Below are 115,343 nucleotides of genomic sequence, written 5' to 3'. Positions count from 1 at the left end.
CTCGGAGCTTGTTCGACCTCGTTTCTAGGTGCGACCGCGGCCGTCCCGTGAGAGCTTCCGCCGAAGGACTAAGCAGTCTAACCCTTTTGGCAGCGGGCAAAGCTGAAGCTATCCCAATGATCAACTGTTTATTTTTCCTCACCATGAAATTCTGACGACCGGCGGCACGGCTTGAAAGTTGTGTCGCCGTTGCCAGTCGCGTCGGACGACCGCATTCGGCGCTCTGTGGGGACGGGAAAGGGACAGGAGATCGGCAATGATGGACTTCCGTGTTTCCGCGACGGAGGAGAAATCCGGCGTCGCCCGATCGGCGGAGCCGCGCTCGGATGTCATCATACATTATGACCGGGATCGCTCCATTCCCTCGATCGTTGCACAGCACGCTGCAGCCAGTCCGAAGTCGGTAGCACTAGTTTGTGAGGGGCGCACGATCACCTATGACGAGCTTGAACGAGTTTCGGACCGCCTAGCGGCCTATCTCATCAGGGAAGGGGTCCAGAAAGGCGACATCGTCTGCTTGTTCGTGCCGCGGTCGCCGGAAGCAATTGTGGCCATGCTGGCGATCCTGAAGGCCGGGGCCGCTTACCTGCCGCTGGACACGACTTTTCCCATTGAGCACCTCGACTATGTCATCGGCGAATGCGAGCCGAAGGTCGTCTTCGTCGACCCCGAGACGGCGCGGACGATCCGTTCGGTCCCGAACGCAAAGGGATCGAACGTCGATCTGTTCGCGCTGCTCCAGAAACTCACTGGCGGCGCAGACGAGATCCGGCCTGACATCGCAGTCGGTGGCGGCGATCTGGCCTATGTGATGTTCACTTCTGGCTCTACCGGCCGACCGAAAGGCGTTGCCATCGCCCATCGCGGCATTGCGCGGCTGTCGCTGGACCAGAACTACCTCAAGCTCACAAGCAACGACGTCATGCTGCACGCCGCGACGATCGCATTCGACGCCTCCACCTTCGAGGTCTGGTGCGCCCTGACAAACGGTTGCAAGCTGGCGATCTTGCCGGACGGCAATTTTTCGGTCGCCCGCCTGCGCGATGTCGTGGGCGGCAATGGCGTCACGGTCGCGCTGCTGACAACGGGGCTCTTCAACCTGCTCGCCGACTACCCCGGTTCGGCCCTGCCGTCGTTGCGCCACATGTTTTTCGGCGGCGAAGTCGCCTCTGTCGAACATGTGCGGCGCTTTCAGAAGACTTTTCCCGATTGCCGGGTAACCAACGCTTACGGGCCGACCGAGATCACCGTTCTCGCCACCGCCTACGACATACCGGCAGGCTTCGACGGTAGCGACGTGCCGATCGGTCAGGCGGTGGAGCATACCGGCATTCTGATCGTTGACGAAGAGCGTCGTCCGGTTCCGGCCGGCGTCGAGGGCGAACTGGTGCTGACGGGTGACGGCGTGGCCATCGGCTATTTCAAGCGGCCCGAACTGACGGCGGAGCGGTTTGTCACGATCGAAACGCCGGAGGCGCCCCTTCGAGGTTATCTGACCGGCGACCTGGCCGTCCTGGATGAAAACGGGTCGGCCCGGTTCAAGGGCAGAGTTGATCGACAGATCAAGCTCAACGGCAAGCGCATCGAGCTCGACGAGATCGAGGCCGCGCTCCGGCGCGACCCGCGCCTCTCAGACGGCGTCGTCATCTGCCAGACGCTCGGTCCGCAGAACAAGCGAATCCTCGGCTATATCTGCCCACAGGCCAGCGCCACCGCAGATGACGCCGAGTTGATACGGGGTGTTATGGAGCGGCTGCGCAACGCCTTGCCGGCCTACATGATCCCGAGCGTCGTCACTGTGCTCCGCCAGCTTCCGCTGCATCAATCGGGGAAAGTGGACCGATCCAAGCTGCCCCTGCCTGTCAATGCGGCGCCAACGGCAACGGCACCGATCACGAGCCAGACCGAGGCGGTCCTGCTCGGCCTCTGGCAGGCTGTCCTCGGTATCCAGGCGGTGGAACTCGATCGGAATTTCTTCGACCTCGGAGGGACGTCGCTTCAACTGATGCGCATCCATGCAGCACTCGAAAGCAATCTCGGCCGGCCGGTCGACGTCGTGGCGCTCTTCGAGCATCCGACGATCAGGGAACTGGCGGGCTTTCTCGATGGCAGAGCCATTGCCGGTGCACGGGCAATGTCGGCGGCGGAGCGAGCCGCGCTGCAGCGCAAGACCATGTCTCAATTCCGCAGGAGTGCTCCATGACGGCGATTGGCGAAGCAGACAGCAATCTTTCCGGCATCGCCATCATCGGCATGTCAGGCCGCTTTCCCGGAGCTCCTTCGGTGGAAGCCCTGTGGCAGATGATCTGCGAAGGGCGGGATGCCTTTTCCAAGCTGAAACCGGATGAGCTCGAAGACGCTTTCACCGACGAGGAGCGCGGCAGCGCCAACTACGTGCCCGCCCGGCCGCACCTGCCCGACATCGAACTGTTCGACGCCGAGTTTTTCGGCATGTTTCCGCGGGAGGCCGCAGTCACCGACCCGCAGCATCGGGTCTTTCTGGAGATCTGCTGGGAAGCGCTGGAACGCGCCGGCTACGACCCACAGAAATATCCCGGACTTGTCGGCGTTTTCGCCGGCGCTTCAATGCCGACCTATCTCATCAACAACGTACTTGGAGAGCGGGCGAAGGCGGAGGAGTTCACGTCCAACTACCAGATCGGTTGCTTCCAGCAGATCGTCGGCTCCTTGACGGATGCACTGGCGACCCGGATTGCCTACAAGTTTGATCTGCGCGGACCCGCCATCACCATTCAGTCGGCCTGCTCGACGTCGCTGCTGGCGGTATCGCAGGCCTGCCAGAACCTGCTGACCTATAGTTGCGACATGGCGCTCGCCGGTGGCGTGTCGATCACCGTGCCGCAGCGGCGCGGTTATTTCTACCAGGAGGGCGGCATGGTTTCGCCCGATGGGGTTTGCCGACCCTTCGACGAACGAGCCGCCGGAACGGTCTTTGCCAGCGGCGCGGCCGTCGTCCTCCTGAAGCGGGTGGAGGATGCGCTTCGTGACGGCGACCACATCTTCGCGGTGATCCGCGGCTATGGCGTCAACAACGACGGGTCGGAGAAGGTCGGGTTCACAGCGCCGAGCGTCGCTGGCCAGGCCGGGGCCATTGCTGCAGCGCTGGCGGGCGCCGACGTCGATCCTGCGACCATCGGCTATGTCGAATGCCACGGCACGGCGACGCCACTCGGCGATCCAATCGAATTCGGAGGCTTGCGCGCCGCCTTTGCCGAAACGAACGAGCGGCGGGGATCATGCGCACTCGGGTCGGTGAAGGGTACGGTCGGCCATCTTGATGCGGCGGCCGGCGTCACGAGCCTCATCAAGGCGGCGTTGGCACTCCAGCACGCAAAGATCCCCGGTTTACCCAACTTCACGCGCCCCAATCCGCGCATCGACCTCGACGGGAGCCAGTTCTACATCCCCACGGAAATGACCGACTGGCCAGAGGGGGAGGGTCCGAGACGGGCGGGCGTGAGCTCCTTCGGGGTCGGCGGGACCAATGTCCATGTCGTCGTCGAGGAGGCACCGGTCCGCGGGGAGGCGGCGGGCGATCCCCCCCGCGGCCCATTCATTCTCCCCCTGTCGGCGCGCAATGAAGCGGCGCTGGCGGCGATGCGCCTCAACCTGCGAGACCATCTTGCAAAGATGCCCGATGGTACATTGGCGGCCGTCGCCCATACGCTCCAGACCGGCCGACGGGCCTTCGCGCATCGCTCCGCGATCGTTGCCAACAGCGTCAGCGACGCGGTAGAGCGCCTAGGGTCCGAACGCGTAGCGAGCGCAGTCGCCTCCGATCGCCCGCCCGTCGTCTTCATGTTTCCGGGCCAGGGCTCGCAATATGTCGGAATGGGTGCCGTGCTTTACAATTGCGAGCCGGAATTCACGCGCTGGATCGATCGCGGCACTGAAATCCTGCGTGCGTCCCTCAAGACCGACCTTCGCGATTTTATCTGTCACGCCGGCGCAGTCTCGCAGGCGATGGCGGACGAGCAGCGCGAGACGCGGATTGCCCAACCCTGCCTGTATCTGGTCGAGTACGCGCTGGCGCGGTTGTGGATGAGCAGGGGGCTCAAGCCGAGCGCGATGATCGGCCATAGCGTCGGCGAGTTCGTTGCCGCGACGCTCGCCGATGTCATCTCCTTCGAGGATGGCCTCCGTCTGGTGGCCGCCCGCGGCCGCCTCATGCAGGCGCAGCCGCAGGGCGCGATGGTCTCCGTGCGTGCGGACGTCGAGACCGTGACGATGCACCTACGCGAGGATGTGGAGATCGCGGCGATCAACGCGCCCAAGCTCTGCGTCGTTTCCGGAACGTTCGCCGGCGTCGATGCGACCTGTGCGGCCCTCGAAGCATCCGGGATCGCCTTCAGCCGGTTGCATACCTCGCACGCCTTCCATTCCGCGATGATGGACGGAGTGACCGACGCGCTGCGCGAGGAAACCGCCAGGGTCACCTACGGAACGGCGAACCTGCCGTATGTCTCCTGTGTCAGCGGCAGCTGGCAAACGGTCGAGCAGGGCATGTCGCCGGACTACTGGGCGCGTCATTGCCGGGCGGCGGTGCGATTTTCGCAGGGGCTCGAAACTCTCAGCCGGGAGCAGAAGCCGGTGCTGCTCGAGGTCGGCCCAGGGCGCACGCTCTCGGTCTTTGCCGCTCAGACACTGAGCCGTGATGCCACCCATGCTATCGTTCAGTCGCTGCCGGAACACGATCGCGCCCATGCCGCGAGCGAGACGCTTGCAGAGGCGCATGGCAAGCTCTGGACGGCGGGTTGCGATCTCGACTGGCCGGAGAAACCCGGGCCGCAGCCGTCAAAGCTGCTCCTGCCGACCTATCCATTCCAGCGTCAGCGGCACTGGATCGATGCGCCGCAATCGGTCCGGCGCGCCGGCGACCACGCCTCGGCGGCACCGGCACTGACTGCCGAGAGACCTGCATCCATTGCGTCAGCCCCATCGATCGAGGGAAGTCCCACCATGGAAGTCGTCAAACCAATACCCGTGGCCAGCCGCGCTCCCAAGCTTGAGGCCTCGTTGTTGAACGTCTTGGCCGATATGTCCGGCGAGGCACTCGGGGCAGGGGACTCGACGGCGACCTTCCTGGAGCTGGGTTTCGATTCCCTGTTCATCGGACAGTTCGCGCAGCGGATCGAAAAGGATTACAAGATCAAGCTCTCCTTCCGCGAATTGCTGAGCAATATCCCGACCGTCCGGGATCTGGCGCGCCACCTTGACCAGCAACTGCCGCCGGAACCGGCAAACTCGGCCGAAGCGGTGGCCGCGGAACCCGCCAGTGCGGCTCGGGTCGCCGTGCCGCCGGCGCCATCGGCGCCCGCTCCAACCGCCGCCTTCAGCGCACCGACGGCGAGCGCGCCGCCCGCGAGCGCCAGCGGTCTTGAAGGGATCTTGCAGTCTCAACTTCTGATGGTGCAGTCGATTCTCTCGCAGCAGCTCCAGGTCTTGCAGGCGGGTACCGCGGAGCGCGCGCTGTCCGCGGCAGCGCCCGTTGCGACGACGGTACAGCCCATGCCTATGCCGGTGACGGCGGAAGCGGCACGGGCCGTGGGCGATGGCGATGTCGGCGCGCAGCGGATCAAGCTCTACAGCCCCGGCGCCAAGAACGCGGCTTCCGAGATGACACCCGAGAAGCACGCCTTCGTAGCCGAGCTGATCACTGCCTACGAGGCGCGCAATCCGAAATCCAAGAGCTTCACGGACCGCAACAGGCGGTGGCTTGCCGATCCGCGCACGGCCGCCGGCTTTCGGCAGGACTGGAAAGAGATCGTCTTCCCGGTCGTGTCCGATCGGTCGAAGGGCTCCCGTATCTGGGACATCGACGGCAACGAATACATCGACCTGGTCAACGGCATGGGGCAGACCGCCTTCGGCCATGCGCCCGATTTCGTGACCGAGGCGATAAAGTCCCAGGTGGATGCGGGCTTCGCCATCGGTCCGCAGACGCCGCTTGCCGGCGAAGTCGCCGAGCTGGTTGCGGCGATGACCGGACATGAGCGCGTGACCTTCTGCAACACCGGATCGGAAGCGGTGATGGCCGCGATGCGCGTCGCCCGCACAGTGACCGGCCGAGACAGGATCGTCGTCTTCGGCAACGATTATCACGGCCAGTTCGACGAGGTTCTGGTGAAGGGAAGGAACCGTGGAGGCACACCGGTCGCGCTGCCGGTCGCGGCGGGGATTCCGGCGGCCTCCGTCACCAACATGACCGTGCTTCGCTACGGCGACGCCGAGAGTCTCGACTGGATCCGCGCCAATGCCGGAGAGATTGCCGCGGTCATCATCGAACCCGTGCAGAGCCGGCATCCGGAGCTGCGTCCGCAGGCGTTCGTGCGGTCTTTGCGCGAGATCGCAACGGCGTCCGAATTCGCGCTCGTCTTCGACGAGGTCGTCACCGGTTTCCGGGTCGATCCGGGCGGCATGCAGGCGATCTGGGGAATCAAGGGCGACATGGCGACCTACGGCAAGGTCGTCGGCGGCGGCATGCCGATCGGCCTGCTGGTCGGCGACAGCCGGTTCATGGATGCGCTCGACGGCGGCCACTGGAGCTATGGCGACGATTCCGTGCCGATGACCGCGCCGACCTTCTGCGCGGGCACGTTCGTTCGCCATCCGGTGGTTCTCGCTGCGGCCCGTGCCGTGCTGCAGCATATTAAGGGCGACGGCGCCGCTCTGTATGGACGGGTGGCCGAACGCACTGAGGCGCTGGTGGCTGAGGTCAACGCCGATCTCGCGCGGCGCGGCATTCCCAATGTCGTCCAAAGCTACAAGAGTTGGTTCGTCACCGATTTCGGCAGGGACGATCCGTTGGGCACGCTGCTCTATGCGAAGATGCGCATGCTCGGCATCCACATCCAGGACGGCTACCCCTGCTTCCTCACGACGGCCCATAGCGAAGCGGATTTCCAGGCGATCGCTGCCGCGTTCCGTGAAAGCCTTGATGCATTTCAGGCGGTCGGCATTCTCGGTACGCCGCCTGCGGAGTTTGCCTCCCCACCGCAGACGTCGACCCCGCGGGCGGCCCGTCCTTCGGCGGCTCCTTTGACGGAGGCGCAGAAGGAGATCTGGCTGGCGGCGCAAGCCGGGGACGGTGCGTCATGCGCGTTCAACGAATCCTTCACGATGACGATCGACGGGCAGCTTGACGAAGAGAAGCTTCGCCAGGCCCTCAAGACCGTCATCGCGCGGCACGACGCCCTGCAGATCCGGTTCGGCAGAGCGGGAGATCATTTCGAGTTCATTCCCGACTTCGATCTCGATATCGGTCACGTCGATCTCGTCGGGGATGCCGATCGTGAAGCGCTGTTCGCCCGGTTTCTTGAAGACGATGCGCACACGCCCTTCGATCTGGCAGAAGGCCCGCTCGCCCGGGCATGCATCCTGCACATGGAACCCCAGAGCCACCGGCTGGTGTTCACCGCCCACCACATCGTGTGCGACGGCTGGTCCGTCAATGTTCTCGTCGAGGAACTGGCGAAGGCCTATTCCACCCTGGTCGATGGCGCGACGCCAGACCTGCCCGCGGCCCTGTCCTTCGCGACCTATGCCACGGATCTTGCGCCAAAGGCGGAAATGTCAAACGCGACCGAGCGCTTCTGGCTCGATCAATTCGCGGAGGTCCCGGACCTGCCGGACCTGCCGCTCGACCACCCCCGCCCGGAGCGCCGGAATTTTGCCGGCGGGACCGTGCACGGGCAGATTGAAGCCGATGACTACAAGGCTCTGAAGAAAGCCGGTGCCAAGGCTGGTGCGACGTTGTTCTCCACACTGCTTGCAGCGCTTCAGATGGTGATCTCCCGTCTTTCCGGGCAGGACGACATCGTCGTCGCCGTACCCTCGGCCGGCCAGAGCCTGCTCGACGGCCAGACGCTCGTCGGCCATTGCGTCAACCTGCTGCCACTGCGCCAGCAGGTGGATGCAAGCATGCGGTTCGACGCACATCTGAAAGCCACGCAGCAACTCGTGATCAATGCCTTCGAGCATCAGGACTACACCTATGGCACCCTGGTGCGGAAGCTCGGCATCAAGCGCGACATGCACCGCCTGCCGTTGACCGAGATTCAATTCAACCTGGAGAGAGTGCCGGAAAATCTGGACTTCGGAGGCCTCGAGACGCGGATCGCCTCGAACGGCAAGGCTTTCTCCAACTTCGACATGTTCTTCAACCTGACCGAGGGCCCGCAGGGCGTGCGCATCGACGTCGATTATAATGCCGAGGTCTTCGATAGAGGCACGGTCGAACGCTGGATCGGCCATCTTGTAACCCTCGCCGGTGCGCTTGCCGAGGACATAACCAGGCCGATCGGCCAGCTTCCGCTGATGCGCGCAAGCGAGAAGAACTGGCTGGTCCACACGCTCAACGACAGCGCGGCGGACTATGATCGCGACGCCTTCGTGTTCTCGCTTTTTGCGGAAAAGGTTAAGGCCCAGCCCGATGCAGCGGCCGTCGAGCACGACGGGCAAGTGCTAACCTACGCGGAACTCGATCGCCGTTCCGACCAACTCGCCACCTATATCCAGGAGGTGGTGCCCGATCCTGGGCTGAGGATTGCGGTGCTGGTCGAGCGCTCGCTCGACATGGTCGTTGCGTTGATCGCCATCATGAAATCCGGGCATGCTTACGTGCCGCTCGATCCAGCGCACCCGGAAAACCGACTCGCCCAGACGCTAGAGATCGCACGCGTGGCGGCCGTCATCTGCGATAGCGAAAAATCCGCGGGGCTTGCAGGATCGCAGCTCCAGGCCATTCGACTGGACAGGGACGCCGACGCCATCGCGGCCGTCCGAAGTGCACCAAAGCTGCCCACCGACACAACATCGGCCGCCTACGTCATCTTCACGTCGGGTTCTACAGGGGCACCCAAAGGCGTGGAAGTGTCGCACAGGGCGCTCGTCAACTTCCTGGTGTCTATGGCGAAGGAACCGGGTCTGACCGATCGCGACACCATCGTCGCCGTCACCACGATCTCCTTCGATATCGCAGGCCTGGAGCTGTATCTGCCGCTGATCACGGGGGGACGCGTCGTACTGGCGGGCCGCCAGGCGGTACGGGACGGCTTTGCGCTCGTGCGCCTCGTCGAGCAGTGCAATGCCACCGTGCTGCAGGCGACGCCGACGCTGTGGCAGATGCTCGTGGAAGCGGGCCTCAAGCGCCCCGGGCTCAAGATGCTCTGTGGCGGCGAACCGTTGCCGAAGGCGCTGGCCGAAACCTTGCTCGCCACCGGCGGCGAACTCTGGAACATGTACGGACCGACGGAAACGACGATCTGGTCCTCCGTCGGGAAGATTGATGCAGCCGACGGGCCGATCACGATCGGTCACCCGATTGCCAATACGCAGCTTCATATTCTTGACCGGACCGGCAGTATTGCGGCGATCGGTGTTACCGGTGAGCTCCACATCGGCGGCGAGGGATTGGCGAACGGCTACTTCGATCGTCCCGACCTCACCGAAAAAGCCTTCGTCGAGATCGACATCGGCACCGGCACGCCACAGCGCTTCTATCGGACGGGTGACGTCGGCAGACGGCTTGTCGATGGCTCCCTGCAATTGCTCGGCCGCCGCGACCAACAGATCAAACTGCGTGGCTTCCGTATCGAACTCGGCGACATCGAAGCCGTCATGGCACGCGCACCCGGCATTCGCCAATGCGCCGTCGTCGCGGCGCATAACGGTCGGGGCGAAAAGCACCTCGTCTGCTACCTGGTGGTCGAGGAAGGCGGCAGCCGCCCCAGCAACGCGCAACTCTCTGCCCACGCGGAAGCTAACCTTCCTGCCCACATGGTTCCGACCTTCTGGGCATTCGAGGAGACGCTCCCGCAGACGGCCAACGGCAAGCTGGATCGGAAGGCCCTCGAACAACGGGGCTTGCCGCAGCGCGCGGCGACCGTGATCCGGGTGCCGCCCCGCACGCCGATGGAGGAGCGACTCTGCACCATCTGGCGCGAGGTGCTGAATTCCGACGATATCGGCGTGGAGGACAATCTCTACGCGCTGGGCGCCGACTCGCTCGTCATCTTCCGCATCGCGGCACGTATGCTGGACAGCGGCCTCGAACTCGAGGCGAAGCATCTGATGATGCATCCCTCGGTGGCCGAACTCGCGGCCTTCGCCGAGGCTCGCAATGAGACGGATGGGACGCTTCCCCATCCCTCTGTTCCCTCGCTGAGGGATTTCCGCAATGGCGCGCGCCGCCGCATCGAACAGGTGACACGGGCATGAAGGAAACGAACCAGGCAGTTCCGACAACCGCACCGACGGTCGTCGCCGAATTTCCCTGCTCGCAGACGCAACTGCGCTGCTGGATTCTCGACCAGATGAAACCCGGAAATCCCGCGCTCAACGTCGCAGTGCGTTGGGAGGTGCGCGGCGCGATCCGCTCGTCGGCGATCGAGGCGGCGTTCCGCACCGTCATCCAGCGTCACGAGATCCTGCGCACCCGTTTCGTCGAAGTTGGCGGCCGTCCATGCCAACAGGTCGTCGACCAGGTCGACTTCCGCATGTCGGTGATCGATCTCAGGAACGTGCCGGCCGACCAGCGCGAGGCCCGCATCCTTTCGATCGGCGAGGAGACGGCGCGCGCGCCGTTCGACCTCAGCCAGCCCTGCCTTTTCCGCGTCTCGCTGCTGATGGTGGAGAACGACCGCGGCTTCCTGCTGATCACCGCCCACCAGAGTTGTTTCGACGGCTGGTCGATCCGCGTGCTTGGGCGGGAGGTCGGCGAAATTTCGGCGGCGATCGAGGCCGGGCGTTCGCCTGCCCTCCCGGAACTGCCTTTGCAGTATGGCGACTTCTCGCTCTGGCAGAGCGAGTATCTGGAAAGCTATGGGTTCGAGGCGGAGAAGGCGTTCTGGCGTGAGCGTCTCGAAGGCGCTCCCTATTTCGAGGTCGTCCCGGACCATCCGAGGGGACCTGTCAAGACGACACGCGGCTCCATCCTGTCGGTTGCCAAACCCGTCGAGTTCGGCGAGCGCATCGATGCCGCCTCCCGGCAGCATCGCGTTTCCCTCTACAGTTTCGGCGCTGCCGTGGTGAGCGCGCTGCTCCATCGCTACGCCGCTGCCGACAAGGTCCTCTTCGGGTCCCAGGTGGCCGGGCGCGACGACACCGATCTGGAGAATCTGATCGGCGTTTTCATTAACAACATCGTGTTGCGGTTCGACTTCCCCAGTGACATGACTTTTGCCGACCACCTGCGCTCGGCAAGCGAGATCGTCACGGCAGCGCTCAATCATCACCGGATGCCGTTCAACAAGCTTGTCGAGATGGTCAACCCGATGCGCGATCCTTCGCGCAATCCACTGATCTCCGTCAACTTCAATCTCCAGAAGGCGTTTCTCGAGGACCAGCGATATGGCGGCCTCGAACTTATCAGTGCGCCGTCGCAATCGCCGGGTGTAATCTACGACCTCAGCTTCATGATGATTGGCCGCCCGAGCGGCTGGCGCATGTCGATCGAGTACAATGCCGACCTGTTCGAGCGGCGCACCATCGAGGGCTTGCTCGATCTTTGGCAACAGATCTACGAGATCGTGCTGGAACGGCCGTCCGCGTTGCTGTCCTCGTTGATCGTGCCCGAACGGGAGATATTCCAACAGCCGGAAATTCTTCGGTCTGTCCCGGTCGCGGAGCAAGTCCTTTCCAGCCACCCCTCGGTTGCTGCAGCGGCGGTGGTACCTACCGATGGCGGCATGGGCAGCTACGGCTTCGTGACGCCTGTCCCCAATATGATCGAGCCGCTCGACCGACTGCCCGAGACGCTCATGACCTATCTCCGGTCGCAGCTGGCGACCCCGGCGATGCCGCAAGGCGTCAGTGTGCTCCTGAACCTGCCGCGCAAATTCGATGGCACGGTTGATCGCGATGCGCTGACTGTCCCCGTCAAAACCGCGCCGGCGGTGCAGGTCACACCTGCCGCGGGCAAGACCAGCATGCCGATTGACGAAAGGACGAAGGCGCTCGCAGCCATCTGGTCCGATGTGCTCGATGTCCGAGAAATCGCGCCCGGCGACAATTTCTTTTCGCTCGGCGGCCACTCTCTGCTCGCCTTGCGAATGTTGTCCGCGGTCCGCTCCAAGCTCGGCGGGAAAGCGGATCTGGAGCTGCTGTTCAAGCAACCGACCTTTAGCGGTTTCGCCGGTGCGATCTTCGGCGTTGCCGACGGGGATGCGGCAGCGAAAGACGACAATCCCTGGTCCGTCAGCGTCTGCCGAGAGGGCACGGGCCCGTGCTCGCTCTACACTCTGAACCACCCGTTTCTCTACTATCGGCTCGCCAACGAGCTCGACAGCACTGTGTCCGTCTACAACGCCAACATGTTCAGCGCGGATCTCGACGGAAGACTTGCGTCAATGTCGTTCGAAGACATTGCACGGCGCGTCGTCGAGAGGATGGGCGCCGACATTCTCAAGGGGCCGATCGCCATCATGGGGCTCTGCGTCAACGGCGTGCTGGCCATGGAGGTGGGCCGGCAGCTTCGCGAGCGCGGAGCGGACTTGCGCTTCACTGCGGTCATAGACGCCTGGGCCCCCGGCTTCGTGCGCTCCCAGCCGAAGCTGCGCCGGCTGCGCTGGAATGGCGAGCGGCGCCTGAAGCGGCTCGGCTATTTCACCCGCAAGCTGTTGGCCGGGCGCATCCGCCTGGTCGACTTCCTCCGGGAGTTCAATTTCAGCCTCGGCCTGATGAAACGCATCGGTTTGCAGGCAGGCGCCTACTCGGACGAGGAAGAGATCAATGCAAGGGTGACCGACCTGCTCGTCGACGCGGCTCGCAGCTATCGTCCTGCGCACGCCGACGGCAATCCGGTTCTGCTTTTCCGCAGCGAGGCGAACCATCCGCGGGCGCGCAAGCTCCTGTTCGGCTGGGGCGAGGCCGTTGCCCCCGACACGGAGGTCTTCGACCTCGAGGGGTGGCATGAAGACAGTCTCAACAGCAACAGTATCAAGGCACTTGCCGCCATTGCCACACATCGCTTCGGCGGCCGTAGCACCAATTGATCACCGACGTGGAGAGCACGACCATGCGCGATCTGAGCCGCCCGCTGCGCATTGGAATCCTCGCGGATGCCGTAGACTTCGAGAACTGGCAACTTATGGTCTTCGACCGCATCATAGCGGACCGCCGCTATGCCCTGACCGCGATCTTGATCGACAGGCCCCGGGGATTCCGGACCGCTCCCTCGGCACTCCTGAAGTTGGCCTATGGCTTCGAGGAGAAGACGCTGGGAAGGCAGGCGCCGTACAGCCCCTGCAATTTCGAGGCGCGCAAGCAGCGCATCGTGCCACTTGCACAGTCGACGCCGGGTGCCGTACAGGCGCAAATCGCCGAACTCGGGCTTGACCTCGTCATCCGCATGTCTCCGAACGGAATGCCCGACGATGCCGTCGGGCACTTGCGCTACGGCGAATGGGCGTTTTCGTTTTCGGACCAGAAGGCGAGGGGCTGCGAATGGTTCAGCTATCGTGAGGTTGCCCGCAATGCGCCTTGCGTTGATCTCTCCCTCTATGTCCGGTCTGGCTCCAGCGTGGGCGACATCGCCGCCTCGTCCTTCAACATCAAGTTCAGTGCGCTCCGGAACATCAATTTCGTCAAGGAGCGCGCGGCCACCCTGCTGATGCGCGAACTGTCGCGCCTGGCGGATTCGGCCGAGCTGCCGTCGACGTCACACTCACCACCCGATGCGGCGCCGCCGACGACCGGGGAACTCGCCAAATACGTGGCCGGCCTCACCAAACAACTTGCCGGGCGTGCGTTCAAGGCGCTCAAGAAGAAGACGGGATCGGGATCGGCGGTCTGGACGCTTTACACCGGAAGCGGCGGGATCGACAACTTCGAGCCGTGCGGCTCGGTCGAAATTCCTCCCACCCGCGACAACATCAGGGCCGATCCTTTCCTGCTCGAACACGAGGGCGCCTGCTACCTGTTCTACGAAGCCTATGCCGATGGCGACCGCAAGGCGCATATCGCCGTGGGACGGCTCGACGGCGACCGTTTGCAGCCTATCGGCATTGCTCTCGATTGCCACTATCACCTTTCATATCCCTTCGTCTTTCGCGATGGCGAAGATATCTTCATGATGCCGGAAACGCATCAGTCGAAGCGGATCGAGATCTGGCGCTGCGTGGAGTTTCCGTTGAAATGGGAGCTTCATTCGACCGCGCTCAACGGCATGTCGGCCGCCGACAGCGTGCTGACCCGCCACGCCGATCGCTGGTGGCTCTTCACCAACTTGTCGGAATACCACGCCTTCGAAGATCACTGCAGCGAGTTGCACATATTCGAAGTCGACGGGCCGGCCCTATCGCGCATCACTCCGCACCGGCGCAATCCGGTGGTGATCGGCAGCACCTTCGCCCGGAACGCCGGGCGGATCTTCGCGCGCGACGATCGTGTGTTCCGCCCCTCGCAGCGCAATGCGCACGGCATCTATGGCTACGGGCTGAATATCATGGAAATCGAGCAACTGGACCTCGACACCTACAGGGAAAAATGCGTGCGCACGATCGAGCCCGACTTCAAGCCTGGATTGGTCGGCTGCCACCATTTCGATTCTGCTGGCGATCGCTACGTCCTGGATGCGCGATTGATGTCTTGATCCGGAAGACGTCCTCCCTGCGATAGCGCAGGCGCACGGCATTGCCGATCGTCAGGGCCGCCACGGCGCCGTGAAAGTTCTCCGGCGCCATCAGTTCCAGCAGGCTCCAGTTCGATGGTGCGTCCACGTCGCCGTCCAGCCGCTTGAGTCGTGGCGGCTCGGTAGCGCTGATCGTCACGTCGAAAGTGTCGAGCGGCAGGGAGAGGCCCGCGCCGTGCGCCTTCACGAAAGCCTCCTTGCGTGTCCAGCAGCGATAAAAGGCCGCGAGATAATCTTGCTCCGGCAAGGCGGCCAGTTCGGCGCATTCGCGAGGCGAGAAGAAATGGGTGGCGACATCTTCCTTCAGCGGTTTGATTTCTTCGATGTCGAGGCCGACGGGATAGTGATCCGACACGGCGAGCATGGCGACATCGGCACTGTGGCTTAGATTGAAGTGCAACTCCGGGATCATCGCCGCGGCGATGCGCGGCTTGCCGAAGACATTGTAGGCGAGCCCGATGCGTGCTGGCGGAATATGAAGGTAGCGGCTGAGCACCAGACGCAGCCCCGCACGGCCGACGATGAAGCGATGCCGGTCCCGGGCGTGGATGAACCGTGACGCGCGGGCACGATCGGCGGCGCTGAGCAGCGGAAGATGTGCCTCGGCTTGCGCCGCCTCGGCCGCGATGCTCCACTGCCATATGTCGATGGTGTTCGGGCCGATGCGCTCGAGACTACGTCGCATAGGCCAATCCCCCCTTCGATGCCTCGCGCTGGCGCCGCATGCGTCTGGCGAGATAGGTCATCAGCGCCAAGGGGTAGTTTTCGCCTAGACTCACTCGGCAGGTCCGCTTGAGAATGTCGAGCGACCTCGAGCAGCTGTCGGGCGCATATTCGATCCTCCGCGCAGCCCATGAATAGGGGTTCATTCTGGGATTGGCGGTGCGTTGCTCGATGATCGGCAGCCAGTTGGTATAGACGTGCCGGCTGGAATCGAAGAGACGGTAGACGCCCCGCTTGTTCTCTGCGGCAAAGCTTTCTGCTTCCTTGGCAGTGTCGAAGAGGAGGTGCAGCCCGGCCGCGCTTTCCTGGTCATTGTGCGGGCCCAGCGTGAACCCCGCGCTGTCGAGAATCTCCGCCATCGCATCGTAACGCACCCGCATCCGCCGGATCATCGGATCGAGCTTCTTCAGTTGGACGTTGAGCATGGCGCCCTGTATCTGACTGGCCTTGAGATTTACACCGACCATCGATGGTTCGTTGTAATTGTCGAGATGGCCGCGGAACAGCGCTCCGATATCGTGATACATGCGTGCGCGAGCGAAGAGACGGTCGTCATTTGTAACGATCGCGCCTCCCTCGCCGATGTTGATGTTCTTGAACTGATTGAAACTGTAGGCGCCTGCATGACCGATCGTTCCCACACGCACGCCCCTGTATGTGAGCCCCACCGCCTGGCAGGCATCCTCGACTACGATGAGATCGTGCTTTCGCGCGATCGCCAGGATCGCACTCATGTTGCAAACCATGTTCGCCATATGCACAGGAACGATCGCCCTGGTCTGCGGGGTAAGCTTGCGAAGAATGTCCGCCGGATCCATCGTCAGGGTTTCGTCGATATCGACAATGACCGGAACCGCGCCCACGGCGATCGCCGCTGCGGCTGTCGCAATCCAGGTATAGGCCGGAACGAGCACCTCGTCGCCGGGGCCCACGCCGCAGGCCGCGAGCGCGGCGATGAGCGCGCCCGTTCCACTGCTGACAGTTAGCGTGTGCTTGACGCCGAATTTCTCCGAAAAGTTAGCTTCGAACCGCGTCAGCGGACCCGTGCCGTCGCCGCTGAATCGCGCCAGCTTTCCCGACGCGAAGACAGGCGCAAGTGCCAGCCATTCCCTCAATCCTACGCGAGCCATCGCTTGTTCTCCGATCCGCGCCGGTCCCGTCGTCGCCGACCACCGGCGTTCCAGGCAAGAGGGACCGCTGCCGCATACCGGCGCAGTGTAAGGTTAGTCGCGTGCTTGCCGCGTTTCAAAATGGACATACGGTCATGGCCTGCTCAAAGTGTGCAGGCCCCGCCTATCCGAAATCAGTAGTGCACCTAAACTCCTATCCATATTGGCGGATTTCGGCCCGAGAGTGCTTCTGGTACCACCGGAATCCAACGCGCAGGAGAGGCGCATGTCGATCCACGATCTCCGCACCTTCCCGTCGGGAACCAACTTTCGGGCGGACATCGCTCTCATCGGCGGCGGCCCGGTGGGCATCACGATTGCTCGCGAGTTGTCCAAGAGCCGCTGTCGTGTCCTGCTGATCGAAAGCGGCGGCCCCGATTTCTGCCAGGAGCATCAAGTTCTGAACGCTGTCGAAAATGTGGGGGAGCCGATCGCCCGCGCCGGCGCCGAACCACTTGGCCGCGGCTATAACGGCGGGCTCGCCTGGTTGAACGATGTGGCTCCCTTCGAGTTGCGCAATCGCACGCTCGGGGGCAGTTCGCATACCTGGATCGGCAAGTGCGCGAGTTTCGACGAGATCGACTTCGAGCGCCGGCCGTGGCTGCCGGTGTCCGGCTGGCCGATGACGCGCGAGAACCTGTCGCCCGCGCTGGCCAAGGCCGCCGACCTGCTCAACCTTGGTCCGAATGTCTATGACGAGAGCCTGTATCGCCTGCTGCGGACGCCGCCGCGCGGCTTCGATTTCGACGCCGATCTCCTTCGGCCCTTTTTCTGGCAGTTCAGCCATGAACGCGACCGACGCGGTGAGCCGATGCGATTTAGCCGCATGGCGCGGGATCTCGATGCGCCGAATGTCGACGTGCTGTCGCGCGCCACGGTGACGGCCATCAATCTCGACCGAGACGCCCGACGGGTGATCTCGCTCGATATACGCGCTGTCGAGGGCGTCCACGCGACCGTGCAGGCGGCGACCGTGGTGCTTTGCGCAGGCGGCATCGAGAACGCCCGCTTGCTGCTCGCCTCCAACGCGGTGATGAAATCGGGCGTCGGCAATTCCAGAGACGTGGTCGGTCGCTATCTCGCCGACCATCCTCGCGCAGCGATCGCGCGCTTCGTCGGTCCTGATATCGACAAGCTGGCCGGGCACTTCAATTTCTACGGCCTGTCACATCAGGGGCGGCCGCATTTCTATCTCCACGGCATGCGTCTCAGTCCTCATGTGCAGCGGCGCGACGGGCTGGTGAACTGTGCGGCCTATCCGGTGCAGGTCCATGCCGCAGGCGATCCCTGGGCAGCGGTGAAACGGTTGATGCAGGGCGGCAGCACGCGGCTTTTCGGCGATCTCGCGACGGCTCTCCGATCGCCCGGCCTGCTGGCTCAGGGCGCTTTCCGCCGCCTCGTCCAAAAGCGCGGAATGCTGCACCGTTCCGACGAGCTTCGCTTCGACGTGATGGCCGAGCAGAGGCTCGATGCGGACAGCCGCGTAACTCTCTCGGAGCAGCGGGATCTGTTCGGGACGCCGTTGCCGCGCGTGAACTGGAAAATCGGCGAGGCGGAGGTCGAGAGCATAAAGCGGCTGGCGCACGCCCTGTCCTCGCAGTTCGTCCGCAACGGCCTGCCGGCGCTCCGCTTGGCCGCCTGGATTGCCGAGAACGACGACGGCAAGGCGGTTTTCACCGACATGGCGCATCCCTCCTGCACGACGCGCATGGGCACCGATCCATCAGTCAGCGTCGTCGACCCCGATGCCATGGTCCATGGCGTCGACGGCCTGTTCATCGCCGGCAGTTCGGTCTTTCCGACGCCGGGCCACGCCAACCCGACCTTGATGGCCCTTGCACTGGCGATCCGGCTTGCCGATCACCTGAAGGCCCGCAACGAACGCCGCTCCGTCGTGGAATTGCGGCGGCAGGTCGCCGCAACCGGGAGGTGACGCCCGGCGGCGCAAACGGCACGCCGGGGTAATGCTGTTATCCGAGCCGGTAGTAGAAGCCGGCGCTCTCGCTTGCGCCCAGTTCCGGATGCGTCTCGATCACGTGGGCGAGCGAGGGGATTGTCCAGCGATCGACGAGCGTGTAGCCGAGGTGTTCGATGTCCTGGCGCAGCGCGCCTTCATCGCGCATCTGGTAGGGAACGGTCGCGCGTCCAATGCGCTCAAGCGTGACCACTGCTCCTCCCTTTCGTAGCGCCACCTTGTTCAAAATCAGATGTCGTGGGGGGACAGGGAGTTCGTTGAGGAGCCGAGACAACGGGACGTCGAGGTATTGCAGTAGACCGGAGCCCAGGAAGAGCTCAACCGGCCCGGCATCCGCGATGCACTCCACGAAGTGCAACGCGGGGAGATTTTCTCGCTCGGCCCTGCGCCGGCCCGCCTGGACGATCGACGGCAGATCGTAGACGACCCATCGGAACGTGTCGTCGAATTGCATGAGATTGCGGAACGCCCGGTACTTCGTGCCCATGTGGCCGCCGGCATCGACGAGCCCGTTAACCTCGCCGGCGATCTGGTGCATCCAGAACAGCACCGGATAGTCCCAGGGTGCCACCTTGCACATCTGCTCGAACGCGACTTCGGCGATTTCCTCGTGATCGTAGCCGGCGAGACCGTTCGACCGCGCGGTGGCAAGCGCCTCCTCGAACGTGGCATAAGCGCCGGTGAACCGCTGCGGGAAGGGAGAAAGATAACGCAGTCGTCCGCCGGCAGCGCGCAGCGGCGTGAGCGACTGGTTGAGGCTGCGAACCGCGCGGCGCAACAGTGGATAGGCCGTGTTCCTGATATCGTTGCCCAGCATCTGTGGTCCCCCGTGGCAGGCGTCACTGGATCAGTCGTCAATGCCGCCCGAAAGCGAAAATAGGCTTCAGCGCGCCGCCCCACCGCTGCAGGAGGGCCAGCGTTGCTACATAGATGCAGGCGCCGGAGACGACCTGGAGAGCGACCGTCGAGATCTGCCTCAGTGCCGACACCTCGGCAATCCTGCCAAGGAGCAGCACGGTTGCCGCCATCGCCACGACAGCGATGGCCACCAGGCCGCAATTGCCGAGCACACGGCTCCAGACGAGGCCGCCCTGTTGGGTTTGAAGGCGCATCGAGATGTTGAATGAGATGACGGCCGCAAGGCACTGTCCGAGCGCGGTGGCGATCGCGCCGAACGGGGTCAGCAGCACGATGAGACCGACGGAGATCGCCCCGTTCAGCATTATGGCCCGTGGCATCTTGTGAATGGTGCCGCTCAGCGAAAGCAGCGGCTCGGTCACGTATCCGGGAATGAGCAGGGTCTGCTTGGCTGCCAGAATGGCGACGAGAATGGCGGCGGGCGCCCATTTCTCGCCGAGCAGGACGTCGATCAGTCCACCCGACACCAGCGCGAGGCCGAGATAGACCGGAGCGGAGACTGCCATGAGCACGGTCATGAACGTGGTTGCCGTGGAACCGATCGCGGCTCGGTCGCGCTCACCCTTGGCCTGGCCGCCGGCGCGGCCGAAGACGATCCAGGCCAGCATGCGCGCCGGCTCGCCCATCAATTCGGAAAACGCGGCGACGATCCGCTCGGCGGCGCGATAGTAACCGGCCTCCGCAAGACCCAAAACGCTGCCGACCACCAGCGTGCCCGCATAGGAGCGGAAGAACACGACGAGGCGGTTGGCGACGATATGACGGGAAAACTCGAGCACTTCGAGCGCGAAGTCGCGGCAAAGGCGCAGGGAGGGAAGCCAGCGCACGAGCACCATCGATGCACCAAGGAAGGTTATCTGCTGCGCCAGCCGACCGCAGATGAGGGCCGCGATGCCTTGGCCTATCCACAGCCCGCCGATCGCAACGACAAGTCCGACGGCTTCGCCGGCGATGCGGATCAGGGACTGGCCACGCAATTGCCCGCGCGAGATGAGGATGCCGTCGTAGACCGTGGAGAGCGACGCCGGCAAGTACCAGGCGCTGAACAGGAGGATCAGGACGGCCGACCAGCCGTCTGCGAACCACGAGACGGCCGCCAGCGCTGCAAGCAGGCCGAGCAGTGTCGCGATCGCGCCCGACAGGATCGACATGGTCGCGAGCTGGTCTAGATCGACCTTGTCCGCTCCCGCCTTCATGACAAATTCTCCCCACCCGCCCTCGGCCATGACGAGGACGAAAATGGCGAAGGATGAACTGAAAGCGAAGAATCCGAACTCGGCAGCCTCCAGGACATGCGCGGCGACGATGAAAATAGCGAGTTGAACCGCCTGGGAGACCACTTTGGCGGAGAGGGCCATGAAGCCATCCCCGACCAGGGCTGGAAGGCTCACCAGTCGCCGCAGACCGGCGGACAGGTTTCCGAGGTGTACGGCGGCGATGGAAAGATGGCGCCGCATCATCGCTCGCGGATCGTCCGGTCGTCCGGCCTGCCGACTGGCATCGCCCGCTCGCGGTTGGGAGCCGCGGGACGTGTGCCACGACGGACTGGAAAACACCACTCTGTTGCCGAAATATCACCACATGACGGGTGTCCTATGACATAGAGGCGTGGGTCGATTTGCCGTCGGTCGCAGGATGACGAGTAGGGCAACCGGGACTTGCGCCTGTGAATGGATGGGCAGGCGGAGGCGATCGTCTCTCCGCGGACATTTTGCCCCCCGGCAGGAACGAAGGGCTCGCCGCAGATGTCGAGGCAGGCACCATTTGGCGGAATGGACATCATGACCAGCCGAACTTCATGGAACGCGCAATTGGTCATTCGCTGGCTGGCAATCGCGTTTTGCCTCATCTTTTGGGCTGCGCTCGTCATCTTCATCTGGTGAATCGCCCCATTACGCATAGTTCGTTGCAAACAGGACGATGCCGACCGTTTTCACGATGATCACCAGGTCGAGATAGGCCGACCGGGATTGGCAATACTTGATGTCGTACTGGACGCGTTCCTCGTAAGTGGTGTCGGCCCGCCGGTTCACCTGCCACATTCCCGTCATTCCGGGCTTCAACGATGTGTAGTAGTGCAGGTTGCTGCCGTATTTCTCGGTCTCGTCCGGAGGTATGGGGCGGGGTCCGACGAGGCTCATGTCGCCACGCAGCACGTTGTAGAATTGCGGCAGCTCGTCGAGGCAGGTCATTCGAAGAATCTTCCCAAGCCAGTGGACCCGGGGGTCGCTGCTGAGCTTCCGTTTCTCGGCCCACTCCCGTCGACGCTCGGGATCAGTCGCGAGCAGTTCCGTCAGCCGTTCCGAGGCATCGCGCCGCATCGATCGAAACTTAAGGCAATCGAACAGCCGGCCCTGGGCGCCGACGCGTGCGTGACGGAAGATCAGCGGCCGGCCGTCCACGGCGAGCAGCGCGACGGCGATGACTGCCAGCAGCGGCGCGAAGAACAGGAGCGCGGCAGCGGAAACCGTCACGTCGAAAATGCGTTTACCGCGGTCGCCGCGCGGCGCCGCAACCGTCGCCGGAATGGAGCGTTCCCCTCTTGCCGCGCCATCGGAAATAGACAGCATATCTCTCGCTCCTCGAAGTCGTCCGATGTCCTTCAGGCTGCCAGCGGCCACCTTGATTGACAATCCGATCATGATGGCCAACACCTAGTCCAATGGACGTACACGGCAGGAAAAATCAGGATGACGCTCGGCCGGTCGACGGACGGCGTGCTAGCCGTCACGATGTCAATGGTGGCGAGCATCACCAGATCTGATCGCGCAGGGTCCCCCAGCCTGCCGCGCGAGGGGCCGGCAGTGTGGCCGGTGCCCGTGGATCTGATCGGCCGCGCAGCAGAATGCTTTCGTAGAGATCGATGAGTGCGTCGGCCCAACTTTCGGGCGTGTGTGACAATTGCCCGGCCACAGCCACGCCGGTCATGCTCATCCGGTGAACGAGATCGTCGTCGGATGCGATGCGGCGCATGGCTGCGGCAAGGTCGTCCACATTCGCGGGGGTGAAGGACAAGCCACAGCCGGAGGCCGCGATTTCCTGAGAAAGCAGAGCCGCTTTGGTGATGATGACGGGCAATCCACTGCCGGCGGCCTCAAGCGCAGCCAGGCCAAAGGGTTCGGGCACCCGCGAGGGAACGACGACGGCCCGTGCCCCGCACACGATATCATGCATGGCCTCCTTGGATTTCCAGCCGTGAACCCTCGCTTGCGGAAATTCCCGCTCGAGGAAGGCGCGGCCTGCGCCGTCGCCAATGAAATGCAGCGGCACACCGGCGAGGTGCGCTGCGCGCGCCGCGTCCTTGTACCCCTTCTCTTCCTCAAGCCGTCCGATGAAGACGAAATTCGAGCGCGTCCAGGGCGCCAGGCCCGGCCCGGCGAGCGGAGAGACGGGGTTGCGGATCGTCGAGATGCGCCCGTCGCCGATTCCGGCGCGCAGCATGTATTCGCGCATTCTCTCATGGACGATGACGATGTGCGCAGGTGCGCTGCGAGTGGGAAAGAGATGTTCGCGCAAGAGGTGACGCGCCGTCCGCCAGAGCTTCTCATGCAGGCCGCGCTTGTCGCACTGCGTCGCCAAACATCGGCGCGACATCGGTTCAAGCTCGCAGACGCGTTGCGTCCTGTAGTTCACGAAGCCTCCGTTGGGGCAGGCGAGGAAATAGTCGTGGGCATGCAGGACAACCCGCTCGCGCACCTTGGCGAGTGCGCGGAAAATGGCTGGCGACAGGATCTTCGACCAGCCGTGCACGTGATAGATCGTCGTCGGCGTATCGCGGGTCGAGATCAGTCCGCTCAACGCCTCGTGGGCCCGCGGATTGTAGAGGCCCAGGCGCAGAGCGTCGCTTCGCGTCCGGTCGAGCAACGGAGCCTGTCCCAGGTTTATCATGTCGTCCGCGGGCGGCTCCCCCGGCGCGTTGTCGCCGGCAAAAAACGTGACCGAAAGTCCGCGCCGCCGCAGCAGTTCGGCCGAAAGGATCGCGAGATTGGTCGCTCCGCCGACCCTGGTGGAGCGGTCATTGATGATGACGATGCGGGCGGGCGGGATGCCGGTCATGGACCCTACTCCAGTCCTTCAACATTTCGCGGCCCGAGGCGACCCAAGAAAAGGTCGAGACAGGCGCGTGCATTGCCCCGCAGCCGGCCCTTGCGATCGACCCAGGGCTCCGGCTTCCAGACCTTGACGATATTGGCGATCAGGTTACGTGCCACCTGGACCGCCGCGATTGGCAAACTCATCGTCTTCTTGCGCACGAGGTAAATGGGGTTGGCGATCTGCGAATAACCGAACTTGACGCCGGGGGTCCGCGATATTTTGGTGCCGAGGTGAACACCGAGCAGGCGGTTGGAGCGCACGATGCTGCCGTGGGCCGCAACCAGCCGACTGAAGTCGACGTCTTCGAGCCAGCCGTATAGCGGCAGGTTCTCGTCAAATCGCAGCTGCCCGCGCCTGACGGCCGCCATCCGGATGGCCATGTTGCAGCCATAGGCGTTGTAGACCGGCTCCAGCCTTTCCGCCGGGCGCGGCTTGCCTTTGGTCGCGTCGATAGTCTCGAGCCCGACCTCGATCGAAATGCCTGGTCCGATGATGCCGTCGGCGACCACGGTTCCCGTGGACATCGCGATGCCGGGGTTCTCCTCGAAGAGGCGCTCGAGTTCCCCGAGGTAGTCCGGCGCCAGCAGGAAATCGTCGTCGAGAAAGAGCACGACGTCCGCTGTCACGGCCGTCAGGATCGCGTTACGCTGACGGCAGAGACCCCGCTGTGACAGGATGACCTTGCCGGGACAGTCGAGCATGTCGATGCTGTGCTGGTCGATGTCGGCCGTCGAGCACAGGCAGACGATCACCTCATCTGGCCTGCGCGTCTGACGGGCAATCAGCGGCAGAACCGCCGAAAGAACCTCCCGTCGCCCGGCGCTGGCGATGCCGATGGCGATCCTGGTCGTGGAGGCGCCTGTCGAAGGCGACGCCTTGGTGCTTTCGGGCCGAACGGCGGACGGAATCACATGCTGCTCGGGCGCCATGGCTTCCGATCCTTCATCTTGGCACGACGCGGACCTTCACTGCGGTTCGAGATGACGCCGAGCAGCGCCACGCGCGACTTGCCAAAGGTCGAAAGCGCTTCGGCAAGACGCTCGACCGTCATCTTGTCGGATTGCCCGAGCACGACGACGATACCGTCGAGATAGGTGCAAATCACCCGCGTGTCGGCAGAATCCTCGAAGCCGGACATGTCGACGATGATCACCTTGTAGCGCTGCCGCAAGAGTTCGAGCTCAGCCTTCAACGCCGGCAAGTGGCCGTAGCGCTGATGCGCGACCGCCGCCTTGCGGGTCTGGTCGACCGTCAGCACCGGCACGCAGCATACCGCCTTGCCGTCGAAGTCCTCGGGGTTCGGTGTCTCGCCGCTCGATCTCCGTTTCGAATATTGTCCCGATATGCCGATGAGCCGCAGGCTCTCCATGCCGAAGTTCGCGCCGTCCTCGCTCGTGACGCGGCTGAGACGGGAGCCGATGAAATCCGCGTCGACCAGTAGAACGGACGTGCCTTCGTTCATGTAGAGCTGCGCAAGATTGGCAGCGATGGTCGTCTTGCCTTCCCCGGGGCCGACAGACGTTACGCCGACCACGGCTGTGGCATTGGCCGGGAAGGCGGAATCAATGGAATTCTTGACACCGCGCAATGCCTCGGAGAAGCGCGAATAGGGCATGTCAAGCACCGAGCGCAGCGGCAGCATCGTGGACGCAATGGCCGGCTGCTGCGGCCGCGGTCCGCCTCGGTAGACCGGAACGTGTCCGAGCGATGCGATGCCGAGTTCGGCGCGGAGGCGCTCGCTCGAACTGACGCGGCGGTCGAGACCATCGCGCATCAGGGCCATCACCAATCCCGCTCCCAAACCGAGAGCCAGCGAAAGCGGCAGGACCGTCGAGGGTTTCGGCCAGGTCTTGCCGAGGGGGGCGGTAGCCGCCATCACGATGCGAGCCTTGCCGAGCGGGAAGGATTGCGTCTGTAGCGCACCGATGAGTTGTTGCAGGACACCCTCGTACATGTTGCGGTAGGTCGTGGCTCGGCTTTCCATTTCGGAGAGTTCCACGCGGGCAACGTTCTTGCCTGCGCCGGCCGCAGTAAGTTTGGCAAGCTCCGTCTCCAGGAGCTTTTCGCGGGTCTGGGCGATGTCGACATGCGACCGCAAGAGCCGCTCGATCCGCTGGAACTCGGCGCGCATGGCCGCTTCGAGCCGTTCGATCTCGGCCTTGGCGGCGACGATGGCCGGATTGCCTTCGTGGTAGCGGGCCTTGAGATTCTCGAGCTTGCTGGTGGCGGCGCGCATCTCGTCGCGCAGCTTCTGGAGTTGCGGGTTGTCGGCGCCTTCGTCGATATCCGCCATTATCGAACCGCTCGCGATCACCTCCTGGAAGGTCATCAGCTTGGCGGACTCGGCCGCGGTCGCTGCCCGCGCTGCTAGCATTTGGCTGCTGAGCTCTGAGAGCTGCTGCTGCTCGAGCGTCGAAGTCGTGCCGATCGTCGTGATGTCGTTCATGGCACGAAAATCTTCGACGGTCATTGCCGCGGCACGCGCCTGTTCGCCAATTTCCATCAGCCGGCTTTCGAGCCAGCGGGCGCCGCTGCGGGCCGCTTCTGCCCGCTCGTTCAAGCCTGTCTTAATATAAGCCATGGCGATGGCGTTGGTGGTTTTTGCCGCCTTCTGAGGGTCAAGCGAAGTGTACCCTATTTCGAGCACGTAGGACTGGCCAACCCGACGCACCGTCATGCGCGACAGGAACGTCGCCATGGTGCGTCGCATGAGATATTCCTCGTCCGGCACGTTGTCGGCTTCATCTTTGGCGCCGAGCGTGAAGACGGATTTCACCGTTTCCTTGATGGAGGACATCCAGGACGAGGTGCTGACGATTTCCGGGTCTTTCGTGAGGTTCAGTTGCTCGATGACGGCGCGCGCGATCGCCTCGGACTTGACAATCTCCACCTGGCTGGCGATTTCGGCCGCCTCGATGATGATCGTGCCGGTTGATGCGTCCTGTGAGGCGATGCGTCCTTGCTCCGGATCGATGACAAGCCGCGCCGTGGCTGTGTACGAGGGCGAGGTGTTTAGGATGTAGAACACGCCGAGTGCAAGCCCGATCGCCCCGAATGACCCGATGAGTGCCGTATGCCGGCGTAGGAAATCGGTCACGTCACGAAAGGATATATTCTCCTGCCGATCGGCGCGGCGCGCCTCGAAGTTCTCGTCCAGTACGATTTTCGAGATGTCATGCACGACCATTGTGCTTCCCTATCGAAGGTGCGGCGCTCATGCGCTTGTGGTTATTGTGACTGTTCGATTCCGACGGATGACAGAAGTTGCATGTCGACCGCCTCCGGCAGCGGCGAGCGCACGTCCAGAACGTCGCCGGGCACGAGCAGTGTTGAGTCCGTAACCCTGAATGGTGCGTCCTGGCCGGCGCGCGTGATCCAGTATTCCAGGGGCTGCTGATCGAACGTCTTGAGGCTGGCGATGCGCGAAAGCGAGGCGCCGTTCACCTGAAGGAGTTGCAGATAGGTATTACGTTTGACCTTCAGATCCTCGATCGAAGCTTCCGTCGTCTGCAGGTCGCGTCCCGCCTCGGTGCGGCGCTGTCCCTGGAGCGTGACCACGTCACGTTCGGTTTCGCTGAGCTTCTGCCTGGCACGCATGGCGGCGATCTGCAGGTCGAGGTTGTCGCTTTGGAGTTCGGCAAGTATCCGTTCAAGCGAGGTCTGCCTCGACTTCGTCACTGTCTGGTCGCTAAGCAGCTTCGACACGCCCTTCAGTTCATCCTGGGCGATCACGACCTGCCGTTCCTTGAAAACCCTCTTTTCTTCAAGGACATCGATCTCGTTCTTCAGCAGGGTGGCGAGTTCGTTGAGAGACTCGATCTGTCGACGCAGCGCCTCACGCCGGGCATCGAAGAGCGTGGTTTCGTCCCGGATCATCTGTTGGATCGCGGCGCCCTTGGCGCCTGTCAGCACCGGAGGGAACTCCACCTTGGGGCTCTCGCCGAATTCGGCCCGCAGCCGCGCGCGGCGGGCCGCCAATTGAAGCAACTCCAGTTCCACACGATTGAGCTCGCCCGTGTAGCGGATCTGCTCCATGTCGGAGTATCCGCCGGCCGGGTTTGTCCGCCGCTCTCTCCCGCCTGCCATGGTCACGGCCTGCATGACCATCAGGCCCGGCCTGTATTCGAGTTCGCTCGGGCGATCCACCAGGCCGGTGACATAGATCATCGGATATCGGATGACCTCTACAGTCGTCTGCGGTGCCGTCATTAGCCCGGTACGCTGCTTCAGCAGATCGGCAATCGCTGAAGACAGCTCGGCCGGTGTGCGGCCCTTGGCGGTGATCTCCCCGACCATGGGCACGGAGATCGTGCCGGACGGCGACACGCTGTATTCTCCGTTGAGGGCGGACCATTCCTTGTATTCGCCGGTGGACGCCATCCACTCGACGATCGCCACCTTAACTCTCGTTTGCGGCTGCAGGCGAAAGGCGGAATCGGCATGGGCCGACGCAAGGGCGCCGAAGGCCACCAGACCGATTGCGGAGCAAAACGTCGATGCGCGTCCGAGGGTACGCATCAGCTTCGGCAGGCTCTGACCGGCAGTTCGCATGGGACCTCGCAAATTTCTCAGAAGGTCGCGATCCGCCGAGCGGCCGAACGCAAAACCGGCCCTGATTGTCGGCTCAAAACGTTCGAGATAAAATTGACTGCGGCCTAAACGCGGCTAATCCCTTTTGGGGAAGCTGCCTAAACCAGGGAAACTATCGTATAGGCGACACCTGCCCAATGCCCTAGCGCTGCGCCGGACCCCAGCCCGACCTAACCCTTTCGATCAGGGACATCGTTCGCTCGGATGCGGGCGCGAACCGTTCTTGGCGCTATCAACGACATGCCCGTCTGACGCATGCTGAGCTGGGGTATTGAAAGCGAGGGACAGCTATGCGCGTCGCAATCGTACATTATTGGCTGGTTTCGATGCGCGGTGGCGAGAAGGTGATCGAGGCGTTGTGTGATCTCTATCCGGAAGCGGATATCTTCACCTTAGTCTACGACGAGGCACAGGTTTCCGATACGATCAAGAAGCACAAGGTGACTTCATCCTTTCTGCAGCGAGTCCCCGGGGCCATCGGCCACTATCAATCCTTGCTGCCACTGATGCCGTTTGCGCTCGAAAGCCTCGACCTCAGCGGCTACGACCTGATCATCTCAAGCGAATCCGGTCCGGCCAAGGGTATCATCCCGCCGCCGCATGCCGCCCATATCTGCTATTGCCATTCTCCGATGCGCTATCTTTGGGATCATTATCACGCCTACCGCTCGAGTGCGGGTATCCTGTCGCGCATGATGATGCCGGTGCTGGCGCCGATGTTGCGCACATGGGACGTCAACACCAGCCTTCGCGTTGACCGGTTCATCGCCAATTCACACCATGTGGCGGCCCGCATCGGCAAGTATTACCGCCGACCTGCCACTGTGGTGTATCCGCCTGTCGGCATCGAGGACTTCTCGCCTTCGGCCGAGGTCGAGGATTTCTATCTCTGCGCCGGGCAGATCGTCTCCTACAAGCGGATCGACCTCGCCGTCGAGGCGTTCACCAAAATGGGCAAGAACCTGGTGGTGATCGGCGGCGGTAAGGAGCAGGACATTGCCAGGCTGAAGCGCATGGCCGGTCCGACCGTTACCTTTCTGGGGCGTGCGCCGTTCGCCGTGCTCAAGGAGAAGCTCGCGAAATGCCGTGCCTTTGTCTTTCCCGGTGAGGAAGACTTCGGCATCGTTCCAGTCGAGGCGATGGCGAGCGGCCGTCCCGTCGTCGCCTACGGCGGCGGCGGCGCGGTCGAAACGGTCGTGCCAGGACTGACAGGCATTCTGTTCGAGAACCAGACAGTCGAAGGGTTGATCAAGGCCATCTATTCCTTTGAGGCCAGGGAGGATTCCTTCCGGGCAGATGTCATCAGGACGCATGCAGCGCAATTCAGTGTGAGGCGGTTCAGGTCCGGCATCCAATCTGTCGTCGATGAGGAACTGCGGCATCGCCGCTCGCTACCCTTCGCCGATGGCAAGTATGCGCTCGCCGGGTTCTCGACGCATGATGCCGAAGCCCTGACGCCCTTTCATTGATTGCCAGCCGGGGAACAGTGTGCTCTTGCGCTGCCAAAAGCGCGGCGGGCGAACATGCTGGCCTGTAATGCTATCGCATTAATACTATATCGCTACATAGATTATTAGAATGTGATACTTCATTCGCGGTCCAGCATCTGTTATTGTTAATTTCGAGTAGCTTAGGCCTGTATAAATGTTTAGCAAAAGTCTACTTCTGCATCGGAGAGAGAGTAGACCTTCCTCAATAGCATCTATTGGACAGATAGACCAAAGTAATTCATTGGATTTATGTCAGTAATACGCGTATAAGTTGCCGATCCCGACATTGCGGCCGGGGATCTTCCGTTCAGGCGAACAGTATCCTCGTGCCGCAGGTTAGCCGTGGTTGCCGCGGCGACGCTCTTCCCGTTTCAACAGCCAGCGGCATGCGAGATGATGCAGATGGATCTTGCTTCCTTCAAACCAGGCTCCCCGCGTGAGCCCGAATCCGACCGATTTGCTCTCGAGACGAGCGCGCTGATCAGGCCGACAGGCTTTCGGGAGTACGACGCGCGGTGGTGGTTCGGGCGGCCGGACGACGGGAAGGCTCCGGAGCTGAACCTGATGGGGGTGCAGGCTCTGGGCATGGGGCTCGGCACCTTCATCCGACGCTCGGGCGCCGGCCCCGACATTGTGACGGGGCATGACTTCCGCTCCTATTCGCTTGCCATCAAGCTGGCCTTGGTCAGTGGGCTGATGGCCGCCGGCGCACGGGTCAGGGACATCGGCCTGGCGCTGTCGCCGATGGCCTATTTCGCGCAATTCGCGCTCGACGTGCCGTCGGTGGCGATGGTGACCGCCTCGCACAACGAGAACGGTTGGACCGGCGTCAAAATGGGCACGGCCCGGCCGCTGACTTTCGGTCCGGACGAGATGGCCGAGTTGAAAAGGATAGTGCTGGAGGCCGACTTCGACCTCGCCGGCGGCGGCTCCTATGAATTCGTCCCGGACTTCCGCCAGCGCTACATCGACGATCTGACCCGTGGAAAGCGGATCGCCCGGAAGCTGAAAGTGGTGGTGGCTTGCGGAAATGGCACCGCCGGCGCCTTCGCGCCGCAGGTGCTGGAGCGGATCGGCTGTGAGGTAATCCCGCTCGACTGCGAGCTCGACCATTCCTTCCCGCGCTATAATCCCAATCCCGAGGACCTGGCGATGCTCCATGCCATCCGGGAAAAGGTGCTTGAAAGCGGCGCCGATGTGGGGCTGGGCTTCGACGGCGACGGCGACCGCTGCGGGGTGATCGACAATGAGGGCCGCGAGATCTTCGCCGACAAGGTCGGGGTGATGCTGGCCCGGGATTTGTCCGCCTTGCATCCCCAATCGGTGTTCGTGGTCGATGTGAAGTCTACCGGGCTGTTCGCGGCCGATCCGGTGTTGAAGGCGAACGGTGCTCGCGCCGACTATTGGAAGACCGGCCATTCCTACATCAAGCGCAGGGTCGCCGAACTCGGCGCCATCGCGGGTTTCGAAAAATCAGGTCACTTCTTCTTCAACCCGCCTCTCGGGCGCGGCTATGACGACGGGCTGATCACCGCGATCGTTGTCTGCGAAATGCTCGACCGCAATCCCGACAGCAGCATGGCCGAGCTCTATCGCGCTCTTCCCGTGACGTGGGGATCGCCGACGATGTCGCCGCATTGCGGCGACGAGGTGAAATACGCAGTCGTCGAGCGCGTGCTGGAGCGCTTCAGGACCATGCAGCGCGACGGTCTGCCGATTGCCGGTCAGAGGATCGCCGACCTGGTCACCGTGAACGGCGTTCGTGTGGTGATCGAGGACGGCACTTGGGGTCTGGTGAGGGCCTCCTCCAACAAGCCGGAGCTTGTCGTCGTGGTGGAAAGCCCGGTGTCGGAAGCACAGCAGCGGGCCATGTTCGCGGCGGTCGACCGTGTTCTCAGGGAGCATGCGGAGGTCGGCCCCTATAACCAGACGTTCTGAGCGGCAAGACGTGTGCGGCATTCCGCCCGGCTGGCGGGCAAGGGAAGGGGACGAGAGAATGGCGGAACGGATCTCCTGCTTCGTGATGAGCGGCGGCGTCGGCTCGCGGCTTTGGCCACTATCGCGCGAGGACAATCCCAAGCAATTCCATGACCTTTCCGGCCATGGCTCGATGCTGCTCGGCACCATCCGGCGGCTCAAAGCTCGCCCAGCGGGCGATACGCCGATCCATCTGATCGCCTCCGAACGCCATGCCGAGCGAGTGCGCGCCGACATGGCCGGCATCGATCTTGCGGGCGGTCGCGCCGTCTTCGAGCCCGTCGCCCGCAACACGGCGGCCGCGGTGGCGGTGGCCGCGCTCGAGACGATCGCTGCCCACGGTGACGGGCTGGTGCTGGTCGTGCCTTCGGACCACGAAATTTCAACTGAGGAGCAATTCTGGAAAACGGTAGAAAGAGGAATGCCGGCTGCCGATGCGGGCAGGCTTGTCATCTTCGGGATCCCGCCAAGCCAGCCGGAGACCGGCTACGGCTACATCGAGGCGACTGGGGAGGGCGATGTCCGCGATGTCGCGCGCTTCGTCGAAAAGCCCGACCTGGAAACGGCAAAGGCCTATGTCGCGGCCGGCACCTTTTTCTGGAACGCAGGCATCTTCCTGTTTCGCGCGAGCGCCATGCGCGCGGCATTCCGCATGCTTCAGCCGGAGATTTGGGAGAAGGCGGAGCGCGCCCATGCTGCGGCAGTGAGCGAGGTGTCGGGCGCGTATCTGCCGCAGGGGCTTTATTCGGCAATTCCTTCGGTGTCGATCGACTACGCGATCATGGAGCATGCCGGCGACATCGCCATGGTGCCGGCAAGCTTCCGCTGGAGCGACCTCGGCTCCTGGCAGTCGCTGCTTGACGTCAGCGCGACCGATGCGACCGGCAATGTTGCGATCGGCGACGTCGTCGCCATCGACTGCGAGCACTCCTACCTGCGCAGCCAGGGCCGCCTGCTCTCGGTTATCGGGCTGAAGGATATCGCGATCGTGGCGACGGCCGACGCGACCTTCGTAGCGCCGGTGGCTAAGAGCCAGGAGGTCAAACGCATCGTCGAACAGCTGGAGAAGAGCGGGCGGCTGGAGACCAAGTTCACGCCGGCGCACGACCGCGTGTTGCTGCCAGGGGCCTGGCGGCAGCGGGTCGCCCATTGGCTGTTCGAAGAGACCCTGCCGCTGTGGTCGACGGCGGGCGTCGACGAGCGGAATGGCGGATTTCACGAAGCGCTGAGCTTCGATGGCGCGCCGCTGATCAAGCCGAAGCGCATGCGCACCATGGCCCGTCAGGTCTACGCCTTTTCCGTGGCAAAGCTGCGCGGTTGGGACGGCGATGCCGACCGGCTGATCGCGCACGGCATCGCATTCATGGAGAAAGGCCGCACGAAGCGGGGCGGCTGGGCAAGGGTGCTCCAGGAAGACGGCGCCATCGCCGATGGCTGCGAAGACACCTATGATCATGCCTGCGTGCTCCTGGCGCTTGCTCATGCCCACCAGGCCGGACACCCGGAAGCGCTGCGCCTTGGCCAGGAGACCTTCGCCTTCCTTGACGCCCATCTGGAGGACGAACGGCTGACTGGATTCCTGGAAACCTCCGACGGCACCGAGCTGCGCCGCACGAACCCGCACATGCACCTGCTCGAAGCCCTTCTCGCCTGGCACGCGGCGACCGGCGAGCGCAGCTACCTTCGGCGCGCTGCCCGCATCATCGATCTGTTCCGCAGTCACTTCTTCGATGTCGAAAGCTGGACGCTCGGAGAATATTTCGACGATTCCTGGCGGCCGGCCGCCGGCGAGCAGGGCCAGTGGACCGAGCCCGGCCATCACTTCGAATGGGCATCTCTTCTGGTCGATTTCGTCTCCAAGAGCAGGCAGACGGATTTGATCCCCTTTGCCCGGAAACTCTATGCATCCGCAATCGCCAACGGCCTCAACCGCTCGACCGGGCTGGCCTATGGCGCCGTCTCGCGATCCGGCCTGCCGCTCGACGTCATCTCGCGCAGTTGGCCGCAGGCCGAGGCTATAAAGGCCGCGATCGCGCTTGAAGGAACCGGCGGACCGGACCTCAAGCCGGAGATCGAGGCGCGCGTCGGCCACCTGTTCCGCTGGCATATCGACCCCGCCCCCCTCGGAATGTGGATCGACCGCATCGACGAGAAGGGAAGGGTCGTCGCTAACGAAGTTCCGGCCTCGATCTTCTACCACCTCGTCACCGCTCTCATGCAGTATCTCGACAAGACGGAAGGGACGGCAGTCATCTACCAATTGCCTGCCTCCCCGCAAAGCAGCGCCGCCGTGGATCCCTCTACCGCGCTTGGCAAGGCAACAGCGTGAGACGAGATGGAGCGGAGCACGCGCCTACTGCATGTCTCCTTGGATCGATCTCGATTTGAGGACAAAAGACATGCAGCAATTCAAAGTGCTACAGCGACCTGCGCGTCTGATATGACGCGCGGCGCTGTAAGGCTTCGCGTCTACGGCTCGTCCGTCAGGGCCCGCTTGTCGAGGCCGAGCTTCTGCATTTTCTCGTAGAGCGTCTTGCGCGAGATGCCGAGCGATTCATAGACCGGCTTCAGCGCGCCGCCGTGTGCTGCGAGGGCGCTGGCGATGACGCTCTTTTCGAAGGCGGCGACCCGGTCGGCAAGGCGAGACCCGTTGGCGGGCGAGGCTGCTTCGTCGCGGTCCGTTTCGAGGCCCAGCGCCAGCCGTTCGGCGGCATTACGCAGTTCGCGGACATTTCCCGGCCAGTCCCGCGCTGCCATTTCTGAGGCGAGCGAGGGCGAGATCTCGATGTCGTCGCGGCCGTAGCGGGCGGCCGATTCCCGGACGAGCTGCATGAAAAGCAGCGGAATATCGGAGCGGCGTTCCGCAAGCGGCGGGACGCGCAAGGTCGCGACGTTCAGCCGATAGAGCAGGTCGGCGCGGAAGCGCCCGGCGGCGACCTCCGGCTCGAGCTCCAGCTTGCTGGTGGCAATGAAGCGCACGTCGAGCGGCACTGTCTCGTTGGAGCCCAGCCGGGTTATCACCCTTTCCTGCAGTACGCGCAGGAATTTCGCCTGCAGATCGAACGGCATGGAGCCGATTTCGTCGAGCAGGATCGTGCCGCCGCGCCCGTGCTCGAACTTGCCGTAACGCGGCCTGAGCGCCCCGGGGAATGCCCCCGGCTCGTGGCCGAAGAGCTCGCTTTCGATCAGGTTTTGCGGCAGGGCGGCGCAATTGATGGCGATGAAGGGGCTGTTGGCCCGGCTGCTCAGATCATGCAGCGCCCGGGCCACCACCTCCTTGCCGACGCCGGTCTCGCCGATGATCAACGTATCGGCGTCCGACGCGCCGATGGCGCGCACCCGGTAGCGCAGGTCGACCATGCCCTGGCTTCGCCCGGGCAGGCGCTGTTCGATATCGTCGCGCTTGCCAGCGACGGCCCGCAAGCGCCGGTTCTCGAGCACCAGGCCGCGCCAATCAAGCGCCCGGCGGATCGTGCCTGCAAGTGTCTGCGCCGTGAATGGCTTCTCGACGAAGTCATAGGCTCCCTCCCGCATCGCCCGGACCGCCAGTTGCACGTCGCCATGGCCGGTGACCAGGATCACCGGCACTTCCGGATCGATCTCGCGGATGCGCTGCAGGAATGTCATGCCGTCCATTCCCGGCATGCGGATATCGCTGATGACGACGCCCGGAAAACTGAAGCTGATGAACTCGAGCGCTCGCTCGGCGCCGGCAAAGGTATCGACCCGGAAGCCCGCGAGTTCCAGCGCCTGCGCGCTCGAACGGCGCAACTCCTCTTCGTCGTCGACGAGCAGCACGCGGCTTTCGCTCATTCTGCCGCCTCCCTCTCGGCTTCGGGAACGACGGCAAGCACGATACGGAACACGGCTCCTCCCTCGCCATGGTTCGACACAGTCAGGCTGCCGCCGAAATCCTTGACGATATTGTAGGAAATGGAGAGGCCAAGGCCGAGACCCTTGCCGACACCCTTGGTCGTATAGAAAGGATCGAAGATGCGCTCGGCGATGGCGGGGGCGACGCCAGGCCCGCGATCGCGGATGGTCAGCACCGCCATGTCGCCTTCGCGCCAGGCGCGCAGCGATATCGTGCGGTCATCAAGCCCTTCGACCGCATCGGCCGCATTGGAGATCACGTTGACGAGCACCTGCTGCAGCCGCACCGATCCGGCGCGGACGACCAGCGCTTCGGGGCCGAGGTCGATGTCGATTGCAGCCTGCGCCGTCTTCAGGCGTGTCGCGACGATCTCCATCGTGTCGTGTATCACGTCTTCGAGCGGAACGGGGCCGAGCTTCTCATTCGGCTTACGGGCGAAATTGCGCAGATGCCGGCTGATTGCCGCCATGCGGTCGATGAGCCCGGAGATGCGCCTGACATTGTCGCTCGCTTCCGTCGTCCTCCCCCTCTCGATCAGCAGCGCCGCGCTGTCGGCATAGGTCTTGGCGGCGGCAAGCGGCTGGTTGAACTCGTGCGAAAGGGCGGCCGACATCTGGCCGAGCCCGGCGAGCTTGCCCGCCTGGACGAGGTCCGCCTGCGTCTGGCGCAATTGCTGCTCGGTAAGCCGCCGTTCGGCGATCTCGGCCTCGATCTGCTCGTTGACGCGAGCGAGATCGGCGGTGCGTTCCTCGACCCGGCGCTCGAGTTCCTCCTGCGCCTGCGCCTGCATCAGCATGCGCTCGCGCAGCCGCGCCCGCCGTTGGATGAGGATCGCGACCGCCAACCCGGCAAGACAGAGCAACAGGATGGCGGCTGCGACCGTGGTCAGCGCCTGGGTCCTGACCGAAGCCGTGTCGGTCAGTACGTTCACCGTCCAGTCCGCTTCCGGCATGTAGTGCGAGAGGACAAGATACTCCCGGGCGCTGTCTGCTCCCGAGACTTTAATCAATGCATGACCGTCGACCTCGCTACGAGCGACCGGCAGGGGGTGAAGGATAGCATTGGCATAGCGCCTGGAAGCTTCCGTCCGGGAAAGCCGATCCGGCGTCAGGGGAAGGATACTCGCGTAAAGCCATTCCGGATCCCCGCTCATGAAGATGATGCCTTCTGGATCGGAAACGAAAATTCTGTACTCGCCGCCCTGCCAGGAGGCCTCGATGGTCTCGATATCGACCTTGAAGACGATAACGCCGCGGATCTCCTCGCCGATACGTATCGGCGAGCCGAAGTAATAGCCGCGCTTCAGCGATGTCGTCCCGAGCGCATAGAAGCGGGACTGCTCCCCCCTGAGCGCATCCTGGAAATAGGGGCGGTAGCTGAAATTCTGGCCGACGAAGCTTGCCGGTCCGTCGTAATTGCTGGCGGCTATCGTGTCGCCGTCGGGGGTGATGACGTAGATGTCGGACGATTTCAGGAGCGCATTGATCTCTTTCAGATAACCGTTGACGGACTCGCGCAGCCGGCGATCCCGCGGGCGCGTCACCAGTTCCTTGATGTCATCGTGATCGGCGATCAAGGCGGGCAGAGCCTGATAGCGGTTGAGATGGCCGCTGAGGGCGGCAACCGCCAGTCTCAGCGCCGTATTCGCCTGCGCCGAGGCTTCCTGCATGTAGCTCCGGGTCGCAACGACATTGCCTTGTACGGCAAGCGTCACGACGGCAACCGGCAGGAGCAGGAGCAGGAGCAGGAAGCGATGTTTCACGGCATGCCCGGGCTCCTCCTCCCGCGGATTTCAGACAGTATTCCGGATCGTAAGAGCGTGCTCGACCGGTGGCAAGCGGTGAATACCGTGCGGTATAGACGAACATCGATGTACGTCAACACAACGTTGACAATGCGTTTGTTGCCACTGGTCTTTCGCGCTCGAGCGGAAGAGCGCATCTATCCGGCATCGACAAGCCCGAGGATAGACGGGCAGAAAGGCAGCGACAAATGCTCGACCAGATCAGAGGCCTGCATCACGTAACGTCAATGGCGGACGATGCCCGTGCCAACAATCACTTCTTCACGAACACGCTTGGCCTGCGCCGCGTCAAGAAGACCGTGAACTTCGATTCGCCGGACGTCTACCATCTCTATTACGGCGACAGAACCGGAACGCCCGGCACGGTGATGACCTATTTCCCCTTTCCGCAGATGCCGCGAGGGCGCGCAGGGACGGGGGAGGTCGGAACGACTGCCTTCTCCGTGCCGAAGGGGTCTCTCGGTTTCTGGCAGGAGCGCCTGACGCAACTCGGCGTCACCGGCGTCAAGGCTGAGGAGGCCTTCGGCGAAAAACGCCTGAATTTCACAGGGCCGGACGGCGACGGCTTTGCCCTGGTCGAGGTCGAGGACGACTCGCGCACGCCCTGGACCGAAAGCGGAATTTTCGAGGATCACGCGATTCGCGGCTTCCACTCGGTTTCCATGCGGCTGCGCGACGAGGGCGCGACCGCGGAATTGCTGAAGTTCATGGGCTATGAAGAGCTCGACCGCAGGGATGGCGTCACGCGGCTGATCGTGCCGGGCGGCAATGGCGCAAGCCTTGTCGACCTCGAGACATTGCCGAATATCAACCGCGCCGCGCAAGGGGCCGGCTCGGTGCACCACGTCGCCTTTGCCGTCGACAATCGCGAAAAGCAGTTGGAGGTGCGCAAGGCGCTGATGGATACCGGCTACCATGTGACGCCGGTGATCGACCGCGACTATTTCTGGGCGATCTACTTCCGCACCCCAGGCGGTGTGCTGTTCGAGATCGCCACCAACGAACCCGGCTTCGACCGCGACGAGGAGATCGCCCATCTCGGCGAGGCGCTGAAACTGCCGCAGCAGCACAAGCATCTGCGACCGATCCTCGAGAGCCACTTGCAAAAGCTGGAAGGCTAAACGTGTCCTTCGGCGCTCCGCTCCTCCTTCGTCGATGCGCGGGAGGCGCAAGCGCTCTTGAAGTTCCGTGCTACAAACGACCGCCGACCTGTTGGCGGAAAAGGAGAATTCAATGGCCGACCATGGCTATGTTCACAAGCTGAGGGCAAGCAAGCCCGGCAAAGCGATCCTCTTCGCCCTGCACGGAACGGGGGGCGACGAAAACCAGTTCTTCGGCTTCGGCGCCGAGCTCTTGCCCGAGGCGACCATCGTCTCGCCGCGCGGCGACGTTTCCGAGCACGGGGCCGCTCGATTCTTCAGGCGCACGGGCGAGGGGGTTTATGACATGGCGGACCTCGCCCGCGCCACCGACAAGATGGCTAGCTTCGTGAAAGCGCTTGCCGCCGAGCATGATGCCTCGGAGATCATCGGTCTTGGCTATTCGAACGGCGCCAATATCCTCGCCAATGTGCTGATCGAAGATGGTGTCTTCGACAGGGCGGTGCTCATGCATCCGCTGATCCCGTTCCGTCCGAAGGACAATGCCGCGCTGGCGGGCCGGAAGGTGCTGATCACCGCCGGCGAGCGCGATCCGATCTGCCCGGCGCCGCTGACGCAAGCGCTCGCGGTCTATTTCAAGGCGCAGAACGCGGAAGTAGACCTCGAATGGCATTCCGGGGGACACGACATCCGCCAGAACGAGATTGCGGCGATCGAGCGGTTCCTGAAAGCCTAGCAGCCCCGGCCGCCTGTCAAAAGGAGCGAGTGCGCTCATCGAAGACCGTGCAAACGCGCCCTATTTCAGCGCGGCGAGCCTTTGGGAAATCGCCATCAAGCGCGGTCTCGGGCGGGCGGACTTCCAGGCCGATCCTCGGCTACTGCGTCGCGGACTGCTCGACAACGGCTATGCGGAACTGCCGGTAAACGGCGCTCATGCGGTGGCCGTCGATCAGCTTCCTCCGATCCATAAGGACCCATTTGACCGCATCCTCGTCGCCCAATCGATTGTCGAAGGTTTTGTGCTCGTGACATCCGACGAAATCGTCGGCCGCTATCCCGGTCCCGTCCGTCTCCTCTGACCCTCACTCCAGTCGGCGGCGGAAAAGCCAGGCGGCGGAGGAAAGCGTGACGACGGCGATCAGGCACAGCGGCCAGGTTTGGTGCACCACCTCGGCGAGCGGAATATCCTTCAAAAAGACGCCCTTCACGATGACCAGGAAATAGCGCAGCGGATTGATCAGCGTCACCGGCTGCAGCCAGGCCGGCATGTTCTCGATCGGCGTCGCAAAACCTGATAGCAGCATGGCCGGAACCATGAACAGGAATGCTCCGAGGATGGCCTGCTGCTGGGTCATCGACAGTGCCGAGATGAAGAGGCCGAGTCCGACGACTGCGGCGAGGTAGAAGATGGCACTTCCGTAAAGCAGCAGCAGCGAGCCGCGCAGCGGCACGCCGAAGACGAAGACGGCGGCCAGAATATAGATGGTGATGTGGAAGAGCCCGATCATCATCGGCGGGATGAGCTTGCCGATCAGGATTTCGTGCGTCCGCAGCGGCGAGACGATGAGCTGGTCGAATGTGCCGAGTTCCCGCTCGCGAGCGACCGACAGCGCAGTGACGATCAGGCCGATCAGGAGAGCGATGCTCGCCACGAGGTTGGGCACCATGAACCACTGAAAGGTCAGATTGGGGTTGAACCAGTTGCGCGCCTCGACCCTGATCGCCTCGGAGGCGGCGCGTTTGCCGGCCGGAGCCTCGGCTGCGAGCGCACCGACGATGCGGCTCAGATAGCCGGACACGATCTGCGAGGCGTTGGAGCGCCGCCCGTCCAGGATCATCTGCACTTCGGCGGGCTTTCCCGCCTCGATGTCGCGGGAAAAGGTGGGGCCGATCTCCAGAGCGGCCAGCACGTGCTGGTTATCGATCGCGGCGCGGACCTCGGCGGGACTGTCGGCGAGCCGCATCGAACGGAAGGTCGGCGAGCCGCCGATCTGCTGCACGAGCTCCTCGCTCCAGCGGCCGTTGTCGCGGCTCAAGACCATGAGGTCGACATTCTTCACCTCGAGCGTCGCCGCGTAGGAGAAGACGAGCAATTGGATGATCGGCGGGCCAATCAGGATCGTGCGGCCTTTCGGATCCCGCAGCACGGCCAGCAGTTCCTTGACGATCAGCGCCTTCAGTCTGCCCCACCACATCTAACCGATCCTCTTTCTGGTGCTGCGTGCGGCGAGCGCGAAGAAAACGCAGCCAATCAGGAACATCACCACAATCGCCCGGGCGAACATCGGCCAGATGTCGCCGGCGAGAAACACTGTTTGCAGGCTGGGGATGAGATAGCGCGCCGGCACGACGTAGGTGATCCACTGGATGACGGTCGGCATCGAGTTGATCTCGAACAGGAAGCCCGAAAGCAGGAAGGCCGGCAGGAATGCGGTGATCAGTGCGAGTTGCGACGCCAGGAACTGGTTCTTGGTGACGGCAGAGATCACCAGACCCTGCCCTAGTGCCGGCATCAAAAAGACCGCGGAGAGCGCATAAAGCGCGACCACCGACCCCCGGAACGGGACGCCGAACAGAAAGACGGCGAGAAGAACGCAGAGCGTCATCGAGGTGAGGCCGAGAATGAAGTAGGGCAGAAGCTTGCCGGCAAGCAGTTCGGCAGCCGAGACGGGGGTTGCCATCATCGCTTCCATGGTGCCGCGTTCCCATTCGCGGGCGACGACGAGCGAGGTAAGCAGTGTGCCGACGAGCGTCATGACGATCGCGATCGAGCCAGGGACCAAGAAGTTGCGGCTCGTCAGTTCCGGATTGAACCAGAAGCGCTGTTCGGCGGCGATCGCCGGCAACTGGCCTTGGCCTTCGCTCACAAGCTGCCGCTCCCAATTGGCGACCGTTCCCTGCGCATAGTTCTGCACGAAATTCGCCGTGTTCGGATCGGACCCGTCGACGATCACCTGCACCGCAGGATTTCGTCCCGCCGCATGGTCGGCCGCAAAGCGCGCCGGAATGACGACGATGCCCCGCACTCGTCCGAGGACGAGGTCGTCCTCGAACTCGCGGCGGTCCCGGCCATTGACGACGGCGAAATAACGCGAAGCCTGAAAGCTCGCGGCAAGATCGCGCGTCAGCGGCGTCGCCTCCTCGACGACGAGGCCGATCCGCGTCTGCGTCGTGTCGAGCGACACGCCATAGCCGAACAGGAAGAGCAGGATCAGCGGCAGCACGAAGGCGATCAGGATGCTACTCGGGTCGCGCACCACCTGGTAGGTTTCCTTGCGCACAAGGGCTGCGAAGCGCCTTCCGCGGCCAGAGCTTTCGGCCTCCCGCCTTTTCTGGTCGGCACTCATGCTGCCTCCCTTGCCTCCGAGCCCTGCACTAGAGCGATGAAGGCGTCTTCCATGGTCGGATCCGGCAGGTCCTTGCCGGTGACCCGCGCTTTCATCTCGTCCGGCGAGCCGAGGGCGATCGACCGGCCGCGATAGATGAGCGAAATGCGGTCGCAATATTCGGCCTCGTCCATGAAATGGGTGGTGACGAGAACGGTGACGCCCTTTTCGACGAGCCCGTTGATATGGGTCCAGAACTCGCGCCGGGTGATCGGATCGACGCCGGACGTCGGTTCGTCGAGAAAGAGCACCTCCGGCTCGTGCAAGACGGCACAGGCGAGCGCCAGCCGCTGCTTGAGGCCTAGCGGCAGGTCCTTCGCCGACATGTCTCGGATCGCGCGGAAATCGAAGATCTCGGTCATCAGGTCGATCCGCTCGCGCTTCCTCAAGCCGGAGAGACCGTAGACGCCGGCAAAGAAATTCAGGTTCTGCAGGACGCTGAGGTCGCCGTAGAGCGAGAACTTCTGGGCCATGTAGCCGAGCCGGTTGCGCGCCTCGGCTGCGTCGCGCCGGAGATCGAAGCCCGCGACCCGACCCTCGCCGGCGGTGGGTTTCAAGAGCCCGCACAGCATCTTAAAGGTGGTGGACTTGCCGGCGCCGTTGGGACCGAGCAGGCCGAAAATCTCGCCGCGCGGGATTTCGAAGGTGATGCTGTCGGCGGCGGTGAAGTCGCCGAAGCGCTTCGTCAGCCCGCGCGCTTCGATCACCGGCCGGCCGCCGTCGGTGGTAAATGGCCGCTGGGTCTCAGCGAGCCGTGACTGCCCGCCGGGACCGCCGCCGAGCATGTCGACGAAAGCGTCCTCGAAGCGCGGCGGTGTCGTCGTGGCGCGGCCGGAAGATGCCTCGTCGAGAGACGGAGGGGCGAGCCCTGGCCTCATCACCAGGCGTATCGCTTCGCCCTGGATGACGCCGTCGACGACGCCCTCCTGGTCCAGCAGGCGTGCCAGTCTTTCGCGCCGTCGCCCGACCGTGCCGGAGAGACGGAAGACTCGATTTTCGACGCGCCCGGTCATCTCGTGCGGCGAACCGGAAAACAGTAGCTTGCCCTGGTTGAGCAGCAGGACATGATCGCAGGCTTCCGCTTCGTCGAGATAGGCCGTCGACCAGAGCACGCCTATGCCTTCCGCCGTCAGGTTCTCGACCATTTTCCAGAGGTCGCGCCGCGAGATCGGATCGACGCCGACGCCGGGTTCATCAAGCAGCAGCAGCCGCGGCTTACGCAGAAGCGCGCAGGCAAGGCCGAGCTTCTGCTTCATGCCGCCGGAGAGCTTGCCGGCCAGACGCGCGGTGAAACGGGCAAGATCGGTGAATTCAAGCAGCTCGGCGAATATCCGGCCGCGTTCGGCAAGCGGCAGGCCGCGCAGGTCGGCATAGAGATCGAGGTTCTCCTGAACCGAGAGATCCTCGTAGAGCCCGAAGCGCTGCGGCATGTAGCCGATCGCCGCCTGGATGCTCGCCGGATCCCTACGCGTGTCATAGCCGAGCACTTCGACCGTACCCTGGTCGGGCAGCATCAGCGCGGTCATCAGCCGGATCAATGTCGTCTTGCCGGCGCCATCCGGACCGACTAGGCCGGTGATCCTGCCGCCCGCAATTATGCCGTCGATGGAGTCCAGGGCAGGTGGCGCCTCGCCGAAGCGCTTCGAGACGGACGACAGCCGTATGAAAGGCGCCGCCGCGGCCGAGTTGTCGGGAGCGGATGTCATGACCCGGTCTCCTGGCCTGGCAGGTGCACGGTCACCGGCATGCCCTGGAGCAGGTCAGTGCCCGGCTTGTCGACGACGATTCTCAGCCGATAGACGAGATCGGTTCTAAGCTCGGGCGTTTCCACCGACTTCGGCGTGAATTCCGCCACTGGCGAAATGAATCCGATCGTTCCCTCATAGCCTTGCCGGGGGTTAGAGTCTGAGGTCACCTTGACCTTCATCCCAGGGTGGACGCGGCCGAGGTCCGGTTCGGCGACATAGGCGCGGACCCAGACGGGCGCGGTCAGAGACAGCACATAAACGGTGTCCGACGGCGAGACGACCGCCCCGACTTCCCGGACGCGAGAGAGGATGACGCCGGCGCTCGGCGCGACCAGCGAGACGTCCTCGAGTGCGGTGCGGGCGCTCGCGGCCTTGGCCGTTGCCGCATTCGCTTGCGCTTCGGCCGTGGCTATGTCTTCGACGCGGCTTCCCTCTTTGAGCAGGGCCAATGCCTCGCGTGCGGAGGCCGCACGGGCCGTGGCCGCGGCACGGCTTGCGATCGCCTGGTCGAGCTCGGCTTGCGAGATCGTGCCGGCCGGCCGCAGTCGTTGCGCCCGCTGATAGGCAAGTTCGGAATTCTGGAGTTCGGCAAGGCGTTCCTCATGGGCGGCGCGAGCCTGGGCGATCTCGGTTGGCCTAGCGCCGGCCTTGAGCTTTGCGAGCGTTGAGCGGAGCGCCTCGGCATCCGCCTCGGCGGCGTCCAGCGCCTGCTGGAACGGTTCGGCATCCAGTCTGGCGATGACGTCTCCGGCCTTGACGGTATCACCCTCGTCGACGCGCAGTTCGGCGATACGGCCGCTGACGCGGAAGCCGAGCGACACCTGGCGGATATCGACATTGCCGTAGAGAACCGTGTTCCTGTGGTCTTCGGCCCAGCCGATCCGGGCGGGCAGATCCAGCCACCAGGCGCCGGCCGCGCCGGCCGCAAGGGCAAGGGCGATGAGTGCAATCTTCTTCATGGCTGGCGATCCTTCTCCGCACCGAGTATCGCGACAAGTTCAGCCGCGTGCCTGTGCAATGTCTCGATCTCCTTCGGCCCGGCTGTTTCCCATTCGAGCTGCGCATAGACGGCTGCATGCGCCATGCGGAACACGAGCACGCTGCCAACGAAGGAGAGGGTTCTGAGCCGGATGTGCTCGGAGGCCGGGTCGTCCTCGAGAATGGCGCCGATCAGCCGCCGGGCCATCTCGATCATCGGCCGCATGATGTTGCCGTAGAGGCGCGTGAATGCCTCGGTCGGCTCCATCTGCTCGCGGATGATGAAGCGCGCCCAGCTCTCCGATTGCTTGCTGACGAAGAGAACGATCATCCTCTGGACCATCTGGGTGAGGAAGCCGCGCGCCTCGGCTGCAGTCATCGGCTGGCCCTGCTCCTCGAGTTCGGCAAGGCGTCCATGAATGATGGCGCGTAAATCGCTGACATGGTTGCCGATCAGAGCTGCCAGGTGCTCGGCCGCGGCGATATAGAGGCCCTCCTTGCCGCCGAAATAATAAGGGATGGCCTGGAGGTTGACGCCCGCCGCATCGGCGAGCTTCCGCGTCGTGGCGCCGTCGAAGCCGTAGCGGCCAAAGATGTCGATCGCCGTGGCGAGAAGCTTCTCTCGCGTGGCGTCGCCGCGCTCGGCCTTGAGCTGTGTCATGGTGTCCTTGTTTTTTATCATTTGCTGAAATTATATCATTCAAACGACTAAGTCAATCGATCGAAATAAATCCAATGGCTGCCGGGGAGCGTTTGGCCCAGCTGGCGCCTCGGCCAGCCGCGGCCAGCAATGGAAATGAGGAGGATCAGGAACTATCGCGAATCAGGCGACCTGCTGCACGGCGTCAAGCCGCCCCTGGAACAGCGCCGCGATAAGATCCGACTGGGTGACGATACCGACGACGCGGTTGTCAGCGTCGACGATCGGCATATGATGCAGACCCATGTCCGCCATGGGCGGCACCAGCTTGGCGATCATTGTTTCCGGCAGGGCCGATTGGACTCGGGCAATCATGATTTCGGAAACCAGCCGAGGCGATTTCGCCGGCAGTCCAATGATATTGCCAATCCGCTCGCGAAGGCCGATCTGCAGCCGCCCGTCCGCCGCCAGCGTCGTGTGCTTCATGAAGTCGGCTTGGGTAATCATGCCGACCATGCCGTCTTTCTGGGTCACCACCGGCAAGGCCTGAATTCGGTGTGCGACGAGCATTCGCCATGCCTTCCGCAGCGGCGTGTCGGGCGCAACGGTCAGCACGTCGCGGGACATGATCTCGCCACAGGTTATTTCGCCCGACCGGCGGGTGAAGGCACGAATTTGCGCCTGGTGAATGAAGCTGTCGAGCTCCTCGGGACTGATGTCGACGATCTCGCCATATTGCGCCAGCACCGCCTGGAGGTCGTCCGGCACGACACCGAGGCGCTGGCTTGGCAGCGGATCCTCGGTCCGATGGGGGTTCGGGGCAGGGGCAAGGTGCGGATAGCGCCGGCCGGTGAGATTGTTGAAGATTAGCGCCGCCGTCAGGATGACCAGCGAGTTAATGGCGACCGGGGAAAAGACGAAGGCGTAGCCCGCCTCACGGATCACCGGGCCGCCGAGAACCGCGGTCAGGGCGACGGCGCCGCTCGGCGGGTGCAGGCAGCCGAGGAGCAGCATGGCGCCGATCGCCAAGGCGATGGCGATGGCTGCTGCCACCACCGGGTTGGGGATGAGCAAGGCGCAGGTGACGCCGACCGTTGCCGAGACGACATTGCCGCCCACGATCGACCAGGGCTGGGCGAGCGGGCTCGACGGCGCGGCGAAAAGCAGCACCGCGGAGGCTCCCATCGGGGCGATGAGCAGCGGCAGGCTGGCGTCGGCCCCGACGGCAACCGTGCTGATGAACCCTGTCGACAGGACCCCGATGAGCGCGCCGCAGGAGGCGCGCAGGCGCTCCCAGCCGCTGACCGGTACCAGCGAGGGCATGAAACGTCGAAGAAGGGCTGCGGCCTTGGACATGGATATTCGTCAGCGACACGGAGGGTGGAACGAGAACGAAGTGCACAGCGCAATAGCATGTGACTGCGGATTGGGCACGAAATCTGCATCCAAGAAAACGCACCGGATTAAAAAATATGCACTATGCTCAACAAATACCCGGCACAAGGAGCGGCGCCGAATTCAGGCCGCAGAGGCAAAGTCGATCGTGATCTTGGTGCCCCGGTTCGGAGCGGTGTCGTATGAGATTTTCGCCTTGTGCAACTCGGCGATCCGATGGACGATTTTCAGGCCGAGACCGAGCTGGCCGGAGCGCTTGACGTAGCCGAGGTCCTCGTTCAGTTCCGGTAGATCGACCATGCCCTTGCCGTCATCCTCGACGGAGACCTGTGGGCCGGGCCCGCAGGTCAGAACGATCCGGGTACCCGGCGGATTGTGCTTTACCGCGTTCTCGATCAGGTTCCTGAGCATGTTCTCGACGAGCGCGGGGATCATCCTTACCGGCGTCGTCCCGCGGTCGACGAACTCGATCGACCTGTCGTGATCGAAGACGAACGGCGCCGTGGCTTGCGCCACCTCGGCTCCGATTTCGGACAGATTGCCCTGTTCATAGGCGGAAGGGTCCACTGCGTCCGCCCGCGCCAGCGACGTCAGCTGCTCGAGAATATGCGTCAGCGCGTCGAGATCCCGCTCGGCATTGCGCGCCCGCGGATCGTCGATCCGGCTCAACTCCATCTTGGCGATCGAAACCGGCGTGCGTATCTCATGGGCGATCGAGGAAGAGAAGACCTTCTGCGATTCAACGAGATCGGCGACACGGGCAAGCAGCCGGTTGACGGCGCTTACCAGCCGTTCGATCTCTTCCGGCATGCGGGTTATCGGCAGTCGGGCGCCGCTGTCGCGCGGGTCGATCGCATCCGCAGCCTTGACCGCCATCGCCACCGGCCTCAGCGCACTTCGGATCGACCAGATCGTCGCGCCGATGACGAGGCAAAACATCAGCGTCATCGGAACGATCATTGAATCGAACATCTCGCGCAGGAGGGCCCCATACATGAAACCGTTCGGGTCTTTCAGGATCGCCAGCTCGACGAACACGGATTCGCCACCCCGCTCGAAGGATTGGCCGCCCGCCACGCTGAATGGCTTTCCCTCCTCGATTGTCCGCTTCCAGAAGCGCGGCGCATTAATGCTCAACGGCAGGAAATGCTCGGCGCATTCCGTCGTGCAATCGGAAAAGAGGATAGAGCCGGAAGCGGTCCGAATCCGGACATAGATCGCGCCTGCGCGCCCATCCAGTTCGACGTAGCGTTCACGGAACGCACGATCGGCTCTGAATGTCGGCAGCCCGCCCTCCGTCGTGATCCCTTGCGACAGGATCTCCGTTTCCTGCTGCAGCATCAGGACGCTGAGCTTTTCGTCGTCAAACCAGTAATCCGCGAAAACTACGCCGATCTCAAGCACCATGGCGAGCAGCGAAAAGGCGATGATGCGCCCGGCAACGATGCCGATCAGCGACGGATTGCCTTTCCTCATGCAGCGGTCCGCAGGAGATAGCCGATGCCGCGCACCGTTTCGATCCGGATACCGGTGGCGAGGGGCTGCAATCGCTTCCGAACGCGGGAGACGGCGAGCTCCAGCGCGTTGGAACTAAGCTCCTGGCCATATTCGGAGAGGGCTGTCTCGAGCCGTCGCTTTGGAACGACGCGCCCGACCTCACGCATCAATATCTCGATCAGGGAGCGCTCGCGCGGGGGAAGGGCGATGATCGTCCCATCGCAGCTGAGCTCTGCGGTGGCTGGATCGAAGCGCAGCGCCCCGGCTTCGAGCACCGGCTGTATCGCGTGCGGATTGCGCCTCAGCATGGCCCGGCAGCGGGAAAGCAATTCGCGATGGTGGAAGGGCTTCACCAAATAGTCGTCCGCCCCGGCATCGAGACCCTGGACCCGCTCGTCGACGGAGCCGCGGGCGGTGATGACCAGCACCGGCAAGCCGGCGTGCTCCTGCCGTATCCATCTCAGAAGGTCGAGGCCGTCGCCATCCGGCAGGCCCAGGTCGAGAAGTACAAGATCGTGCTCCCGTTCGACAATGGCAGCCTCGGCTTCGCTGACACTCGAAACGGCGTCGAGCCGCCAGCCCGCATCGCGCATGGTTTCGCCCACAAGTTCGATGAGGCGGGGACTGTCTTCGATAAGCAGCAGGCGCATGCGTTTCCCTGATCTAAAGCCTTCTTGGATCGGCGGCCGCAGACCATAGGGGGTTTTCCCTCACGTGCCAACGTCGCAGAACCCGGGGAGCATCGTGCCCGACAGGACCTCGACAGTTTGCCCGCGGTACTGGCGGAGGTGTCGTGACACGCCGGCAACTTCGTCGCGTCCAAGAATAGGGACGACGCCGGTTCGAAAAAGGTGCGACGTAACCACGGGCAAAGAATTTCCATCCTGGAGAACAATGTTTTGGCTGTCTTCAGAATTCGCCGGCCGGAGATCGGCAGCATCTCCTTGAGTGCGGCGGCCACGCTTTATCTGCTGCTCATCACCAACAATTCCTTCTGGAGCCATGCGGTGACCTCTTTCGGTCACGCGTGGATCGCTGTCCTATCGTTCGGCGTGGCACTCGGTCTGACCACCTTTTCAGTCCTGACCATGCTGTCGATGAAATATCTGATGAAGCCGCTGTTGGTCCTGCTGATCGCCATATCGGCGGCTGCGTCGCACTTCACCGAGACGTTCGGCATCGTCATCGACAAGGAAATGATAGGAAACGCCGCCGTCACCACCGTGCCGGAGGCAAGCCACCTGTTGACTGGCAGTTTGGCGCTTCATCTTGCGCTCTACGCGCTCTTGCCGTCGCTTCTCATAGCCTGGGTTGAGATCAAGCATCGGCCGCTGCTCTCAAAAGCGGCTATCAATTTCCTCTTCATTGCTCCAGCGCTTCTCCTGAGCGGCATGCTCATCTACGCCAACTTTGCCGGCATCGCCTATGCACTCAGGGAGCATCGGGATCTGATGGTCCGGTTTAATCCGGCCGGACCGATCACGTCGGCGATCCGCTACGGGCTTTCCAGCTATCGCGAGCACAATCTGGTCGTGCAGCCGCTCGCGGTCGACGCCAAACAAGGCGCGCGCATCGCCAAAGCCGGCAAGCCTGTCGTCGTGGTGGTGGTCGCAGGCGAGACTGCGCGGGCGATGAACTTCTCTCTCAATGGCTATCACCGCGACACAAATCCGGAACTGGAGGCACTCGGAGTGGTCAACTACCGTGACACGACGAGTTGCGGCACGGCGACGGCCGTCTCGCTGCCCTGCATGTTTTCCATCTATCCGCGCATCGAGTATAGCGACTGGAAAGCTCGCTCGACCGAAAACCTCGTCAACGTACTGACGCATGCGGGCGTTTCGGTCACCTGGTGGGACAACAACACCGGCAGCAAGGGCATCGCCGACCTCGTCAGTTTTGCGAGCATGACGCACCAAAAGAACAGCCCACTTTGCAGCAATGGCGAATGTCTCGACGAAATCTTCCTCGGCGACCTGGATAAGAAGCTTGCCGCGACGACGAAAAACAGCGTCATCGTACTGCATCAGCTCGGCAGTCACGGCCCGGCCTATTACCTGCGCTATCCCGAAGCGTTCCGCCGCTTCACGCCGGACTGTCGCACGCCGGAGCTGATGAGCTGTACGACAGAGGAAATCGTCAACGCCTATGACAACACGATCCTCTATACCGACCATGTTCTGGCGAGCGTCGCCGGGCTCATCGAGAAGCATCAGGACCGCATCGCCGGCGCGATGATCTACATGTCGGACCATGGGGAATCGCTTGGCGAGAATGGCATTTACCTGCACGGCGCTCCCTATGCGATCGCACCGAAGGAACAAACTCAGGTCCCCTTCATCGCCTGGTTCTCGAAGCCCTACCAGGCGTTGATGGGCGTCGACACGGGCTGCCTTGCCAGAGATACCAACGAGCCGCGGTCGCACGACAACCTGTTCCATACTGTGCTGGGCATGATGGACGTGCAGACGCGAGTCTATAATCGCGCCCTCGACGCCTTCGCGGCCTGTACCAGGCCGGCGGGGCGGGAGAAAGGGGCGCCGGGCTTCCATGCGGCTGACAATGCTGCGCCACGGCGGCTGTCGGCAGTTCGACAAATCTGGTAGACTGCCGCGCTAGCATGGAGGAGAAAGCGATGCAGTTCGTTGGCATCCAGGTCTTCCCCGAGCGCGGCGGCAAGGCGGGGTTCACCGTCGAGTTCGTCGGTGCGACGGGTGAAGTCGTTTCCGTCCTGTGCCCGCAGAACGCGGCCGGCACCCTGAACAGGCTCAACGCCGTGGCGCGCGCGAAGGAAATCCTTGGAGCCGCCATGGAGGCGGATGGCGAGTTGCTCGGCATAACAGGCGCGCGGCGATCCCCATCGATCCCGGAAGGCGCGCTCGCGAATGCCCGCCAGGCACATGACGCGGATGCGATGGAAGAGCAGTTGGAGGAGGGGCTCGAGGACACGTTTCCTGCCAGCGACCCGGTGTCCATCACCAGTTCAGCCATTCCGAGAGCCACGCCGCGCCGTTGAGCTGTGCCACGGAAGCGCCGGACATCCTTCTTCCGGCTCTTCTGCCGCCTGATTAACCAACATATTGCGTTTCCGCAATTTTTCGCCGAAAGCGATTCCTTTAAATTTTGTAATGCGATAGAGCTGTTCGCTGAACCATGTGTTCGTAGCAGCAATTCAAGGTGCAACACGCGCGCCGCTGCAGCGACGGGGACAGGAGCACCGCTTCATGAATGGCCGACGTCTGACATTTGCTGTCGGTGACATTCACGGCTGTCTCGATGAGCTCGAAACCCTACTGAGCGCAATCGAGTCCGCCGCGCCGGAGGGGAGGGTGATTTTTCTCGGCGACCTCGTCGACCGGGGCCCGGAGAGCCGGGGCGTCGTCGAGCGGATCATGGCGGGACCGACCCAGGCCGGTTGGCAATGGCTCACGCTCAAGGGCAACCACGAAGACATGCTGCTCTCGGCCCGCAAGGGTCTCGCCGAGATGAGCTCGTGGCTGATGAACGGCGGCGGCGAGACCCTGGAGTCCTACGGCGGCGCCATACCCTTGAGCCATCTGGTCTGGATGGCCGAACTGCCGTCGATCATTGTCGACCCCTATCGCATCTTCGTCCATGCCGGCGTAGATGATTCGATCCCGCTCGAGGAGCAGGGCGACGACATTCTGCTCTGGATGCGGACCGATCCGAACTACTCCGGCCATTACTGGGGCAAGCATGTCTGCCACGGGCACACGCCGAGCCGCGGCAACCCCCGCACTGTCGGCAACAGAACCAATGTCGATTCGGGTGCCGTCTTCGGCGGCGTGCTTTCCTGCGCCGTTTTCGACGATGACGTCGCCGGCGGGCCGATCAATTTTCTTATTGCCGGCGGGCATCGCTGAGAGCGCCGAGAAGGAGGTTGTGCGCCGGCCCGTCCAGGGATAGTTGTGCAATCGCGCGATGCGCGAGACACTCGTTTCAAGGAGCCGGCTTGGATACCCTGACCACCGCGATATTCCCAAAAAGCTTCGCTGCCCTGCTGTTCGATATGGATGGCACCTTGCTCAATTCCATGGCCGTCGTCGAACGGGTATGGGGGGCATGGGCGGTCCGCAATGGGCTCGATCCCCATGAGTTGATGAAATCGGTGCACGGCGTGCGCGCGTCGGACACGATCCGCAAGCTCGGGCTTGCCGTCGACCCCGACCTCGAGGCGCACGCGCTCGCCTTGGCGGAGATCGCCGATGTGGAGGGTATCGTCGAGATACCCGGGGCGGTCGCCTTCCTTAATTCATTGCCGCCGGAGCGCTGGGCGATCGTCACGTCGGCGCCGCTGGAGCTGGCCAGGCGCCGCCTTGCCGCGGCCTGCATTCCGGTTCCGCGCCACATGGTCACCGGTGAGGACGTCACGGCGGGCAAGCCCGATCCGCAGGGCTATCTTCTCGCCGCCAGCCGGCTCGGTGTTCGCGGCGAGGACTGCTTGGTCTTCGAAGATGCTCCGGCTGGGATACTCGCGGGCAGTTCCGCCGGCGCCGAGGTGGCCGTGATCACCGGTGCTCACGCGGCAGCGGAGGGAACGCCGCATCTGACTTTGGAGCACTACGCCGACATCGAGGTCCGGATCGGCGGCGACGGCTGGCTTTCGCTCCACCGGCGCTATTGCTGATTTGCTCGCTGCAGGATGAGGCGATGCCGGTCGGTCGGCGCGCTTCGCTTATCCGGCATTTTTTCCAGTAATTTTGTAGAGAATGGACCTTCATTCCTTACCTTCGCTCTTGCTGCCGGGCACAATCTCCGCATGAACCTATTCATTTGCAGCAACCGGTGTTCCGGGGAGCGAACGTATGGTGAAGACGCTGATCGTTCCGGGTTTGTTCGGATCGGGCGAGGGGCACTGGCAGCGCCACTGGCTCATCGATCAACCAGGGGCCACGCTCGTCGAGCAGGGCGACTGGAGCCGACCGGCGCTTGCGGCTTGGCGAAGTGCTCTGGAGACAGAAATCGACAGGCATCCGTCGGTCGACATCGTCGCCCACAGTCTGGGCTGCCTGTTGGTCGCGGCCTTGGCCGGACGCCCGATTGTCGAGCGAATCCGAAGCGCGCTTCTGGTCGGCCCCTGTGATCTCGAGGAGACGGAGCGACTGCATCCGGGGGCGATCGCCTTCGGGGGCATGCCGCGACAGCGGCTTAGCTTTCCAAGTCTCGTCGTCGGCAGTCTTAACGATCCCTATATGCGCTTCGACCGCTTACGGATTTTGTGTGAAGAATGGGGCGGCCGCCTCGTCGATCTAGGCCATGCCGGCCACATCAACATCGCGAGCGGCTTCGGCCGCTGGCCGGCCGGCTACGATCTGCTCCAGGTTCTGAACGGCATGGCTAAAGACGACCGCTCGATCACTGCGCCGACAATGCTCGTCCGTCAATTGGCGCGTTCGGCTCCAGCGAGCCGGCAACGATCATTTTCCTAAGGCGCGTTCAAACGTATTCACGCTGCACACTTTGGGCGACATGCATTAACGCCACATACCGCGCATGCGGGCCCGGACATCGATGCGCAATTGCTGCGCATCACGCTGGCCAGCCGCAGCCGGCTTGGCAACGGGCCAGGCCGAGCACTCGAAGAATTGCAGAAGCGTTGCAGGTAGGAAGCGGCTGCGCGAGGCGTAGACATGCCGGTCGCCCTGGGCATGCTGACCGTGCGTAAAAAAGCGCTGCGGGGTGATCAGATGCAGGCTGTCCTTGGCGCGCGTCATGGCGACGTAAAGCAGACGGCGCTCCTCCTCGACCTCCGCCGTGCTGCCGACACCGAGATCGGACGGAATGCAGCCGTCGACGCAATTCAGCACGAAAACCGATTTCCATTCCTGCCCCTTGGCCGAGTGGATGGTCGAGAGGATGAGATAGTCCTCGTCGAGCAGCGGCACGCCCGCATGGTCGCTGGTGGCGTCCGGCGGATCGAGGGTGAGCTCGGTCAGAAAGCGCTCGCGCGACGGATAGCCGCTGGCGATCTGCTCGAGCTGCAAAAGGTCGGCCCTGCGCACCTCGGCGTCCTCATGGATCCGCTCCAGATGCGGTTCGTACCAGGCGCGGGCCGTGCCGATTTCCCCCGGCCAGCCGGTCCGGCCGGATCGCAAGCTCTGCAGCATGCCGGCGAAGGCCGTCCAGGCATCGCCGGAGCGCGGCGGGGCAGGGATCTCCGCAAGCGCCGCCAACGGTTCCGGATCGGCGGCGATCGCCTCGAGGACGCGCCCCGCCGTCTGCGGACCGACTCCGGGCAGCAATTGCATCAGCCGAAAACCCGCGACCCGGTCGCGCGGATTATGCGCAAAGCGTAGCGCCGCCAGCATGTCCTTCACATGCGCGCTGTCCAGGAATTTGAGCCCGCCGAACTTTACGAAGGGGATGTTGCGGCGGGTCAGTTCCACCTCGAGGGCACCGCTGTGGTGCGAAGTGCGGAAGAGCACCGCCTGCTGCTTCAGCAGCATTCCGCCTTCGCGGTTCTCCAGAACCAGTTCGACGACGTAGTTGGCCTGATCGGCCTCGTCGCGCACGGTCACGAGCCGCGGCCGCTCGGCCGATTCCCGCTCGGTCCAGAGGTTCTTGGTGAAGCGTTCGCGGGCCAGCTCGATGACGCCGTTCGCGGCAGCGAGGATTGGCTGTGTCGAGCGATAGTTCCGATCGAGCGTGATGATTTCCGCCGCCGGCGTGAAGCTTGCCGGAAAATCCAGAATGTTGCGCACCGTCGCGGCGCGGAACGCGTAGATCGACTGGGCGTCGTCGCCCACCACGGTGAGGCCCCGACCATTCGGCTTCAACGCAAGGAGGATCGAAGCCTGCAGCCGGTTGGTATCCTGATATTCGTCAACAAGCACGTGGTCGAACCGGCCGCCGACGTCCTCGGCGAGGACGGCGTCGCCCATCATCTGCGCCCAGTAGAGCAGCAGGTCGTCGTAATCGAGGACGTTCTGCGCCTGCTTGGCTTCGACATAGGCGCCGAAAAGTTCGCGCAGTTGCTTTTCCCAGGCAGAACACCAGGGAAAATTATCGCGCAGGACCTCGTCGAGCGGCTGTTCCGCATTGACGGTGCGCGAATAGATGGCAAGACAGGTCGCCTTGGTGGGGAAACGGTTCTCGCTTTTCGACAAACCAAGTTCGTGCCGCACGATGTTCATGAGATCGGCGCTGTCTTCCCGGTCGTGGATGGTGAAATCCGGATCGATACCGATTTCCCCCGCATGGTCGCGCAGGAGCCGCGCGCCGATGCCGTGAAAGGTTCCCGCCCAGGCAAGCGCGTCGGAGATCGTCCCGGCCTTGCCGCCGAGCACCTGGCCGCAGATGCGTTCGACCCTTCGGCCCATCTCGGCGGCCGCCCGGCGCGAGAAGGTCATCAGCAGGATACGTCGGGGGTCCGCACCGTTGACGATCAGATGCGCCACCCGGTGGGCAAGCGTGTTGGTCTTGCCGGAGCCGGCGCCGGCGATGATGAGAAGCGGACCACCGATATGGGCGTCCGGTCCGACACCGTGTGAGACGGCACTGCGCTGGCGCTCGTTCAGCTTTTCCAGATATGCGACGCTCATCCGGCTCGTCCCGCCTCCAGTTGAACAGGCGCGTCCTGTGAAGGCGGCGGGATTGCCGCGAATCGCGCGTGAACGGAAAAGGAACATAGCCGCAGTTCGACATGCCGCAAAGCCGCCAGCGGTCTGGATGATCAATTTCGGCCTGAACGGATGGTCGCTTCGCTATTCGACTCGCGTTCGCTGCGCGTCGGCACCCACCGGCTTTCGCGCCTGCTGGCGCCGCGCCATGGATCGGGCTTTTCTGCGGGCGATCCTCAACTCGGAGAGTGTCGGCTGCCACCATCCCCTGGAAAACGCCTCAGGCCCGGGCTCTCGGCGGGCCGGCCATGTCGCGACGAGTTCGGCAAGGGTCGGTGGGCGCCATCTCCCCCAGACGTGGTCAGCGGTGTGATCCGCTTGCGGATAGTATTGCGCCAGCGGCGCCGGCTCGGCGACTTCGCCGGAGAGATCCACAAAGACGACGCTCTCATACTGAACGGTCGCAACCGGGCGGCCCAAGGGCGGCGGATCGTCAGCGGGGAGGGGATAGCGGCGGCGACGCCTTTCCGCGGCCCGCGCTCTCGCCGCTCTCTCTGCCTCGGAATCTTTTTCCGCATCTCGGCGGCGCTTTCTTTCCTCCGGTTCGCTTCGTCGAGCGGCCTCCTCGATCCGTGGCCAGTGTCGCTGCAGTTCCTCGTAGGACCGGAAGGGTACGCGCCAGACCCGCCCATCCTCGTCCCAATGCGCCCAGGGAATTCCGCGCAGCAATTCGATCACCGATCTGGAATAGGGCGTTCGGATGCGCAGGTCGTCGCGGACCTCTAGATATGGGCTGACGATGGGCTCGAAATCATAGGCGTCGCGGCCTTTGGCGTCACCATGGATGTCGGCGCGCTCTGCTTCCCGTGCCAGCCACCGCTCGATACGACCGGCGGCCGTCGTTCCCGGCACGAACCAGCTCTTGCGTTCGTCGTTCCACCGGGACCGTGGGAACTCCTCGCGAAATCGCTCGACGGTCGCTCGATCATAGGGAAAGGACGCGAACTCACCTTGCCGAGCCTCAACGTCGCGCTTCCACTGATTGTGCGGAACCATGACCGTCTCCACGCCCTTCAGGAGTAACGCTGCGCGCGGTCGCTTTCTTCGTCTCTATCGAGCCTCCCGCAGCCAGATGCTTTTCGGAACGGCGCGATGGAACCGGTCTCCTCGTCTGCGAGTTTCCCTCTTCACTAGGAGGAACGATGCCTAAGGTCACCGACACGATCACCCAGCCCCAGCCCCCGGACCGCCGGGTCGAGTGCGAGCGCGCGCTGGAAGAGGATTTTCAGATTTTCACGAGTCTGGCCGAAAGCGCCGGCTGGACGTGGCAGGAGATCGCGCTCGCGCTGATGGAGCTCACCGAAGACTATGTGATCGCGATGCGAATGGCCGCGAAAATGGCCGAAGCCACTCCCGTTGCCTTCCCAGGAAACAAGACGTTGCACTGATGGCAGGCGGCCCGACCTCGCGTCGTGGGATCACTCCCGCGGACGCACGGACAGTTTTTTCAGCATTGCGACGTCGCGCACGCCGGACTGATAAATGCGAATCAACCGTGCGGCGATTTCATTCGCTCTCTCGCCGCTGCTCTCCACACCCTTTTCCTCCAGGATCTGTTCGAAAATGCTGTGCAGCAGATCCACCTCTGTGGGGCCGAAAGTGCTGCACCGGTCGCGAGATGGCACCATGGTTCATCTCCTCTCGACGGGGGCGGATTCGCACATCCGTGGCGCCCGAGCGTGTGCCGGAAACGTTCAGTGTATGCCTGATTGGGACGATGACGAGTCACTGCAGGTAGCGGCCCCGAATCTCTGTGCAAGTGCTGGTTTGCCCTTTGGGACCGTTGCCGGAGAGGAATGTCGGCCACGACGCCATTCGCCAAGCGCTTGCATTCGCACCGCTGGCTTATTGCTTCCTTTAACGAAGACCGTCTAACGTCGACATATGGCGAAGGATACCAGTCGACTCTTTGAACTCTTCGAGACCTCTCCGGTTCTCGTCGCCGCCTATGACGAGTTCGACAGGCTGCGCTACGCCAACGAGGCATTCCGGTCAGCCTATTTCGTCGCACCGGATGAGACGCCGCTATGGCCGGACTTGATGCGGCGGAACTTTCATGCCCAACGCGGAACCGTCATTCGCGCGGGAGATTTCGAAAAATGGCTGCGATCGACCCAGTCGCGCCGCGGCAAGGTCGGCTTCAGGTCTTTTGAAACCGATCTGTTCGACGGGCGCTGGCTTTGGATGACCGAAACCGTCGAGAAGGATGGCTGGATGCTTTGCGTGGCCACCGATGTGACCGGTCTCAGGGTGAAGGCGCGCACGGTGCGACAGGATCGTGATCTGGCCATCAAGGCCTCCTATACCGACGAACTAACCGGCGTCGCCAACCGCCGTTTCGTGACGGCGAGAATCGAGGACATGCTGCAGCAGAGCTCGCCAGGCTGCCTCTGCGTGCTGGACATCGACCGTTTCAAGAGCATCAACGACCAGTTCGGCCATCAGACCGGTGATGCAATCCTGAGGGATTTCGCGACGCGCATTCACCGCCTGGTGCGGCGCACCGACTGCTTCGGGAGGGTCGGCGGCGAGGAATTCGTGCTTACCCTACCGGCCACGCCCGTCGAGCAGGCTAAATTGATTCTCGAAAGAATGCTCGCCTCCGTGCGCAAGTCCCGTCCGCTTCAGGAGCGGCCCGATTTCGGATACACGTTTTCGGCCGGCATCGCGGGTGCTCAGCCGGGCGACACTGCGATCAGCCTCTATGCCCGTGCGGACCGGGCCCTCTACATGGCCAAGCTCGCCGGCCGGGACCGCATTCACGTGGATGAAACCGATTCCGACCGACCGGCGGTTGCCGGATAGATCAGGCGACCAGCCCCCGGACGGCCAGAGGTCAAGCTTCTGCCAGAGCGGATTTCTGCTGGATTCCCTTTCTGGGTCATGGAAGTCGGCGGTACAGTCCTGTACGAAGATAGAAACTTCTCCGATTTCCGCGCGTTGCAGAGAAGTTGGCGCCCTGCCTCCATTTTTGGCCCAGCATCATGCGCGTCCGTCACTTCGGGGATTTTCTGACGTGGAGAACCCATGACCGCCTCCGTCGACCATGCACCGGCACAGGGCCGTGGCCTGCGCCAGTTTCTCGCCCTGATGCTCGGATCCGTGGGAGTGGTCTATGGCGACATCGGCACCAGCCCCCTCTATGCGTTTCGTGAGGCATTGCGGCCCTTTGCGGCGGGCGGTGTCGAGCGGGCAGAGATCATCGGCCTCATCTCGCTGGTCATCTGGACGCTGACGATCATCGTGACAATTAAATACGTGATCCTGCTGCTTCGCGCCGACAACAATGGCGAGGGCGGCACCTTGGCCCTGCTTGCCCTGCTGATGAAGAAGGGCACCAGGTATCCGGTACTGATGTTCTTCACCGGCATTTTCGGTGCGTCGCTCTTCGTCGGCGACGCAATGATTACACCGGCGCTCTCGGTGCTCTCCGCCGTCGAGGGGCTGAAGCTCGTGACGCCGGCCTTGCACGACTACGTGCTGCCGATCTCGGTCGCGATCATGGTGCTGTTGTTTGCCGTTCAGTCGCGTGGCACCGGCGCGGTCTCGATCTTCTTCGGGCCGATCACCCTCATCTGGTTTTTGGTCCTGGGCGCAGCCGGCGTGGCCCATATCGGCGACGATCTCGCAATCCTCGGAGCCTTCAATCCCGTGCACGCCGTCGTTTTCCTATGGAATGCCGGCCTCGTTGGCTTCATCGTTCTTGGGGCGGTGTTTCTGACGGTCACGGGAGCGGAAGCTCTCTACGCCGATCTGGGGCATTTCGGCCGCGCCCCGATCCAGGCGGCCTGGATTGCGGTCGTATTCCCGGCGCTGACCTTGAACTATCTCGGACAAGGCGCGCTGATCCTGTCGCATCCGGAGGCGATCTCCGACCCGTTTTTCCTGATGTTTCCGAGCTGGGCCCTGTTGCCGGTGGTGCTCCTTGCGACGCTCGCGACCATCATTGCCAGCCAGTCGGTAATAACCGGCGCGTTCTCGCTCGTGCGGCAAGCCATCCACCTCGGCTTCCTGCCTCGCTTCGAGATCTGCTACACCTCGGAAACCCATACTGGCCAGATCTACCTGCCCTTGGTCAACACGGCGCTCCTCATCGGGGTGCTCGTCCTTTTGTTTGTGTTCGGCAGTTCCGAATCCCTCGCGCCCGCCTATGGCGTCTCGATCACCGGTGCCATGCTGATCGACACGATTCTCGCGTTCGAGTTCGTTCGCCGGCAGTGGGGCTGGGCTGTGCTGACTGCCATTGCAGTCCTACTCCCCTTGTTCCTGCTGGAAATGGTCTTTCTCGGCGCCAACCTCTTCAAGATTCACCATGGCGGCTTCGTACCCATCCTTTTCGCCGGAACGTTGATCACGATCATGTGGACCTGGCGGCGAGGCGTGCAGCTTCTGCGCGAGAAGACTGCGCGTCTGGAAGTGCCGCTCGACCAGTTCATCGCTGCCGTCGAACGAAAATCCGAGCACGCTCCGGTCGAAGTGCCGGGAACGGCGATCTTCCTGACCGCCACGCCCGAGACCACGCCGTCCGTCCTCCTGCACAACATCAAGCACAATCATGTGCTTCACGAGCACAACGTCATCCTGACCATCAAAACGGCAAGGGTGCCCTATGTCGCGGAGAAGGATCGCTACACGCTGACGAAGCTCTCCGACCGGTTCAGCAAGCTCGAGCTGAGGTTCGGCTTCATGGATGACCAGAATGTCTCACGGGCGCTGGCGCGCTGCCGCAAGGAAGGTTTTAAATTCGAGATCATGTCGACGTCCTTCTATCTCGGCCGGCGCAAGCTCGTTCCGGACCCCGCTTCGGGTATGCCGAGATGGCAGGACAGGCTGTTCATAGCGATGGCTGACTCGGCAATTGACCCGACCGACTACTTCCATCTGCCCGCCAACCGCGTCGTCGAGTTGGGGGAACAAGTGATCATTTAGCCGAAAAGGCACTCAGCGCCGAGACCTTGCGGAGCCGTTCGCAAGAAACTGTCATAACCTCCCGGGCGCGCTCAGCCTCTCTTGGGTCAGCGGTGCGTAGACCTTGGCTCCGGATCGCCTATCGTCTGCGACGCCGGTCGCCAGCACGAGGTAAGCGACGATGAGGCCGATCGACAAGAGCAAGACGCCAACGGCAAAAGCCGGTGAAGTCTCGGTTTCGTGAGCGTGCCATTCCTTCCTGCTGAACATGGGAACCTCCCATTGAATGGGAAAGTATGAAATGTGACGGTTGGGTGGGGATGAAATTCATGGGATTTACGAAAGAGCGTTTTGCCGCTCGGCGACCTCCGTCTCAAGGCTCGCACAACGAGGTCTGCAGTCAAGAATTAGACCATGACCCGAATGGGCGAGGGAGCATTGATCTAACGGGTCATTGGCGCGTCCCGCTCTCCTGTGCTAGAGCAATTTCTAGAACAGGCATGTAGCGGTCCTCCGTCCAAAAGTCATAATTTCAGAGAGTTAGCGCACTTCGTTGCTTTCATAGATTCGGTGAAGCAATGAAATGATGTCAGGCCTGCCATGTCGCTGGAGCAAGTGGAATGCATCATCGCGGGAGCCGGCGTCATCGGGCTTGCCGTTGCCCGCGCCCTTGCGCTGGCCGGCCACGAGGTGCTCATCCTCGAAGCGGCCGATCGCATCGGAAGCGAGACCTCGTCGCGCAACAGCGAAGTCGTCCATGCCGGCATCTACTATCCGGCAGGCAGCCTGATGGCGCGTCTATGCGTCGACGGCCGAAACCTGCTTTATGCCTATTGCCGCGAGCGCGGGCTTCCACACCAGCGGTGCGGCAAGCTGATCGTCGCAACTTCAGAAGCGGAGCTGAAACAGCTGCCGGCGATCGCCGCCGGGGCGGCGCACAACGGGGTGACGGATGTCAGGCAAATCTCTGCCGGGCAGGCGCGCTCCCTCGAACCGGCACTTGCCGCGACCGGCGCGCTCCTGTCGCCTTCGACCGGCATTGTCGACAGTCACGCCTATATGCTGTCGCTGCTCGGCGATGCCGAAAATGCCGGCGCAGTCCTCGTCTGCAACAGCCCGGTCGAGCGGGGTAGGGCAACCGCGCGCGGCATTGTGGTCGATGTCGGCGGCGCCGCACCGACACGTCTCGGCTGCCGTCTGTTCGTCAATGCCGCCGGGCTTGCCGCACCCAGGCTGGCACGCCTGATCGACGGCATGCCGCCGGCGCTGGTGCCGAAGGAATACTTCGCAAAGGGAGACTATTTCTCGCTCGTCGGAAAGGCGCCGTTCTCGCGCCTGATCTATCCCGTCCCCGTCAAGGGAGGCCTCGGAATCCACCTGACCCTCGACCTGACCGGCCAGGCGCGGTTCGGCCCCGACATCGAATGGGTCGACACGCTTCGATACGATGTCGACCCGGCAAAGGCGGCGCTCTTTTATGCCGGCGTACGCCGCTATTTCCCAGACCTTAAGGATGGCGCATTGCTGCCGGCCTATTCCGGCATTCGGCCGAAGATCGTGCCTCCGGAGGTCGCCTATCAGGATTTCGTCGTACAGGGCCCCACCGTGCATGGCGTGCCCGGGCTGATCAACCTGTTCGGCATAGAATCGCCGGGCCTCACCGCCTCTTTGGCCTTGGCGAAGTTGGTGGCGGAAGCGTTTGGCCAGCATCCCAAGAGGCGACGACTGTCGCATCTCTAACTGGCTCATATGTCGCATCTCTAAAATGCCGCTACATTGGATGTGGCGGCCAGGTTGAAATGTCCGCTCCGGCGCAAAGTAGAAATGTCACTTGCAGCGCTGCCACACGGCACGAGGACCAGCCCCGATCTGACCGGCTGGTCCGGGTTGCAAGGTGAGATCGGGGCGGGTGGATTATCCACTGATCGGCTTTAGCTTTGACAGCCAGACCACTGATTATTCTGCGGCATCAAGGCGAGAAAGCGCTTGCTGCCGGCGGGCGATGACCGCGGGATCGTTGATAAAATCCGTCCGTTTGCCCGGCTTACGTCTTCGCGGCCTATAGCCATTCTTCTCGCTGTTGGTCCCGACCTTCGGCGCCGGCAACTGCTCCTGCCGCTCCTTGATGTAGGCCAGCACATCGGAAAGCCGCTTGTTCTCGGTGATCGCCGCATGCGTCACCCGCTGGTCCTTGTCGAACGTCTTATAAGGCAGGGAATGTCCCTTCCAGCGCACGTCGAGCCGGCCGTCGGCGAAAGCGTAGGTCTCGACATAGCGCCCGACCAGTCCGCGTGTCACCTCGTTCTCCTCGAGCGTGATCCGCTTGCGCTCGTAGGAGAACGTCAACTGGGCGCCGACATAACGCTGCTCGCGCTTGCAGAGAATATCCTTTAGCCGGTCCGGCATGAGGTTCAACGGCCGATGCAGATTCTCCGACCGGGCAGGGGTGCGGGCAAAGCGTGCATTGTGACGCGCGATAAAGCCGGGCAGGAAGTCGTTGCCTGCGTCCATGCCGGAGATCCCGGCGAGCCGCAGTTCCTTGACCAGCCGGTCCTGCAGCGTTCGGTTCATCCGCTCGACCCGGCCCTTCGCCTGGCTCGAATTTGCGCAAAGAATCTCGATGTTTAGCTCTGAGAGCGCGCGCCCGAACTGCGTCATTCCCTGACCGCCCTTGGCATCCTTCTTCGCCACCCGGAACACCGAATGCTTGTCGGAATAGAAGGCGACAGGAGCGTCGTGCTCCTTCAGATAGAGCTCCAGCCCTCAAAATAGCTGAAGGCGCTTTCCGACCGCACGACGCGCAACTGCAGCAGCTTGCCCGTCGCATCGTCGATGAACACCAGAAGCGAACGGGGCGGCCCACGATCCTCAAACCAGCGATGCTCGGAACCGTCGATCTGCACCAGCTCGCCGTAGGCTTCTCGGCGCAGCCGCGGCTGATGGAACGTGCGCCGCTGCTTGCGTGACAGCCACAGGCCGGCCTCAGCCATCCATTTGCGCAAGGTCTCGCGCGAAACCGTCAGCCCATGCGCTTCGGCCAGCTTCTCGGCCGCCAGCGTCGGACCGAAATCCGCATAACGCTCGCGCACAATCGCCACCGCATAATCGCGCACGCCGTCGCAAATCCGATTGTTCGACGGCCGGCCGCGCCTTGTGCCGGATCGCCGCCGCGCCATGCTGCCCGAAGACATCCAGCAACCGGCGAACCTGACGCGGGCTCAGCGCCAGGACTTGGGCTGCAGACACGATCGTCGTCCGACCGTCGACGACCGCCGACAAAACCTCAATCCGCTGCAGATCGCGCTCGCTCATCGCAATCAGTCCCATCCGCAATCTCCCACGGCATCAAAACGCGGGGAGAGTGACATTCTTACTTTGCAGGATCAGGACACTTCAACTTTGCGGCTACAATGCAAAATCGCGTAATCTATCTTATGGAACTTCGGACAATGAGGCCACCCACTGGATTATTTGCCCCGAAACCTTCGACAGACCCGTCACCGCCGGGGCTTGGTTCGGGTGGCGAGAACGTTGCGGATTGAAAAGCTCGAATGGATGCGCAGGACGCCGGGCAGCGTCGAGAGAATGTCCTTGTGGATCCGCTCGAACTCGCCGGCGCCCGCGACTTCTACCCGCAGCAGATAATCCGATCCGCCCGTCATGAGGAAGCATTCGCGTATTTCCGGATGCTTGCGCACCGCCGCTTCGAAACGGTCGAGATGATCCTCCGTCTGTCGCTCCAGCGTGATATTGATGATCACCGCGATCGTGTCCTCGGAACTGCCGCTTTCCACCAGCGCGGTGTAGCCGCGTATGACGCCGGCCTCTTCGAGCAATCTTATCCGGCGCAGACAAGCCGACGGCGACAGGCCAACCTCCTTCGCCATGCGGGCATTGCTCATGCGCGCGTTGACGCGGAGCAGACGCAGGATATTTCGATCGATCGCGTCAAGCGCTGTCATGCATAAAAGCTCCGTTTTTGTGCAGTATGTGCAGGTATTGCCCATACTTTGATACAATCAATCAACACCAGATAAGATATTCGACGATCGTTTCAATATGTTCTGCGCAACGAGAGGGTTGCACATGAACCGTCATGCCTTGCATGTTCCAGATCGACAAACGGTGGGTGGCGCTTCGGGCTACCTGACGATCGATCTTGCCGCCTTGCGGCGGAATTATCGAAAGCTTTCGACAAGGGTCGCACCGGCAACCGCCGCCGCGGTGGTCAAGGCCGACGCCTATGGCCTTGGCGCCGAGCAGGTCTCCGACGCCCTGCATGCGGAAGGCTGCCGGCATTTCTTTGTTGCGCATCTCCCCGAGGCGGTGAAGCTCGGACCGCTTTTGCCGAACGACACGCAGATATTCGTGCTCAACGGGCTGCAGCCCGGAACGGAGATCACCTGCGCCAAGGCCCGCATCGTTCCGGTTCTCAACTCTCTCGAGCAATTCCGCCGCTGGTCGCTGACGGCGCGGAAGCTCGGGCGCGTTCTTCCCGCCGTCTTGCAGTTCGACACGGGCATGTCGCGCTTGGGGGTTCCCCCGGAGGAACGAACCCCGCTTGCGGCTGATCTCGAGGGCTGCGGCAATATCGAAATTCTGTTCATCATGAGCCACCTCGCCTGCGCCGACGAGTTGGACAATGGCCAGAATGCAGAGCAGCTCGCCGAGATCGGTCGGATCGCCGCCGAGTTTCCAGGCTTGAGCGTCTGCCTAGCCAATTCCGGCGGCATATTCATGGGCGACGACTATCACGGTGTGCTGTCTCGTCCCGGCATCGCCCTCTACGGGGGAGCACCCACAGCGGGCAAGCCCAATCCAATGGAGCCGGTCGTGCGGCTCGACGTTGCCGTCATTCAGACGAGAACGGTGCCGGCCGGCACGCGGGTCGGATATGGCGGTGCGCATGTGACTTCCGCCGAAACCAGGCTTGCCACGATCGCCGCAGGCTATGCCGACGGCCTGCCGCGCAGTCTCAGCCATCGCGGCGCCGTTTTCTACGACGGCGTTCGCCTGCCGTTCGTCGGGCGCGTCTCGATGGACAGCATAACCGTCGATATTTCCGCCCTTCCCGAAGGCACGCTTGCGCTGGGAAGCCTTGTCGAGGTTCTCGGCCCTCACCAAACGCTTGAAGAACTGGCGGAAGCAGGCGGCACCATCTCCTATGAAATTCTGACTAGCCTCGGCCGCCGCTACGAGCGTCGCTACCTCTGATCGTCCATCATCGAGGAAACCATGAAAGTCATCGTTCTCGGCGCCGGTGTGATCGGCGTCACCAGTGCCTACCAGCTCGCCAAGGCAGGACACGAGGTCACCGTCATCGACCGCCAGCAAGGTCCGGCCCTGGAAACCAGCTTCGCCAATGCCGGCGAAGTCTCCTTCGGCTACTGCTCGCCCTGGGCCGCACCCGGTATTCCAATGAAGGCGCTGAAATGGCTCTTCATGGAGCATGCGCCGCTCATCCTGCGGCCGAAGATCGACCGCGCCATGCTCACCTGGATGTTCCAGATGCTGAGGAACTGCACCCCGGAGCGCTACGCGATCAACAAGAGCCGCATGTTGCGCCTCGCGGCTTACAGCCGGACATCACTGGCGGAGGTCCGGGCGGAGACCGGCATCGCCTATGACGAACGCATGCAGGGCACGCTGCAGCTTTTCAGGACGCAGCAGCAGCTGGACGCTTCGGGCAAGGATGTCAAGGCGCTGGCGGCCGACGGCGTGCCCTACAAGGTGCTCGACCGTGACGGCTGCATTGGGGTCGAGCCCGCTCTGAAGCATGTCCGAGAAAAGATCGTCGGCGGTCTGCTGACGCCGAAGGACGAAACCGGCGACTGCTTCAAATTCACCAACGCGCTCGCCGCCAGGGCGGCGGCGCTCGGAGTCCGCTTCGCCTATGGCACGCTTATCAAGGGGCTGGATGTTGAAGGCGGGCAGGTGCGCGGCGTCCTGACCGAACGCGACCGGCTGAACGCGGATGCGGTCGTCGTCGCGCTCGGCAGCTATTCACCGCTGCTGCTGAAACCATTCGGCATCAAGCTGCCGGTCTATCCCGTCAAGGGATATTCACTGACGATTCCCATCACCGACGCTTCGCGCGCACCGGAATCCACCGTCATGGACGAGACCTACAAGATCGCCATCACGCGTCTCGGCGACCGGATCCGTGTCGGCGGCATGGCGGAAATCTCCGGATACACCAACGATCTTGGCCCTGCCCGGCGGCGCACCCTCGACCATTCGGTGACAGATCTGTTCCCGGGCGGCGATTTGCGACAGGCATCCTTCTGGTCCGGACTCAGGCCGATGACGCCGGACGGGACGCCGGTGATCGGGCCGACGAAGATTGCCGGTCTCTACCTCAACACCGGACACGGCACGCTCGGCTGGACGATGAGCTGCGGTTCGGCCCGTCTCATCAGCGATCTGGTCGGCGGGCGCAAGCCAGAGATCGACGCGAAGGATCTGGCGATCGGTCGCTATAGGTGAGCCGTCATGTTCACTGAGAAAGCCATGTCCGCCTCCCCGATTGGTCGTAGGTGGCGCAACGAGGCCTAAGAACGTTGCGGGCGGCCGCTCTCGGCGGCCGCGAGAATTGCTTCAATGAGGCGGTGAACCCTTATCGCCTCGCGGCCGTTGACGCGCGGCTCTCGTCCGGTCTCGATGGCATCGAGGAAATCGGCGAGCACCGCGCGGTGATGGTGGTGCGGGAAGGCCATCGGATCGGCGCCGGCACCTCCGGCCGCCTCGTCCTCGATCGTGAGTTCCGTTCCATCGTGAAAGGAGACGGTCAAATTCCTTCCGCCGAGGCGCGCCATGCCGCGCGTGCCGATGACGTCGATCTCGTCGGGAAAGCCCGGATAGGCGCAGGTGGTAGCACTCACCGTGCCGATCGCTCCGTTTGCAAAGCGGATTGCCGCCATGGCGAGGTCTTCCGTTTCCATGCGGTGCACCTTGCTGGTTGCCGCATGGGCTCTGACCTCCTCCGGAAGGCCGGCGAGTGAAATCATGAGGTCGAGCGTGTGGATCGCTTGGGTGAGAAGCACGCCGCCGCCGTCGCGAGCCCGCGTGCCACGTCCCGGCTGGTCGTAATAGCTTTGCGGGCGCCAGTTGTGGAGGCGCGCCGAAGCGCTGACGATCTCGCCGAGACGCCCCTCCTCGATCAGTTCGGCAAGTGCCTCGCTGACCGGGCGAAAGCGGTGCTGAAGCACGATGCCGAGTACGATTCCTGCTTTTTCGGCAAGTTCCACCAATGCCTCGGCGCGCGCCGGCGTTATCTCCAGCGGCTTTTCGAGAAGCACATGCTTGTTCGCTGCGGCCGCCCGCCGGACGAGGTCAAGATGTGTATTGGGCGGCGTCAGCACCATGACGGCTGCTATCGACGGATCGGCGAAGATCGTCTCGGCGTCGTCGCAAGTTGGAAATCCATAAGTCTGCGTAAATGCTTCGCGCCGCGCCGGCGTAGGACTGAAGGCAGCGGCGACCTCGGCCCTCTCCTGTAAATCGAGCAGACTTTTGGCATGTGGCGCTGCGGCCATGCCGAGGCCGATCAGACCGACGCGTATCCTTGCCATCTCGCTCTCTCCATCACCCGGTGATCGGCGATCCCTTTGAGCAGAACCGCACCGCTGCCGCCCTTGGTTCATACAGTCTGACAGGGCGCGAACGCGACTTGCCCAACGTAAGAACGTGCACAACCAAATTCATCATACAAGTAAAAAAATTTGTATGTTGACATTTTATTTTACAGGCTCTAGCCATAGAAAGCCTATAGGAGGAGCGGGCCACATGAAGGGGCTGATCGACCCAGATCTTCTGTTTCCGGCGGACGAGGGCACGCGGCGGCTCGCGCGGGACCTCTATGCCGAGGTGCGCGGACTGCCGATCGTCAGCCCGCACGGTCACACGGAACCGCGGTGGTATGCGCTCGACGAGCCCTTCCCCGATCCGGCACAGCTTCTCATCGTACCGGACCACTATGTATTCCGCATGCTGTTCAGCCAGGGTGTGAAACTGGAAGAGCTCGGCGTGCCGACCCTCGACGGCGCGCCGGTCGAGACGAACGGACGCGCGATCTGGCGACTTTTCTGCGAGCGCTATCATCTGTTTCGCGGCACGCCGACGCGCCTCTGGTTCGACTACACGCTTTCCAACCTCTTCGGCATTGAGGAGTTGCCCTCGGCGGAAAACGCCGATCGCCTGTACGACCGCATCTCCGCTTGCCTCGACAAGCCGGACTACCGCCCCCGCGCCCTCTATGAACGCTTCAATATCGAGGTAATCTCGACGACCGACGGCGCGCTCGACGATCTGCATTGGCACGCGAAAATCCGCGAAAGCGGCTGGAAGGGCCGCGTCGTTCCCGCATACAGACCCGACTCGGTCGTGGATCCGGAGTTCGCCGGCTTTTCCGCCAATCTTGACAGGCTGGGTCAGATCACCGGCGCCGACACCGGAACATGGAAGGGCTATCTGGACGCGCATCGGGCCCGGCGCGCCTATTTCAAGCAGTTCGGCGCAACTTCCACGGATCACGGCCATGCCACGGCGGATACGGCGAACCTTTCCGAGGCGGCCGCAGTGGCGCTCTTCGACAAGGTGCGCTCTGGCAAGGCGGATGCGGACGAGAGCCGACTGTTCCGTGCTCAGATGCTGACCGAAATGGCAAAGATGAGCCTTGACGACGGACTGGTGCTGCAGATCCATCCGGGCTCCTTCCGCAATCATTCCCCGTCGATGCTGGCAAAGTTCGGCCGCGACAAGGGTTTCGATATTCCGACCCGCACGGATTACGTGACGGCCTTGAAGCCGCTGCTCGACGCCGTCGGCCTGGAGCCCGGCCTGACCGTCATTCTCTTTACCTTGGACGAGACGAGCTATGCGCGCGAGCTTGCGCCGCTCGCCGGCGTCTACCCGGCGCTCAGACTCGGGCCCGCCTGGTGGTTCCACGACAGCCCGGAAGGCATGCGCCGCTTCCGCGAGATGACCACCGAGACGGCCGGGTTCTACAACACGGTCGGCTTCAACGACGACACCAGGGCGTTTCCGTCGATCCCGGCGCGCCACGATATCGCACGCCGGGTCGACTGCGCATTTTTGGCACGCCTGGTGGCCGAACATCGGCTGAGAGAGGACGAGGCCTGCGAGCTTGCCCGAGATCTTGCCTGCGGACTCGCAAAGAAGGCGTACCGACTTTGAAACAGTGAAAGTGAGATCATCGATCTGATCATGCGAAACGGGAGGAGAGCATGAGAATTCTTGGAAAACTGACGGCGGGCCTGCTGCTTGCCGCTGCATTCATGACCGGTGCGGCCAGCGCCCAGACAGTGCTGCGCTCATCGGATACGCATCCGGACGGCTATCCGACGGTTGAGGCCGTCGAATATTTCGGCGAGCTGGTCAAGGAGCGTACTGCCGGCCGCTACGCTGTCGAGGTTTACCACTCGGCGCAGCTCGGCGAGGAGAAGGACACGATCGAACAGGTGCGCTCCGGCGTGATCGAGCTGAACCGCGTGTCGATGGCACCCTTCAACGGCACGGTGAAGGAGTCGATCATCCCGGCCCTGCCCTACCTCTTCCGCTCGGAAGAGCACATGCACAAGGTCATGGACGGCGCGATCGGCGAGCAGATCAAAAAGGCATTCGAAGGCGCCGGACTGGTGGTGCTTGCCTATTATGATGCGGGCTCGCGCTCCTTCTATAACAAGCAGAAGCCGATCACTTCCGTTGCTGACATGAAGGGGCTGAAGTTCCGCGTCATCCAGTCGGATATCTTTGTCGACATGGTGGCGGCGCTCGGCGCCAATGCGACGCCGATGCCCTATGGCGAAGTCTACTCGGCGATCGAGACGGGCGTCATCGACGGTGCCGAGAACAATTTCCCGAGCTACGACACCGCCAAGCATTTCGAGGTGGCCAAGAACTTCTCGCTCGACGAGCACACCATTCTTCCGGAGGTGTTCGTGATGAACAAGGCGGCCTTCGACAAGCTAACGCCGGAAGACCAGGAGATCTTCAAGCAGGCCGCCAAGGACAGCGTCGCCAAGCAGCGCGAGCTCTGGGCGGCCAAGGTCAGCGAGTCGCGCGCCAAGGTCGAGGCGGCCGGCGCGAAGATTTCCACGCCCGACAAGCAGGGTTTCATCGATGCGATGAAGCCGGTTTACGAGAAGCACGTCACCGATCCGGTCCTGAAGAAGATGGTCGAGGACGTACGGGCGGTTCAATGACGCCATTTGATGGGCAGGCCCGACCCTGCCCATCCCTTCTAGGGATGACGACCATGTCCACCAGACTGGTGAAAACGGGCCGCGCGCTCTCGGGGTTGAGCACGCTTACGCTCTGGCTCGCGGGGATCGGCCTTGTCGTGATGACGGCGATCGTCGCTTGGCAGGTGTTCTGCCGCTATGTGCTGAACGACTCGCCGAGCTGGACCGAGCCCGGCGCCGTCATGCTGATGAGCTGGTTCATCTTCCTGGGTGCCGCGGTCGGCGTGCGGGAAAACTACCATCTCGGCTTCGACGTCCTGCTCTACGTGGTACCCAAGGGTGGGAAGAAGTGGCTGCGGATGATCTCGGACCTTGTCGCGCTCGCCTTCGGCTGCGGCATGATCTGGTACGGGGTCGAGCTTGTCAGGCTCACCTGGGACACCATTCTGCCGTCCCTGCACATCTCCGGCGGCTGGAACTATGTGCCGCTGGTTGCAGGCGGCGTGCTGATCAGCCTGTTCGCCCTGGAACGCATCGTTCTTCGGCTTGCAGGAGAACCGATCGACGATCTTCTCGACGAATTGCCGCCGGCGGAGGCTGCCGCCGAACTCGACACCGCGAATGTAAAGGCGTGATCGGATGGATATGATGATCCTCTTCGGCGTATTTACGCTGCTGATGCTGATCGGCACGCCGATCGCCTTCTGCCTCGGCGTCGCCTCTTTCGCGACCGTGCTCTATCTTGGGCTGCCGCCGCTCGTCATCTTCCAGCGACTGAATTCCGGCATGAGCGTGTTTTCTCTGCTCGCCATCCCGTTCTTCATCTATGCCGGCGACCTGATGGTGCGCGGCGGCATCGCCCAGAAGATCGTCGCCTTCGCCGCCTCGCTGGTCGGCCACATCCGCGGTGGACTGGGTCAGGTCAACATCGTCACCGCGACGCTGTTCGGCGGCATTTCCGGTTCCGCCGTCGCAGAGGCCGCCGCCGTTGGCGGGCTGATGATCCCGCAGATGAAGGCGCGCGGCTACGGCGCGGACTATGCCGTCAACGTCACCTCCATGGCGGCGTTGATCGCGCTGATGCTGCCGCCTTCGCACAACATGATCATCTATTCGATCTCGGCGGGCGGCAAGATCTCGATCGCGGATCTCTTCACCGCGGGCATCGTCCCCGGCCTCCTCTATGCGGCCGCGCTGATGGTGACCGCCTATTTCGTGGCACGTAGCCGCGGCTATCCCACCGAGGTCTTTCCAGGATTTGCCCGGGTCGGCCGCTTGCTGCTCATCTCGACCCCCGGTCTGCTGCTCATCGCCATCATCTTCGGCGGCGTCCGTTCGGGCGTGTTCACGGCGACGGAAAGCTCATGCATCGCCGTTCTCTACGCGCTGGCCGTGACCGTCTTCGTCTACCGTCAGATGAACTGGCAGGACTTCGTCCGCGCCACCTTCGGCGCGGTGCGCACGACGGCGATGGTCCTCTTGATCATCGGCATGGCCGCCGCCTTCTCATGGCTGATGGCCTTCCTCAAGGTGCCTGCCGCGCTGATCGATTGGATGAACACAATCTCGGAAAATCCGATCATCGTCCTCCTGCTGATCAACGTCCTGATGCTGTTTCTCGGCACCTTCATGGACATGGGGCCCACGATCATCATCTGCACCCCGATCTTCCTGCCGGTGGCGATGGCCTACGGAGTCGATCCGGTCCATTTCGGGGTGATCATGATCCTGAACTTCGGGATCGGCCTCAATACGCCGCCGGTCGGCGCGGTCCAGTTCGTCGCCTGCGCGGTCGGGAAAATCACAGTGTGGGAGGCGATGCGCAGCATCTGGCCCTTCTATCTGGCGGGTTTGATCGTCCTCGGGCTCGTCACCTATGTTCCGGCCCTCTCGCTTTGGCTGCCGGGCGTCTTCAAGGGGTAAGAGCGTCATGGACTCCCCGGCCGAATCCAGGATGGAGCGCAAGCCGAAGCTTTCCGAACGCGTTGCAAGCGCGATCCGGGAGCAGGTTCTGAAAGGCGAAATCCCGCCTGGCGACAAGCTGCCGACGGAGAGCCGGATGAGCGCGTTTTACGGCGTCAGCCGGACCGTGGTGCGCGAGGCGATCGCGACCCTTGCCGCAGATGGCCTGGTCGAGGCGCGACAGGGAGCCGGTGTCTTCGTCAAGGATCACCCGACACTTGCTTTCGGCTCGATCAGCCTCGACGTCGGCAACCGGATCTCCCATGCCCTGAACGTCATCGAAGTGCGGATGGGGCTTGAGATAGAGAGCGCCGGGCTTGCGGCGCTTCGGCGCAATGCCGCCCAGGAGGCGCAGATCCAGGAGGCCTTCTTTGAATTCGAACGGCTGCTCGAGCGCGGCGAGGCGACCGGCAAGAGCGACTTCGCCTTCCACCGGGCGATCGCCGTTGCGACCAACAATCCCTACTATGTGGAAGTTCTCGATGCGCTTGGCATGCGGGCGATCCCCTGCGACATCGCCTCGCCCTGGGGCACCGACAGCATCCTGTCGCGCGAATATCAGGAGGGCCTGCAGCGCGAGCATCTGGCGATCCTCAAGGCGATTTCCGCCAGCGATCCGGACGCTGCCCGCGCCGCCATGCGCGCCCATCTTACCGCCAGCCAGGAACGCTATCGCGTGCGGCTGAGCGGTCAGCAGGCCAAATGGATTTTGGACACGACAACCCGCCGGGACTGACTTCCTTTCTTGCAAATCCGAGGACAACACGCCGATGACCGCAACCCATATCGACTATGCCATCCGTCACGCCATCGACCCCGAAGCCGCCGCGCGCATGGATACCGATGCGCTTCGCGCGAATTTCCACATTTCGGGGCTGTTCAGGCCGGGCCGCATTTCACTGACCTATACCCATTACGACCGGATGATCGTCGGCGGCGCGATGCCGGTCCACGCACCCCTGCCGCTGGAGTCCATCCGCCCGACAGGCACGCCCCGCTTCCTCGACCGGCGTGAGCTCATCGCCGTCAATATCGGCGGCGCCGGCCACGTCGAGGTCGGTGGCGAAAGCTTCCGGCTCGAGCCGCGCGACATGATCTATGCGGGCATGGGCGAGGACGTCTCCTTCTCGTCCGAAGATCCGGCCGCCCCCGCCAAATTTTATCTGCTCAGCGCGCCCGCCCACCAGGCATTGCCGGCGCGCCATATCCGCATCGGCGATGCCAAACGGCTCGATCTCGGCAGCGCGGCCACCTCGAACGAGCGCTCGATCTTCCAATTCATTCACCCGGAAGGCGTGAAGACCTGCCAACTCGTCGTCGGCATGACGCAACTTGCGCCCGGCTCCGTCTGGAACACCATGCCCTGCCACGTTCACGATCGGCGCATGGAAGCCTATCTCTATTTCGACCTAGCGCACGGGGCACGCATTCTGCATCTGATGGGCGAACCGAGCGAAACACGCCATATCGTGATGGCGGAGGAGGAGGCGGTGATTTCGCCGCCCTGGTCCATCCATTCCGGCTGCGGCACGTCCAGTTATGCCTTCATCTGGGCCATGGCCGGCGACAATGTCGATTATACCGATGTGGAGATAGTGCCGATGGAGGCGCTGAAGTGAGCGTTCCGTCGGCCTTCAGCCTCGCCGGCCGCCGCATCATCGTCACCGGCGCCAATACCGGCATCGGCCAGGGCGTGGCCGTGGCGATCGCCCGCGCCGGCGGAACAGTGATCGGCGTCGGCCGCTCCGCCATGGACGAAACCGAGACGAAGGTCTCGGAGGCAGGCGGAAGCTTCATTTCCGCGCATGCCGATCTTGCGGACCGCGAAGCGAGCCGTTCGCTGATCGACCAATTGTGGCGCGAGCATGGTTTTCTTGACGGCCTGGTCAACAATGCCGGAATCATCCGCCGCGCCGACGCGGTTGATTTCAGCGAAGCCGACTGGGACGACGTCATCGATATCAATCTCAGTTCGTTGTTCTTCCTGAGCCAGGCCTATGGCCGCCGGCTGCTTGCCGAGGGACGGCGCGGCAAGATCGTCAATATTGCCTCGCTGCTTTCCTTCCAGGGAGGTATCCGCGTCGCCTCCTACACCGCGTCGAAGCATGGCGCGCTGGGCATCACCAGGGTTCTCGCCTGCGAATGGGCGGCCAGGGGCATCAACGTGAATGCCGTGGCGCCCGGCTATATCGTTACCAACAACACCGAGGCGCTCCGCGCCGACGAAAAGCGAAGCGCGGCCATTCTGGAGCGCATCCCGGCCGGCCGCTGGGGCACGCCGGACGATATCGGCGATGCGACCGTGTTTCTGCTTGCCACGGCTTCCGACTACATGCACGGCGCCGTCATTCCGGTAGACGGCGGCTGGCTCGCGAGATAGGAGACGATCATGGATAGGAAACTTTTCGCCCGCGGTAACGAAGGCGAATGGATAGATCTCGGAGAGGGCAATCGGCGCCGGGTGATCCTCTCGACGGACGAATTGATGCTGGTGGAATTCGCCTTCGAGGAGGGAGCCATCGGCGCTCCCCATTCTCACCCGCACGTTCAGGCCAGTTATGTCGCGGCGGGGAGCTTCGAGGTGACGGTCGGCGGGCGGACCCAGGTTCTTTCCGCCGGCGACAGTTTCATCGTGCCGTCCGGGGTGGTCCATGGCGTCAAGGCGCTGGAGGAGGGCCGTCTCGTCGATAGCTTTACCCCACATCGGGCCGATTTTCTCAACTAAGGATGAGCGGCGGTCGAGGAGAGCACTCCGGCACGCGAGCTCCTTGCTGCGCCGCCTGTTCAACGCTCTGGTCGACGGACGCCGCCCGCTCCTGCAGGCTCTTGCCCTTGCCTGCAGGACTTTCATACGCTCAATGCTGGCCCGCTACGTGTAATGTCGCCTCTGCAGCTTCAGCCGATCCTCAATCGGTCGCGAAGCAATAGAAGAGGCCGTCTCCTCCGGTGCCCTTGAAGGCCTCAATCGTGCATCCGCCTCGCGTCGAATGGGAAGAGTTCCAGGATTTGGCCGCGGCCGAGTCGTCGGTACCGGTGCGGTCGCTGTGGCCGACGATTGCAGCACCCTCCGCGCCGCCCATCGTCCAGTTGCCGCAGGTTTCCGCGGCGGCGGTTCCGTCCGGCTTCGTGCCGGTCAGAATGTCGTGGCGGTTCGGCGTGTCGCCCCGACCGTTGATGACTTCGCCCTTCTCGTTGAGCGCGGTCTGTTTGGTCAGGTTGTTGGTCTCGCCATGAAGCGCAGCGACATCGTCGGCGATCTTTTCGCCCTTGGCGTTGTACCAGGGCCCTGTCCCGATACGGTCCTTGGCGTTCTCCGTTTCGGTAGACAGATACGCCCTCCAGGTCTTGCCGGTCGAGCCGCTGGCCGCCGCCAGCGCGCCGCAATGGGCATCGGCGCCCGCAAGTCCGCCGAGATCACCGCCCTTGCCCGGATTGGAGCTGGTGACGAAGAAGCTCATCGACGTGTCCTGAGCAACAGCCGGGCCGACCGAACAGGCCAATACCGTCACGATAAGTGCCATGCGTTTCATGGCATGCCTCCCTTGGATGTCCAGGCTATGAGCGTATTGCGTGCAAAGGCCAGCGTAAAATCTCAATCTCGTGAGGTAGAGGGCGCGCCGGCCGTCGCTCAGGCGCCCTCGACGGCTAATCCGCAGCCTTTCCGAGCGTATCGGCGACAAAAGCCCCGCGTTCGCCCATCGGCATCGGCTCTCCAGTGGTGGAATCGACCGCCGTCTGATGCTCGAGCTCGGCGTTAAGGAGAGCGCCGGTGATCAGGATGACCATGGAAATCCAGACCCACATCATGAAGCCAATCAGCGCGCCGAGTGCGCCATAGGTCGCGTTGTAGTTCGCGAAATTTTCCAGATAGTAGGAATATACCCATGAGGCGGCGAGCCACAGCAATGTGCTGAATACGGCGCCCCAGTTCAGCCACCGCAGCTTGGCCCGCTCGCGGCTCGGTCCATAACGATAGATGAGCACGGTGCCGAGGGTCCCGAGCAGCAGAATGGCCGGCCACCGCGCCACTCTCGTCAGGATCTCAATCCAGCGATCCAGCCATAGATAGGCGAGCAAGGCCGGAATGACGCCGATCGCCACGATGAGGACGACGGCAAAAAGCAATGCGGCAAAGGTGAAGGCAAGGCACAGGAGCGTTCTAGAAACGATCCCTCTCTTCTCCTTTTCCCCATAAGCGACGTTCATGGCGTCGAAGAGTGCAGCAATGCCGTTGGCCGCACTCCAGAGCGAGACCAACAGTCCGCCGATGAAGCCAAGGCTGAGGGTCGACGTCTTCTGCGTGGCAAGAGACGTCAGCTGATCCGTAATCATACTGTACGAGCCGGGCGGCAGGAGCTCGTCCAACACGGCCATATGCGCGCCTATATCGGAGGGATTTGCGATAAACCCGTAAAGCGAGACGAGCGCGCCCAGAGCCGGAAACAGCGCCAGCAGCAGGTAAAAGCTTACCCCTGCCGCGATCAGGAAGACGCGCTCCTCGGAGATCTCGGACATCACCCGCCAGAACACGTCGCGCAACCCTTTCGCCGGTATCTCTCCCGGCGTGGCTGCACTGCGCCCCCTGCCCGGATCGGCGGTCTCCATTGCCTTCGTAAGATCGACGTCCTTAGCGTTCATCGAGGCATGTCCGGTGTTACTCTCGATCCTAAGCTAGCGCCCAACTTTCGGGGAACTTCCTTGTTCCAGCGCGCCGAGGATTTGACCAGTCGCCGCGCGCCGTCCCGGAACAATCGCCCCCTGCCGCAGTTTTGTTCGATACTGGACGGGAGATGCAGACATGAACAGAAATTGGGAGCGTTTCGCGCTGATCGGCGCCGCCATCATCATCCTCGCCAGCGCACTGTTCTATTTCTACGTCGACCGCTTTCCGACAAGCAATGCAACGCGTATCGAAGACACGAAAGTCAATGCCGACGGCGTGAAGACGATCGACCCTAACCCGCCAAGCGCCAGCGGAGACAAGAACAATCGATCCTAACGGGTTTGCGGTTCATTCGTGGCATGACCGCTGCCGCGCTTATGTATCAGCCTTGTCTTGTGATGGGGACAGTATTTGCCGACGGCCTTGGCGGCGCAGAAGAGATAGGGTCCACCGCTGTTGATGGGCCAGATGCAATCGCCGGGCAATAGATCCTCGAGGCGCTTTGCGAATGGCAGTCGCCGCACGTCATACTCGTTCGCAGGGGAAAACTCTCTCTGGTGCTCAGTCATCGGTATTTGGCGTTGCCCTCTTTTCCTCTGGCCCAACTCAGGGGTTTCTAGAGGCTCACTTGATCGGAAGGGCGATCTTGCCAACGGTGCGGCTCAGTCGACAAGTCCAAGCCTCCGCCGGCCAACCTTCCGCCCGCCCATCGACAGGCGTCAGCCCGGAAGCAGGGTGACCACCATCACCGCCGCGACCACGGCAAGCGCAGCGAAAAGGGCGATCAGTTCGATCATCATGTAACGCTGCATATCGCGACGCATGCCCGATCCTCCACATCGTTGCGAGGTTCAAGAAAAACGCTTCAACACCACAATTGTTCACGCAAGGCCGCAGCAGGTTCCCGAATGCAGGCAACGAGATGTCTCGCCCCCGCGGTCGAGCGCCCGAACAAGGCGAAGATCAACCGCTAGTCGTTGATCATTTCGGGTGTCGCGTCGCCCGTCGTTAACATCCGCATCAGGGCGATTTCGCTCCTTACGCCTTGCTGGTATAGGTGAAAAAGCATCCTGCCTATTTTAGCACCCTCTTCACTTTCCGGCTCCAGCTCCCTGGAGGAGCAAGCATAGACATGAACGCGCCGGAGCATCGAGATTTCAGGGTCGTCAATGGCGAGATCCGAAAAGCGCATATGCATTTCCCTTTGACCCTCCGATCAAAGCAGGTTTGTTGCTCATGCAATGATATTGGTGCGCCAAGCTTCGGATTCCAGATGTTGCGCATCAATGACCGTTGATCGTGGTCGACGGGAACGTCAGACGCGGCAGACGCGTTTTTTACGATCTTGCTGCGCGTCTTTCGGAGCTATCATGCCCACAAATCCCCTCGTGACCTTCGATCTCGATCCAGCCCCAGCGTTGATCGACTGAGAGGTACCGCGGATGGAGCACTACGACATAACGCTTGGGCTGTTTGGGCTGGTCATCCTGCTGACCGCCTGGATTCCCATGGCGTTTCGCCGCCTGCCGCTTTCACTGCCCATCTTCTGCATCGCCATCGGCGCCCTGGCCGGACACACTATACTCAGACCGGTCGTCGATCTCGGCTCGTTCGACAGTCGGCTCGTCATCGAGCATATGACGGAGTTCACCGTCATCGTCGCGCTGATGGGTGCCGGACTGAAGATCGACCGGCCGATCGGCCTGCGCAACTGGGCTCTCACCTGGCGGCTCCTGGGCATTGCGATGCCGCTGGGGATCGCCGTGATGGCCGCCGGCGCCTCGCTGATACTCGGTCTTGGAGCAGCTTCCGCCATTCTGCTCGCCGCCTGCCTGGCACCAACCGACCCGGTCCTGGCGAGCGATGTCCAGGTAGGACCGCCGGAGACGGGAACCGAGGACGAAGTTCGGTTCGCGCTGACGTCCGAAGCCGGCTTGAACGACGGCCTGAGCTTTCCGTTCGTGTATTTGGCAATTGCGATCGCACTCGCCTCCGATGAGCCGGACTGGTTCGCCGGGTGGCTGCTGCTGGATGTCACCTGGCGGCTCTTCGCCGGCATCGTGATGGGATGGATTGTCGGCAAGGCGCTCGGCTTTGCCACGTTTCGCCTTCCGAAGGGCGCTGCGCTCGTGCGCACGGGCGACGGTTTCGTCGCCTTGGGGATCACCTGCCTCGCCTACAGCCTGACGGAACTCGTCCACGGCTATGGATTCGTCGCCGTGTTCGTGGCCGCGCTCTCCTTCCGCACCGTCGAGCGACACCACGAATTTCACAAGGAACTGCACGACTTCTCCGAGCAGATCGAAAGGCTCCTGATGATGGTGCTTCTCGTCTGCTTCGGCGCCGCCGTCAGCCTCGGACACTTCATTGTCGACCTCGATTGGCGCGTGGTCGCCTTTGCCCTCTTCGTCCTGGCCATTGCCCGGCCGGCCACCGGATGGGTGAGCCTGCCATCGACCTTGCCAAAGGGTGAAAGGGCGGCGATCGCCGTCTTCGGGATCCGCGGCCTGGGCTCGATCTACTATCTCGCCTTTGCCACCGGGGTGGCGCGTTTCGAAGAGGTCGACGTCATGTGGTCCGCCGTCGCCTTGATCGTGCTGATTTCCATCGTTACGCACGGGCTCACTGTCACCCCGGCGATGCACTGGCTCGACAGGCGGCGCAAAAATATCGGCAAGGCCGACGAAGCAATGCGTGCGAAGACCAAGTCCGGGAGTGCAGCCCTATCCGATTGATCTCACGCGACTCCCGCTTCGGGGAATCCGAGGATGTCGACGGTCCCGAGGATCTGACCGCGCAGCCAGCGATGCGGCGGCTCGTCGTCGTGACGGGCGTGCCAATACATCCTGATCTCCGGAACGGGGATCGTAAGCGGTGGCTCATAGATGGCAATCAGCAGGCTCCGCGCGGCCGAAACTGCGAATTGGCGAGGAACAGCGGCGAGGTAATTCCCGCTTGCCACGGCCAACGCCACGGCCTGGAAGTGCGGCAAAGCCAGGCTCACGCGGCGCGCCCGCCCGATCTTGGCGAGGGCATCGTCAGTAAAGCCCGACATCGAACCGTCGATCGAGCGGATGGCATGCGGAAGTTCGCAGAAGATTTCGATCGGCAGAAGTCCATTCTCGCCGATCCCAGCCCGGCCGATCGCGATATTGTCCTTGGCTGCGATGATCGCAAAGGGTGAGTGAAAGAGAAGGGCACTCGAGACCCAGTCGGGCACCTCCAGCGGCCGCTCGAGCGCCGCGTCGACCTCGTCGTCCTGAAGCAGCCGTGCGACATCGCCGCGCGCGCTGTCGAGAAAACGGAGTGACACGGCAGGCGCCGTGTGCGTGATGCGCGCTGCCAGGGACGGCATCAGCAGCATAGAAAAGAAATCGGCCCCCATCAGCGTGAAGGTGCGCTCAAGCTCCGCAGGCTCGAACCTCTTGGCTGAGTGAAAAACGCGTTCGATTTCGCGCAGCGCCACCCGCACCGGCTCCGCCAGGCTCTCCGCCCGGGGCGTCGGCACCATCTCGTTGCCGCGCCGGACAAACAACTGATCATTGAGCGCGTGACGCAAGCGGTTGAGTGCCGCGCTGACGGCAGGCTGGCTCAAGCCGATCCGATCGCCGGCGCGGGTGACGCTTCTTTCCCGCAGCAGGGCATCGAGCACCCGCACCAGATTGAGGTCCAGAGCATTTAAATTCATCCCGTCAATTCGCCCCATACGATCATTCGATTTCCGCTCGACCCGGTCGGCCGGTAAGTCACCCGCGACGCCACGTCACATAAGGCAAAGGAGCAAGCCGCTATGTCAATCACTAGCGACACCTCAGAAGGCAAGGAACTCTTCTGGTTCAACAACACGCTCGTCGCGATCCACGTCTCCTCGAGCAAGGGGAACGACGGCATCTGCATGGTCGAGCACCAGATGCCCTACGGGGATTCTCCGCCACTGCACGTGCATCGCCGGGAAGACGAAGTCTTTCACATCCTCGAGGGCCGAATGCGTTTTCACATCGATGGCCGCGAGCGGATTGCCGTTGCCGGCGACACGGTTGTTGCGCCGAAGGGCCTCGCCCACACCTTCCGCGTCGAATCGGGCGGCGGGGCCCGGTGTCTGACGATTACCCGCGGTTCGGACTTCGAAACACTGCTGCGCCGGATGGGCCGCCCGGCCGATCGGCCGGAATTGCCGCCGCAGTCGGCGCCGACACCGGAAATGATCGCTGCCCTGACACGGTGCTGCAGCGCGAACGGCATCGATATCATTGGAGCGCCGCTGGTCTGATTGGAAAGGTCGCATCCGCCTCGCACCGGCCCTTCGGCTGGCCGCGCACCCCTGCCCCGCGCGGAGCGTCTTGACCTGAGGAAGTTCTCCTCACATCTGCAGCCTTGAAATCCGCTATTCTTTGCGGAAGATTTCACTCTCCTTGTCGGAATGGAGGCTGCGGCTGCGTCTTGGAGTTGCCGACCGATCACGTTCAGGTCGGCAACTCCAAGTACATAAGAGGAGGAATTCTTGTCATTGTTTGTTGCGCTCGAAGTCGTGACCCTTTTTGTGGATGATCTCGGCGAGGCAAAGGCCTTTTACAGGAAGGCTTTTGAGCCGGAAATCGTGTACCAGGATGACGTCTCCTGCGTACTGAAGTTCGAGGGCGCCATGATCAATCTGCTTCACGCATCGCAGGCGCCGGAACTGATCGAACCTTTGCCGGTGGCGTCGGCGAGTTCGGGCGCGCGTATCCTGCTCACGATCAGGGTCGCGGATGTAGACGCCGCCTGCGCCAGCCTGGAGGGTCGAGGCGTGAGACTGCTTAACGGCCCGATCGATCGCCCTTGGGGACGCCGCACCGCCGCCTTTGCGGATCCGTCGGGGCATGTTTGGGAGATCGCTCAGGAACTTGCGTCGACCCAGGAGCCATTTGATCCGCCTTGCAATTCACCTCAGTAACGCAAGCCGCAAGGATACGAGGAGCATCATGACAGACCAGAGCGTTCGCATGCTAGCCGGACGGTGCCTCTGCGGCGCCGTCCACTTTGTCGTCGCCGACGAATTCCGCTATGCCGCAAACTGCCATTGCGCGGATTGCCGGCGGGCGACCGCGTCCGCCTTCAAGCCGTTTGCCGGCATCGAGCGCGAGAAGTTCACCGTCACCAAAGGGGCAGACCATCTCCAAACCTACGGCGAGGAGAACGCGCACAACGCCCGCTGTGGCAAATGCGGCTCCTTTCTCTATTCGGTGGTCCGCGATGGCGCCTATGTGCATGTCGCGCTCGGTCCGCTCGCCGACGAACCGGCAATCCGGCCGAGCGAGCACATTTTCGTCGGCTCGAAGGCACCCTGGTACACGATCAACGATGAGCTGCCGCAATATTGGGCTCACGTTGCGGACGGGACGCCGATCAACTGCTGAACGTCCCGGCATGCTCAAGCGGCACGCAACCTTTCGCCACCACACGTAGCCGCACCGGCGCATCAAGAGTATATTGCAGGCGGAGGTGTTCATGCGCCGACCTCTCGCCCTTGCTGCCGCCGTTGCCCTTGCTCTCAGCTTTCCGGCTCAAGCGGAAGTTCTGATCGGTGTTGCCGGCCCGATGAGTGGCAAACTCGCCTGGACCGGCACCCAGTTGAAGCGCGGCGCGGAGATGGCAGTCGCGGAGATCAATGCCGCCGGCGGCGTCCTCGGCGAGCAGGTTCGATTGATCGTGGCGGATGATTTCTGCGATCCACAGCAGGCCGTTGCGGCCGCCCGGAAGCTCGTCGCCGACCGTGCGGTCTTCGTCGTCGGCCATTACTGCTCGGGCGCTTCGATCCCCGCCTCCAAAATCTACGCCGCGGCCGGCGTGCTGCAGATTTCGCCGTCCTCGACCAATCCGGCCCTGACCGAGCAAGGCCATGCCAACGTCTTCCGGGTCTGCAGTCGGGACGATGCCCAGGGCTTGAAGGCCGGCAACTACCTGGCCGATCAGTGGGGAACCAAAAAGATCGCAATCCTTCACGACGACACGACCTACGGCAAGGGTCTCGCCGAAGAGACGAAGAAGCAGTTGAATAAGCGCGGCGTCAACGAGGCGATCTATCAGAGCTACGAACCGGGGAAGGACGACTACTCGGCCGAGATCGCGGATTTGCAAAGGGCAGGTATCACGGTGCTCTATCTCGGCGGTTATCACACGGAAGCGGCGCTCATGGTTCGTGCAGCGCGCGAGCGCGCCTTTCCGGTGCAGGTGATTTCCGGTGACGACACTGCAACCGAGGCCTTCGGCCTGATCGCCGGCCCCGCTGCCGAAGGAACACTCTTTACCTTCGTCGCCGACCCGCGTCGCAATGCCGAGGCGGCTGAGGTCGTCGAGCGCTTCCGGGCGGAGAATTTCGAGCCCGACTCCTGGACGTTGCACAGCTACGGCGCCGCCGAAGTTTGGGCGCAGGCGGTCCGTAAAGCGGGGTCGCTGGAACCGCCGAAAGTCATCGCGGCGCTGCGCAACCACGCGTTCGATACGGTGCTCGGCCGGATCGATTTCGACGAGAAGGGCGACCTCACCGTTCAGAACTGGGTATGGTATATTTGGAAGGGTGGCGAGTACGTGCCGCTGGAGTAACTGGCGGCTCACCGCAGCAGCACGCATCTGAGAAGAAATCCGTGCGGACGATGTTGACCGCCTCAGCCGGAGCGAGGGGCCGCGATGTTTGATCGTCTCGGCATTCGCGGTCGTCTGCTGCTCGCCTTCTTCGGCATCAGTGCCTTCGCCGTGCTTGCGACCGCTGGCGCGCTATACGCCTTTCTCCAGCTCGGCCAGGTGCTCGAACGGGTAACGGAGCGCCGGGCCCCGTCCGCCCTTCTATCTCTCGAACTCTCCCGCCAAGCCGAGCGCGTCGCCGCCACCGCTCCCGCCGTGCTTGCATCGAGCAGCCAGGCCCGGCACGCCGAGGTATCAGCGGCGATCGGCAGCGAGATGACGCGCCTGGAGGAATTGCTTGCCGCCTTGAGGGGAACGGCGCTCAGCTCGGCGGTCGTTGCCGAAATCGAAGCGGCGGCAGTGGGGCTGCGGCGCAACCTGAACGCCCTCAATGGTCTCGTGACCGCGCGTCTCGACGCCGTGGCCCGAAAGGAGGAGCTTCTGCGCCGCCTGTCGGCGACGACCAATGCCAGCCAGCGGCTCGTCGCGCCCGGCATTCTCGTGATGAATTCCAAGGTGCCGCGGTGGCGGGCCGCGACTGTCGATCCGACACTGTCGCCGGAAGCGGAAGCTGCGGCGACGCGAGATCTCGCCCGGGCAATCGCCGCCTATATTCCGCAGCAAACGGCGCAACGCGAGATAGCGGCGATCAACGACACGCTTTTGCAGGCTGCCGTCGTGCCGGCCCCGGGCGACCTGTCGCTGCTTTCGTTTCCCCTGCACCGCTCGGTCAACGCGCTGGAGGCCGTCACGCCCGAATTCGACGAGCAATTGCGCAAGCGCTTCCGTCAGCTCGTCGACGAGTTCAAGGCGCTGATCGACGGGCCAACAAGCATTCCGGGCGCGCGCGGCGAAGAACTTGCTCTCCTGGCAGAGGGCGAGAAGCTGGTGGCGGAAAACGATCAGCTTTCGCGCAAGCTGACGCTTGCCGTGGATCGCCTCGTGGCGGCGGCGAAACGGGATATTTCCGAAGCGGGCGCCGAAGCCGCGACCGTGCGGCGCTATGGCACCGCGATCGTGCTCGGCTCCGCCCTGCTAAGCCTGCTGAGTTCGGTAATGATCGTTTGGCTCTATGTCGACCGTAACCTGCTTGCCCGTCTTGCCGGGCTCAGCCACAGCATGCTCGCCATTGCCGCCGGCAACCTGCGTGTGACGCTGCCGGATACCGGGCGCGACGAGATCGGCCGGATGGCCAAGGCGTTGCGCGTCTTCCGCGACACGGCGATCGAGGTCGAAGAGAAGAACCTGCGCGACGTCGCCGAAGCCCGCCAGCGCCTGATCGACGCGATCGAGAGCATTTCCGAAGGTTTCGCGCTCTATGATGGCGAGGACCGGCTCCTCCTCTGCAACAGCCGATATCGCGAGATACTCTATCCGGGCATGGATGACGCCGTCGTCTCCGGCACGAATTTCGAGGCGATCATCCGTGCCGCGGCGGAGCGCGGCCTGATCGAGGATGCCATCGGACGGGAGGATGAGTGGATCGCCCGGCGCCTCGCGGCGCACCGCAATCCCGTCGGAACGATCCTGCAGCAGCGCGGTCCGGATCGCTGGGTGCAGATCAGCGAACGCCGCATTTCGGGCGGCGGCACGGTGGCCGTCTATTCCGACGTGACGGAGCTGAAACGTCGCGAGCAGGACCTTTCCGAAAAATCGGCCGCCCTCGAAGCCTTGTCGAGCAAGCTGGCGAAATACCTCGCCCCGCAGGTCTACAGTTCGATCTTTAGCGGCCGGCAGGATGTCAGCATCGCGAGCCAGCGCAAGAAACTGACGATCTGCTTCTCCGACATCGCCGGTTTCACCGAGACGACCGACAAGATGGAATCGGAGGAACTCACTCAGCTCCTCAATCAATACCTGACAGAAATGTCGAAGATCGCCCTGTCCTTCGGCGCCACGATCGACAAGTATGTCGGCGACGCCATCCTGATGTTCTTCGGCGATCCGGAGACGAGCGGCGTGAAGGAGGACGCCATCGCCTGCGTTTCGATGGCACTTGCCATGCAGAAGCGGATGGCCGAACTCGGCGAGACTTGGCGCGGCGCCGGAATAGAGACGCCGCTGCGCTGCCGAATAGGCATTCACACGGACTACTGCACCGTCGGCAATTTCGGCAGCGAAGATCGAATGGACTATACCATCATCGGCGGGGCCGTGAATCTCACCGCCCGACTGGAGCAGGAAGCGGAGCCTGGCGCGGTGCTGATTTCCTACGAGACCTTCGCGCAGGTGCAGGATGTGATCCATTGCGAGGAGGTGGGACGCGTCCGGGTCAAGGGCCTAGCCTACCCGGTCGCTACCTTCCGAGTCGTCGACTTTAGGGCCAATCTCAGCGTCGCTTGCGACGCGATTCACAAGGAACTCCCGCATCTGAAGCTTGATGCAGAGCCCGACCTCATGTCGTCCGGCGAGCGGGAAGAGGCCGCCGCGACGCTTCGCGAGGCACTGAACCGGCTCTCTCGATAATCCGCTGTTCACCATCCGCGGAACATGTTCCACCCGGCGCCTGTTGGAGCAGTAAGGTGCAACGCGCCGGCAATGGCTGCGGTATTACGGTAATCGCCGGCGACAGAAGGGGGAAGGATGAGAGTCCTTGTGATAGGGGCTTCGGGGCTGATCGGCGCTGCCGTCTGCGCGAAGCTTCTCGAGCGCGGCATGACGGTCGTACGCGTGGTTCGACCGGGCTCTTCGCTGTCAAAGACCGGCGAAACCGTGGAACTCGATCTTGCCCGAGCGGTTCGGCCCGAAGACTGGCTGCCGCATCTGTTGAACATAACCGCCGTTGTAAATTGCGCAGGCACACTCCAGGACGGGCCGGGTCACGATACGTCCGGCGTCCATATCCGCGGTCCCTCCGCCCTGTTTCAAGCTTGCGAACAGGCCGGTGTCCGCCGCGTCATCCATTTCTCGGCCATGGGCGTAGAAAAGCAGCAACCTTCCCCCTTTTCGCGCACCAAGCTCGAAGGCGACGAGGCGCTGATGGCCAGGGACCTCGACTGGGTCATTCTGCGCCCTTCCGTTGTGCTCGGCCCCGGCGCCTTTGGCGCCAGTGCGCTCATCCGTGGGCTGGCGGCTTTGCCCGTCCTGCCGATCATGCCGAATACCGGGCTGCTCCAGGTCGTGCGCCTCGAAGACGTGGCACGCACCGTCGAGATGCTCGTCCATCCGAGTGCCCCCAAGCGACTGATCCTGGAGATAGCAGGGCCGGAGCCCCTCTCCTTCGAAGATGTCGTGAGAACCTACCGGCACTGGCTTGGCTGGAGCCCTGCCCGCATCCTCAACATACCCGCTCCGCTCGCAGGTCTCCTCTATAAGCTCAGCGATCTCGCCGGGGCACTCGGCTGGCTTCCGCCGACGCGCAGCACGGCGCAGAAGGAGATCACCCGCGGTGCCGTGGGCGACATCCGGGCGTGGTCGGAGAATACCGGGATAGAACCGACCGCGCTCTCGGTGGCGCTGGCGAGAACGCCGATTACGGTTCAGGAAAGATGGTTTGCCAGGCTCTACCTCCTGAAGCCGGTCATCTTCGTCGTGTTGTCGTTGTTCTGGATCGCTACCGGCGTCATATCGCTGACGACCGGTTACCAGATCGGCATCGACCTGATGGAGCGCACCGGCGCGGGGGTGCTTGCTGGCCCCAGCGTCGTCGCCGGAGCGATCGCAGACATCGTCATCGGACTTGCCATTGCGGTTCGTCGAACGAGCCGCGCCGGGCTCTACGGTGCGATCGGCCTCTCCCTTTTCTACGCCTTGGCCGGGACGATACTACTCCCTGAGTTGTGGAATGAACCGCTCGGCCCGCTGATGAAGATCTGGCCGATCATCGTGCTGCACCTCGCCGCCTTGGCGATCCTGGAGGAGCGCTGATGCTCTATTTCGTTCTCAAGTACCTGCACATCATCGGGGCCTCCGTGCTGTTGGGCACGGGCGCGGGCATCGCGTTTTTCATGCTGGTGGCGCATCGCACCGGTCGTGCCGAGACGATCGCTTCGGTTGCGCGCATCGTTGTCCTGGCCGACTTCCTGTTCACCGCCACCGCCGTCGTCCTGCAGCCGATGACGGGGGTGGCGCTCGCCTGGCATGTCGGTTACTCCCTGACGGAAGGTTGGATCCTGCTGTCGATCCTCCTCTACCTGATCACCGGTGCATTCTGGCTGCCGGTCGTTTGGATGCAGATGGAGATGCGCAGGCTCGCCGAGGCCGCGAGCAAGGGTGGGCAGCCATTGCCCAAACGCTATTATCGGCTCTTTCACCTGTGGTTCGCCTTCGGTTTTCCGGCCTTTGCTGCGGTCCTCGGGATTTTCTGGCTGATGATCGCCCGGCCCGCTATAGAGTGGTGAGCGGCGGCGTGGCGCTTATCGGGAGGGACAGACCACATGATTGTCGTGCGCCCGGCTTTAGCGGACGAAGTGGAGGCTCTTGCCCGGCTGGGGCTCTCGGCCTGGTGTAAGGGGATAAAGCCGCTCATCCCACCGGAAGTTGCGCTGGCGGTCGAGCAGAATAACCCGTTCCTGCCATTTCTACGGGACATGCGGTCAAAGGTCCTGGTAGCCGAGGTCGAAGGCCAGGCTGCCGGCATCGGGGCCTGCGAGCACGCGGACAATACGATCAGCGACATCTGGGTGGCTCCGGCATTCGAGGGTCGAGGCGCCGGATCGGCGCTTGTGAGAGCGCTCGAAAGACAAATCCTGGAGCGCGGATACTGCGAAGCGCACATCGAAGTGGCCGCTGCGAATGCGAGAGCGCTCGAACTCTATCAACGCCTCGGTTACCGGCAGCTTTGGAGGAAGGTCGCCTTTGATGCGGTGCTGCGAACGACACTCGAGAAGATCGGCCTGGCGCGGCGTCTTTCACCCGCGTGAGCGCGAGGCCCTGACGAGTACCCCGCTCAAGGATTGCCGAAAGCCTCCGACAGATCGTTGTGCGCGGTGACCGCGGCGATCTCTCCCTGCGCCATGGCGACTCCCATCTGATTTAGGCCCGTCACCACATCGCCGATCGCGTAGAAGAACCGGACATCGGTTCGCTGATGCCGATCGGTCGGTATCCGCCCTTCCTCGTCAAGCTTCACTCCGATTGCCTGCGCCAGGAGGGACTGAGGCCTGCAGCCAAGCGCCGAATAGACCGCCACCGCCTCCATCGTTGCCGCTCCCATGAATTCCAATGCCATGCGATCTTCGGGGACGGGCGCGTGCCGGGCCAATCGGGCGGTGAGCAGCCGAATGGGCGGCCTGATGTCCGCAGGCGTCAGGCCCTCGGGTTCGGCGCCCAGGGTCGCCACCGTCACGTCGTCGGTGAACGACAGCAGAAATGCGGCTTCCTTCAGCGCCCGCCGGTTGTTGCCGATGACGACCACCGGTGCGCCGTTGATCTCATACCCGTCGCAGATCGGGCATAGCCTGAGATTGCCATTCCGCACGAGTTCATTCGCATTCGGCCAGGGCGGAAGAACGTCGAGGAGGCCCGTCGCGCAGATGACCGCGCGGCTCCCGAGAAGGCGGCCGGCCACTCTGCACTGAAAGCCGTCCGCTACCCGCTCCAGCAGATCGGCACGGGCGGCGAGACGCTCGACTCCGAACTTGCCGGCTTGATCATGCATACGGTCGAGCAACACCTGACCCGGGACGCCATCCGGGAAGGCTGGATGATTGTAAGAGCGCGGAATGAGAGAAGCGCGGCTATTCCCCTCGTCGACGACGACCACATGCCGATTGAGGCGCGCCAGATAGACGCTTGCCGCCAGGCCGGCAGGGCCACCACCGAGAACAATGCAATCATAGTCGAGTTTATCGCGCACTTGGCGTCTCGCCGTTCCGGTTTCCTGTCAACAGCCTGCTTCGAACGGCTCAAGCGGCCGGTTGTTCCGGGGGCCACTCATGGCCGGAAGATATGGCGGTCCCGCCGCGGCGCCTATTCGTCAGCGGCCGCAAGCGGCTTGAAGGCAGGCGCGTTCAGGGGCTCGCCATCCACCGAAAAGTGGGAGCCGTGGCATGGACAGTCCCAGCACCTCTCAAAACTGTTCCAGTGCACGACACAGCCGGCATGGGTACAAGTCGCGGATCGAACATGGAGTTCGCCGCCGTCATCGCGGTAGGCGGCAAGCTTTGAAGTGCCGCGACGAATGAGGGCGCCGTCGCCGGGCTTCAATTCGTCGAGCGACGACAATTCCCCGCCAGTGAGATGTTCGGCGAGATTGGCCGGCATGGTGAGGTTTTCAGAAATGTACTCGCCAGCTGCGCCGATCGAGATCCGGCTGGGCTGATAGATGCCGGCCCAGATATTCTCACGGCCCATGACAAGATCGCGCAGGATCAAGGAACCGGCGACACCGTTCGACAGGCCCTCGCCGGAATCGCCGGTCACAACGAAGACGTTGTTGTTTCCGGGATTTCGGCCGATATAGGCGAGGTGGTCGACTGGCTCCATGACCTGGCCGGACCACGCAAATTCCGGATCGCCGATCTGCGGGAAGCGCGACTTTGCCCATTCGGTGAGCCTCGCTAGCCGCTCCGGCTGGTCGTCGACCTGTCCGGTCTTGTGGTCCTCGCCGCCGACAAGCAGCCAGTCATGGTCTGCGCCTGACGGCTGCAGGCGCACATAGTGGTACGGGTCCAGCGTATCCCAGTACAGCGCGTCGACCACCGAGCCGCTTGGTACTCGGCCGGCAATTACATAGGTGCGATATGGTGCCTGCTTCGTGTGAACCGCGATCCAGTCGTTGATCGGCGAATTCGTCGCGATCACCGCCGCTCGCGCGCGGATTTCGCGGCCTTCCCGTGTGCGGACAATGGTTTCGCCGTCCTTCTCTTCGACACTTACGACTGGCGTCTCTGCGTATAGGCGTCCGCCATCGCGTTCGATGCAGCGGATGAGGCCGTCGAGATATTTGAGCGGATGGAACCGTCCCTGGTCCGGGAAGCGCAGACAACGGCGGTCGCCGCCGTCCCCAGTACCCGGCAATGCATCCCAGGCGACGCCGGAGAAGCCGAGGCTGTAACAGGCATCGATCTCCCGCTCCAGGATGGAAACGTCTTCGTCCGACGCCGCGAACAAATAGCCGTCCAGGCGACGGAAGTCGCACTCGATATTTTCGGACGCCTGAATCTGTTCCACCCGATCAAGGGCCGCCACCTGGCTGCGAAAGTATTGCCGCGCCTCCTCGAGGCCACGCAGCCTGATGAGTTCGTGGTAAAAGTCGTCGAGGACGGAGGCAAGATGCGCGCTTGTGCGAGCCGTCATGCCTCGGGCAAGAGCGCCCCGATCCACGACGATCACCGACTGTCCTTCACGGCACAATTCGTAGGCGACCGAGAGACCGGCGATACCGGCGCCCACCACGACGACATCGGCTCGCTCATTGGCGGCAAGCAGCTGCGGCCGGTGCTCCGCGGCGGTTGCCATCCAAAGGGACTGGCTGCGTTCGGACTGCACGTTCATGGCTTCAATCTCCCTCCCGACGAACCGCGCTCAATCAGAAATGTTCCTTGGACAAAAAGGGCACCGGCCTGCCTCTGGCAGACCAGTCGCCGCGGCCCCGGGCGCCGTTTGGACGGCCCCGCCTTGCGTGCCCCCTTCTCCGCGGGTTTGAAAAAGCCTCCACTTGCACTATGCAATCTCTAGCGTGCCGGCCGATCGCGATTCGTGGTCGTGGCATGAGATTGAGATATGGAATGCGGGTGGCGCGGCCCCTGCATTCCTTACCTGCCTGCTGCGTGTTTCATTTCGTCGAGCCGATTCATTGAAACATGTAGCTATTCGATGTGCCGCAGCGGCCTTTGCGCGTTTCAAGAAGACGCGCGTCCCTGTAAGGCAAGGTTGGAGGTTGCCAGTTTGCGGTGCAGCGGCAAGGCCGTCGGTTTGATCGTTCTCGCGTCTCTGTCCCTTGCAGGCTGCACGGCCCGTGAAGGTGCCCGCGTGCCGACCGGCGCAACCATCGTAGCGACGGAAAACGCGCTCGTCCTGCCGCCGCCCGGCGGGCCCGACATCCTAAACGTGGTCGAGCGGCGCTTCGGCAACGCCGTCGAGCAGGACGTCAATTTGCATACCTCCGCTTCAACACCCGGACAGAACTACCTGCGCGCCACATTCTTCGGACCGACAGGTGCCGGGCTCGATCAGAAGACGGCAACCTATTCGGCCGTCCGTGCATCGGAAATGATGCGGGAGGCAAGACGGGCAGTTCCGGGCGTCCCCCTGGCCCAGTCGCCCTATTTCCTTCAGAACAACTACGGTCCGTTCGGCTATGCCTTCGGGCGGCGCGACGGCGACGCCTGCCTCTATGCATGGCAGCAGATACGTCCGCCGGAAAGCCAGCGCTCGCCTCTGCGCAGCTATGGCACCATACAGGTGCGGTTCCGCTATTGTGCGACCGATGCGTCGGAAAACGAACTGCTGAATATCGTCTACGCCTATACGATCAGCGGGACCATCATCGGCGATCCGTCCTGGAACCCCTACGGGCCGCCGCCGACGGTCGACGCCGGGCTCGGACGTACCGGCAGTCCCATCTACCGGACGGCGCCGCCTTCGGACCAGGCACCCGCGCTCGAACGCCCGAGACGCGCAGTGGTGACGACTCCCGCGCGCACGGTGCCTGAGATCGAAAAACCGGAGGTGACGCGCCAGCCGGTCGTCGCGCCACTACCCGCACCGCAGACAGGCGGAAGCCTGCCGAGCCCGGCGGGTCCCACCGGCGCGGCAGGCAGCGTCGTCGTCCCCCTGCCGACTTGCACACCGCAGGGAGGGCCGGCCTGCCCTTAAACGGGGCGCTAACTCGGGCCTGCTAAGGGGCCAATGGAATCGTCTGATCAGGCTAGTGTTGTAAACCATTGCCAGCGACATGAACGCCGCTGTTGGAAGGCAAATGTATGAGTAAGATCGCGACTCTTGCCGCATGGGTTGTCGTATCCCTTTGCCTGGTCACGCTCATCACGCTGCCCGTCAACATGCAGACGCAGCTGGTCGCAAGCGTCCTCGTCGTGACGTTCATGGGGCTCATCAAGCTCCTGGACGCAGGCGGCAAATGGCGGCTCATCGCGCTTGCCTTCGGCAGTGCCATGGTGCTGCGCTACGTCTACTGGCGCACGACGAGCACCTTGCCGCCTGTCAACCAGCCGGAGAATTTCATTCCGGGCTTCCTGCTTTACCTGGCGGAAATGTACAGCGTCATGATGCTCGGCCTCAGCCTGTTCGTGGTCGCCATGCCGCTTCCGCCGCGGCCCTCCCGTTCGGCGACGCCCGGGAAATACCCGAGGGTCGACGTTTTCGTGCCCTCCTATAACGAGGATGCGGACCTGCTTGCCAACACGCTCGCCGCGGCCAAGGGCATGGACTACCCGGCCGAGAAACTGACGGTCTGGCTGCTTGACGACGGCGGCACTTTGCAGAAGCGCAATTCCACCAATCTCGTCGATGCGCATCGCGCTGCCGCACGACACCGGGAACTGCAGAGACTCTGCGAGGATCTCGGCGTGCGCTACCTCACCCGCGACCGCAACGAACATGCCAAGGCCGGCAATCTCAACAACGGGATGCTCAATTCAAACGGTGAGCTGATCGCCGTATTCGATGCCGACCACGCCCCGGCGCGCGACTTCCTGCTCGAAACGGTCGGCTATTTCGAAGACGATCCGCGCCTGTTCCTGGTGCAGACGCCGCACTTTTTCCTCAACCCCGATCCGCTCGAGCGCAACCTCAGGACCTTCGAGAAGATGCCAAGCGAGAACGAGATGTTCTACGGCATTATCCAGCGCGGTCTTGACAAGTGGAACGCCGCCTTCTTCTGCGGCTCGGCGGCCGTGCTCCGGCGCAAGGCGCTGGAGGATACGAGCGGCTTCAGCGGCTTGAGCATCACCGAGGATTGCGAGACGGCGCTGGCACTGCATGGGCGCGGCTGGAACAGCGTCTATGTCGACCGCCCCTTGATCGCCGGATTGCAGCCGGCGACATTCGCGAGCTTCATCGGCCAGCGCAGTCGCTGGGCGCAGGGAATGATGCAGATCCTGATGTTCCGGTTCCCTCTGCTCAAGGGCGGTTTGTCCATACCGCAGCGCCTCTGCTACATGTCGTCGACGCTCTTCTGGCTGTTTCCGTTCTCGCGGACGATTTTCCTCTTCGCACCGCTGTTCTACCTGTTCTTCGATCTCCAGATCTTCACCGCCTCCGGCGGCGAATTCCTCGCCTATACGCTCGTCTACATGCTCGTGAACCTGACGATGCAGAACTACCTATACGGATCGTTCCGCTGGCCCTGGATATCCGAGCTCTACGAATATGCGCAGACGGTTCATCTGCTGCCGGCGGTGGTTTCGGTTCTGCTCAACCCGCGCAAGCCGACGTTCAAGGTGACGGCAAAGGACGAGTCCGTCCTCAAAAGCCGGCTTTCCGAGATCAGCCGGCCCTTCTTCATCATCTTCGCCGTGCTCCTCATCGCCACGGCGCTCGCCATCTACCGGGTCTATACGGAGCCTTACAAGGCGGACATTACCCTCGTCGTCGGCGGCTGGAATCTCCTCAATCTCATCATGGCGGGCTGCGCGCTCGGGGTCGTTTCCGAGCGGGGTGAAAAGGCAGCCTCGCGGCGTGTGAAAGTCAGCCGCCGCTGCGAATTTTCCTTCGGCGAGCAAACCTATCCGGCAACGATCGAGAATGTTTCGGCGCATGGGGCGCGAGTCCAGGTCTACGGCTTGCCCACCGACGAACTGCTGATCGATGTCAGGGGGCAGATCCGGTTCCAGCCCTATAGCGGCGACGGTACCTTCGAAACGCTGCCGGTCTCGATCAGGAACATCGAAACCGAGGGCGATCTGACGATCGTCGGCTGCCGCTATCTGCCGGAAATCGCCCGCCACCACAGTCTCGTCGCCGATCTTATCTTTGCGAACTCGCAGCAGTGGAGCGAGTTTCAGCGCCTGCGGCGCGGTAATCCGGGCCTGGTGCGCGGCTCTCTCTGGTTCCTGTGGCTCGCCCTTTATCAGATGAGCCGCGGCCTGATTTACTTCTTCCGCAGCATCAAGGCCGAAGCGGGAGCGGGCAAATGAAACGCGTGCTCGCTCTCCTGATGGCTTTCTTGGCCGGCTCGCCGGCGGCTGCACAGCCCTCCCCCTTCGACATGTCCGGGGAGCGCCCTGCCGAACAGCGTGCCGCACCGCCGGTGGAAGAGGCGCCGCAAAGACGAGATGCGGCGCCAAGCTCCGGCAGCCCCAAGGCGGTCTCGCCCCGCCCGGCGGCAGCGCCGTTCCGGCGCTTCGTCCTGCCGTTTCCGACCTTGTCGCTCGCCGGCGAAGCGGACGAGCGCGCCTGGTCCCTCTATCTCACGCCGGCGCAGGCGCAAGCCGGCCGCAGGCTGACCTTTGCCTATCAGAACGCAATCGTCGTTGCGCCCGAGGCATCCGTCCTGTCCGTCCTGGTGAACGGCAAGCTTGTCGGCGAAGGAGCGGTGCAGGCAGCCGACGGGCCGCACGAGCGCAGCTACGACATTCCCGCCGGCCTGTTGCGTACCGGCGAGAACGAGATCCGCTTCCGCGCGCACCACCGCCATCGAACGGACTGCACGATCCAGTCGACCTACGAACTCTGGACAGAGATCGCCTCGGAGAGCGCCTTCATCACATTCGAGGGTGAGGAGCCCCGAGCACTGACCGCAATCGAAGACATTCAGGCCGTCGGCACGAACGAGACCGGGCGAACCCAGTTCAATATCGTGGCGCCCGCGCTGGAGCAGCCGAGCCGCGTACCGGTGCTGATGCGGCTGGCGCAGGGCGTCGGCCTACTCGGGCGCATGCGGTCCCAGTCCATCGTCTTCAGCCGCATCATGCCGGAGCTCGGCAAGCCCGGCGAGCTGACGATCGTTGCCGGAACCGCAACGGAACTCCAGCCCCTGCTTCCCTCGCTGCCCGCCGAGGCGGCGACCGGCACGATTGCCGCCTTCGCGGAAACCGGGACGGCACATGCGCCGGTTCTTGTCCTCAGCGGCCCCGATTGGACAGCCGTGGCGGCGGCGATCGAAACGATCATCGCCGCCACGGAGCAACCCTCGAACATCCCGCGCGACGTCATCAAGACGGAGCGCTGGCGGCTGCCGCAAACGCCGCTGGTGTTTTCCGGCAAGCGGCTGCGCTTTTCCGAACTGGGCGTCGCGACGAGCGAGTTCTCCGGCCGGCGGTTCCGGACGGCCCTCCAGGTGGCGATCCCATCCGATTTCTATGCCGACGCCTATGGCGAGGCCACCATCCTTCTCGATGCCGGCTATACGGAGGCGGTCCGTCCCGGAAGCCGGATCGACGTCTATGTCAACGGCAACATCGCCACGACGGTCGCCCTGGAAGCGTCGGCGGGCGGGATCCTTGGTCACCTTCCGATCAATGTGACGCTGCGGCATTTCCGGCCCGGTGCCAATCTCATCGAGCTCGAAGCGGTCCTGCTGACCGAAGCCGACAAGACATGCGCGCCCGGGACGCCGGCTTCTTCCGAACCGCGCTTTGCCCTGTTCGACACGTCTGAATTCGCGATGCCCGATTTCGCCCGCATCGCACGGCGCCCGGACCTCGCGGCAACGTCCGGCTCCGCCTATCCCTATCGCGGCAGCGCCGATCCGGTGGCACTCTACATCGACAGAGCCGACCCCGACACGCTTTCCGCGGCTGGCACCTTTATCGCGAAGCTGGCCGTCGCCGGCGGACGGCCGATGCAGATCGAAACGATCGCCGATCCGCTGGTGGCCGACGGCAGGCAAGCGCTGTTCATCGGCGCCATGCCGCAGCTGCCGAAGATGGTGCTGACGCAGGCCGGGATCGACCCGGTCAGCCAGGCCTCCTGGGGGAGCGCGAAGGACGTTGCCCAGGGGCGCAACACACAGACGGCGCTGGACGAGTGGCAGACGCGGCTGAAGGGGGGCGGCTGGCGGAGCGCCATTATCGATTTCGAAAGCTGGCTCAAGGAGAATTTCGACATTTCCTTGAATTCGCTGCGACTGATACCGGAGGCCGAGGCGCCTTTCGTGCCGCCGAAAGCGGCGACTCTGCTGGTGGCACAATCGGCCAATCCGGCCGAGAACGCCACCTGGACAGTGGTTGCAGCTCCTTCGCCGGCATTGCTGCGCGAGGGGGTGGCGGCGATCGCGGACACGTCGCGATGGAGCGAAGTGTCGGGGCACATCGCGGTCTACGACCCCGTCGACGACAAGGTGAGCGCCACGCCGGCCCGCCGCTTCAGACTCATCGAGACGCAGCCGCCGTCTTTCTGGAACTACCGGCTGATCGCCGCGAACTGGCTTTCGACGAACATTCTCTTCTATGCGGTACTGCTCGTCAGCCTTGCAGTCGTGCTCGGACTGGCCACTGCCGTGCTGCTCGGTAAACTGGGGCGCCGAACATGAAATACCTGTTGATATTCGCGCTCCTTCTGGCAGCGCTGGTCGGGCCGGTCGGAGCGGATGAAAGGCAGGCAAGCGTGAAAGCCGACGCCTGGGCGCAGTACAAGTCGAAGTTCCTCGATCCGAGCGGGCGCATCCTCGACGACGTCAATGGCAATGTCAGCCACAGCGAGGGACAGGGATATGGCCTGCTTCTTTCGTTCCTGGCAGACAAACCGGCCGATTTCGAGCAGATCTGGTCCTTCACCCGTCGCGAGCTTCTGTTACGCGACGACGGGCTTGCGGCCTGGAAATGGAGTCCGGACAACGATCCGCATGTTACCGACATCAACAACGCGACCGACGGCGACATTTTGATCGCCTATGGCCTGGCGCTCGCTGCCGAGCGCTGGGGCCGCAGCGATTATTCGCAGGCGGCAGCCACGATCGCCAAGGCCATTCTCGACAAGACCGTCGTCAAACATGGCGGGCGCACGCTGCTATTGCCCGGCGTCGCGGGATTTTCAGCCGCCGACCGGGACGATGGCCCGGTCATCAATCCCTCCTATTGGGTGTTCGAAGCACTGCCCGTGCTCGACCGACTCGTCCCTTCGCCGAAATGGCAAGAGCTCGGGGCAGACGGCAAGACGATGATCCAGGGCATGAAATTTGGACCGCAGGACATGCCGGCCGATTGGGTAAGCGCCAAGACCACACTCAAGCCGGCCGCCGGATTTCCGCGAGAGTTCGGTTTTAACGCTCTGCGAATTCCCCTTTACCTCGTGCGCGCCGATCAATCAGATCGGGAGTTTCTCTTGCGGCTGCAACGTGGGATCTCTGGGCCGCAAGGCGAGCTTCTGACCCGCGATCTCGAAAGCGGAGCGGTGCGCGCGACGCTGACGGATCCGGGTTATCGAATTATTAACCATATTCTGGCCTGTGTGCTCGAAGGCACGAAGATGCCAGAGGACGCCAAGGCGTTCCAACCGACGCAATACTACCCTTCGACCCTGCACCTGCTGGGGTTGTCTTTCGTGGAGGAAAAGCATCCGGAGTGCTTATGAAGTTTCCAGTCATAGCCTTCGCAGGGGTCACCGCAACGGTGATCGGAATCGCCGGCTTCGCCGACGGTAACCATCTGCGCAAGGGCTTGGGAGACCTCATCGCCAGTGCCGCACCGGAACCGGCCGTGCCCTTCGGTAACGTCGACGACAGCCGGAAGGGCGCGAGAGAGCCGGGTTCGCGCGTTGTCGCCCAGGCTGAGACGCCGTCCGAAGCGGAAACCCCTCCGCCTGACGAACCGGCAGCCGTGGACGAATCGGCGCTGCGCTATTTGCCAGCCAGGGCGACACGGCCCGCCTGCAGGCGGAGATTTCGCGTCTGAGAGCGCTCTATCCCAATTGGACCCCTCCCGAGGATCCCCTGGCAGTTCCGCGCAACGAGGACGTGCAGCTCGAAGCCATGTGGCAGCTCTATGCGGAAGGCCGCTACGCCGAGGTGCGCAAGGCGATCGCCGACCGGAGATCGAGAGAAGCCGGTTGGCAGCCGCCCGCCGACCTCCTTGAGCGCCTCGATGTCGCCGAGGCCCGGGCAAGGCTCGTCAATGCATCCGATCTCAAGCAATACGAGACTGTCATTCAAGTCGGGGCGAGCACGCCCATCCTGCTCACCTGCAGCGAGGTTGACGTGCTTTGGCGCGTCGCCGAAGCTTTTGCGGAAACGAAGCGCCAAGGACGGGCGCGCGACGCCTATCTCTACATCCTGAAGAATTGCGACAGCGGACCGGAGCGGCTCGCGACGCTGCAGAAGGCAGCAGCTCTCCTGCCCTATGCCATGGTCCAGGAACTGCTTTCCTACGAGAAACCCAACGCATCAGGCACGCTGGAGTTCGAAAGCATCCGCGACGACCTCGCCCGCCGCTTCGTTGCCGAGGGTGAAGACGACGCGACGCTCGCCGTCGACCCGAAATACCTGCAGCGGGTCGAACGGCTGGTCGAGACGCAAGGAACGGCATCGGACGCGCTGCTGCTCGGCTGGTATCACCTGCGCCGCAAGAACATGAGCGCGGCGGAGCAATGGTTCAGGCGTGCGCGCGAGAAGCAGGATTCCGCCTCCGCCTCGCAAGGCCTGGCGCTCACCTTGATCGACCGCAAGGCGCCGGAAGAAGCCGAGAAGGTGCTCTATCCCTGGCGGGATGCTTCGGCCGACGCTCGCGCCACCTATATGGCCGCAACCGCCAATCTGCTGGCAATGGAACCGCCGGTGATTCTCACCGGCGAAGTCCTTCAACGCATAGCGCAGGAGACCATCAAGGCGCGCGATCCGGCCACTGCGCAGCAGTTCGGCTGGTATGCCCGCACGCTGGGGCAGCCGCAGACGGCCCTTCAATGGTTTTCGACGGCGCTCAGTTGGAAACCGGATGACGAGCCGTCGGCCTATGGTCTGGCGATCACCCGCCATCAACTTGGCGACACCGCCGGCACGGCCGAGATCCAGCGGCTTTGGGCGGGCCGTTCGGAGCGGATCGCTCGTCTGGGAGAGCCGGAGAAGCCGGCGGAACCCGCTCAGCTGCCGGCTCCGCCGGTGCTGCAAGGCGCAAAGCCGAACGTAGCGGCAGGCGGTCAGCCAGCCGACGCCGTTGTCCGCCGACAAGGCGGCTTGCCCGCGCGGGTCGGCACCGCGCCGCGTCAGGTCGTGCGAAGGACGATAGCCTGCCGCGAGACCCTCGACCCGAGCCGCCTGTCGCCGCAGGCGGCGTTGGCACGGGGATGGTGCCTGATGGACATGAATCGTCCGCTTGAAGCCGTCCAAGCCTTCGAGGTTGCGCTTCGCGCCCCCGCTTCCGCCGTGAGGGAGGATGCCGCCTACGGTCAGAGCCTGGCCTATCTTCGCGCCGGACTGACAAGCAAGGCGGCCGTCGCCGCGACGAAGTCGCCGCAAAGCCGTGCCCGCGTGGCCGAACTGCAGACCGCCATCCTGGCAGACCGGGCAATCGCCGCCTTCGACGCCGGCCGCTACCGAGAAACCCTGATATTCCTCGATCAGTTGCGGCGGATTTCCACGGAGCGTACCGACCTGATGGTCCTGCGCGGCTATGCCTATCTCAACCTCAACCGCTTCGCGGAAGCGAAGCGCATCTTCGAAGCCGCCGCGGCAACCGGTAACCGGGACGCGCGGCGGGGCCTCGCCGATGTCAGCAGGGAACAGGAGATCTGGCCGAACAAGTAGCAGGCGATTGCTCCTCTACAGCGACTCCGATTTTTCGGGCCGCTACGCTAGGCTTCGTCCATCGCCGCTCTACTTGCTTAGGAGGACGCTACGAACAAAGGTTGCGCCATGCTCAAGTGGGCTCTCATTTTCCTGGTCATATCGCTGATAACGGGCTTCCTCGGTTTTTCCGGCATCTCCGCGGCGACGGCCGGGATCGCCAAGATCCTGTTCTATCTGGCGCTCGCCATATTCCTGCTCTTCCTGATCCTTGCCCTGCTCGCCGGCAGCGCCGTGGTGTAGGCCTCATCTTGCCCAAGGCCCTTCGGAGATGCACAAAGCAGTCTGATGGTTTTGGGGGCATAGGGATAAGATGCTGAGGTTTTCTCGGAGAGCCGATCAGGATCAGGTCAAGGCCGGCAGCCGATCGTTGCAGATCGCTTTCGCGCCAGCGTCGTCAGCAATCGCGCAGCCTTCCCGGCTTCCAACGCTTGCCGCGACGGCGGCGACGGTGGCCGTTCTTTATTTCGCCAGCGAAGTGTTTCTGCCGCTTGCGATCGCGATCCTGCTGACATTTGCGCTGGCACCCGTGGTTTCGCGGCTCAGAAGAGCCGGCTTGCCGCGCTCGGTCGCAGTTATAGTCACCGTCGCGACAGCCTTCCTGTTCCTCTCCGCATTCAGCGTCATCCTGGCCGTGCAGGTCAGCGAAGTGGCGCAGAATCTCCCCACCTACCAGTACAACATCATCGAGAAGATCAGGGTTCTGAAGGAGGCGGGCTCGGAAAGCCAGATCTTCGACCGCATCAGCCGCGTCGTGGAAAGGATCAGCACGGAGATCAGCCGGCCGAGGCCCGAAACGCCCGTATCCCCTGCACCGGAACCCGGGCAGAAACCGCTTCTTGTAGAGATATTCTCTCCTGAACGCCCGATCGAAACGCTCAGGAATATCATCAATCCCCTGCTCGGGCCTTTGGCCACGACCGGTCTCGTCATCGTTGTCGTGATCTTTATGCTCTTCGAAAGAGAGGATCTGCGCGACCGCTTCATCCGGCTTGTCGGTTATGGCGATCTGCACCGCACGACCGAGGCACTGCAGGATGCCGCCGCGCGTGTCGGCCAGTATCTGCTCATGCAGCTGGTGGTGAACATCACCTACGGGATACCGCTGGCGGTCGGCCTCTGGTTGCTCGGCATACCCAATGCGATTCTCTGGGGAATGCTCGCTATCGTGCTGCGTTTCGTCCCCTATATCGGCCCCGTCATCGCCGCTGTCCTTCCGCTGTTTCTCGCCTTCGCCGCCGCTCCGGGTTGGAGCCTGCTGTTCTGGACGGCGGCTCTCTTCATTGTCCTGGAACTGCTAAGCAACAATGTCGTCGAGCCCTGGCTCTACGGTTCGCGGACCGGCCTTTCGCCGCTCGCGATCATCGTCGCGGCGATTTTCTGGGCCTGGCTCTGGGGGCCGGTCGGCCTGGTGCTGTCGACGCCGCTCACCGTTTGTCTTGTCGTGCTCGGCCGCCATGTCCCGCAGTTCGAATTCCTCGAAATCCTCTTGGGCAACGAGCCGGTGCTGGACCCCAAGGAACGGCTCTATCAACGACTGCTGGCCGGCGATCCGGACGAGGCGACCGACAACGCCGAAGAAATGCTCGAGGAGAAATATCTCGTCGAATTCTACGACACGGTCGCAATTCCCGCCCTGCTGCTCGCCGAGCACGACCGCACCCGTGGCGCTTTGTCCGAGCCGCAGGTGGCTCAGATAGCTCAAAGCGCCCGCACGCTTGTCGCCAATCTCGAGGAAATCGCCGCCGAAGAGGAAGAAGAGGACGAGGAGGATGAGGCCGGCGAAAATAACGGCGAAGGAGACGATCAGAGCGACGACTATGACTTGCCACTCGGAGACGGAAAATCCGTCCTCTGCATCGGCGGACGCAGCGAACTCGACGATGTGACGGCGGCGATGCTCGCCCAGGTCATCCGCGTCCAAGGGGCGGATGTCGCTGCCGCCAGCCATGACGACCTGAAGCCCGGGACCATTCGGGCGCTGCCCTTCCCGGGGCGCAACGCGATTCTCGTGACTTTCCTCGATCAGGATTCACTTCGCCATGCGAAATTCATCGTGCGCCGGCTGAAACGCCTCACGCCGATCGCCCGCATCGGCATCGTGCTGTGGCGGGAAGACGGCACGCCGATCGCCGAACTGGTCGAAGAGCTGCAAGCCGATTTCGTTGTCTCTGTGATCTCCGACGCCGTCCGTGAGGCGCTTTCCGAGGAGGTGGCGCGGCCATTGAAGGCCGTGCGCGCGAAGATTGCCCGCCGCCACCAGGCGCGCAGGCGGCGTGGTTCGACTGCGGAGAAAACGGCTCCCGCCGGCCAGGACGCGGTATAGACCGCATCCTCCGGATCACGGCTCAGGCAGCGCAAGAAGCCGCGTCACGCGACGCCGGCAGACCAGCGGCGCGGGTTCGTTCGACCAGCGCCCCCAATATGCCCTTGCCCTTGAAAAGCTCCTGGCCAATCAGATACTCGGCCGACAGTGAGGGGTCTAGGGCGAGCGCCTGGGCCACGAGTTCAGCCCCGCGCGCTGTCTCACCGCGAGCCATGCGCGCCGCGATCCGATAGAGATAGGTGCGGCGCGTCTGGAACGGCAGCTTGTGGGCCACTTCGAACATGTCCTCAAAACGATCGAGCGCGTAAAGAGCCGCTACCCGCTCCTCGGTGATCCAGACGGGGAGAAACGGATCCAGTGTTTCGGCGCGATCGAGGAGTTCGAGCGCCCGCAAGGGCTCGCCGGCGAACAGGTAGAAAGCCGCGCAGCGGCCGACTGTGTAGGCGTCGTTCGGCGCCAATTCGATCGCGCGTTCATGGTGGAAGCGCGAGGCGACGAAATCGCCGCGCTTCATTTTGATCGCGCCCATGATGCGGTGGGCCTCGGGATCGGTGGGGTCCAACTCCAGGGCATGGGCCGTCTGCAGTTCGCCGGCCTCGAGATCAAAGCTCGGCAACGAACTCCACGAGCAAACTTGCATGGCGAAGGGGCGCCCGAAGCCCGGATCCGCCTGCATCGCCTTTTCGAACCAGCGCATCGCCTCATAGAGATGCAGGTCGGCGACGCCCGCCAGCCGGTGATGGTCGAGACCTCTGAGATAATGCTCATAGGCGGACATGCTCTCCGGCCGTTTGAGGCGTGCGGCCGCGAGTTCTGACTGCTCGATCCGACCCGAAACGGTGGCGGCGACCCGCGCAGTGATCTCGTCCATGATGTCGAGGACCTCTTCGAAGGGACGCTGGATGCGATCGGACCAGAGTAAATGCCCCTGCCCCGTTTCGATAAGAGAGATATTGACGCGCACCTGGGCGCCGCTCTTGCGCACCGAGCCGGCGACCACGTAGCGCACGCCGAGCATCCTGCCGATTTCGACGGGATCGGCTGTCCGAAGCACGCTTGATGCGGATCTCGACGTTACGAAAAGGCTTTTCAGCCGGCTGAGCTCGAGCGTTAGGTCGTCTGTCATCCCTTCGGCAAGAAAAGTCTGGTCCTGATCGGCGGACGCTGCCGTGGCAAACGGCGTCACCACGACCTGAATTTGGCCGCACCGCAGATGGCGGTGCGGCACGGGTGGGGGCAATCTGAAAGCGATGGCGGTCCATCGCTGCCCCGACGCGGTAGATGCGAACAGGTTCGGACACGCCCTTCAACTGTCGCTCTCCGACGGCTTCGAACGCGCAGGGCGAAACACGGCGAACATGATCGTAGAGTTGTCCGGAAACTTCGATCTCGCCCGGCTCGGCTGACGCCTCTATCCGTGCAGCGACATTGACGCCATCGCCGCGCAGATCCTCGCCGACGACGACCACGTCGGCGAGATGCAGGCCGAAGCGCATGTCCTGCGACGAAGTCCGGGGCACGGCCGCGATCGCTCCGCGCATCTCCATGGCGGCACGCAGCGCGTTGACCGGGCTGGAGAATTCCGCGAGGACGGCGTCGCCCGCCGTATTGAAGACCCGGCCCTCGAAGCGGGTTACGATCTCTCCAATGATGGTCATGCAATCGACCAGGCGCGCGATCGTCTGCTCCTCGTCGTGCTCCATCGCCGACGTGGAGGCGACAAAATCGCCGACCAGAATGGCAGCCAGTTTCCGCTACATCTCGCTGTTCCCTGCACGGCTCAAGGAAAGCGCGAATGATAGCATAGCGGTCCGCAAAGCGCCTAATCCGGCCCGCCGGACGATCCGCGCAGAAACTCGCATCCGCAGAGCAAAAAGCGTATAAACTTCATAGCTGTGTCCCGGGAGCGTCCAGAAGCCGGGAACGTTCCGAGGGCGCTGGCGTTCTGAACCGGGAAGAACGTGGAGTAAAGCCATGGAACAGATGAATGCGCGCAAGCTGGCGGACGAATATCTGCGCCTCGGCGGCCACCGCCGTGTGGTCATCGACGACAACGTGACGTCGATCCGGAATTGGGAGCCGGAGCCGGACGAGGCCGAGGCGTTCTGGAAGACCAATGTCGAAACGCTCAGCCCCGAGCGGCAGCGGGAAGTAGAGCTCTTCCTGCCCACGATCAATCGCGCGTAAGAAGACTGGTCTTCCTCCAACATTTGGAACCGAAAAACTTTGTTCGGGATTGTAGCTGGCGAACGCCATCCATCGACGGGCGGATGCGGCAGCGGAACCATGGACATGAACATCGCTCAGGAAGTCACCGACTTGACGCTCGCAGCCGCCGGCGAATGGTGGACGCAGCACCGCGGCCAGTCGCCCGTCGTCGCAACCGCCATCCACAACGGCCACGCGATGCGTGACGCAGCCAAGCGCCTCTGCGGGCTTACCGAGGAAGAGCGCCTCCGCGAGGAGGACCCCTTTACCGAGTTCATCATCCGCGACGTGCCGAACCGGATCGTCGTTCACCGGTCCCGTTTCGAGGTCGATCTCAACCGGCCGCGCGATGGCGCAATCTACCTGCGGCCGGAACAGGCCTGGGGTCTCAACGTCTGGACTGGCGAACTGCCGAGCGAGATCACCGAGGCGTCGCTCGCCATGCACGACGAATATTATGCGATGCTGAAATCCTATCTCAGCGGCATCGAGCGCTGCCACGGGCGCTTCGTCGTCCTTGACGTGCACAGCTACAACCACCGTCGCGCCGGCCGCGAGGCGGAGCCGACGTTCGCGGCTGAAGCGCCGGACGTCAATATCGGCACCTTTTCCATGGACCGCAAGAAATGGGCGCCGCTCGTCGATCGCTTCGTGGAAGCGATCCGGTCCTTCGACTTCCCCGGCGGCCGCCTCGATGTCCGGGAAAACATCGCCTTTCAGGGCCGCGGATACCAGACGCGCTTCATCCACGAACAGTTCCCGCAGACGGGCTGCGCCATCGCCGTGGAGTTCAAGAAGATCTTCATGGAGGAATGGACCGGAGAACCATTCGCCGAGACGCTTCGCGCGCTCCGGCAACTGCTCGCCTCGACGCTGCCGGCCCTCGCCGACGCCCTGGAGGCGGAGCGATGAAGTCGGCAAGCGCACCCCTCGCTGTGAGAGCGGGGCAGCCGAATTGGCTGACCGAAGCGCTCGCGGCAATCGAAGCGGGCAAGGCGGTGCGGAAGGAACTGCCGGACGGAGGCCGGCTTCATATCGATCGAGCCCTGCCTTTTCTCTGCGTCCATGTCTCGGACGTCGGCCATGCTCCCGTCGCGCGCGAAATCACCCAGGCGAACGCTTCCTATCTTCTCGCGCCGGACAGCCCGACCGCCGACCTGATCGTCTCTGCCGTCGGGGCTCTCTTAGAACGCCGCTTCGGTGCCTTCATGGTGCTCGAAATGGGGGAACTCGCTTCTGACGAGTTGCTCACCGACAAGGAACCGTTTCTGCCGCCCTTCACGATCGAAGTGACGGCGGAAAAAACCGGACCCATTCGTGCAGCCGCACGTGCCTTCATCGCAGCCATCGAGGCGATCCAGGTCAAGTTCCGCACGCCGCGAGTCGAAGTCCACAACTGGCCGGGAGACGGGCGAACCGCGGCCGGGGCGCTCGACATCCCCTTCCCGTCGATGCGCGTGCGCTTTGCGCCGGTCTACCGCCAGCAGGAGTCGGGCAACATCTACCCGGAGCTGCGCGAGCGTCTCGTCGCTGCGATCTTCGATGCCGGCCTGCACGCCTTTTCGGCTTTTGCCACTTCGACGGGGAGCCTGACCGCCCCCACGCATCGCGCCCTGGGGCGGAAGGCCTTTGTCGACGCGGTCGTGCGCACCGACCGCTGCATCGACGAAGTGGCCTCGACTTTCGATTTCCTGCTTGCCGTCACGCCGATCAACGCCGAGGCCGCCTGGAGCGAGTTTGCCGCCAGCGGTTTCGATCGCACGCCGCGCTTCCTCTATCGACCCTTGACGCTGCAGGTGGAGGCGGCCAAGCGAAAGCTCTTTTCCATTTCCTTCGAGCATCTCGAGGATCCGGTGCTCTACCAACTGTACCGGGAGAAGCAGCAGGAGCTCGATCTGCAACTCTCGATCCTTTCCGCACGGGAAACGACAAAGTTCATCGAATTCGGCCGAGCGCTTTACGGTCCCGTGGAGGCCGAGCTCCTGCGCGTGGCCGAGACCATCCTTGGCGTCAGCGACAGCGGCGCAAAGAAGAGCCGCCATTCGGCATCGGCGATCCGACCGCCGGCGGATTGCCACTTCGTCGAAAGACGCGCGCGCGAAATGATCGCCGAGTATCAGCGCCGCTGCAGTGACTTCGAAGCACGCGTCGAAGTGCGGGATGACCTGCCCTCCGGCTTGCTCGTATCGGGCAGGCGATTGCTGATCTCGCGGAGCACCCTGATGCCGATCGATCGCGTCGAAGCGATCCTCAGCCACGAGATCGGCGTTCATCTGCTGACCTATTTTAACGGCTCGGCCCAGGGGTTGCGCCTGTTTCGCTCGGGTCTTGCGGGATACGAGGGCATGCAGGAGGGGCTGGCGGTCTTTGCGGAATATCTGTCCGGCGGGATGACGAGCGAACGGCTGCGCCTGATCGCCGCACGCGTGATTGCCTGCGCCGCCATGCTCGACGGGGCCTCGCTGCCGGACACCTATTGGCTGCTCGCGCGTGAGCGCGGCCTGCCGGAGGCGGATGCCTTCAACGTCGTGTTGCGCGTCTATCGCGGCGGCGGGCTGGTCAAGGACGCAATCTATTTGCGGGGGCTCCTGCAACTGCTTCACCATCTGGCCGAGGGCGGAGCGCTCGAGCCCTTCTGGATGGGAAAGATCGCGGCCTCGCATTTCCGGGTCATGCAGGAGCTCAGTGCCCGCGGCCTGATCGGGGCGCCGGCGGTGCGCCCCATGTTCATCGACCATCCGCAAACCCCGGCGCGACTTGAGAGGGCGCGATCGGGAATGTCCCCGCTCGATCTCTTGGACAGTTAGGAGACGCCCATGCGCATCGCCTTTTTCGTCAACTCCATCGAGGGCGAGGCAACGTATTACACGACGACGTCGCTGGCGTTGGCGGCGCTCTCCCGCGGCCACGAGGTCTGCTATGTCACGCCGGGAGACTTCGTGCTCCGCCCGGACGACAGCCTGCTCATCCGCGCAACGACCCTGACCGGCTCCAAACCGAAGAAGCCAGAAACGCTGCTCGCGAGCCTCAGAAGCGCTCAGGAGAAGGTGACCACCATGGAGATAAGCGAGATCCAGGTGCTCTTCCTCAGAAACGATCCCTCCGAGGACGCTGACCGGCGCCCCTGGGCCGTCTATGTCGGGACCAATTTTGGACGCTTGGCCGCGGCCCGGGGCGTCATCGTCGTCAACGACCCCGACGGCTTGGCGCTGGCGCAGAACAAGCTCTATTTCCAGGGCTTCCCGGAGGTCGTGCGACCGACGACGATGATCTCCAGGAGCATCGAGGAAATCCGCGCCTTCATCGACGACCATCCGGACGGCGTGATCCTGAAACCGCTGCAGGGATCCGGTGGCAAGAACGTATTCAAGATCCGCTCCAAGGACGAAGCCAACCTCAACCAGATCTTCGAGGCGGCGAGCGGAACCGGATACCTGATCGCCCAGAACTATCTTCCGGAGGCGGTCGGCGGCGACATTCGGCTTTTCCTGATGAACGGACGGCCGCTCGAGCGCGAAGGCGTCTATGCCGCCTTCCGACGCGTACCGGCAAAGGGCGATGTCCGCTCGAACCTGCACGCCAGCGGCACCGCCGAACCGGCGACCGTCACACCGGAAATTCTCGCCATAGCCGAAAAGCTGCGGCCCAAACTGATCGAGGACGGTATGTTTCTGGTCGGACTCGATATCGTCGGCGACCGTGTCCTGGAAGCCAATGTCTTCACCCCGGGCGGCCTGCCCGAAATCGAAGCGGCGCACGGGGTCGATTTCGGCGAGGACATCGTCATGGCGCTGGAGGAGAAGGTGCGGCTGCAGCAGCTCTATCAGGGCGCGCTCCCCAACCGCACGCTGGCGACACTTTGAGAAGGTACCAGGCCCACAATTTGCGGATGAATCCACAAGAACAAAAACAGTTGCATTCAAATGTGAGTTTACAAAAGTAATATTATATGATTTTTTCTCCACAGCTGCATCGAGAGCAGCTTTCTTTGGGAGGAAATCATGAAATTCGTGAAGGCACTTGCTAGTGCAACGATCCTTGCTGCCTGCACTTTCGGCAGCGCTTCGGCCGCCGAGCTCGTCGTCGGCTTTTCCCAGATCGGATCGGAATCCGGCTGGCGCGCCGCGGAGACGACGCTGACGAAGCAGCAGGCCGAACAGCGCGGCATCGACCTCAAATTTGCCGATGCGCAGCAGAAGCAAGAAAACCAGATCAAGGCGATTCGCTCCTTCATCGCCCAGGGCGTCAACGCCATCCTTCTCGCGCCGGTCGTCGCCACCGGCTGGGATGAAGTCCTGCAGGAAGCCAAGGATGCCGAAATCCCGGTGATCCTGCTCGACCGCACCGTCGACGCACCGAAGGAGCTTTATCTGACGGCAGTGACTTCGGACCTCGTGCATGAAGGCAATGTCGCCGGCAAGTGGCTCGTCGATACCGTGGCGGGCAAGCCCTGCAACGTCGTCGAGCTTCAGGGCACGACCGGCTCCTCGCCCGCCATCGACCGCAAGAAGGGCTTCGAAGCGGCGCTCGCCGGCAAGGACAACCTGAAGATCGTCCGCAGCCAGACCGGCGACTTCACCCGTACGAAGGGCAAGGAAGTCATGGAAAGCTTCCTGAAGGCCGAGGACGGCGGCAAGAACATCTGCGCACTCTACGCCCATAACGACGACATGGCCGTCGGCGCGATCCAGGCGATCAAGGAAGCCGGCCTGAAGCCGGGCAAGGATATCCTCGTCGTCTCGATCGACGCCGTTCCGGACATCTTCCAGGCCATGGCCGCCGGCGAAGCCAACGCCACGGTCGAACTGACGCCGAACATGGCCGGCCCGGCCTTCGATGCGCTTGCTGCCTATCTGAAGGACGGCAAGGAGCCGGCAAAGTGGATCCAGACGGAATCGAAGCTCTACACCCAGGCCGACGATCCGATGAAGGTCTATGAGGAAAAGAAGGGCCTCGGTTACTGATCTCGCTTGCGGCCCACGCGATCCGCTCGCGTGGGCCGACAATGTTCCATGGCGTCTCACCGGTCGTCGCGGAAAGAACGCCTGATCCTTGGCGAGGAATGGCGCGCGACGCCCCGATACGGCAACGCGCCGCCTTCCGGTGCAGAGACAGTTTCCATGCAGACCAGCAACGACAATATTCTCTCGGCCGTCCGCATCGAGAAGGGCTTTCCCGGAACGAAGGCGCTAGACAAGGTCGACTTTCACCTCAGGCGCGGCGAGGTCCATGCGCTGCTCGGTGAAAACGGCGCCGGCAAATCGACGCTCATCAAATGCCTGACCGGCGCCTATCGCAGGGACGGCGGCAGCATCCTCCTTGACGGTGCCGAAGTCGACCCGCGCGATACCTTCGACGCCCAGCGGCTCGGCATCGGTACCGTCTATCAGGAGGTCAATCTCCTGCCGAACCTGACCGTCGCGGAAAATTTGTTCCTCGGCCGCCAGCCGCGCCGCTTCGGCATGGTCGATACGCGCACCATGAACCGCAAGGCCCGTGAGCTGCTTGCCGAATACGAGCTCGACCTTGATGTCACCCGCGACCTCGCAAGCTATTCGGTGGCGATCCAGCAGGTCGTGGCGATCGCCCGCGCCGTCGATCTGTCCGGCAAGGTGCTGATCCTCGACGAGCCGACGGCGAGCCTCGACGCGCACGAGGTCGCCATGCTCTTCCGCATCGTCCGGCGCCTCAAGGCGCGCGGCCTCGGCATCATCTTCATCACCCACTTCCTCGAACAGGTCTACGAAATCTCCGACCGCATCACCGTGCTCCGCAACGGTCAGCTGGTCGGTACGCGCGAAACGTCCGACCTCAACCGGCGCGACCTGATCGCCATGATGATCGGTCGTGAGCTCGCAGCCGAGATTCATTCTGCGCGCGTCGAGACCGCCGAGGGCCGGATGCGTTACCGGTTCAGGAATTACGGCCGCCGCGGCCGCATCAATCCTTTCGATCTCGACGTCCGCGCCGGCGAGGTGGTCGGTATCGCCGGCCTGCTCGGCTCCGGACGCACGGAGACGGCGGAGGTGCTCTTCGGCGCCCATCGCGCCGACAGCGGCAGCGCGGAAATCGACGGCCAGACGGTCGATCTGTCGTCGCCGCGGGCGGCGATCCGCCACAAATTCGGCTTCTGCCCGGAAGACCGCAAGACGGCCGGTATCGTTGGCGATTTGTCGGTGCGCGAAAACATCGTGCTGGCGCTGCAGGCAAGGCGCGGCTGGACGCGGCCGCTCTCGCGCGCCGAACAGAACCGGCTGGCCGACCAGTACATTCGAGCGCTCGACATCCGAACCGCCGACCGCGAGAAGCCGATCAAGCTCTTATCCGGCGGCAACCAGCAGAAAGCGATCCTCGCCCGCTGGCTTGCGACCGAACCAGAATTCCTGATCCTAGACGAACCGACCCGCGGCATCGATGTCGGCGCGCATGCCGAGATCGTCAGGCTGATCGAGAGCCTGCGCGAGAAGGGCCTATCGCTGATTGTCATCTCGTCCGAAATCGAGGAACTGGTCGCCTATAGCTCCCGCGTCGTCGTGCTGCGCGACCGCAGCCACGTCGCCGAGCTCGGCGGAGACCGTATTACAGCGCATCAGATCGTCGAAGCGATCGCAGCGGCAAACGAGCGGGAGGCATCGTGACATCGATCGTGCGAACCTATCTTGGCAGGCTGCTGCCGCAATTGATCGCTCTGGCAATCATCATCGCGGCGATTTCAATCATTTTTCCCGGTTTCCTCAACCTGCAGATTCAGAACGGCCGGCTTTACGGCAGCCTCATCGATATCCTCAACCGCGGCGCGCCCGTGGTACTACTGGCGATCGGTATGACGGTCGTCATCGCCACCAAGGGCATCGATCTCTCGGTCGGCGCCGTGATGGCGATCTGCGGCGCGGTCTCCGCCTCGCTGATCACCTCCGGCCATTCGCTGGCCGAAACGCTACTCGTCACCCTTGCCGTCGGCATCCTCTGCGGGGTTTGGAACGGCATTCTCGTCGCCGTCCTCGATATCCAGCCGATCATCGCCACCCTCGTGCTGATGGTCGCCGGGCGCGGCATCGCCCAGCTCATCACCGAGGGCGCCATCCTCACCTTCAACGATGCCGGCCTCATTTTCATCGGTAGCGGCTCCTTCCTGGGCCTGCCGATGCCGGTCGTCATCTGGCTGGTCTTCGGCATTCTCGTCGCGCTCGTCGTCCGGCAGACGGCGCTCGGCATGCTGGTCGAGGCAGTGGGCGTCAACAGGGAGGCGAGCACGCTCTCGGGCGTCTTCACGCCGGTGCTGCTGATTGCGGCCTATGTCCTTTCCGGCCTGTGCGCGGCGATCGCCGGCGTCATCGCCGCCGCCGATATCAAGGGGGCCGACGCCAATAATGCCGGGCTCTGGCTGGAGCTCGACGCGATCCTTGCGGTTGTGGTCGGCGGCACGTCGCTGCTCGGCGGCCGGTTCAGCATCGCCGCATCGGTCCTCGGCGCCGTCATCATCCAGGCGATCAACACCGGCATTCTCCTGTCGGGCTTCCCGCCGGAATTCAACCTGATCATCAAGGCGGCGATCATCGTCTTCATCCTGGTGCTGCAGTCGCCGCGTTTCCGGACCGCCTTCACCTTCGTCAGCATGCCACGCGCAGCCGGCAAACCGACCGAGCGAGAAGCAAAATGAAGCAGAGATATCTTCCGCTTACGGCGACGATCCTCATCTTCCTTCTGAGCTACGCGCTCTGTGCCGCGCAATACCCGAACATGCTTTCGACGCGGGTGATCGGCAATCTGCTGACCGACAACGCATTTCTCGGCATCGCCGCCGTCGGCATGACCTTCGTCATCCTTTCCGGCGGCATCGATCTCTCGGTCGGCGCGGTGATCGCCTTTACCGGCGTCTTCCTTGCGGTCGTGCTCGAACAGACCAGCATCCATCCGCTCGCCGCCTTCGTGCTGGTGCTCGCCATCACGACGCTCTTCGGGGCGCTGATGGGCGCAATCATCCATCATCTCGAAATGCCGGCCTTCATCGTCACCCTTGCCGGGATGTTCCTCGCCCGCGGCATGGCCTTCGTGCTGTCGATCGATTCCATTCCGATCAAGCACCCCTTCTACGCGACGCTGAAGAGCCTCTATTTCAAGCTGCCTGGCGGCGGGCGCATCACACTGATCGGCGGCCTGATGCTGCTCGTCTTTGCCGTCGGCATCCTTATCGCCCACCGCACCCGCTTCGGGACGAATGTCTACGCCCTTGGCGGCGGCACGGCGACGGCCAAGCTCATGGGCGTGCCGGTCGCCAGCACGACCGTCAGGATCTACGCGCTGTCGGGGCTCCTGGCCGGACTTTCCGGCATCGTCTTCTCGCTCTATACCTCGGCCGGCTATTCCCTTGCCGCCGTCGGCGTCGAGCTCGATGCGATCACTGCGGTCGTCATCGGCGGAACGCTGTTGACCGGCGGCTCCGGCTTTGTTGCCGGCACGCTCGTCGGTATCTTCATCCAAGGCCTCATCCAGACCTACATCACCTTCGACGGCACCCTTTCGAGCTGGTGGACCAAGATCCTGATCGGCCTGCTGCTCTTCGCCTTCATCCTCCTGCAGAAGGGGATCATCCGCCTCTCCCGCCCTGATCGGCAGCACGCATGACGAGGTGGAGGGCCGCCTAAAATGCCGTCGTCGGGTTTCGGCCACCAACCGGGCAAGCGGACCAGCCATCGGCTCGTCGTTGACGAGCTTGGCCAGGCGATCGTCTCCGGTCACTTCCCCGTCGGGGAAACGCTACCCGGCGACACTGAACTCGCGGCACGCTTCAACGTCTCCCGCACGGTCCTACGTGAAGCGATGAAGACACTGGCCGCCAAGGGCCTCGTCGTGGCCCGGGCGCGGATCGGCACGCGCGTCATGCCGCGGGCCAACTGGAACCTGTTCGACGGCGACGTGCTCACCTGGCATTTCAGCGCGGGCGTCGACGAGGAGTTTCTGCGCCATGTCAGCGAAGTGCGCCTCGCCCTCGAGCCCTATGCCGCAAGCCTCGCGGCCCGCCGCGCGACTGATGCGGACATCGCCTGGATGATGCGGCTTGCCGTGGCCATGGGGGATGCGGGCCATAGTGGCCAGACGCTGGCGAAAGCCGATCTCGATTTTCACCTACGGCTGCTGGAAGCCTCGCTCAACCCTTTCATGCGGTCGGTCGGAAGCCTGATCGAAGCCGCACTCGTGGGTGTCTTCCGGCTGACCAGCCCCTCGGCGGACGACAGCGAAATCGACCGGGTCGCCTTGGCGCATATCCGCATCGTCGAGGAAATCGGCCGCCGCAACGAGGAAGGCGCCCGCCATGCCATGGAGCACGTCATCCGGGTGGGGCAGGAACGGCTGATCCTCGACCTCAGGGCACGGGAGAACTTGGCGTAAGTTCGCAGGCGCCCTGGGCGGGCCGCCCCTCATCCGGCCTGCCGGCCACCTTCTCCCCGCAAACGGTGCGAAGGAGACTCGCGGCCCGCTCCGGTGCAAATCGCCCTCTCTTCAAAGCGAAGAGCGGACACTGGACGGGCGCGGCTTGCCCCTTCTCCCCGTCAAAACGGGGAGAAGGTCGCGGCAGCGGGATGAGGGGCAGCGCGCGGCACAAATCGGAGGTTCGCGCGACCGCCTTCCCCTTCGATCCGCGTTCCCGTTTCCGCATCGAACAGATGCAGTTGCTGCGGATTGATCGCAAGGCCGATGACGTCGCCGCTTTTCACCTCTCCGCGTCCGGTTTCGACGACGGTCAATTCGGGCTGCGTCGCGGCAGTGACGTAGGTAACCGAGCCGGTCGATTCGACAATGCCGACCGGGACATCGAATGCCCCTTCGCCGGGGGCGACGATTCGGACATGCTCCGGGCGGATGCCGACGGTGACGGCGAGGCCGGGTGCGAGGCGCGAGTCGAGCGCCAGCCGCGCCCGCGTACAGCCGAAATCGAGGACCGCATCCTCGCCGCCCTCCCCGACGATCGCCGGGATGAAATTCATCGCCGGCGATCCGATGAAGCCGGCAACGAAGCGGTTGGCAGGTTTGTCATAGAGGTCGAGTGGCCGCCCCTGCTGCTCGATCACGCCGTCGCGCATGACGACGACGTGGTCAGCCATGGTCATTGCCTCGATCTGATCATGAGTGACATAAACTGATGTGG

Annotated in this window: 88 protein-coding genes and 3 pseudogenes (1 of these 91 cut by a window edge); 56 read left to right on the top strand and 35 right to left on the bottom strand. The window is 63.2% G+C overall.

Annotated features, from left to right (window positions below; translation table 11 throughout):
* The first annotated feature begins 256 nt into the window (after positions 1-256).
* The 4 genes from NXT3_RS28485 to NXT3_RS28470 are packed head-to-tail and all read left to right on the top strand — an operon-like array spanning position 257 to position 14,611.
* Positions 257-2,203 (top strand): non-ribosomal peptide synthetase, encoded by a 1,947-nt coding sequence (locus NXT3_RS28485; protein WP_037417227.1) that lies wholly within the window; start codon positions 257-259, stop codon positions 2,201-2,203.
* Positions 2,200-10,239 carry a hybrid non-ribosomal peptide synthetase/type I polyketide synthase gene (locus NXT3_RS28480; RefSeq protein ID WP_104841145.1) on the top strand — a complete coding sequence of 2,680 codons (8,040 nt, stop codon included), beginning with the start codon at positions 2,200-2,202 and terminating at the stop codon, positions 10,237-10,239. Before NXT3_RS28485 ends, NXT3_RS28480 begins: the two co-directional genes overlap by 4 nt.
* Positions 10,236-13,013, top strand: coding sequence for a condensation domain-containing protein (locus NXT3_RS28475; protein WP_097524628.1), 2,778 nt, complete (start codon positions 10,236-10,238; stop codon positions 13,011-13,013). The genes NXT3_RS28480 and NXT3_RS28475 overlap by 4 nt, the downstream gene beginning before the upstream one ends.
* Before the next feature lie 23 nt (positions 13,014-13,036).
* A complete protein-coding gene (locus tag NXT3_RS28470) occupies positions 13,037-14,611 on the top strand; it encodes a glucosamine inositolphosphorylceramide transferase family protein (protein WP_097524629.1) in 1,575 nt (524 codons plus the stop codon).
* Here the strand turns inward: NXT3_RS28470 and NXT3_RS28465 are convergent.
* Positions 14,532-15,335, bottom strand: coding sequence for a 4'-phosphopantetheinyl transferase family protein (locus tag NXT3_RS28465; protein ID WP_104841144.1), 804 nt, complete (start codon positions 15,333-15,335; stop codon positions 14,532-14,534). The genes NXT3_RS28470 and NXT3_RS28465 overlap by 80 nt on opposite strands.
* Entirely contained in the window at positions 15,325-16,503 is a 1,179-nt protein-coding gene (locus tag NXT3_RS28460; protein WP_037417235.1) for a DegT/DnrJ/EryC1/StrS family aminotransferase, read from the bottom strand. Before NXT3_RS28460 ends, NXT3_RS28465 begins: the two co-directional genes overlap by 11 nt.
* Before the next feature lie 265 nt (positions 16,504-16,768).
* On the opposite strand from NXT3_RS28460, the gene NXT3_RS28455 reads away from it, so the two are divergent.
* A complete protein-coding gene (locus tag NXT3_RS28455; RefSeq protein ID WP_097524631.1) occupies positions 16,769-18,475 on the top strand; it encodes a GMC oxidoreductase in 1,707 nt (568 codons plus the stop codon).
* Between the two features lie 37 nt (positions 18,476-18,512).
* Here the strand turns inward: NXT3_RS28455 and NXT3_RS28450 are convergent, their stop codons facing one another.
* From NXT3_RS28450 to NXT3_RS28415, 7 genes are all read right to left on the bottom strand, one after another.
* Complete coding sequence (locus tag NXT3_RS28450) at positions 18,513-19,334, bottom strand: methyltransferase, TIGR04325 family (RefSeq protein ID WP_037417245.1); 822 nt, start codon at positions 19,332-19,334, stop codon at positions 18,513-18,515.
* Between the two features lie 37 nt (positions 19,335-19,371).
* Positions 19,372-20,892, bottom strand: coding sequence for an oligosaccharide flippase family protein (locus NXT3_RS28445; RefSeq protein ID WP_037417336.1), 1,521 nt, complete (start codon positions 20,890-20,892; stop codon positions 19,372-19,374).
* A gap of 435 nt (positions 20,893-21,327) precedes the next feature.
* Positions 21,328-22,005: a sugar transferase gene (locus tag NXT3_RS28435; RefSeq protein WP_037417248.1), complete on the bottom strand. Its 678-nt coding sequence runs from the start codon at positions 22,003-22,005 to the stop codon at positions 21,328-21,330.
* Positions 22,006-22,186: 181 nt separating this feature from the next.
* The gene (locus NXT3_RS28430) at positions 22,187-23,491 is read right to left on the bottom strand and encodes a glycosyltransferase family 4 protein (protein ID WP_234828206.1); all 1,305 of its coding nucleotides are present in this window, start codon (positions 23,489-23,491) and stop codon (positions 22,187-22,189) included.
* A 5-nt stretch (positions 23,492-23,496) separates the two neighbouring features.
* Positions 23,497-24,459, bottom strand: a complete 963-nt coding sequence (locus NXT3_RS28425) for a glycosyltransferase family 2 protein (protein WP_104841143.1) — start codon at positions 24,457-24,459, stop codon at positions 23,497-23,499.
* Entirely contained in the window at positions 24,438-26,717 is a 2,280-nt protein-coding gene (locus NXT3_RS28420; RefSeq protein ID WP_050988225.1) for a GumC family protein, read from the bottom strand. Before NXT3_RS28420 ends, NXT3_RS28425 begins: the two co-directional genes overlap by 22 nt.
* 41 nt (positions 26,718-26,758) lie before the next feature.
* Positions 26,759-28,081 carry a polysaccharide biosynthesis/export family protein gene (locus NXT3_RS28415; protein WP_050988226.1) on the bottom strand — a complete coding sequence of 441 codons (1,323 nt, stop codon included), beginning with the start codon at positions 28,079-28,081 and terminating at the stop codon, positions 26,759-26,761.
* A gap of 329 nt (positions 28,082-28,410) precedes the next feature.
* Here NXT3_RS28415 and NXT3_RS28410 point away from each other — a divergent pair, with 329 nt between their 5' ends.
* The 3 genes from NXT3_RS28410 (at position 28,411) to NXT3_RS28400 (ending at position 33,916) form a co-directional block, all read left to right on the top strand.
* Entirely contained in the window at positions 28,411-29,589 is a 1,179-nt protein-coding gene (locus NXT3_RS28410; RefSeq protein ID WP_083853960.1) for a glycosyltransferase, read from the top strand.
* A 423-nt stretch (positions 29,590-30,012) separates the two neighbouring features.
* Positions 30,013-31,548, top strand: coding sequence for a phosphomannomutase/phosphoglucomutase (locus NXT3_RS28405; RefSeq protein WP_199773412.1), 1,536 nt, complete (start codon positions 30,013-30,015; stop codon positions 31,546-31,548).
* 58 nt (positions 31,549-31,606) lie between these two features.
* On the top strand, positions 31,607-33,916 hold the full coding sequence (locus tag NXT3_RS28400; protein ID WP_097524633.1) for an AGE family epimerase/isomerase: 2,310 nt from the start codon (positions 31,607-31,609) through the stop codon (positions 33,914-33,916).
* A gap of 140 nt (positions 33,917-34,056) precedes the next feature.
* Here NXT3_RS28400 and NXT3_RS28395 read toward each other — a convergent pair whose 3' ends face one another.
* On the bottom strand, positions 34,057-35,400 hold the full coding sequence (locus NXT3_RS28395; protein WP_104841142.1) for a sigma-54-dependent transcriptional regulator: 1,344 nt from the start codon (positions 35,398-35,400) through the stop codon (positions 34,057-34,059).
* On the bottom strand, positions 35,397-37,223 hold the full coding sequence (locus tag NXT3_RS28390; RefSeq protein WP_104841141.1) for a sensor histidine kinase: 1,827 nt from the start codon (positions 37,221-37,223) through the stop codon (positions 35,397-35,399). Before NXT3_RS28390 ends, NXT3_RS28395 begins: the two co-directional genes overlap by 4 nt.
* A 230-nt stretch (positions 37,224-37,453) precedes the next feature.
* Here NXT3_RS28390 and NXT3_RS28385 point away from each other — a divergent pair, with 230 nt between their 5' ends.
* From NXT3_RS28385 to NXT3_RS32830, 3 genes are all read left to right on the top strand, one after another.
* Entirely contained in the window at positions 37,454-38,386 is a 933-nt protein-coding gene (locus NXT3_RS28385; protein WP_104841140.1) for a VOC family protein, read from the top strand.
* A 112-nt stretch (positions 38,387-38,498) separates the two neighbouring features.
* Positions 38,499-39,101 (top strand): alpha/beta hydrolase, encoded by a 603-nt coding sequence (locus NXT3_RS28380; RefSeq protein WP_097524637.1) that lies wholly within the window; start codon positions 38,499-38,501, stop codon positions 39,099-39,101.
* Positions 39,102-39,114: 13 nt separating this feature from the next.
* Positions 39,115-39,444, top strand: coding sequence for a type II toxin-antitoxin system VapC family toxin (locus NXT3_RS32830; protein WP_097524638.1), 330 nt, complete (start codon positions 39,115-39,117; stop codon positions 39,442-39,444).
* A gap of 3 nt (positions 39,445-39,447) precedes the next feature.
* On the opposite strand, the gene NXT3_RS28370 is transcribed toward NXT3_RS32830, so the two are convergent.
* The 8 genes from NXT3_RS28370 to NXT3_RS28335 form a co-directional block, all read right to left on the bottom strand.
* Positions 39,448-40,560 (bottom strand): ABC transporter permease, encoded by a 1,113-nt coding sequence (locus NXT3_RS28370; RefSeq protein WP_097524639.1) that lies wholly within the window; start codon positions 40,558-40,560, stop codon positions 39,448-39,450.
* Positions 40,561-41,712, bottom strand: a complete 1,152-nt coding sequence (locus NXT3_RS28365; RefSeq protein ID WP_097524640.1) for an ABC transporter permease — start codon at positions 41,710-41,712, stop codon at positions 40,561-40,563.
* Positions 41,709-43,457, bottom strand: a complete 1,749-nt coding sequence (locus NXT3_RS28360; RefSeq protein ID WP_097524641.1) for an ATP-binding cassette domain-containing protein — start codon at positions 43,455-43,457, stop codon at positions 41,709-41,711. Before NXT3_RS28360 ends, NXT3_RS28365 begins: the two co-directional genes overlap by 4 nt.
* On the bottom strand, positions 43,454-44,458 hold the full coding sequence (hlyD, locus tag NXT3_RS28355) for a secretion protein HlyD (RefSeq protein ID WP_104841139.1): 1,005 nt from the start codon (positions 44,456-44,458) through the stop codon (positions 43,454-43,456). Before hlyD ends, NXT3_RS28360 begins: the two co-directional genes overlap by 4 nt.
* Positions 44,455-45,159 (bottom strand): CerR family C-terminal domain-containing protein, encoded by a 705-nt coding sequence (locus NXT3_RS28350; RefSeq protein WP_104841138.1) that lies wholly within the window; start codon positions 45,157-45,159, stop codon positions 44,455-44,457. Before NXT3_RS28350 ends, hlyD begins: the two co-directional genes overlap by 4 nt.
* Positions 45,160-45,300: 141 nt before the next feature.
* Complete coding sequence (locus tag NXT3_RS28345; RefSeq protein ID WP_104841137.1) at positions 45,301-46,473, bottom strand: HPP family protein; 1,173 nt, start codon at positions 46,471-46,473, stop codon at positions 45,301-45,303.
* Between the two features lie 162 nt (positions 46,474-46,635).
* Positions 46,636-47,988, bottom strand: a complete 1,353-nt coding sequence (locus NXT3_RS28340; RefSeq protein WP_037417282.1) for a sensor histidine kinase — start codon at positions 47,986-47,988, stop codon at positions 46,636-46,638.
* Positions 47,985-48,659, bottom strand: coding sequence for a response regulator (locus NXT3_RS28335; protein WP_037417285.1), 675 nt, complete (start codon positions 48,657-48,659; stop codon positions 47,985-47,987). Before NXT3_RS28335 ends, NXT3_RS28340 begins: the two co-directional genes overlap by 4 nt.
* A gap of 249 nt (positions 48,660-48,908) precedes the next feature.
* On the opposite strand from NXT3_RS28335, the gene NXT3_RS28330 reads away from it, so the two are divergent.
* From NXT3_RS28330 to NXT3_RS28310, 5 genes are all read left to right on the top strand, one after another.
* Positions 48,909-50,615, top strand: coding sequence for a phosphoethanolamine transferase (locus NXT3_RS28330; protein WP_097524644.1), 1,707 nt, complete (start codon positions 48,909-48,911; stop codon positions 50,613-50,615).
* A 29-nt stretch (positions 50,616-50,644) separates the two neighbouring features.
* Entirely contained in the window at positions 50,645-51,025 is a 381-nt protein-coding gene (locus NXT3_RS28325) for a hypothetical protein (protein ID WP_037417291.1), read from the top strand.
* 208 nt (positions 51,026-51,233) lie between these two features.
* Complete coding sequence (locus NXT3_RS28320; protein WP_097524645.1) at positions 51,234-51,893, top strand: metallophosphoesterase family protein; 660 nt, start codon at positions 51,234-51,236, stop codon at positions 51,891-51,893.
* Positions 51,894-51,982: 89 nt separating this feature from the next.
* Entirely contained in the window at positions 51,983-52,657 is a 675-nt protein-coding gene (locus tag NXT3_RS28315) for an HAD family hydrolase (RefSeq protein WP_037417295.1), read from the top strand.
* 178 nt (positions 52,658-52,835) lie between these two features.
* Positions 52,836-53,459: an RBBP9/YdeN family alpha/beta hydrolase gene (locus tag NXT3_RS28310; RefSeq protein ID WP_097524647.1), complete on the top strand. Its 624-nt coding sequence runs from the start codon at positions 52,836-52,838 to the stop codon at positions 53,457-53,459.
* A gap of 45 nt (positions 53,460-53,504) precedes the next feature.
* Here NXT3_RS28310 and NXT3_RS28305 read toward each other — a convergent pair whose 3' ends face one another.
* Together NXT3_RS28305 and NXT3_RS28300 are read right to left on the bottom strand one after the other, a co-directional pair.
* Positions 53,505-55,571, bottom strand: a complete 2,067-nt coding sequence (locus NXT3_RS28305) for an ATP-dependent helicase (protein WP_097524648.1) — start codon at positions 55,569-55,571, stop codon at positions 53,505-53,507.
* Between the two features lie 162 nt (positions 55,572-55,733).
* Entirely contained in the window at positions 55,734-56,645 is a 912-nt protein-coding gene (locus NXT3_RS28300) for a hypothetical protein (RefSeq protein WP_199773411.1), read from the bottom strand.
* Between the two features lie 146 nt (positions 56,646-56,791).
* Here NXT3_RS28300 and NXT3_RS28295 point away from each other — a divergent pair, with 146 nt between their 5' ends.
* Positions 56,792-57,037, top strand: a complete 246-nt coding sequence (locus tag NXT3_RS28295; RefSeq protein ID WP_104841136.1) for a hypothetical protein — start codon at positions 56,792-56,794, stop codon at positions 57,035-57,037.
* A 30-nt stretch (positions 57,038-57,067) separates the two neighbouring features.
* Here NXT3_RS28295 and NXT3_RS28290 read toward each other — a convergent pair whose 3' ends face one another.
* Positions 57,068-57,277: a hypothetical protein gene (locus tag NXT3_RS28290; protein WP_037417303.1), complete on the bottom strand. Its 210-nt coding sequence runs from the start codon at positions 57,275-57,277 to the stop codon at positions 57,068-57,070.
* Between the two features lie 256 nt (positions 57,278-57,533).
* Between NXT3_RS28290 and NXT3_RS28285 the strand changes: the two genes are divergently transcribed.
* Together NXT3_RS28285 and NXT3_RS28280 are read left to right on the top strand one after the other, a co-directional pair.
* Positions 57,534-58,454: a GGDEF domain-containing protein gene (locus tag NXT3_RS28285; RefSeq protein ID WP_097524649.1), complete on the top strand. Its 921-nt coding sequence runs from the start codon at positions 57,534-57,536 to the stop codon at positions 58,452-58,454.
* Between the two features lie 222 nt (positions 58,455-58,676).
* Complete coding sequence (locus tag NXT3_RS28280; RefSeq protein WP_104841135.1) at positions 58,677-60,578, top strand: potassium transporter Kup; 1,902 nt, start codon at positions 58,677-58,679, stop codon at positions 60,576-60,578.
* Positions 60,579-60,629: 51 nt separating this feature from the next.
* Here NXT3_RS28280 and NXT3_RS28275 read toward each other — a convergent pair whose 3' ends face one another.
* Complete coding sequence (locus tag NXT3_RS28275) at positions 60,630-60,827, bottom strand: hypothetical protein (protein WP_097524651.1); 198 nt, start codon at positions 60,825-60,827, stop codon at positions 60,630-60,632.
* Between the two features lie 330 nt (positions 60,828-61,157).
* On the opposite strand from NXT3_RS28275, the gene NXT3_RS28270 reads away from it, so the two are divergent.
* Positions 61,158-62,297: an NAD(P)/FAD-dependent oxidoreductase gene (locus NXT3_RS28270; protein ID WP_199773410.1), complete on the top strand. Its 1,140-nt coding sequence runs from the start codon at positions 61,158-61,160 to the stop codon at positions 62,295-62,297.
* A gap of 216 nt (positions 62,298-62,513) precedes the next feature.
* On the opposite strand, the pseudogene NXT3_RS28265 reads toward NXT3_RS28270, so the two are convergent.
* Both NXT3_RS28265 and NXT3_RS28260 read right to left on the bottom strand, forming a co-directional pair.
* Positions 62,514-63,884: pseudogene (locus tag NXT3_RS28265) on the bottom strand (ISNCY family transposase).
* 170 nt (positions 63,885-64,054) lie between these two features.
* A complete protein-coding gene (locus NXT3_RS28260) occupies positions 64,055-64,519 on the bottom strand; it encodes an Lrp/AsnC family transcriptional regulator (RefSeq protein WP_037425458.1) in 465 nt (154 codons plus the stop codon).
* A gap of 124 nt (positions 64,520-64,643) precedes the next feature.
* On the opposite strand from NXT3_RS28260, the gene alr reads away from it, so the two are divergent.
* Positions 64,644-65,771: an alanine racemase gene (alr, locus tag NXT3_RS28255; protein WP_104841134.1), complete on the top strand. Its 1,128-nt coding sequence runs from the start codon at positions 64,644-64,646 to the stop codon at positions 65,769-65,771.
* A 21-nt stretch (positions 65,772-65,792) separates the two neighbouring features.
* Entirely contained in the window at positions 65,793-67,043 is a 1,251-nt protein-coding gene (locus NXT3_RS28250) for a D-amino acid dehydrogenase (protein WP_037425465.1), read from the top strand.
* 65 nt (positions 67,044-67,108) lie between these two features.
* Here NXT3_RS28250 and NXT3_RS28245 read toward each other — a convergent pair whose 3' ends face one another.
* Entirely contained in the window at positions 67,109-68,128 is a 1,020-nt protein-coding gene (locus tag NXT3_RS28245) for a Gfo/Idh/MocA family protein (protein WP_104841133.1), read from the bottom strand.
* A 214-nt stretch (positions 68,129-68,342) separates the two neighbouring features.
* Between NXT3_RS28245 and uxaC the strand changes: the two genes are divergently transcribed.
* The 8 genes from uxaC to NXT3_RS28205 are packed head-to-tail and all read left to right on the top strand — an operon-like array spanning position 68,343 to position 75,446.
* The gene (gene uxaC, locus NXT3_RS28240) at positions 68,343-69,752 is read left to right on the top strand and encodes a glucuronate isomerase (RefSeq protein ID WP_104841132.1); all 1,410 of its coding nucleotides are present in this window, start codon (positions 68,343-68,345) and stop codon (positions 69,750-69,752) included.
* A 50-nt stretch (positions 69,753-69,802) separates the two neighbouring features.
* Positions 69,803-70,780 (top strand): TRAP transporter substrate-binding protein, encoded by a 978-nt coding sequence (locus NXT3_RS28235; RefSeq protein WP_104841131.1) that lies wholly within the window; start codon positions 69,803-69,805, stop codon positions 70,778-70,780.
* 53 nt (positions 70,781-70,833) lie between these two features.
* Complete coding sequence (locus tag NXT3_RS28230; protein ID WP_104841130.1) at positions 70,834-71,394, top strand: TRAP transporter small permease; 561 nt, start codon at positions 70,834-70,836, stop codon at positions 71,392-71,394.
* Positions 71,395-71,398: 4 nt separating this feature from the next.
* The gene (locus NXT3_RS28225; RefSeq protein ID WP_104841129.1) at positions 71,399-72,682 is read left to right on the top strand and encodes a TRAP transporter large permease; all 1,284 of its coding nucleotides are present in this window, start codon (positions 71,399-71,401) and stop codon (positions 72,680-72,682) included.
* A 7-nt stretch (positions 72,683-72,689) separates the two neighbouring features.
* The gene (locus NXT3_RS28220; protein WP_176536569.1) at positions 72,690-73,457 is read left to right on the top strand and encodes a FadR/GntR family transcriptional regulator; all 768 of its coding nucleotides are present in this window, start codon (positions 72,690-72,692) and stop codon (positions 73,455-73,457) included.
* A 34-nt stretch (positions 73,458-73,491) separates the two neighbouring features.
* Positions 73,492-74,340: a 5-dehydro-4-deoxy-D-glucuronate isomerase gene (kduI, locus tag NXT3_RS28215; protein WP_104841128.1), complete on the top strand. Its 849-nt coding sequence runs from the start codon at positions 73,492-73,494 to the stop codon at positions 74,338-74,340.
* The gene (gene kduD, locus NXT3_RS28210) at positions 74,337-75,101 is read left to right on the top strand and encodes a 2-dehydro-3-deoxy-D-gluconate 5-dehydrogenase KduD (protein ID WP_104841127.1); all 765 of its coding nucleotides are present in this window, start codon (positions 74,337-74,339) and stop codon (positions 75,099-75,101) included. Before kduI ends, kduD begins: the two co-directional genes overlap by 4 nt.
* 9 nt (positions 75,102-75,110) lie before the next feature.
* Complete coding sequence (locus NXT3_RS28205) at positions 75,111-75,446, top strand: cupin domain-containing protein (protein WP_104841126.1); 336 nt, start codon at positions 75,111-75,113, stop codon at positions 75,444-75,446.
* Between the two features lie 181 nt (positions 75,447-75,627).
* On the opposite strand, the gene NXT3_RS28200 is transcribed toward NXT3_RS28205, so the two are convergent.
* Both NXT3_RS28200 and NXT3_RS28195 read right to left on the bottom strand, forming a co-directional pair.
* Entirely contained in the window at positions 75,628-76,251 is a 624-nt protein-coding gene (locus NXT3_RS28200; protein WP_104841125.1) for a hypothetical protein, read from the bottom strand.
* 115 nt (positions 76,252-76,366) lie between these two features.
* A complete protein-coding gene (locus tag NXT3_RS28195) occupies positions 76,367-77,359 on the bottom strand; it encodes a YihY/virulence factor BrkB family protein (protein ID WP_097524662.1) in 993 nt (330 codons plus the stop codon).
* A 160-nt stretch (positions 77,360-77,519) separates the two neighbouring features.
* Here NXT3_RS28195 and NXT3_RS28190 point away from each other — a divergent pair, with 160 nt between their 5' ends.
* Positions 77,520-77,720: a hypothetical protein gene (locus tag NXT3_RS28190; protein ID WP_104841124.1), complete on the top strand. Its 201-nt coding sequence runs from the start codon at positions 77,520-77,522 to the stop codon at positions 77,718-77,720.
* Between the two features lie 634 nt (positions 77,721-78,354).
* Here NXT3_RS28190 and NXT3_RS28180 read toward each other — a convergent pair.
* The gene (locus NXT3_RS28180) at positions 78,355-78,582 is read right to left on the bottom strand and encodes a hypothetical protein (protein WP_199773409.1); all 228 of its coding nucleotides are present in this window, start codon (positions 78,580-78,582) and stop codon (positions 78,355-78,357) included.
* Positions 78,583-78,826: 244 nt separating this feature from the next.
* On the opposite strand from NXT3_RS28180, the gene NXT3_RS28175 reads away from it, so the two are divergent.
* A complete protein-coding gene (locus NXT3_RS28175) occupies positions 78,827-80,119 on the top strand; it encodes a cation:proton antiporter (protein WP_104841121.1) in 1,293 nt (430 codons plus the stop codon).
* 2 nt (positions 80,120-80,121) lie between these two features.
* On the opposite strand, the gene NXT3_RS28170 is transcribed toward NXT3_RS28175, so the two are convergent.
* On the bottom strand, positions 80,122-81,072 hold the full coding sequence (locus NXT3_RS28170) for a LysR family transcriptional regulator (protein WP_104841120.1): 951 nt from the start codon (positions 81,070-81,072) through the stop codon (positions 80,122-80,124).
* Between the two features lie 102 nt (positions 81,073-81,174).
* Between NXT3_RS28170 and NXT3_RS28165 the strand changes: the two genes are divergently transcribed.
* The 8 genes from NXT3_RS28165 (at position 81,175) to NXT3_RS28130 (ending at position 88,906) form a co-directional block, all read left to right on the top strand.
* The gene (locus tag NXT3_RS28165; RefSeq protein WP_104841119.1) at positions 81,175-81,654 is read left to right on the top strand and encodes a cupin domain-containing protein; all 480 of its coding nucleotides are present in this window, start codon (positions 81,175-81,177) and stop codon (positions 81,652-81,654) included.
* Positions 81,655-81,885: 231 nt separating this feature from the next.
* The gene (locus NXT3_RS28160; RefSeq protein ID WP_097524669.1) at positions 81,886-82,317 is read left to right on the top strand and encodes a VOC family protein; all 432 of its coding nucleotides are present in this window, start codon (positions 81,886-81,888) and stop codon (positions 82,315-82,317) included.
* 28 nt (positions 82,318-82,345) lie between these two features.
* Positions 82,346-82,780 (top strand): GFA family protein, encoded by a 435-nt coding sequence (locus NXT3_RS28155; RefSeq protein ID WP_104841118.1) that lies wholly within the window; start codon positions 82,346-82,348, stop codon positions 82,778-82,780.
* A 91-nt stretch (positions 82,781-82,871) separates the two neighbouring features.
* A complete protein-coding gene (locus NXT3_RS28150) occupies positions 82,872-83,966 on the top strand; it encodes a branched-chain amino acid ABC transporter substrate-binding protein (protein ID WP_104841117.1) in 1,095 nt (364 codons plus the stop codon).
* 84 nt (positions 83,967-84,050) lie between these two features.
* Positions 84,051-86,510: an adenylate/guanylate cyclase domain-containing protein gene (locus NXT3_RS28145; RefSeq protein ID WP_097524671.1), complete on the top strand. Its 2,460-nt coding sequence runs from the start codon at positions 84,051-84,053 to the stop codon at positions 86,508-86,510.
* Positions 86,511-86,627: 117 nt separating this feature from the next.
* Positions 86,628-87,911, top strand: coding sequence for an SDR family oxidoreductase (locus tag NXT3_RS28140; RefSeq protein ID WP_097524672.1), 1,284 nt, complete (start codon positions 86,628-86,630; stop codon positions 87,909-87,911).
* Positions 87,911-88,384, top strand: coding sequence for a DUF2269 family protein (locus NXT3_RS28135; RefSeq protein ID WP_104841116.1), 474 nt, complete (start codon positions 87,911-87,913; stop codon positions 88,382-88,384). The genes NXT3_RS28140 and NXT3_RS28135 overlap by 1 nt, the downstream gene beginning before the upstream one ends.
* A gap of 36 nt (positions 88,385-88,420) precedes the next feature.
* On the top strand, positions 88,421-88,906 hold the full coding sequence (locus NXT3_RS28130; protein WP_097538903.1) for a GNAT family N-acetyltransferase: 486 nt from the start codon (positions 88,421-88,423) through the stop codon (positions 88,904-88,906).
* 26 nt (positions 88,907-88,932) lie between these two features.
* On the opposite strand, the gene NXT3_RS28125 is transcribed toward NXT3_RS28130, so the two are convergent.
* Positions 88,933-89,841 carry an NAD(P)/FAD-dependent oxidoreductase gene (locus tag NXT3_RS28125; RefSeq protein WP_104841115.1) on the bottom strand — a complete coding sequence of 303 codons (909 nt, stop codon included), beginning with the start codon at positions 89,839-89,841 and terminating at the stop codon, positions 88,933-88,935.
* A gap of 113 nt (positions 89,842-89,954) precedes the next feature.
* Positions 89,955-91,481, bottom strand: a complete 1,527-nt coding sequence (locus NXT3_RS28120; RefSeq protein WP_104841114.1) for an FAD-dependent oxidoreductase — start codon at positions 91,479-91,481, stop codon at positions 89,955-89,957.
* A gap of 393 nt (positions 91,482-91,874) precedes the next feature.
* Here NXT3_RS28120 and bcsN point away from each other — a divergent pair, with 393 nt between their 5' ends.
* From bcsN to NXT3_RS28085, 7 genes and pseudogenes are all read left to right on the top strand, one after another.
* On the top strand, positions 91,875-92,804 hold the full coding sequence (bcsN, locus tag NXT3_RS28115; RefSeq protein ID WP_104841113.1) for a cellulose biosynthesis protein BcsN: 930 nt from the start codon (positions 91,875-91,877) through the stop codon (positions 92,802-92,804).
* 107 nt (positions 92,805-92,911) lie between these two features.
* Positions 92,912-95,083, top strand: coding sequence for a UDP-forming cellulose synthase catalytic subunit (gene bcsA, locus NXT3_RS28110; RefSeq protein ID WP_104841112.1), 2,172 nt, complete (start codon positions 92,912-92,914; stop codon positions 95,081-95,083).
* Positions 95,080-97,419: a cellulose biosynthesis cyclic di-GMP-binding regulatory protein BcsB gene (locus tag NXT3_RS28105; protein WP_104841111.1), complete on the top strand. Its 2,340-nt coding sequence runs from the start codon at positions 95,080-95,082 to the stop codon at positions 97,417-97,419. The genes bcsA and NXT3_RS28105 overlap by 4 nt, the downstream gene beginning before the upstream one ends.
* The gene (locus NXT3_RS28100; RefSeq protein WP_104841110.1) at positions 97,416-98,459 is read left to right on the top strand and encodes a family 8 glycosyl hydrolase; all 1,044 of its coding nucleotides are present in this window, start codon (positions 97,416-97,418) and stop codon (positions 98,457-98,459) included. Before NXT3_RS28105 ends, NXT3_RS28100 begins: the two co-directional genes overlap by 4 nt.
* Positions 98,456-100,623 (top strand): annotated as a pseudogene (locus tag NXT3_RS28095) (tetratricopeptide repeat protein). The gene NXT3_RS28100 and the pseudogene NXT3_RS28095 overlap by 4 nt, the downstream one beginning before the upstream one ends.
* Before the next feature lie 108 nt (positions 100,624-100,731).
* Positions 100,732-100,905 carry a DUF1328 domain-containing protein gene (locus NXT3_RS28090; RefSeq protein ID WP_018237251.1) on the top strand — a complete coding sequence of 58 codons (174 nt, stop codon included), beginning with the start codon at positions 100,732-100,734 and terminating at the stop codon, positions 100,903-100,905.
* Between the two features lie 70 nt (positions 100,906-100,975).
* Entirely contained in the window at positions 100,976-102,988 is a 2,013-nt protein-coding gene (locus NXT3_RS28085; protein ID WP_104841109.1) for an AI-2E family transporter, read from the top strand.
* A gap of 22 nt (positions 102,989-103,010) precedes the next feature.
* Here the strand turns inward: NXT3_RS28085 and NXT3_RS32825 are convergent, their stop codons facing one another.
* Positions 103,011-104,114 (bottom strand): tetratricopeptide repeat protein, encoded by a 1,104-nt coding sequence (locus NXT3_RS32825; protein ID WP_234828261.1) that lies wholly within the window; start codon positions 104,112-104,114, stop codon positions 103,011-103,013.
* A 220-nt stretch (positions 104,115-104,334) separates the two neighbouring features.
* A pseudogene (locus NXT3_RS32820) lies at positions 104,335-104,691 on the bottom strand (adenylate/guanylate cyclase domain-containing protein); the annotation flags it as partial.
* Between the two features lie 271 nt (positions 104,692-104,962).
* Here NXT3_RS32820 and NXT3_RS28075 point away from each other — a divergent pair.
* The 9 genes from NXT3_RS28075 (at position 104,963) to NXT3_RS28035 (ending at position 114,586) form a co-directional block, all read left to right on the top strand.
* Positions 104,963-105,175 (top strand): hypothetical protein, encoded by a 213-nt coding sequence (locus NXT3_RS28075; RefSeq protein ID WP_037425578.1) that lies wholly within the window; start codon positions 104,963-104,965, stop codon positions 105,173-105,175.
* Between the two features lie 99 nt (positions 105,176-105,274).
* On the top strand, positions 105,275-106,108 hold the full coding sequence (locus tag NXT3_RS28070) for an N-formylglutamate amidohydrolase (protein ID WP_037425580.1): 834 nt from the start codon (positions 105,275-105,277) through the stop codon (positions 106,106-106,108).
* The gene (locus NXT3_RS28065) at positions 106,105-108,003 is read left to right on the top strand and encodes a flavohemoglobin expression-modulating QEGLA motif protein (RefSeq protein WP_104841108.1); all 1,899 of its coding nucleotides are present in this window, start codon (positions 106,105-106,107) and stop codon (positions 108,001-108,003) included. Before NXT3_RS28070 ends, NXT3_RS28065 begins: the two co-directional genes overlap by 4 nt.
* Before the next feature lie 9 nt (positions 108,004-108,012).
* Positions 108,013-109,059, top strand: coding sequence for a glutathione synthase (locus tag NXT3_RS28060; protein WP_037425584.1), 1,047 nt, complete (start codon positions 108,013-108,015; stop codon positions 109,057-109,059).
* A 138-nt stretch (positions 109,060-109,197) separates the two neighbouring features.
* Positions 109,198-110,160: a galactofuranose ABC transporter, galactofuranose-binding protein YtfQ gene (gene ytfQ / locus NXT3_RS28055; protein WP_097538914.1), complete on the top strand. Its 963-nt coding sequence runs from the start codon at positions 109,198-109,200 to the stop codon at positions 110,158-110,160.
* A 156-nt stretch (positions 110,161-110,316) separates the two neighbouring features.
* Positions 110,317-111,834 (top strand): galactofuranose ABC transporter, ATP-binding protein YtfR, encoded by a 1,518-nt coding sequence (gene ytfR / locus NXT3_RS28050; RefSeq protein WP_097524683.1) that lies wholly within the window; start codon positions 110,317-110,319, stop codon positions 111,832-111,834.
* On the top strand, positions 111,831-112,856 hold the full coding sequence (locus NXT3_RS28045; protein WP_097538916.1) for an ABC transporter permease: 1,026 nt from the start codon (positions 111,831-111,833) through the stop codon (positions 112,854-112,856). Before ytfR ends, NXT3_RS28045 begins: the two co-directional genes overlap by 4 nt.
* Positions 112,853-113,821 (top strand): galactofuranose ABC transporter, permease protein YjfF, encoded by a 969-nt coding sequence (gene yjfF, locus NXT3_RS28040; protein ID WP_104841107.1) that lies wholly within the window; start codon positions 112,853-112,855, stop codon positions 113,819-113,821. The genes NXT3_RS28045 and yjfF overlap by 4 nt, the downstream gene beginning before the upstream one ends.
* A 21-nt stretch (positions 113,822-113,842) precedes the next feature.
* Positions 113,843-114,586, top strand: a complete 744-nt coding sequence (locus NXT3_RS28035; RefSeq protein WP_037425598.1) for a FadR/GntR family transcriptional regulator — start codon at positions 113,843-113,845, stop codon at positions 114,584-114,586.
* A 161-nt stretch (positions 114,587-114,747) separates the two neighbouring features.
* On the opposite strand, the gene NXT3_RS28030 is transcribed toward NXT3_RS28035, so the two are convergent.
* Positions 114,748-115,343, bottom strand: partial view of an ABC transporter ATP-binding protein gene (locus NXT3_RS28030; RefSeq protein ID WP_104841106.1) — the 3' portion only. The gene runs 556 nt beyond the window's last position; 596 of the gene's 1,152 nt are visible here — the last part of the coding sequence; its start codon lies off the right edge, out of view; its stop codon occupies positions 114,748-114,750.

This window comes from Sinorhizobium fredii (assembly GCF_002944405.1).
Taxonomy (GTDB): domain Bacteria; phylum Pseudomonadota; class Alphaproteobacteria; order Rhizobiales; family Rhizobiaceae; genus Sinorhizobium; species Sinorhizobium fredii_C.
Note: the sequence above shows the minus strand (reverse complement) of the source record. Positions and strands in the feature narration are given on the sequence as shown.

Excerpts from the sequence above, each read along its gene's own strand:
- NXT3_RS28105 (WP_104841111.1), top strand. The coding sequence starts at position 95,080 with ATGAAACGCGTGCTCGCTCTCCTGATGGCTTTCTTGGCCGGCTCGCCG.
- uxaC (WP_104841132.1), top strand. The coding sequence starts at position 68,343 with ATGAAGGGGCTGATCGACCCAGATCTTCTGTTTCCGGCGGACGAGGGC.
- NXT3_RS28155 (WP_104841118.1), top strand. The coding sequence starts at position 82,346 with ATGACAGACCAGAGCGTTCGCATGCTAGCCGGACGGTGCCTCTGCGGC.
- NXT3_RS28435 (WP_037417248.1), bottom strand. The coding sequence starts at position 22,005 with ATGCTGTCTATTTCCGATGGCGCGGCAAGAGGGGAACGCTCCATTCCG.
- NXT3_RS28450 (WP_037417245.1), bottom strand. The coding sequence starts at position 19,334 with ATGCTGGGCAACGATATCAGGAACACGGCCTATCCACTGTTGCGCCGC.
- NXT3_RS28365 (WP_097524640.1), bottom strand. The coding sequence starts at position 41,712 with ATGAGTGCCGACCAGAAAAGGCGGGAGGCCGAAAGCTCTGGCCGCGGA.
- NXT3_RS28180 (WP_199773409.1), bottom strand. The coding sequence starts at position 78,582 with ATGCATATGCGCTTTTCGGATCTCGCCATTGACGACCCTGAAATCTCG.
- NXT3_RS28470 (WP_097524629.1), top strand. The coding sequence starts at position 13,037 with ATGCGCGATCTGAGCCGCCCGCTGCGCATTGGAATCCTCGCGGATGCC.
- NXT3_RS28100 (WP_104841110.1), top strand. The coding sequence starts at position 97,416 with ATGAAATACCTGTTGATATTCGCGCTCCTTCTGGCAGCGCTGGTCGGG.
- NXT3_RS28405 (WP_199773412.1), top strand. The coding sequence starts at position 30,013 with ATGGATCTTGCTTCCTTCAAACCAGGCTCCCCGCGTGAGCCCGAATCC.
- NXT3_RS28445 (WP_037417336.1), bottom strand. The coding sequence starts at position 20,892 with ATGCGGCGCCATCTTTCCATCGCCGCCGTACACCTCGGAAACCTGTCC.
- NXT3_RS28075 (WP_037425578.1), top strand. The coding sequence starts at position 104,963 with ATGGAACAGATGAATGCGCGCAAGCTGGCGGACGAATATCTGCGCCTC.
- NXT3_RS28150 (WP_104841117.1), top strand. The coding sequence starts at position 82,872 with ATGCGCCGACCTCTCGCCCTTGCTGCCGCCGTTGCCCTTGCTCTCAGC.
- NXT3_RS28235 (WP_104841131.1), top strand. The coding sequence starts at position 69,803 with ATGAGAATTCTTGGAAAACTGACGGCGGGCCTGCTGCTTGCCGCTGCA.
- NXT3_RS28360 (WP_097524641.1), bottom strand. The coding sequence starts at position 43,457 with ATGACATCCGCTCCCGACAACTCGGCCGCGGCGGCGCCTTTCATACGG.
- NXT3_RS28070 (WP_037425580.1), top strand. The coding sequence starts at position 105,275 with ATGGACATGAACATCGCTCAGGAAGTCACCGACTTGACGCTCGCAGCC.
- NXT3_RS28205 (WP_104841126.1), top strand. The coding sequence starts at position 75,111 with ATGGATAGGAAACTTTTCGCCCGCGGTAACGAAGGCGAATGGATAGAT.
- NXT3_RS28085 (WP_104841109.1), top strand. The coding sequence starts at position 100,976 with ATGCTGAGGTTTTCTCGGAGAGCCGATCAGGATCAGGTCAAGGCCGGC.
- NXT3_RS28145 (WP_097524671.1), top strand. The coding sequence starts at position 84,051 with ATGTTTGATCGTCTCGGCATTCGCGGTCGTCTGCTGCTCGCCTTCTTC.
- NXT3_RS28220 (WP_176536569.1), top strand. The coding sequence starts at position 72,690 with ATGGACTCCCCGGCCGAATCCAGGATGGAGCGCAAGCCGAAGCTTTCC.
- NXT3_RS28295 (WP_104841136.1), top strand. The coding sequence starts at position 56,792 with ATGCCTAAGGTCACCGACACGATCACCCAGCCCCAGCCCCCGGACCGC.
- NXT3_RS28305 (WP_097524648.1), bottom strand. The coding sequence starts at position 55,571 with ATGAGCGTCGCATATCTGGAAAAGCTGAACGAGCGCCAGCGCAGTGCC.
- NXT3_RS28140 (WP_097524672.1), top strand. The coding sequence starts at position 86,628 with ATGAGAGTCCTTGTGATAGGGGCTTCGGGGCTGATCGGCGCTGCCGTC.
- NXT3_RS28320 (WP_097524645.1), top strand. The coding sequence starts at position 51,234 with ATGAATGGCCGACGTCTGACATTTGCTGTCGGTGACATTCACGGCTGT.
- NXT3_RS28035 (WP_037425598.1), top strand. The coding sequence starts at position 113,843 with ATGCCGTCGTCGGGTTTCGGCCACCAACCGGGCAAGCGGACCAGCCAT.
- NXT3_RS28285 (WP_097524649.1), top strand. The coding sequence starts at position 57,534 with ATGGCGAAGGATACCAGTCGACTCTTTGAACTCTTCGAGACCTCTCCG.
- NXT3_RS28290 (WP_037417303.1), bottom strand. The coding sequence starts at position 57,277 with ATGGTGCCATCTCGCGACCGGTGCAGCACTTTCGGCCCCACAGAGGTG.
- NXT3_RS28280 (WP_104841135.1), top strand. The coding sequence starts at position 58,677 with ATGACCGCCTCCGTCGACCATGCACCGGCACAGGGCCGTGGCCTGCGC.
- NXT3_RS28090 (WP_018237251.1), top strand. The coding sequence starts at position 100,732 with ATGCTCAAGTGGGCTCTCATTTTCCTGGTCATATCGCTGATAACGGGC.
- NXT3_RS28310 (WP_097524647.1), top strand. The coding sequence starts at position 52,836 with ATGGTGAAGACGCTGATCGTTCCGGGTTTGTTCGGATCGGGCGAGGGG.
- NXT3_RS28480 (WP_104841145.1), top strand. The coding sequence starts at position 2,200 with ATGACGGCGATTGGCGAAGCAGACAGCAATCTTTCCGGCATCGCCATC.
- NXT3_RS28430 (WP_234828206.1), bottom strand. The coding sequence starts at position 23,491 with ATGACCGGCATCCCGCCCGCCCGCATCGTCATCATCAATGACCGCTCC.
- NXT3_RS28275 (WP_097524651.1), bottom strand. The coding sequence starts at position 60,827 with ATGTTCAGCAGGAAGGAATGGCACGCTCACGAAACCGAGACTTCACCG.
- NXT3_RS28425 (WP_104841143.1), bottom strand. The coding sequence starts at position 24,459 with ATGGCGCCCGAGCAGCATGTGATTCCGTCCGCCGTTCGGCCCGAAAGC.
- NXT3_RS28420 (WP_050988225.1), bottom strand. The coding sequence starts at position 26,717 with ATGGTCGTGCATGACATCTCGAAAATCGTACTGGACGAGAACTTCGAG.
- NXT3_RS28065 (WP_104841108.1), top strand. The coding sequence starts at position 106,105 with ATGAAGTCGGCAAGCGCACCCCTCGCTGTGAGAGCGGGGCAGCCGAAT.
- NXT3_RS28465 (WP_104841144.1), bottom strand. The coding sequence starts at position 15,335 with ATGCGACGTAGTCTCGAGCGCATCGGCCCGAACACCATCGACATATGG.
- NXT3_RS28190 (WP_104841124.1), top strand. The coding sequence starts at position 77,520 with ATGAACAGAAATTGGGAGCGTTTCGCGCTGATCGGCGCCGCCATCATC.
- NXT3_RS28400 (WP_097524633.1), top strand. The coding sequence starts at position 31,607 with ATGGCGGAACGGATCTCCTGCTTCGTGATGAGCGGCGGCGTCGGCTCG.
- NXT3_RS28485 (WP_037417227.1), top strand. The coding sequence starts at position 257 with ATGATGGACTTCCGTGTTTCCGCGACGGAGGAGAAATCCGGCGTCGCC.
- NXT3_RS28060 (WP_037425584.1), top strand. The coding sequence starts at position 108,013 with ATGCGCATCGCCTTTTTCGTCAACTCCATCGAGGGCGAGGCAACGTAT.
- NXT3_RS28455 (WP_097524631.1), top strand. The coding sequence starts at position 16,769 with ATGTCGATCCACGATCTCCGCACCTTCCCGTCGGGAACCAACTTTCGG.
- yjfF (WP_104841107.1), top strand. The coding sequence starts at position 112,853 with ATGAAGCAGAGATATCTTCCGCTTACGGCGACGATCCTCATCTTCCTT.
- NXT3_RS28385 (WP_104841140.1), top strand. The coding sequence starts at position 37,454 with ATGCTCGACCAGATCAGAGGCCTGCATCACGTAACGTCAATGGCGGAC.
- NXT3_RS28250 (WP_037425465.1), top strand. The coding sequence starts at position 65,793 with ATGAAAGTCATCGTTCTCGGCGCCGGTGTGATCGGCGTCACCAGTGCC.
- NXT3_RS28460 (WP_037417235.1), bottom strand. The coding sequence starts at position 16,503 with ATGGCTCGCGTAGGATTGAGGGAATGGCTGGCACTTGCGCCTGTCTTC.
- NXT3_RS28165 (WP_104841119.1), top strand. The coding sequence starts at position 81,175 with ATGTCAATCACTAGCGACACCTCAGAAGGCAAGGAACTCTTCTGGTTC.
- NXT3_RS28475 (WP_097524628.1), top strand. The coding sequence starts at position 10,236 with ATGAAGGAAACGAACCAGGCAGTTCCGACAACCGCACCGACGGTCGTC.
- NXT3_RS28200 (WP_104841125.1), bottom strand. The coding sequence starts at position 76,251 with ATGAAACGCATGGCACTTATCGTGACGGTATTGGCCTGTTCGGTCGGC.
- hlyD (WP_104841139.1), bottom strand. The coding sequence starts at position 44,458 with ATGAAGAAGATTGCACTCATCGCCCTTGCCCTTGCGGCCGGCGCGGCC.
- NXT3_RS28325 (WP_037417291.1), top strand. The coding sequence starts at position 50,645 with ATGCAGTTCGTTGGCATCCAGGTCTTCCCCGAGCGCGGCGGCAAGGCG.
- NXT3_RS28350 (WP_104841138.1), bottom strand. The coding sequence starts at position 45,159 with ATGATAAAAAACAAGGACACCATGACACAGCTCAAGGCCGAGCGCGGC.
- NXT3_RS28395 (WP_104841142.1), bottom strand. The coding sequence starts at position 35,400 with ATGAGCGAAAGCCGCGTGCTGCTCGTCGACGACGAAGAGGAGTTGCGC.
- NXT3_RS28335 (WP_037417285.1), bottom strand. The coding sequence starts at position 48,659 with ATGCGCCTGCTGCTTATCGAAGACAGTCCCCGCCTCATCGAACTTGTG.
- alr (WP_104841134.1), top strand. The coding sequence starts at position 64,644 with ATGAACCGTCATGCCTTGCATGTTCCAGATCGACAAACGGTGGGTGGC.
- NXT3_RS28270 (WP_199773410.1), top strand. The coding sequence starts at position 61,158 with ATGTCGCTGGAGCAAGTGGAATGCATCATCGCGGGAGCCGGCGTCATC.
- NXT3_RS28345 (WP_104841137.1), bottom strand. The coding sequence starts at position 46,473 with ATGTCCAAGGCCGCAGCCCTTCTTCGACGTTTCATGCCCTCGCTGGTA.
- NXT3_RS32825 (WP_234828261.1), bottom strand. The coding sequence starts at position 104,114 with ATGACAGACGACCTAACGCTCGAGCTCAGCCGGCTGAAAAGCCTTTTC.
- ytfQ (WP_097538914.1), top strand. The coding sequence starts at position 109,198 with ATGAAATTCGTGAAGGCACTTGCTAGTGCAACGATCCTTGCTGCCTGC.
- NXT3_RS28245 (WP_104841133.1), bottom strand. The coding sequence starts at position 68,128 with ATGGCAAGGATACGCGTCGGTCTGATCGGCCTCGGCATGGCCGCAGCG.
- NXT3_RS28195 (WP_097524662.1), bottom strand. The coding sequence starts at position 77,359 with ATGAACGCTAAGGACGTCGATCTTACGAAGGCAATGGAGACCGCCGAT.
- NXT3_RS28130 (WP_097538903.1), top strand. The coding sequence starts at position 88,421 with ATGATTGTCGTGCGCCCGGCTTTAGCGGACGAAGTGGAGGCTCTTGCC.
- NXT3_RS28135 (WP_104841116.1), top strand. The coding sequence starts at position 87,911 with ATGCTCTATTTCGTTCTCAAGTACCTGCACATCATCGGGGCCTCCGTG.
- NXT3_RS28170 (WP_104841120.1), bottom strand. The coding sequence starts at position 81,072 with ATGAATTTAAATGCTCTGGACCTCAATCTGGTGCGGGTGCTCGATGCC.
- NXT3_RS28370 (WP_097524639.1), bottom strand. The coding sequence starts at position 40,560 with ATGTGGTGGGGCAGACTGAAGGCGCTGATCGTCAAGGAACTGCTGGCC.
- NXT3_RS28340 (WP_037417282.1), bottom strand. The coding sequence starts at position 47,988 with ATGAGGAAAGGCAATCCGTCGCTGATCGGCATCGTTGCCGGGCGCATC.
- bcsA (WP_104841112.1), top strand. The coding sequence starts at position 92,912 with ATGAGTAAGATCGCGACTCTTGCCGCATGGGTTGTCGTATCCCTTTGC.
- ytfR (WP_097524683.1), top strand. The coding sequence starts at position 110,317 with ATGCAGACCAGCAACGACAATATTCTCTCGGCCGTCCGCATCGAGAAG.
- NXT3_RS28175 (WP_104841121.1), top strand. The coding sequence starts at position 78,827 with ATGGAGCACTACGACATAACGCTTGGGCTGTTTGGGCTGGTCATCCTG.
- NXT3_RS28260 (WP_037425458.1), bottom strand. The coding sequence starts at position 64,519 with ATGACAGCGCTTGACGCGATCGATCGAAATATCCTGCGTCTGCTCCGC.
- NXT3_RS28230 (WP_104841130.1), top strand. The coding sequence starts at position 70,834 with ATGTCCACCAGACTGGTGAAAACGGGCCGCGCGCTCTCGGGGTTGAGC.
- NXT3_RS28300 (WP_199773411.1), bottom strand. The coding sequence starts at position 56,645 with ATGGTTCCGCACAATCAGTGGAAGCGCGACGTTGAGGCTCGGCAAGGT.
- NXT3_RS28225 (WP_104841129.1), top strand. The coding sequence starts at position 71,399 with ATGGATATGATGATCCTCTTCGGCGTATTTACGCTGCTGATGCTGATC.
- NXT3_RS28410 (WP_083853960.1), top strand. The coding sequence starts at position 28,411 with ATGCGCGTCGCAATCGTACATTATTGGCTGGTTTCGATGCGCGGTGGC.
- NXT3_RS28415 (WP_050988226.1), bottom strand. The coding sequence starts at position 28,081 with ATGCGAACTGCCGGTCAGAGCCTGCCGAAGCTGATGCGTACCCTCGGA.
- kduI (WP_104841128.1), top strand. The coding sequence starts at position 73,492 with ATGACCGCAACCCATATCGACTATGCCATCCGTCACGCCATCGACCCC.
- NXT3_RS28380 (WP_097524637.1), top strand. The coding sequence starts at position 38,499 with ATGGCCGACCATGGCTATGTTCACAAGCTGAGGGCAAGCAAGCCCGGC.
- NXT3_RS28120 (WP_104841114.1), bottom strand. The coding sequence starts at position 91,481 with ATGAACGTGCAGTCCGAACGCAGCCAGTCCCTTTGGATGGCAACCGCC.